At 63.7% G+C, this 112,078-nt stretch carries 122 protein-coding genes and 1 tRNA gene (2 of these 123 only partly in view); 53 read left to right on the forward strand and 70 right to left on the reverse strand.

The genetic code is table 11. The features are described from left to right. From coaA to mscL, 4 genes are all read left to right on the forward strand, one after another. Positions 1-709, forward strand: partial view of a type I pantothenate kinase gene (gene coaA, locus AB0280_RS08810; protein ID WP_366366911.1) — the 3' portion only. The gene continues 257 nt to the left of window position 1, outside the view; 709 of the gene's 966 nt are visible here — the last part of the coding sequence; the start codon falls outside the window, past its left edge; it ends in the stop codon at positions 707-709. A 5-nt stretch (positions 710-714) separates the two neighbouring features. After that, entirely contained in the window at positions 715-1,569 is an 855-nt protein-coding gene (locus AB0280_RS08815) for a M15 family metallopeptidase (RefSeq protein WP_366366913.1), read from the forward strand. Positions 1,570-1,743: 174 nt separating this feature from the next. After that, complete coding sequence (locus AB0280_RS08820) at positions 1,744-3,072, forward strand: glycosyltransferase family 87 protein (protein ID WP_366366914.1); 1,329 nt, start codon at positions 1,744-1,746, stop codon at positions 3,070-3,072. Between the two features lie 87 nt (positions 3,073-3,159). Beyond that, on the forward strand, positions 3,160-3,564 hold the full coding sequence (gene mscL, locus AB0280_RS08825) for a large conductance mechanosensitive channel protein MscL (RefSeq protein WP_366366916.1): 405 nt from the start codon (positions 3,160-3,162) through the stop codon (positions 3,562-3,564). A gap of 62 nt (positions 3,565-3,626) precedes the next feature. On the opposite strand, the gene glmM is transcribed toward mscL, so the two are convergent. After that, positions 3,627-4,988, reverse strand: a complete 1,362-nt coding sequence (glmM, locus tag AB0280_RS08830; RefSeq protein ID WP_366366918.1) for a phosphoglucosamine mutase — start codon at positions 4,986-4,988, stop codon at positions 3,627-3,629. Positions 4,989-5,172: 184 nt separating this feature from the next. Here glmM and AB0280_RS08835 point away from each other — a divergent pair, with 184 nt between their 5' ends. After that, positions 5,173-6,441 carry a bifunctional glycosyltransferase family 2/GtrA family protein gene (locus AB0280_RS08835; protein ID WP_366366920.1) on the forward strand — a complete coding sequence of 423 codons (1,269 nt, stop codon included), beginning with the start codon at positions 5,173-5,175 and terminating at the stop codon, positions 6,439-6,441. 3 nt (positions 6,442-6,444) lie between these two features. Here the strand turns inward: AB0280_RS08835 and AB0280_RS08840 are convergent, their stop codons facing one another. After that, positions 6,445-7,827 carry a hypothetical protein gene (locus AB0280_RS08840; protein WP_366366922.1) on the reverse strand — a complete coding sequence of 461 codons (1,383 nt, stop codon included), beginning with the start codon at positions 7,825-7,827 and terminating at the stop codon, positions 6,445-6,447. Positions 7,828-8,050: 223 nt separating this feature from the next. On the opposite strand from AB0280_RS08840, the gene AB0280_RS08845 reads away from it, so the two are divergent. Next, a complete protein-coding gene (locus AB0280_RS08845) occupies positions 8,051-8,866 on the forward strand; it encodes a glycosyltransferase family 87 protein (protein ID WP_366366924.1) in 816 nt (271 codons plus the stop codon). Positions 8,867-8,898: 32 nt separating this feature from the next. After that, complete coding sequence (locus AB0280_RS08850) at positions 8,899-10,761, forward strand: glycosyltransferase family 39 protein (protein ID WP_366366926.1); 1,863 nt, start codon at positions 8,899-8,901, stop codon at positions 10,759-10,761. Positions 10,762-10,871: 110 nt separating this feature from the next. Here AB0280_RS08850 and rpsI read toward each other — a convergent pair whose 3' ends face one another. After that, positions 10,872-11,375 (reverse strand): 30S ribosomal protein S9, encoded by a 504-nt coding sequence (rpsI, locus tag AB0280_RS08855; protein WP_175316342.1) that lies wholly within the window; start codon positions 11,373-11,375, stop codon positions 10,872-10,874. A 38-nt stretch (positions 11,376-11,413) separates the two neighbouring features. After that, a complete protein-coding gene (gene rplM, locus AB0280_RS08860) occupies positions 11,414-11,857 on the reverse strand; it encodes a 50S ribosomal protein L13 (RefSeq protein ID WP_043454696.1) in 444 nt (147 codons plus the stop codon). Between the two features lie 295 nt (positions 11,858-12,152). Between rplM and AB0280_RS08865 the strand changes: the two genes are divergently transcribed. From AB0280_RS08865 to AB0280_RS08955, 19 genes are all read left to right on the forward strand, one after another. Further along, positions 12,153-12,818: a prepilin peptidase gene (locus tag AB0280_RS08865; RefSeq protein WP_366366928.1), complete on the forward strand. Its 666-nt coding sequence runs from the start codon at positions 12,153-12,155 to the stop codon at positions 12,816-12,818. A 278-nt stretch (positions 12,819-13,096) separates the two neighbouring features. Continuing rightward, on the forward strand, positions 13,097-13,291 hold the full coding sequence (locus AB0280_RS08870; protein WP_366366930.1) for a Flp family type IVb pilin: 195 nt from the start codon (positions 13,097-13,099) through the stop codon (positions 13,289-13,291). Between the two features lie 4 nt (positions 13,292-13,295). Further along, a complete protein-coding gene (locus AB0280_RS08875; RefSeq protein ID WP_366366932.1) occupies positions 13,296-13,487 on the forward strand; it encodes a Flp family type IVb pilin in 192 nt (63 codons plus the stop codon). A 141-nt stretch (positions 13,488-13,628) separates the two neighbouring features. Continuing rightward, positions 13,629-14,072, forward strand: coding sequence for a TadE/TadG family type IV pilus assembly protein (locus tag AB0280_RS08880; RefSeq protein ID WP_366366934.1), 444 nt, complete (start codon positions 13,629-13,631; stop codon positions 14,070-14,072). Next, the gene (locus AB0280_RS08885) at positions 14,060-15,127 is read left to right on the forward strand and encodes a pilus assembly protein TadG-related protein (RefSeq protein ID WP_366366936.1); all 1,068 of its coding nucleotides are present in this window, start codon (positions 14,060-14,062) and stop codon (positions 15,125-15,127) included. The genes AB0280_RS08880 and AB0280_RS08885 overlap by 13 nt, the downstream gene beginning before the upstream one ends. Before the next feature lie 29 nt (positions 15,128-15,156). Continuing rightward, entirely contained in the window at positions 15,157-15,900 is a 744-nt protein-coding gene (cpaB, locus tag AB0280_RS08890; protein WP_366366938.1) for a Flp pilus assembly protein CpaB, read from the forward strand. Then, positions 15,897-17,093: an AAA family ATPase gene (locus AB0280_RS08895; RefSeq protein WP_366366939.1), complete on the forward strand. Its 1,197-nt coding sequence runs from the start codon at positions 15,897-15,899 to the stop codon at positions 17,091-17,093. Before cpaB (AB0280_RS08890) ends, AB0280_RS08895 begins: the two co-directional genes overlap by 4 nt. Next, on the forward strand, positions 17,090-18,526 hold the full coding sequence (locus tag AB0280_RS08900; RefSeq protein ID WP_366367098.1) for a CpaF family protein: 1,437 nt from the start codon (positions 17,090-17,092) through the stop codon (positions 18,524-18,526). Before AB0280_RS08895 ends, AB0280_RS08900 begins: the two co-directional genes overlap by 4 nt. Next, on the forward strand, positions 18,523-19,470 hold the full coding sequence (locus AB0280_RS08905; RefSeq protein WP_366366941.1) for a type II secretion system F family protein: 948 nt from the start codon (positions 18,523-18,525) through the stop codon (positions 19,468-19,470). The genes AB0280_RS08900 and AB0280_RS08905 overlap by 4 nt, the downstream gene beginning before the upstream one ends. Positions 19,471-19,478: 8 nt before the next feature. Continuing rightward, a complete protein-coding gene (locus tag AB0280_RS08910) occupies positions 19,479-20,387 on the forward strand; it encodes a type II secretion system F family protein (RefSeq protein ID WP_366366943.1) in 909 nt (302 codons plus the stop codon). Positions 20,388-20,652: 265 nt separating this feature from the next. Further along, positions 20,653-20,862, forward strand: a complete 210-nt coding sequence (locus AB0280_RS08915) for a Flp family type IVb pilin (RefSeq protein WP_366366945.1) — start codon at positions 20,653-20,655, stop codon at positions 20,860-20,862. Positions 20,863-20,991: 129 nt separating this feature from the next. Further along, positions 20,992-21,381 (forward strand): TadE/TadG family type IV pilus assembly protein, encoded by a 390-nt coding sequence (locus AB0280_RS08920; protein ID WP_366366947.1) that lies wholly within the window; start codon positions 20,992-20,994, stop codon positions 21,379-21,381. Positions 21,382-21,419: 38 nt separating this feature from the next. After that, positions 21,420-22,337 (forward strand): pilus assembly protein TadG-related protein, encoded by a 918-nt coding sequence (locus tag AB0280_RS08925; RefSeq protein ID WP_366366949.1) that lies wholly within the window; start codon positions 21,420-21,422, stop codon positions 22,335-22,337. Positions 22,338-22,356: 19 nt separating this feature from the next. Further along, positions 22,357-23,100: a Flp pilus assembly protein CpaB gene (gene cpaB, locus AB0280_RS08930; protein WP_366366951.1), complete on the forward strand. Its 744-nt coding sequence runs from the start codon at positions 22,357-22,359 to the stop codon at positions 23,098-23,100. Then, positions 23,097-24,290: an AAA family ATPase gene (locus AB0280_RS08935; protein WP_366366953.1), complete on the forward strand. Its 1,194-nt coding sequence runs from the start codon at positions 23,097-23,099 to the stop codon at positions 24,288-24,290. The genes cpaB (AB0280_RS08930) and AB0280_RS08935 overlap by 4 nt, the downstream gene beginning before the upstream one ends. Further along, positions 24,290-25,774, forward strand: coding sequence for a CpaF family protein (locus AB0280_RS08940; RefSeq protein ID WP_366366955.1), 1,485 nt, complete (start codon positions 24,290-24,292; stop codon positions 25,772-25,774). The genes AB0280_RS08935 and AB0280_RS08940 overlap by 1 nt, the downstream gene beginning before the upstream one ends. 10 nt (positions 25,775-25,784) lie before the next feature. After that, positions 25,785-26,717, forward strand: a complete 933-nt coding sequence (locus tag AB0280_RS08945; protein ID WP_366366957.1) for a type II secretion system F family protein — start codon at positions 25,785-25,787, stop codon at positions 26,715-26,717. A gap of 7 nt (positions 26,718-26,724) precedes the next feature. After that, a complete protein-coding gene (locus AB0280_RS08950; RefSeq protein WP_366366958.1) occupies positions 26,725-27,609 on the forward strand; it encodes a type II secretion system F family protein in 885 nt (294 codons plus the stop codon). Between the two features lie 94 nt (positions 27,610-27,703). Then, entirely contained in the window at positions 27,704-28,186 is a 483-nt protein-coding gene (locus AB0280_RS08955; RefSeq protein WP_366366960.1) for an Hpt domain-containing protein, read from the forward strand. A 3-nt stretch (positions 28,187-28,189) separates the two neighbouring features. Here the strand turns inward: AB0280_RS08955 and AB0280_RS08960 are convergent, their stop codons facing one another. Next, positions 28,190-28,972, reverse strand: coding sequence for a response regulator transcription factor (locus AB0280_RS08960; protein WP_366366962.1), 783 nt, complete (start codon positions 28,970-28,972; stop codon positions 28,190-28,192). A 251-nt stretch (positions 28,973-29,223) separates the two neighbouring features. On the opposite strand from AB0280_RS08960, the gene AB0280_RS08965 reads away from it, so the two are divergent. After that, positions 29,224-30,885, forward strand: coding sequence for a sensor histidine kinase (locus AB0280_RS08965; RefSeq protein WP_366366964.1), 1,662 nt, complete (start codon positions 29,224-29,226; stop codon positions 30,883-30,885). Positions 30,886-30,897: 12 nt separating this feature from the next. Here AB0280_RS08965 and truA read toward each other — a convergent pair whose 3' ends face one another. The 8 genes from truA to AB0280_RS09005 all read right to left on the reverse strand — a co-directional run bounded on the left by truA (position 30,898) and on the right by AB0280_RS09005 (position 36,134). After that, a complete protein-coding gene (gene truA, locus AB0280_RS08970; protein WP_366366966.1) occupies positions 30,898-31,791 on the reverse strand; it encodes a tRNA pseudouridine(38-40) synthase TruA in 894 nt (297 codons plus the stop codon). A gap of 32 nt (positions 31,792-31,823) precedes the next feature. Continuing rightward, positions 31,824-32,396, reverse strand: coding sequence for a 50S ribosomal protein L17 (rplQ, locus tag AB0280_RS08975; RefSeq protein WP_275179642.1), 573 nt, complete (start codon positions 32,394-32,396; stop codon positions 31,824-31,826). Between the two features lie 68 nt (positions 32,397-32,464). Further along, positions 32,465-33,475, reverse strand: a complete 1,011-nt coding sequence (locus AB0280_RS08980) for a DNA-directed RNA polymerase subunit alpha (protein WP_013601812.1) — start codon at positions 33,473-33,475, stop codon at positions 32,465-32,467. A gap of 130 nt (positions 33,476-33,605) precedes the next feature. Further along, on the reverse strand, positions 33,606-34,007 hold the full coding sequence (gene rpsK, locus AB0280_RS08985; RefSeq protein ID WP_009358720.1) for a 30S ribosomal protein S11: 402 nt from the start codon (positions 34,005-34,007) through the stop codon (positions 33,606-33,608). 54 nt (positions 34,008-34,061) lie between these two features. Next, complete coding sequence (rpsM, locus tag AB0280_RS08990) at positions 34,062-34,436, reverse strand: 30S ribosomal protein S13 (RefSeq protein ID WP_003803743.1); 375 nt, start codon at positions 34,434-34,436, stop codon at positions 34,062-34,064. A gap of 184 nt (positions 34,437-34,620) precedes the next feature. Beyond that, positions 34,621-34,734 carry a 50S ribosomal protein L36 gene (rpmJ, locus tag AB0280_RS08995; protein WP_009358722.1) on the reverse strand — a complete coding sequence of 38 codons (114 nt, stop codon included), beginning with the start codon at positions 34,732-34,734 and terminating at the stop codon, positions 34,621-34,623. A gap of 71 nt (positions 34,735-34,805) precedes the next feature. Then, positions 34,806-35,027 carry a translation initiation factor IF-1 gene (gene infA / locus AB0280_RS09000; RefSeq protein WP_009358723.1) on the reverse strand — a complete coding sequence of 74 codons (222 nt, stop codon included), beginning with the start codon at positions 35,025-35,027 and terminating at the stop codon, positions 34,806-34,808. Positions 35,028-35,198: 171 nt separating this feature from the next. Next, positions 35,199-36,134 (reverse strand): P1 family peptidase, encoded by a 936-nt coding sequence (locus AB0280_RS09005; RefSeq protein ID WP_366366968.1) that lies wholly within the window; start codon positions 36,132-36,134, stop codon positions 35,199-35,201. Between the two features lie 215 nt (positions 36,135-36,349). On the opposite strand from AB0280_RS09005, the gene AB0280_RS09010 reads away from it, so the two are divergent. The 3 genes from AB0280_RS09010 (at position 36,350) to AB0280_RS09020 (ending at position 39,650) form a co-directional block, all read left to right on the forward strand. Further along, complete coding sequence (locus tag AB0280_RS09010; RefSeq protein ID WP_201302398.1) at positions 36,350-37,309, forward strand: carbohydrate ABC transporter permease; 960 nt, start codon at positions 36,350-36,352, stop codon at positions 37,307-37,309. Beyond that, positions 37,306-38,226, forward strand: coding sequence for a carbohydrate ABC transporter permease (locus tag AB0280_RS09015; RefSeq protein WP_159631371.1), 921 nt, complete (start codon positions 37,306-37,308; stop codon positions 38,224-38,226). The genes AB0280_RS09010 and AB0280_RS09015 overlap by 4 nt, the downstream gene beginning before the upstream one ends. Positions 38,227-38,300: 74 nt before the next feature. Next, on the forward strand, positions 38,301-39,650 hold the full coding sequence (locus AB0280_RS09020; protein WP_224026661.1) for an ABC transporter substrate-binding protein: 1,350 nt from the start codon (positions 38,301-38,303) through the stop codon (positions 39,648-39,650). A gap of 107 nt (positions 39,651-39,757) precedes the next feature. Here the strand turns inward: AB0280_RS09020 and map are convergent, their stop codons facing one another. The 23 genes from map to rpsJ all read right to left on the reverse strand — a co-directional run bounded on the left by map (position 39,758) and on the right by rpsJ (position 52,984). Continuing rightward, positions 39,758-40,585, reverse strand: coding sequence for a type I methionyl aminopeptidase (gene map / locus AB0280_RS09025; protein WP_224026662.1), 828 nt, complete (start codon positions 40,583-40,585; stop codon positions 39,758-39,760). A 73-nt stretch (positions 40,586-40,658) separates the two neighbouring features. Then, complete coding sequence (locus AB0280_RS09030; protein WP_201302397.1) at positions 40,659-41,228, reverse strand: adenylate kinase; 570 nt, start codon at positions 41,226-41,228, stop codon at positions 40,659-40,661. A 5-nt stretch (positions 41,229-41,233) separates the two neighbouring features. Further along, positions 41,234-42,544: a preprotein translocase subunit SecY gene (gene secY / locus AB0280_RS09035; protein ID WP_159631367.1), complete on the reverse strand. Its 1,311-nt coding sequence runs from the start codon at positions 42,542-42,544 to the stop codon at positions 41,234-41,236. Between the two features lie 211 nt (positions 42,545-42,755). Continuing rightward, entirely contained in the window at positions 42,756-43,241 is a 486-nt protein-coding gene (gene rplO / locus AB0280_RS09040) for a 50S ribosomal protein L15 (protein WP_013601817.1), read from the reverse strand. Continuing rightward, positions 43,242-43,448 (reverse strand): 50S ribosomal protein L30, encoded by a 207-nt coding sequence (rpmD, locus tag AB0280_RS09045; protein WP_009358731.1) that lies wholly within the window; start codon positions 43,446-43,448, stop codon positions 43,242-43,244. It lies immediately after the preceding gene. 2 nt (positions 43,449-43,450) lie between these two features. Next, positions 43,451-44,167, reverse strand: a complete 717-nt coding sequence (rpsE, locus tag AB0280_RS09050) for a 30S ribosomal protein S5 (protein ID WP_141159772.1) — start codon at positions 44,165-44,167, stop codon at positions 43,451-43,453. Next, entirely contained in the window at positions 44,164-44,547 is a 384-nt protein-coding gene (gene rplR / locus AB0280_RS09055) for a 50S ribosomal protein L18 (RefSeq protein WP_159631366.1), read from the reverse strand. Before rplR ends, rpsE begins: the two co-directional genes overlap by 4 nt. Before the next feature lie 2 nt (positions 44,548-44,549). Further along, positions 44,550-45,086, reverse strand: a complete 537-nt coding sequence (gene rplF / locus AB0280_RS09060) for a 50S ribosomal protein L6 (protein WP_159631365.1) — start codon at positions 45,084-45,086, stop codon at positions 44,550-44,552. Between the two features lie 18 nt (positions 45,087-45,104). After that, positions 45,105-45,503, reverse strand: a complete 399-nt coding sequence (rpsH, locus tag AB0280_RS09065) for a 30S ribosomal protein S8 (RefSeq protein WP_015937843.1) — start codon at positions 45,501-45,503, stop codon at positions 45,105-45,107. 82 nt (positions 45,504-45,585) lie between these two features. Further along, entirely contained in the window at positions 45,586-46,167 is a 582-nt protein-coding gene (gene rplE / locus AB0280_RS09070) for a 50S ribosomal protein L5 (RefSeq protein WP_018769138.1), read from the reverse strand. Then, positions 46,167-46,529, reverse strand: a complete 363-nt coding sequence (gene rplX, locus AB0280_RS09075) for a 50S ribosomal protein L24 (RefSeq protein WP_015937845.1) — start codon at positions 46,527-46,529, stop codon at positions 46,167-46,169. Before rplX ends, rplE begins: the two co-directional genes overlap by 1 nt. Before the next feature lie 3 nt (positions 46,530-46,532). Further along, positions 46,533-46,901: a 50S ribosomal protein L14 gene (rplN, locus tag AB0280_RS09080; protein WP_003803789.1), complete on the reverse strand. Its 369-nt coding sequence runs from the start codon at positions 46,899-46,901 to the stop codon at positions 46,533-46,535. Positions 46,902-47,631: 730 nt separating this feature from the next. After that, complete coding sequence (gene rpsQ / locus AB0280_RS09085) at positions 47,632-47,937, reverse strand: 30S ribosomal protein S17 (RefSeq protein ID WP_043454607.1); 306 nt, start codon at positions 47,935-47,937, stop codon at positions 47,632-47,634. Next, complete coding sequence (rpmC, locus tag AB0280_RS09090) at positions 47,934-48,263, reverse strand: 50S ribosomal protein L29 (protein ID WP_159631364.1); 330 nt, start codon at positions 48,261-48,263, stop codon at positions 47,934-47,936. Before rpmC ends, rpsQ begins: the two co-directional genes overlap by 4 nt. Before the next feature lie 2 nt (positions 48,264-48,265). Continuing rightward, complete coding sequence (gene rplP / locus AB0280_RS09095; RefSeq protein WP_043454603.1) at positions 48,266-48,682, reverse strand: 50S ribosomal protein L16; 417 nt, start codon at positions 48,680-48,682, stop codon at positions 48,266-48,268. Beyond that, positions 48,683-49,513 (reverse strand): 30S ribosomal protein S3, encoded by an 831-nt coding sequence (rpsC, locus tag AB0280_RS09100; RefSeq protein WP_141942674.1) that lies wholly within the window; start codon positions 49,511-49,513, stop codon positions 48,683-48,685. Next, positions 49,514-49,879, reverse strand: a complete 366-nt coding sequence (gene rplV, locus AB0280_RS09105; RefSeq protein WP_009358304.1) for a 50S ribosomal protein L22 — start codon at positions 49,877-49,879, stop codon at positions 49,514-49,516. Between the two features lie 38 nt (positions 49,880-49,917). Then, positions 49,918-50,199 (reverse strand): 30S ribosomal protein S19, encoded by a 282-nt coding sequence (gene rpsS, locus AB0280_RS09110; RefSeq protein ID WP_003803803.1) that lies wholly within the window; start codon positions 50,197-50,199, stop codon positions 49,918-49,920. A 12-nt stretch (positions 50,200-50,211) separates the two neighbouring features. Continuing rightward, complete coding sequence (gene rplB / locus AB0280_RS09115; RefSeq protein WP_159631363.1) at positions 50,212-51,051, reverse strand: 50S ribosomal protein L2; 840 nt, start codon at positions 51,049-51,051, stop codon at positions 50,212-50,214. 29 nt (positions 51,052-51,080) lie between these two features. Further along, positions 51,081-51,386 carry a 50S ribosomal protein L23 gene (rplW, locus tag AB0280_RS09120; protein ID WP_011692807.1) on the reverse strand — a complete coding sequence of 102 codons (306 nt, stop codon included), beginning with the start codon at positions 51,384-51,386 and terminating at the stop codon, positions 51,081-51,083. Then, positions 51,383-52,003, reverse strand: a complete 621-nt coding sequence (gene rplD / locus AB0280_RS09125; RefSeq protein WP_141159766.1) for a 50S ribosomal protein L4 — start codon at positions 52,001-52,003, stop codon at positions 51,383-51,385. Before rplD ends, rplW begins: the two co-directional genes overlap by 4 nt. Before the next feature lie 4 nt (positions 52,004-52,007). Continuing rightward, positions 52,008-52,658, reverse strand: coding sequence for a 50S ribosomal protein L3 (gene rplC, locus AB0280_RS09130; protein ID WP_307425018.1), 651 nt, complete (start codon positions 52,656-52,658; stop codon positions 52,008-52,010). Between the two features lie 17 nt (positions 52,659-52,675). Beyond that, complete coding sequence (gene rpsJ / locus AB0280_RS09135) at positions 52,676-52,984, reverse strand: 30S ribosomal protein S10 (protein ID WP_003803825.1); 309 nt, start codon at positions 52,982-52,984, stop codon at positions 52,676-52,678. 397 nt (positions 52,985-53,381) lie between these two features. On the opposite strand from rpsJ, the gene AB0280_RS09140 reads away from it, so the two are divergent. Continuing rightward, a complete protein-coding gene (locus AB0280_RS09140; RefSeq protein WP_366366973.1) occupies positions 53,382-54,818 on the forward strand; it encodes a GH1 family beta-glucosidase in 1,437 nt (478 codons plus the stop codon). Between the two features lie 36 nt (positions 54,819-54,854). On the opposite strand, the gene AB0280_RS09145 is transcribed toward AB0280_RS09140, so the two are convergent. The 9 genes from AB0280_RS09145 to AB0280_RS09185 all read right to left on the reverse strand — a co-directional run bounded on the left by AB0280_RS09145 (position 54,855) and on the right by AB0280_RS09185 (position 69,732). Further along, on the reverse strand, positions 54,855-56,105 hold the full coding sequence (locus AB0280_RS09145) for an Nramp family divalent metal transporter (RefSeq protein ID WP_366366975.1): 1,251 nt from the start codon (positions 56,103-56,105) through the stop codon (positions 54,855-54,857). Positions 56,106-56,212: 107 nt separating this feature from the next. Next, positions 56,213-56,338, reverse strand: a complete 126-nt coding sequence (locus tag AB0280_RS09150) for a hypothetical protein (RefSeq protein ID WP_256371453.1) — start codon at positions 56,336-56,338, stop codon at positions 56,213-56,215. A gap of 165 nt (positions 56,339-56,503) precedes the next feature. After that, positions 56,504-57,694 (reverse strand): elongation factor Tu, encoded by a 1,191-nt coding sequence (gene tuf / locus AB0280_RS09155; protein ID WP_141159762.1) that lies wholly within the window; start codon positions 57,692-57,694, stop codon positions 56,504-56,506. A 255-nt stretch (positions 57,695-57,949) separates the two neighbouring features. Then, a complete protein-coding gene (gene fusA / locus AB0280_RS09160) occupies positions 57,950-60,064 on the reverse strand; it encodes an elongation factor G (RefSeq protein ID WP_159631359.1) in 2,115 nt (704 codons plus the stop codon). 69 nt (positions 60,065-60,133) lie between these two features. Continuing rightward, positions 60,134-60,604, reverse strand: coding sequence for a 30S ribosomal protein S7 (rpsG, locus tag AB0280_RS09165; protein WP_003803829.1), 471 nt, complete (start codon positions 60,602-60,604; stop codon positions 60,134-60,136). Between the two features lies 1 nt (position 60,605). Beyond that, entirely contained in the window at positions 60,606-60,980 is a 375-nt protein-coding gene (gene rpsL, locus AB0280_RS09170) for a 30S ribosomal protein S12 (protein ID WP_009358312.1), read from the reverse strand. A 436-nt stretch (positions 60,981-61,416) separates the two neighbouring features. Continuing rightward, on the reverse strand, positions 61,417-65,316 hold the full coding sequence (locus AB0280_RS09175) for a DNA-directed RNA polymerase subunit beta' (RefSeq protein ID WP_159631358.1): 3,900 nt from the start codon (positions 65,314-65,316) through the stop codon (positions 61,417-61,419). 104 nt (positions 65,317-65,420) lie between these two features. Next, entirely contained in the window at positions 65,421-68,930 is a 3,510-nt protein-coding gene (gene rpoB / locus AB0280_RS09180; RefSeq protein WP_159631357.1) for a DNA-directed RNA polymerase subunit beta, read from the reverse strand. 310 nt (positions 68,931-69,240) lie between these two features. After that, on the reverse strand, positions 69,241-69,732 hold the full coding sequence (locus AB0280_RS09185; RefSeq protein WP_366366978.1) for a hypothetical protein: 492 nt from the start codon (positions 69,730-69,732) through the stop codon (positions 69,241-69,243). A gap of 272 nt (positions 69,733-70,004) precedes the next feature. Between AB0280_RS09185 and AB0280_RS09190 the strand changes: the two genes are divergently transcribed. Together AB0280_RS09190 and AB0280_RS09195 are read left to right on the forward strand one after the other, a co-directional pair. Continuing rightward, positions 70,005-71,204, forward strand: a complete 1,200-nt coding sequence (locus AB0280_RS09190; RefSeq protein WP_275179647.1) for an acetyl-CoA C-acetyltransferase — start codon at positions 70,005-70,007, stop codon at positions 71,202-71,204. Then, the gene (locus AB0280_RS09195; RefSeq protein WP_224026668.1) at positions 71,204-71,701 is read left to right on the forward strand and encodes an aminoacyl-tRNA deacylase; all 498 of its coding nucleotides are present in this window, start codon (positions 71,204-71,206) and stop codon (positions 71,699-71,701) included. The genes AB0280_RS09190 and AB0280_RS09195 overlap by 1 nt, the downstream gene beginning before the upstream one ends. 73 nt (positions 71,702-71,774) lie before the next feature. On the opposite strand, the gene rplL is transcribed toward AB0280_RS09195, so the two are convergent. The 9 genes from rplL to AB0280_RS09240 form a co-directional block, all read right to left on the reverse strand. Next, positions 71,775-72,152, reverse strand: a complete 378-nt coding sequence (gene rplL, locus AB0280_RS09200; protein WP_018760467.1) for a 50S ribosomal protein L7/L12 — start codon at positions 72,150-72,152, stop codon at positions 71,775-71,777. Positions 72,153-72,229: 77 nt separating this feature from the next. Next, complete coding sequence (gene rplJ / locus AB0280_RS09205) at positions 72,230-72,811, reverse strand: 50S ribosomal protein L10 (RefSeq protein WP_141942696.1); 582 nt, start codon at positions 72,809-72,811, stop codon at positions 72,230-72,232. 296 nt (positions 72,812-73,107) lie between these two features. Then, complete coding sequence (locus tag AB0280_RS09210; protein ID WP_275179648.1) at positions 73,108-74,226, reverse strand: GNAT family N-acetyltransferase; 1,119 nt, start codon at positions 74,224-74,226, stop codon at positions 73,108-73,110. Between the two features lie 7 nt (positions 74,227-74,233). Continuing rightward, on the reverse strand, positions 74,234-75,373 hold the full coding sequence (locus AB0280_RS09215; protein ID WP_366366981.1) for a GNAT family N-acetyltransferase: 1,140 nt from the start codon (positions 75,371-75,373) through the stop codon (positions 74,234-74,236). Between the two features lie 124 nt (positions 75,374-75,497). Next, complete coding sequence (rplA, locus tag AB0280_RS09220; RefSeq protein ID WP_159631352.1) at positions 75,498-76,205, reverse strand: 50S ribosomal protein L1; 708 nt, start codon at positions 76,203-76,205, stop codon at positions 75,498-75,500. A gap of 179 nt (positions 76,206-76,384) precedes the next feature. Next, positions 76,385-76,816: a 50S ribosomal protein L11 gene (gene rplK / locus AB0280_RS09225; protein WP_018760472.1), complete on the reverse strand. Its 432-nt coding sequence runs from the start codon at positions 76,814-76,816 to the stop codon at positions 76,385-76,387. 128 nt (positions 76,817-76,944) lie between these two features. Next, positions 76,945-77,769, reverse strand: coding sequence for a transcription termination/antitermination protein NusG (gene nusG, locus AB0280_RS09230; RefSeq protein WP_224026670.1), 825 nt, complete (start codon positions 77,767-77,769; stop codon positions 76,945-76,947). A gap of 114 nt (positions 77,770-77,883) precedes the next feature. Continuing rightward, positions 77,884-78,168: a preprotein translocase subunit SecE gene (secE, locus tag AB0280_RS09235; RefSeq protein WP_159631350.1), complete on the reverse strand. Its 285-nt coding sequence runs from the start codon at positions 78,166-78,168 to the stop codon at positions 77,884-77,886. Positions 78,169-78,250: 82 nt separating this feature from the next. Further along, positions 78,251-78,323 (reverse strand) — tRNA-Trp (locus tag AB0280_RS09240). A gap of 278 nt (positions 78,324-78,601) precedes the next feature. Between AB0280_RS09240 and AB0280_RS09245 the strand changes: the two genes are divergently transcribed. Further along, positions 78,602-79,819, forward strand: a complete 1,218-nt coding sequence (locus AB0280_RS09245; RefSeq protein WP_224026671.1) for a pyridoxal phosphate-dependent aminotransferase — start codon at positions 78,602-78,604, stop codon at positions 79,817-79,819. A gap of 122 nt (positions 79,820-79,941) precedes the next feature. On the opposite strand, the gene AB0280_RS09250 is transcribed toward AB0280_RS09245, so the two are convergent. Further along, positions 79,942-80,631, reverse strand: a complete 690-nt coding sequence (locus tag AB0280_RS09250; protein ID WP_366366984.1) for a response regulator transcription factor — start codon at positions 80,629-80,631, stop codon at positions 79,942-79,944. Further along, positions 80,628-81,965, reverse strand: a complete 1,338-nt coding sequence (locus tag AB0280_RS09255) for an ATP-binding protein (RefSeq protein ID WP_224026673.1) — start codon at positions 81,963-81,965, stop codon at positions 80,628-80,630. Before AB0280_RS09255 ends, AB0280_RS09250 begins: the two co-directional genes overlap by 4 nt. 125 nt (positions 81,966-82,090) lie before the next feature. On the opposite strand from AB0280_RS09255, the gene AB0280_RS09260 reads away from it, so the two are divergent. The 5 genes from AB0280_RS09260 (at position 82,091) to AB0280_RS09280 (ending at position 86,165) form a co-directional block, all read left to right on the forward strand. Then, positions 82,091-83,683, forward strand: coding sequence for a PspC domain-containing protein (locus tag AB0280_RS09260; RefSeq protein ID WP_366366986.1), 1,593 nt, complete (start codon positions 82,091-82,093; stop codon positions 83,681-83,683). A 1-nt stretch (position 83,684) separates the two neighbouring features. After that, complete coding sequence (locus AB0280_RS09265; RefSeq protein ID WP_224026675.1) at positions 83,685-83,942, forward strand: hypothetical protein; 258 nt, start codon at positions 83,685-83,687, stop codon at positions 83,940-83,942. Between the two features lie 3 nt (positions 83,943-83,945). Beyond that, a complete protein-coding gene (locus AB0280_RS09270) occupies positions 83,946-84,203 on the forward strand; it encodes a PspC domain-containing protein (RefSeq protein ID WP_159631346.1) in 258 nt (85 codons plus the stop codon). A 192-nt stretch (positions 84,204-84,395) separates the two neighbouring features. Next, positions 84,396-85,421, forward strand: coding sequence for an ATP-dependent 6-phosphofructokinase (locus AB0280_RS09275; protein ID WP_159631345.1), 1,026 nt, complete (start codon positions 84,396-84,398; stop codon positions 85,419-85,421). Between the two features lie 27 nt (positions 85,422-85,448). Next, complete coding sequence (locus tag AB0280_RS09280) at positions 85,449-86,165, forward strand: GNAT family N-acetyltransferase (RefSeq protein ID WP_159631344.1); 717 nt, start codon at positions 85,449-85,451, stop codon at positions 86,163-86,165. Here the strand turns inward: AB0280_RS09280 and AB0280_RS09285 are convergent. The 6 genes from AB0280_RS09285 to AB0280_RS09310 all read right to left on the reverse strand — a co-directional run bounded on the left by AB0280_RS09285 (position 86,127) and on the right by AB0280_RS09310 (position 91,580). After that, the gene (locus tag AB0280_RS09285; protein ID WP_224026676.1) at positions 86,127-87,650 is read right to left on the reverse strand and encodes a DHA2 family efflux MFS transporter permease subunit; all 1,524 of its coding nucleotides are present in this window, start codon (positions 87,648-87,650) and stop codon (positions 86,127-86,129) included. The genes AB0280_RS09280 and AB0280_RS09285 overlap by 39 nt on opposite strands. Positions 87,651-87,701: 51 nt before the next feature. Beyond that, positions 87,702-88,127: an ankyrin repeat domain-containing protein gene (locus tag AB0280_RS09290; protein WP_366366989.1), complete on the reverse strand. Its 426-nt coding sequence runs from the start codon at positions 88,125-88,127 to the stop codon at positions 87,702-87,704. Continuing rightward, positions 88,127-89,209 carry a YgfZ/GcvT domain-containing protein gene (locus tag AB0280_RS09295; protein ID WP_366366991.1) on the reverse strand — a complete coding sequence of 361 codons (1,083 nt, stop codon included), beginning with the start codon at positions 89,207-89,209 and terminating at the stop codon, positions 88,127-88,129. Before AB0280_RS09295 ends, AB0280_RS09290 begins: the two co-directional genes overlap by 1 nt. A gap of 22 nt (positions 89,210-89,231) precedes the next feature. Continuing rightward, positions 89,232-89,969 (reverse strand): flavodoxin family protein, encoded by a 738-nt coding sequence (locus tag AB0280_RS09300; RefSeq protein ID WP_275179655.1) that lies wholly within the window; start codon positions 89,967-89,969, stop codon positions 89,232-89,234. Positions 89,970-90,030: 61 nt separating this feature from the next. After that, entirely contained in the window at positions 90,031-90,639 is a 609-nt protein-coding gene (locus AB0280_RS09305) for an FABP family protein (protein ID WP_159631340.1), read from the reverse strand. A gap of 173 nt (positions 90,640-90,812) precedes the next feature. Next, the gene (locus AB0280_RS09310; RefSeq protein WP_224027194.1) at positions 90,813-91,580 is read right to left on the reverse strand and encodes a permease; all 768 of its coding nucleotides are present in this window, start codon (positions 91,578-91,580) and stop codon (positions 90,813-90,815) included. Between the two features lie 340 nt (positions 91,581-91,920). Between AB0280_RS09310 and AB0280_RS09315 the strand changes: the two genes are divergently transcribed. The 12 genes from AB0280_RS09315 (at position 91,921) to asd (ending at position 103,925) form a co-directional block, all read left to right on the forward strand. Beyond that, positions 91,921-92,619 (forward strand): winged helix-turn-helix transcriptional regulator, encoded by a 699-nt coding sequence (locus tag AB0280_RS09315; protein WP_159631339.1) that lies wholly within the window; start codon positions 91,921-91,923, stop codon positions 92,617-92,619. Positions 92,620-92,652: 33 nt separating this feature from the next. After that, positions 92,653-93,621, forward strand: a complete 969-nt coding sequence (gene mshD, locus AB0280_RS09320) for a mycothiol synthase (RefSeq protein ID WP_366366993.1) — start codon at positions 92,653-92,655, stop codon at positions 93,619-93,621. 129 nt (positions 93,622-93,750) lie between these two features. Further along, the gene (locus AB0280_RS09325; protein WP_159631337.1) at positions 93,751-96,000 is read left to right on the forward strand and encodes an RNA degradosome polyphosphate kinase; all 2,250 of its coding nucleotides are present in this window, start codon (positions 93,751-93,753) and stop codon (positions 95,998-96,000) included. A gap of 11 nt (positions 96,001-96,011) precedes the next feature. After that, positions 96,012-96,980, forward strand: coding sequence for an NUDIX hydrolase (locus AB0280_RS09330; protein WP_159631336.1), 969 nt, complete (start codon positions 96,012-96,014; stop codon positions 96,978-96,980). Positions 96,981-97,071: 91 nt separating this feature from the next. Beyond that, a complete protein-coding gene (locus AB0280_RS09335) occupies positions 97,072-98,703 on the forward strand; it encodes a hypothetical protein (RefSeq protein ID WP_366366995.1) in 1,632 nt (543 codons plus the stop codon). Continuing rightward, positions 98,681-99,484 (forward strand): thymidylate synthase, encoded by an 804-nt coding sequence (locus AB0280_RS09340; protein WP_366366997.1) that lies wholly within the window; start codon positions 98,681-98,683, stop codon positions 99,482-99,484. Before AB0280_RS09335 ends, AB0280_RS09340 begins: the two co-directional genes overlap by 23 nt. Further along, positions 99,481-100,065, forward strand: a complete 585-nt coding sequence (locus tag AB0280_RS09345) for a dihydrofolate reductase (protein WP_366366999.1) — start codon at positions 99,481-99,483, stop codon at positions 100,063-100,065. Before AB0280_RS09340 ends, AB0280_RS09345 begins: the two co-directional genes overlap by 4 nt. A 4-nt stretch (positions 100,066-100,069) precedes the next feature. Beyond that, positions 100,070-100,288, forward strand: coding sequence for an NF038396 family protein (locus AB0280_RS09350; RefSeq protein WP_018760496.1), 219 nt, complete (start codon positions 100,070-100,072; stop codon positions 100,286-100,288). A gap of 140 nt (positions 100,289-100,428) precedes the next feature. Continuing rightward, positions 100,429-101,427: a hypothetical protein gene (locus AB0280_RS09355; RefSeq protein WP_366367000.1), complete on the forward strand. Its 999-nt coding sequence runs from the start codon at positions 100,429-100,431 to the stop codon at positions 101,425-101,427. A 20-nt stretch (positions 101,428-101,447) separates the two neighbouring features. Further along, the gene (locus AB0280_RS09360) at positions 101,448-102,089 is read left to right on the forward strand and encodes a hypothetical protein (RefSeq protein WP_366367002.1); all 642 of its coding nucleotides are present in this window, start codon (positions 101,448-101,450) and stop codon (positions 102,087-102,089) included. Then, positions 102,086-102,496: a hypothetical protein gene (locus AB0280_RS09365; protein ID WP_159631328.1), complete on the forward strand. Its 411-nt coding sequence runs from the start codon at positions 102,086-102,088 to the stop codon at positions 102,494-102,496. The genes AB0280_RS09360 and AB0280_RS09365 overlap by 4 nt, the downstream gene beginning before the upstream one ends. A 298-nt stretch (positions 102,497-102,794) precedes the next feature. Beyond that, the gene (gene asd / locus AB0280_RS09370) at positions 102,795-103,925 is read left to right on the forward strand and encodes an aspartate-semialdehyde dehydrogenase (protein WP_364397219.1); all 1,131 of its coding nucleotides are present in this window, start codon (positions 102,795-102,797) and stop codon (positions 103,923-103,925) included. A 57-nt stretch (positions 103,926-103,982) separates the two neighbouring features. Here the strand turns inward: asd and AB0280_RS09375 are convergent, their stop codons facing one another. The 6 genes from AB0280_RS09375 to AB0280_RS09400 form a co-directional block, all read right to left on the reverse strand. Beyond that, positions 103,983-104,960, reverse strand: a complete 978-nt coding sequence (locus AB0280_RS09375; protein ID WP_275179657.1) for a type IV toxin-antitoxin system AbiEi family antitoxin domain-containing protein — start codon at positions 104,958-104,960, stop codon at positions 103,983-103,985. 171 nt (positions 104,961-105,131) lie between these two features. After that, positions 105,132-106,235, reverse strand: a complete 1,104-nt coding sequence (locus tag AB0280_RS09380) for a winged helix DNA-binding domain-containing protein (RefSeq protein WP_366367004.1) — start codon at positions 106,233-106,235, stop codon at positions 105,132-105,134. Between the two features lie 38 nt (positions 106,236-106,273). Then, positions 106,274-107,341: a UDP-N-acetylmuramate dehydrogenase gene (locus tag AB0280_RS09385; RefSeq protein ID WP_275179659.1), complete on the reverse strand. Its 1,068-nt coding sequence runs from the start codon at positions 107,339-107,341 to the stop codon at positions 106,274-106,276. Positions 107,342-107,392: 51 nt separating this feature from the next. After that, on the reverse strand, positions 107,393-108,670 hold the full coding sequence (locus AB0280_RS09390; RefSeq protein ID WP_307493002.1) for an MFS transporter: 1,278 nt from the start codon (positions 108,668-108,670) through the stop codon (positions 107,393-107,395). A 10-nt stretch (positions 108,671-108,680) separates the two neighbouring features. Then, positions 108,681-109,118 carry a MaoC family dehydratase gene (locus AB0280_RS09395; protein WP_224026690.1) on the reverse strand — a complete coding sequence of 146 codons (438 nt, stop codon included), beginning with the start codon at positions 109,116-109,118 and terminating at the stop codon, positions 108,681-108,683. Positions 109,119-109,120: 2 nt separating this feature from the next. Next, entirely contained in the window at positions 109,121-109,582 is a 462-nt protein-coding gene (locus AB0280_RS09400; RefSeq protein ID WP_224026691.1) for an FAS1-like dehydratase domain-containing protein, read from the reverse strand. Between the two features lie 130 nt (positions 109,583-109,712). On the opposite strand from AB0280_RS09400, the gene AB0280_RS09405 reads away from it, so the two are divergent. Further along, entirely contained in the window at positions 109,713-110,093 is a 381-nt protein-coding gene (locus AB0280_RS09405; protein WP_275179661.1) for an ArsR/SmtB family transcription factor, read from the forward strand. Continuing rightward, positions 110,090-111,775, forward strand: coding sequence for a SulP family inorganic anion transporter (locus AB0280_RS09410; protein WP_366367007.1), 1,686 nt, complete (start codon positions 110,090-110,092; stop codon positions 111,773-111,775). The genes AB0280_RS09405 and AB0280_RS09410 overlap by 4 nt, the downstream gene beginning before the upstream one ends. Here the strand turns inward: AB0280_RS09410 and AB0280_RS09415 are convergent. After that, positions 111,765-111,989 carry a DUF3188 domain-containing protein gene (locus tag AB0280_RS09415; RefSeq protein WP_307492998.1) on the reverse strand — a complete coding sequence of 75 codons (225 nt, stop codon included), beginning with the start codon at positions 111,987-111,989 and terminating at the stop codon, positions 111,765-111,767. The two genes, AB0280_RS09410 and AB0280_RS09415, sit on opposite strands and share 11 nt — an antisense overlap. A gap of 54 nt (positions 111,990-112,043) precedes the next feature. After that, positions 112,044-112,078, reverse strand: partial view of a DUF2797 domain-containing protein gene (locus tag AB0280_RS09420; protein ID WP_224026694.1) — the end only. 907 nt of this gene lie beyond the right edge of the window; only the last 35 of its 942 coding nucleotides appear in the window; its start codon lies off the right edge, out of view — the gene reads right to left on this strand; its stop codon occupies positions 112,044-112,046.

Here is a 112,078-nt window from a genome sequence, read left to right on the forward strand (position 1 = left end):
GCAGACCCAGCGCACCCCGTTCGTAATCGGCGTGGCCGGCTCGGTGGCGGTGGGCAAGTCCACCATCGCGCGTGTGCTGCGGGAGATGCTGCGCCGCTGGCCGGGCACCCCCAACGTTGAGTTGATCACCACGGACGGCTTCCTCTATCCCCTGGCTGAGCTCAAGCGCCGGCAGCTGCTGGACCGGAAGGGTTTTCCCGAGTCCTATGACCGGCGGGCGCTGCTGCGCTTCGTGAGCGAGATCAAGGGCGGCGCCGAGGAAGTCCGGGCGCCCTGGTACTCCCACGTCACGTACGACATCGTGCCCGGCAAGGAAGTGGTGGTCCGCCGCCCGGACGTGCTGATCGTGGAGGGCCTGAACGTGCTGGCCCCGGCCCGGCCCCGGCATGACGGCCGGCAGGGCCTGGCGCTGAGCGACTTCTTTGACTTCTCCATTTACGTGGATGCCAAGACCTCCTACATCGAGGAGTGGTACGTGGACCGGTTCCGGAAGCTGCGGAGCACCGCGTTCGCGCAGCCGGAGTCCTACTTCCACCGCTACGCCACGCTCTCCGACGACGAGGCGGAGGAGACCGCCCGGGACATCTGGAAGCGGATCAACGAGCCCAACCTGGAGGAGAACGTGCTGCCTACCCGCGGCCGGGCGCAGCTGGTACTGACCAAAGAGGCGGACCATTCCATCCGCCGCATGCTGCTCCGGAAGGTTTAGCACAGGTGTGCTACGAATGCGGGTCCCCCACCCGGCGCAGCTTCAGCCGCTTCCTCGCTGCGGGGGCCGGGCTGGCTGTCCTGTCCGCCTGCACGCCGGAAGCACCCAAGGCAGCGCCGTCGTCGTCCGCGGCTTCCTCCCCGTCCCCCTCCCCCGCCGCCACAGCAACAGCGGGCACGACGCCGGACGCCGCCACGGTGGGCCAGCCGCCGGAGGTGCCGTCCCCCACGCCGTCTCCCCCGGCTACGTTGGCTCGCCGGTTTTCCCTTGATGATCCGGCGAGCCCGTGGGTCATCGTGAACAAGCACCGTCCCCTGAAGCCCGCGGACTATGTGCCGGCTGACCTGGTGCGTCCCGCCGTCGCGATCTCCGCGGCGGGTGAGGCTGCGCTGCTGAACAGCACCGCGGCTGCAGCGGCGGGGGCGATGTTCGCGGCGGCCGCAGGCGACGGCGTGGCGTTGGTCCTGGCCAGCGGCTACCGCTCCTACAGCACGCAGGTGACCACCTACAACGGGTACGTCGCGGCGCGGGGACAGGCCGACGCCGACACCGCCAGCGCGCGGCCCGGCCACTCGGAGCACCAGACAGGGTGGGCGTTCGACATCGGGGACGGCGGGGGTGCCTGCAGCTTCGAGCCGTGCTTCGCGGAGCAGCCCGCCGCCACGTGGGCGAAGGCGAACGGGCACCGGTTCGGGTTCGTGGTGCGGTACCCGTGGATGCTGCACCCCATCACGGGGTACTACTACGAGCCGTGGCACCTGCGGTATATCGGCGCGGAGGCGGCCACTGACATGCTGAACCGAGGCATCGGGACGCTGGAGGAGTACTTCGGGCTGGAAGCGGCGCCGGGCTACCTGTGACGCTTTTGCACCGACAGGAGCTTTGCAAAACATGCGCAAAATTTGATTCGGAGATGGTAAAACCCAGGACCATGTGAGGTAGCGTCTCATTTCATGTCGCCCAGGCCACGAGGAATTGCCTCAGTATTCAAAACTGCGGCCCTCCGCAGGCTTTTTGTCGTTGCTATCGACCGTATGGACCTCCTAATAACGCCTCAACGGTTGCGCCTTTACCCCGTGTTTTTTGTGGTGGCATCAGTTTTGGCCTTGACGTTGTCCTCTGTGGCCAGAATCGTCGCCCCTACCGTTCAGGGTGCCTGGCTCCCTGACTATTTGGCCCACTGGACCGGAGCCAGGCTATTGCTCACCGGAGACACCTGGGTCTTGTATGATCCGGCGGCTCAATTGGCCCTACAGGATGCCACGCTAGGGGGATCGTCCGCGCTGGCATGGTTCGTTTCCCTGCCAATAGTGGCAGCCTTCTACGCACCTCTTGCCATGCTTCCGTACACCTGGAGCGGACTAGTTTGGTTCCTTATCAGCACAACGCTCCTCATCTGGTCCATTTTGAGCCTGAAACACATTACGCCGGCACTTATGTCCCGCCGTCGAGTTGCGGTACTGCTGGCAGTCCTAGCCTCCCCCGTGGCGTTCGAGCTCCTTGGCGGGGGCCAGGATTCGGCGTTCATTCTGGCTGTCTGGCTGATCGGCATGCGTTTCGCCAAGAACGGGCACGACTTCTGGGCGGGGGCGGCCTTCGGGCTGGGGTTCGCCAAGCCGCAACTCGTTGTACTAGTGCCACTCACTTTGCTGGCCACCCGCAACTATCGGGCTTTGGCATCGTTTGCGGCTGTCTGCACTCTCTTCGCGGGAATCTCTGCGGGGGTGGTTGGAATCGATGGCCTGCAGCATTGGCTGTCGGCGCTATCGAGCCCTTTGTACATGGAACAGGTTCAAAATGGACAGGCTTGGAAGATGGTGGGACTGCCTTCACTGCTGCAGGCATTTCTGCCGCCGGCCCTGCACCCCTGGGGGACCCCGCTTCTGACGTGGCTGCCACTCCCGCTCGGCGCGCTAATTCTGCTTACTTGGATCCGTAGGTATCGGAAAACTCAAGGAAACCCGCGGGAAATTTGGATCGCCACGTTGGCAACGACCGTGGTTTTCTCGCCGCATTTGGCTACCTATGACGCCATTCTCTTTGTCCCAGTTATTGTGTTTCTCCTTGAGCGGCGATCCACCCCGCTGTTGCGCGTCTCCACTGTCGCGGCGTTTGCCCTCTTATACCTAGGCCCCGTCTTCCATCTGGCAGCAAGTAACATTTCCTGGCCATTCAGCATCGTTGAGGCGCCGTGGTCTGCGCTTCCGCTAGCTCTAATTTGGCTTGAGTTACGACGTTTCTTCGAGACTCAGAGGGTGCTGTCGAGCGCTTCCATACCACCCGGACGAGAGCAGGAAGGCTTCGCCCCCAGCAAGGAGCAGTCCTCCCCCAACCGGCAGAAGCGCCTAGACCAGCTAAATTGAGGCAAGACACTTGTCCGCGATACAAAGTGCCACTGCGGCAGGAGTGCCTCCACAGGAGGCGCGACAAGCCGTATTACGCTGGACTCCATGCTGACTGGATTCAAGAACTTCATCATGAAGGGCAATGTGGTTGACCTTGCCGTCGCTGTTGTCATGGGTACTGCGTTCGGTGCCGTGGTGACGGCCCTGGTGAACAAGGTACTGATGCCCTTTATCTCAGGTCTGGTGGGTGCGCCCAATTTCGACAGCTTCGCTAGGGTGGAGCTCAACGGCAACGCAATCGAGTTCGGGGTGCTGCTCACCGCCGTAGTGAACTTCGTGCTGATCGCAGCGGCCATCTACTTTGTGGTGGTGATGCCGATGAACATGATGATCGAGCGCCGCAACCGGCGGTTGGGGATCAATAAGGACGTGAAGAAGGACGCCGCTGAGGACCCGCAGGTTGCACTGCTGACGGAGATTCGTGACGCGCTGAAGGACCGCGCAATCTAGGTTTCCTTAACGCAGAATGGCCCGTCTCCCTTTCGAGGAGGCGGGCCATTTTTCGTTTGCGGCTAGTTTGAGGCGAGCTCCAGGGCGAGCTCCGTCCGTACCACCTGCGCCAGGTGTTCGGCGATGGACTGCGCGGTTTCTTCGTCAGCCGCCTCCACCATCACGCGGACCACGGGCTCGGTGCCGGAGGGACGGAGTAGGACGCGGCCGCTGTCACCTAGGGCTGCTTCAGCTGCCGCCACGGCCTGGGCCAGGACGTCGTTGCTGCTTACCCGGCTGCGGTCGACGCCCTTGACGTTGATAAGGACCTGCGGGAGCTTCGTCATGACCGTGGCGAGCTCTTGGAGCGGCTTCCCGGTCAGGGCCACCTGCGCGGCGAGCTGCAGGCCCGTAAGGAGGCCGTCGCCTGTGGTCGCATAGTCCGAGAAGATCACGTGGCCGGACTGCTCGCCGCCCAGGTTGTAGCCGCCATCGCGCATTCCTTCCAGGACGTAGCGGTCCCCCACGGCTGTTTCCAGAATGGTGATGCCGGCGTCACGGAGGGCGATCTTGAGGCCCAGGTTGCTCATGACGGTGGCCACCAGGACATCATCCTTGAGCTTGCCGGCCTTCTTGAGCGCGACGGCGAGGATGGCCATGATCTGGTCGCCGTCCACCTCGTTGCCTTCATGGTCCACGGCCAGGCAGCGGTCAGCGTCGCCGTCGTGGGCGATCCCCAAATTGGCACCGTACTTGATCACGGCGTCCTTGAGCGGTCCGAGGTGGGTGGAACCCACGCCGTCGTTGATGTTGAGGCCATCAGGATCCGCGCCGATGACGATGACCTCGGCGCCGGCATCCTTGAAGAGCTGGGGCGAGCAGCCGCTGGCGGCACCGTTGGCGCAGTCCAGTACCACGGTGAGGCCGTCCAGGCGGTGCGGCAGGGTACGGAGCAGGTGGACGATGTAGCGGTCTTCGGCATCCGAGAAGCGCTGGATGCGGCCGACGTCGGCGCCGGTGGGGCGGACGGCTTCCTTGCTCATCTGGGCTTCGATGGCGTCCTCTACCTCGTCGGGCAGCTTCTGGCCGCCGCGGGCGAAGAACTTGATGCCGTTGTCCGGCGCCGGGTTGTGGGAGGCGGAGATCATGACGCCGAAGTCGGCGTCCAGGTCCGCGACCAGGTAGGCGGCTGCAGGGGTGGGCAGGACGCCGGCGTCATAGACGTCGATGCCCGAGCTGGAAAGGCCGGCTTCCACGGCGGCGGCAATGAATTCGCCGCTGGCGCGCGGGTCACGGGCCAGCACGGCGCGGGGCCGGGAGCCGTTGGAGTTGCGGTCGTGGCCAAGCACGATGGCGGCCGCCTGGGCCAGCTGCAGGGCCAGTTCTGCTGTCAGCAGGCCGTTGGCCAGCCCTCGGACACCGTCTGTTCCAAATAATCTAGACACCGGTCAAGTGTAGAGGATGGGTGGGAGGCGCATCTGCGTAGGGGGCTTGCCTTGGTGTCTCCTACTTGGTAGGTACCTGCCCGTCATCAGGGCCAATAACTGGGACTACTTGGTTCTTTTCGTTGCTACCTGTCTTTACCCAAACCCCTCGCCACGCCTATTTGGAGGCCCCTACGATCCATTCATGACACCTAGCTATGGGGGCTTGGCGCTCGAAATTGTGGTACCGGTCTACAACGAAGAAGCGGTACTGGAAAGCAGCATCACGAGGCTCGCCGAATACCTGACGAATGAAATGCCATCGACGTGGAAAGTCACCATCGCCGATAATGCAAGCACCGACCGGACACCGGTGATTGCCGCCCGGCTGGCCGGGTACATGCCAAACGTTGAATACCGGCGCCTTGAGGTGAAGGGGCGGGGCTATGCGCTTCGGGATGCATGGAGCAACTCCGAGGCGAAAGTCCTGGCCTACTTGGACGTAGATTTGTCGACGGACCTCGCAGCCCTTCCCCCGCTCGTTGCTCCCCTGCTTTCGGGGCATTCAGATGTCTCCATAGGAACCAGGCTTGGGCAGAGCTCACGAGTCATTCGCGGACCGAAGCGTGAATTCATTTCGCGTTCCTACAACTTTCTCCTTCGCCGGACAATGCACGTCCGCTTTTCGGATGCGCAATGCGGTTTTAAGGCGATCCGGGCTGAGGTTGCGAAACGCCTGTTGCCGCATGTTGAGGACAACTGCTGGTTTTTCGATACGGAGTTACTCATAATTGCTGAACGGTCGGGCCTTCGAATTCACGAAATTCCGGTTGACTGGGTTGACGACCCGGACAGCCGGGTTGATATCAAGAAGACTGCGCTCGACGATCTTCGGGGAATGGTGCGGCTTGGCACGTCCTTGGTCAGGGGACTGATCCCGTTACAAGCTATTTATGCGGAACTAGGCCGGGGGCCAATAGCCCCAGTGGGACGACCAAGCTTCTTCGGACAAGTACTCCGCTTTGGGTTGGTGGGTGCAGCCTCGACCCTGGCTTTTGCACTCCTGTACCTAATCCTGAAGGGCCCGCTGAGCTCGCAGGAGGCGAACTTCGTAGCCCTAATGCTGACGGCAATAGCCAATACAGCAGCTAACCGGCGATTCACTTTCGGAATCAAGGGGCCAAGCGGACTGTTTAAGCAGCAAATTCAGGGTCTGGGCATCTTTCTAATGGCTTGGGTGGTTACTTCATCATCGCTTCTTGTGCTCCATCTCGTGAATGCCAGTGCATCGCCGAACCTGGAGGTCCTTACTCTAACCGGTGCAAACATCATTGCCACATTCATGCGGTTCCTTCTCCTCCGGATCTGGGTTTTCCGGGCTTCCCACTCCTCAGCCACAGACTTCGCATATGTCCAGAGCGCCGTGCAACCAGCAGTGCGGACGACGGCTCAAAGTAGCACCGGTACATGTTGAGACCTACTCATGCGTTCGAACAAAAACGGCGGCGGCTGGTTCGGAAAAAGTCTCCGTCCAGTACGGGCTGGCCCGCAGTGCATCAGCGAGTCCGGAACCTGGTGGGACCAAGGCGCATCCCGCACCTCGAAGTTCCCCTTCCACATCACCGTTGCCAGCTACCGTCGAAAGGGATTTATCCACCCGTTCTGCCCCATAAAGGTCATTTCTTGAATCTATGGAAACCTTCACGTCGGGGCGCTGCAATATCACAAGCCCACCCAACTGATAATCATTGTAGGTATTACAATTCGGGGGAATATGCGCCAGGGCTTGTTGAGGAAAGTGGCTTGGATCGGGGCGCCCAAGGTTCCCAATGTTAACAATGGAAATCACGCTGGCGATGGCGATGGCAGCGGCGGCACCTTGGGAAAGCATTTTTCGCCGGCTTTCAAAATAGCAGAGAAGCTTCTTCGGCGCAGCAGAAGCTATGACTGGAAGTGACAGAATGAGAAGAATGGGCAATATTCTGTATGCTGCAAGAGACGCAAGAAGAATGATTGCTAGTACCGACAGTGTGAGGAGATCCCTGCGCCTGAAGGCAGCCATCACGCCAATGAGTCCTATCGCCAGCACGAGCAATTGCAGGGGGTCTCCGGCATCAAATGGTTGCCACTCCCTGATGTTAGAGGATTGGTTCTTCACCTGCAGTGTTTGCGCGATAATTCCCGTCCCATACGGGGTAACGAGGCAACAAATCCCTACGATGACGGTGGCCGCAGCGAACCTGACCGCCTGTAGCGTGCGCCTGTCCCGCAGAAGGACGCCCACGGTGGCAGCGGCGCAAGTAAGCGCGCCGAGTAACGCGGCAGCGTGAAGGTTGGCCCATAGAACGGTGAGAACACCCAGTCCAACAATTGACCACCACGGCCGGTCGCTCGTACGCAAGCGGTCAAGCAAGATAAGCATTACCAGCATGGCAGCATAGTCAACAATCTGCGGACGGGCCGTGATCCACGTTGTGGTCAGCGCCCCTCCGATGACAAGCACAAATCCCGAGACCACTGGATTTGCACCCCATTTTCGGGCCTGAAACAGAATCAACGCACCAATAGCCGCAATGAACATGGAGGCGACAATGGCACTTCCTGCCAGTCCCATAGCAAGATACGCCGCAGCCAGTATGGTGTTGAAGCCCCATGAGTTCAGCGTCCAAGGCTGCCCGGCGACCGTCCAGGAAAAAGTGTCATACGCCGGGATACGAGCGGAATCGATGATCAAGATTCCCGTTCGTATTGCCCAGAAGGTGTCGGACTCAGCCAGATTTTCAGCGCGTATTAGTACCAAAGGTAAGAATGCGGCCCATGCCATGAACCAAGGCGTTCCGCCGGCAAACCGTGAGGTCATACCTCCTGCGAATCGGCTTGGCGCAACGTTATGATTGCTCATGGTAATCTCCGACGGAAGTCTAGTAAGCGTTGCTTCGGCACGACAATGCACCAATGTCAGCCTGAGATGCGTTCGCCAGCCGGCCTTGCAAGCAAGTCTCCCATGACTTGCAGTCTGATTGGCTATTGACATGCAGGCGGCGTCCCGATCAGGTCATTTTTCTAAAAGGTACCCGATATTCATGAAGACGGCCCTAGTTCTGTCGTGGGCATACGGCGTATTCACTGTTCTGCATAAGATATGGATTTCAGCGAGTACTGGCTGGATCGGATGGGATGCGCACGCGTACTGGTTGGCCGCTCGCGGCGATATGGCCTACAGCCGTTCCGGTGGCGAAGTTGACGCCTACCTATACTCGCCCGCATTTGCCACGGTTATCCATCCGATAGCCACCCTGGACTGGTCACTGTTCTATTCATTTTGGGTCGTGCTGCAGTCATCGGCGCTGATCTGGCTTCTCAAGCCGCTGAAGCTCAGGTGGGCCGTACCCTTCTTCTTGGCCAGCGTTCCGGAACTCATTAATGGGAATATCTTCATTCTCCTCGCCATGTGTGCGGTTCTAGGTCTAACAAGGCCTGCTTGGTATTCCGTCGCTCTTCTCACTAAAGTCACCCCCGGAGTTGGCCTTCTTTGGTTTGCAGGGAAGCGGGATTGGCGTTCACTGTCCGCAGTCGCGATGGCAACTCTATTGGTCACGGCATGTTCATATGTGCTAACCCCAACGGAGTGGAATGCATGGCTGCACTTCTTACTCAGTCACCACGACGGCAGTCCTGACGGACTAGCCGGATTGGCCGTGCGCTTCCTTCTGGCGGCCGCACTCGTGCTCTACGGAGCCAAGAAAGACATGGCATGGCTGATCGCGCCGGCCATGGTCATAGCTTCGCCAATATTTGATTTTCCGGTTTTGACCCTGTTGACGGCGATTCCACGATTGGCATCAGGTTCAGGAAGCAAAATAATTCGAAATGATCAAGTGGGGACGGCAGCTACGTGAACAGTAATCCGTCTCAATCACGCGGAAGCACCGTGACTACGGTAGTGCCAGAAAATACCTTCACTGTAGGCCGAGAGAGAGGTCTCCTCGGCGCCCTCTTGGTTGTCACCACGCTGATTTATGCGTGGGGTTTGGACCAGAACGGATGGGCTAATTCGTACTATTCGGCAGCTGCTATGTCTGGCTCGGAAGATTGGACTGCTTTTCTGTTCGGATCATCCGATCCTGCTAATGCAATAAGTGTGGACAAGCCACCAGCAAGTCTATGGGTCATGGCATTGTCAATACGGTTGTTCGGACTGAGCCCTTGGAGCATTTTACTGCCGCAGGCGTTGATGGGTGTCTTTAGTACATATGTACTGTTTCGCCTCACGCGCACCTTTTTTGGTCCTATCCCCTCACTTGCTGCCTCTCTTCTTTTTGCCATAACGCCTGTGGCTACCGTGATGTTCAGATACAACAACCCCGACGCATTGCTGTGCCTTGAGATGATATGCATTGCTTATATGACGCTAAAGTCGATTGAGCGCAACGACGTTCGATGGCTCATAGCGGCAGGCGCTTTGATTGGGCTCGGGTTTCTGACAAAACAACTGCAGATTGGAATGATTGTCCCAGCCATAGCAATCACTTACCTTGCCTTTGCGCCTGGCAAAATTGCTTCTCGGCTATTGCGACTCGGAGGAGCGGGGCTTGCCACCGCGGTTACGGGGGGATGGTGGTTGATCCTAGTCCAGCTAACTGACCAGGCTTCCAGGCCATTCATCGGCGGATCCTTCACCAATAGTGCCGCTGAGCTCACCCTCGGCTACAACGGGCTGGACCGGCTCACCGGTCAGAACGCCGCAAGCAGCGCTACAAAGGGCGAATGGGGTTCCGTGGAATCGCTCGATCCGGGCCTGCAACGATTCCTCCAGCCCAATTTTTCTGGACAGTTCGGCTGGTTCCTTCCGCTTGCGGTAGCGGGATTAGTCATTTCGATCGTGCACATCCATCGCCGTCAAGGCGCACGCACCTACCGCATATTTCTCGTCTTCCATATCGCTTGGTTGGCAGTATCCCTTATCCTAGTGGCGTTCATGTCGGGAATTGTGCATCCCTATTATGCGCTCACAGCTGTGCCACCGATCTCCGTCCTGGCTACCGTCGCCCTGAGGACTTTCCTGCGAGAAAGACTGCCTTGGCCACGGCGCGGGCTGGTAGTGGCCACCCTGGTTGCAAGCGCCTTATTCGCATACGTCACTGCGGTACGTTCAGCGGACGACTTCCCGGGACTACCCATGGCCATATTACTTCTATGGGCGGTGACCATCGCCCTATGTGCACTCGACGTTCAGCACGTGTCGTATAACCGAATCTCCGCCTCATTGCTAGCAATCGCTCTCCTTTTGGGCCCGGTCCTTTGGAGCGTGAATACCATTCTCACCGGCCATATTGGAGCCGCAGTTTCGGCAGGCCCGGCCACACTCGGGTCCAAGGCAGATGACGCCAGCAGGCGGCGACTCAACCCGGAGGAGCCAAAGGCTGCCGTCGCGCTCGCGCTCGGCGATATCCCGGCACCGGGAGTGGTGGCTAAGTTGAAGAGTGCCAACACTGCAGCAACATGGCCGGCTGCAATGGTCGGTTCTGAGTCTGCCGCAAATTACCAGTTGGAAACCGGGCGTCCGATCATGGCCCTCGGCGGTTTCACTGGCTCGGACCCGTTCCCCACATTGAGTGAGTTCAAGAAACTTGTCGGCGAAGGCAAAATCGGAGCCCTCGTTATCCAGAACCTCCCTCCGGTAACTGCCGAAGGCAGAGGAGATGCCGCTCGTATTGTGGCTTGGGTGCGGCAGCATTACCGTGGCCAGGTGATTGGCGACGCGGAATTCTACGATCTCGCACCTGGCGCTTGATCATGACCGGCATGGAGCAGTTGAGGCTGCAATCAACGATTTCAAACCTCCCCGACAACAACAAAAGCCCGTCCCGCTGGACAGCGGGACGGGCTTCCGTGTAAGCAGATTTAGCGCTTGGAGTACTGCTGGGCCTTGCGGGCCTTCTTGAGACCTGCCTTCTTACGCTCGATGACACGGGCGTCGCGGGACAGGTAACCGGCCTTCTTCAGCGTCGGGCGGTTGTTCTCGACATCGATCTCGTTCAGCGAACGGGCGATGCCGAGGCGCAGGGCGCCGGCCTGGCCGGAGATGCCGCCGCCGTGGATGCGGGCGATAACGTCGTAGGCGCCTTCGAGATCAAGGATCTTGAAGGGCTCGTTGACGTCCTGCTGGTGCAGCTTGTTCGGGAAGTAGTTTGCCAGCTCGCGGCCATTGATGGTCCATTTGCCGGAGCCGGGCACGACGCGGACGCGTGCAACGGCCTCCTTGCGGCGGCCAACAGCTGCGCCGGCAACGGTCAGGGCCGGACGCTCCTTCTTGGGAGCAGCTTCAGCAGCCGAGCTCTCAGAGGTGTAGCTGGTCAGGTTTTCCTCGGCTTCGACAGCCTCGGTGGTCTCTTCGTTCTGAGCCACGGTTCTCCTTGTATAGATAAGTTGTTTGGTGGCCAGGACTACTGGGCGACCTGGGTGATTTCGAAAGTCTTGGGCTGCTGGGCAGCGTGCGGGTGCTCAGCACCGCGGTACACCTTCAGCTTGCCCAGCTGCTGGGCAGCGAGGGAGTTCTTGGGGAGCATGCCCTTGATGGCCTTCTCAACGGCGCGGACCGGGTTGGTTTCCAGCAGTTCCGCGTAGTTGACGGAGGTCAGGCCGCCCGGGTAGCCGGAGTGCCGGTATGCGCGCTTCTGCTCCAGCTTGGCGCCGGTCAGGGCTACCTTCTCGGCGTTGATGATGATGACAAAGTCGCCCATGTCCATGTGGGATGCGAATGTGGCCTTGTGCTTGCCGCGCAGCAGGATTGCGGTCTGGCTTGCAAGACGACCAAGGACAACGTCGGTGGCGTCAATGACGTGCCACTGGCGGTTGATATCGCCGGGCTTCGGGGTGTACGTACGCACGGTGTTTGCCTCGTTCTTGTTCTGGCGTTCTTGTTTAGGTGTCGCTAGCTCGCGCACCTACTGTCTGCGCGCTACCGGAACAGAGGTGAGGGCTCTATGTAACCAGTCATCCTGAAGTTCCGAATGTGCACGTTGAGTAGTTATCCTGCAACCGGATCCTCAAGCGGGCACGCACCATCGGAATAGGACACGCACAACGACTACCAAGATTAGCGCGTCAGGTGGTTCGGGGTCAAAATGAGGTAGCCGGAGGCCGCTGGGGCCGCGTCGGCCCAATCCAATGCAGGGGGATGCAGTGTTCTCAGCGGTGACCTCGGACCCTAACAGTGCGCTCCTGGTCATTGGCGCCGCTCTTTTGGGAGCCGCCCTCTCCCCCATCGCCGAGCGACTCATCGCAAAACTGCTTCCCAGACTTGGCGAGGTGCCGCGCCTGCAGGCAAGAATTACCACGGCGGCAGTAACCGCCGTCGCGTGCGGGGCCTTCGCGGCGCATTTCGGCAGCGCACTGAGCGTCCCAGCATTCCTCCTACTTGCCGTGCTGGGCGTCCAGTTGGCAAGGATCGACGTAGCACTCCACCTCCTGCCGAATCCTCTCGTTCTAATGCTACTGGCCGGCGGCCTTCTACTCCTTTTACTGCCTGGACTAATTGATAAGCAATATGATGATCTAGTTCGGGCGGCGCTTGGCGCCTTCATTTTGTTTGTTGGTTACCTTATTTTGGGACTTATTTCTCCCGGCGGCATCGGAATGGGCGACGTGAAGCTCGCGGCCCCCGTTGGCCTTTACCTGGGGTACCTAGGCTGGAGCCACCTCCTGTACGGCGGGCTGCTCGGCTTCATCCTGAATGGCGTCGTCACGGTGGTTGTCATGGGCAGGAAAGGCCGGAATAGAGCCACCGAAGTGGCCCATGGCCCCTCGATGTTGGGGGCCCTCATGGCTGTCGCCCTTTTCGTCGGGTAGCCAACCTCGTCGATTTTTTCTGGGCCCACCACATTTCCCTGTGCGAGCTTGCTAAGTAGTCGGGTTGGTACCCGCACAGCTTTCTGAGTACTGGCGACCCCTTTCGAGTACGTACTTTTCGAGTCCACCTAAAAAGTCGAGTACCACTACGCATTGTTGCCCCATACCCCCCAGTGACAATCTCTTCTTAGCGAAGTCCAGCCGCTAAGGATTTATGGGGGCAGCTGGAAATTCGTTGAAATTCAATAACCCATTTCACCGAATTAAAGGAAACTATAATGACTTCTCTCATGGTCTCGATGATGGCTTTCGTCGCCGGCGTCAAGGATCGCTTCACCAGCGAACAAAAGGGTGCAACGGCCGTTGAATACGGCCTGCTGGTTGCGCTGATCGCGGCAGTCATCGTCGTTGTTGTTGCCACCCTCGGCACTCAGATCAATACGGCGTTCGGCAAGATTTCCGGCGAGCTCTAGTCAAATGTCTGGTCTCACGCTGCGGTTTCTTCTGCTCCTCAAGACCTGGGAAGCTGACGTTCAATCAGAAAAGGGCGCAACTGCCGTTGAGTACGGGCTCCTGGTCGCATTGATCGCCGCGGTGATCATTGTGGTCGTTGCGACGCTTGGCACGCAGATAAACACAGCCTTCAGCGCCGTTTCCTCCCAACTCTGACGTGACGACACATCCTCGGGCGGGTGAACAGGGAGGCAGACAAATTGCTGACTGTTCACTCGCCCTTGGTGGTTCTCAAGAAATGGTCCCCCGGCCATCGCAAGCCGATGGCCGGGCTTCACAGAATCTGGTCACATCATCATGAAGACTCGTTCCAATCAAAATACTCAGCGGCGCAGCCGGCGTGAAGCTGGTGCTGTTGCGGTCGAGTTCGCGTTAGTTCTTCCGATCTTCCTGGCCCTCGTCCTGGGCATCGCTGAAATGGGACGGGCATTCAATATCCAGGTGTCACTGAGCGAAGCGGCTCGTGAAGCCGCACGCTACTCCGCTATTCACTGTGCAGAAACCGGATATACGGCGCTGGCGGCCCAAAACGCCGGTATAGCTGCTGCCCCATCGGTTGGATTATCCACCGGGAACATCGACGTGAGTTTTTCCGGCACCGGGACATGCTCCGCCACCAACAATGCGGTGGCCGCGGTGAACTACACGACTCCATGGATGACCGGTTTTCCGAACTTGATCCCCGGGATGCCAGCCAGCCTTTCGATTCAAGGCAAGGGAGTAATGCGATGCGGTGGTTAGGAACCAAGAAATCGGAGCAAGGCGTTGTTGCTCCGATGACAGCCCTAATAATGGTCTTCCTGCTCGGCATGGCCGCATTGGCAGTTGATGTGGCCACCATGTACTCCGAGCACGCGCAGCTTCAAAATGGCGCTGACTCTTCCGCTTTGGCAATAGCGCAAGCCTGCGCCGCAACGCCTCCAGGACCGGCATGCGCAGCACCGGTTGCGACGGCTGGCAACTTGGCCAACGACAACGCGCTCGATGGCAGCAGCAATGTGATCACTGCCACGGTGGGCGCCGGCGTGGTAGATGTGACAACCCAATCACGAGATGCATCCGGAAATAATCACTTTTCTCTCATATTTGCAAGAGCACTGGGTATCCAAACTGCCGATATACGCGCTTCGGCGCAGGCCACCTTTGGAGGAATTTCCGCTGCCAACGTCGTTCCGCTGGCATTCTCAAAGTGCGAATCAGACCCCGGATTCACAAAATCTCTGCAGTTCTTTCCTACCCACGGAAGCACCCTTGCTGATGATCCGAATTATGGCTGTAAGCAACCCGCCTCAGGGTGGGAACTACCGGGAGGATTCGGCTGGCTGGACGATTCCGGGACACCTGATTGCTCCCTTTACGTTGCTGTGGCACAACCCTGGATAAAATCCAATAACGGAAATGACTTCGATGACGCTTGTGCTACGACGTTCTCGAAGTGGCAAGCAGATCTTACTGCCGGCAAGACTGTCGAAGTTCTGTTGCCAATCTTTGATATGGCATGTCCCGATAAGGGTGGTAAGGGTATCGACCCGTGCACAGCCTCACCCTTCGGAAAGAATGGAAAAGCATTCCATATAGAGGCCTTTGCGCAAGTTTCCCTTCGTGGCTGGCATCTACTTGGCGGCGGCCCAACCTACTACACGACAGAAGCCTCAAATTTGAGCGCGACGCTCAAACTCAAGAATTCGGATACCGGATTATTCGGAAAGTTCATCAAGAAGGTCTCGCTAGCAGAAGCCGCCGCCATGGGTGGTCCTACGACTTATGGCGCCACCGGAGCGGCACTTTCGAAGTGATTAGACATCCAAGCTAAGGAGATACAGAAATGAAGACTCGCCTTCTGGGAGGCATTGTTGCGCTCGTGCTCGCAGTAGTAGGCACGTTGCTTCTCATCTCGTACGTCCAAGGTTCTGAAGCCAGAGCCCAAGCCGATCTTCAACCCATCGACGTTCTGGTGGTCGAAAAGCAGATTCCGCAGGGATCAAACCTGGACCAGATCAAATCTGCAGTGAAGCTCGCCTCGCTTCCGTCCGCATCGGTACCAAACGGAGCCCTGAAAAGCCTTGATGGACTCGATGGGAAAGTAACATCAGCCGATTTGGTCCCCGGGGAGCCCCTTCTCGGCGTCCGGCTCGTTGACCCTACAAGCTTGGCAGCCCCCGGATCCGTTCCTGTACCGGCCGGCATGCAAGAGATATCGGTCCAGCTCGACGCACAGCGGGTGGTCGGCGGACGAATCGCGGCCGGTGACACCGTCGGCGTCGTTGCCCTCTTCGCTGGCGATAACACGGACGGCGGAACGGCGCAGCAGATCTTCCACAAGGTCTTGGTCACCAGCGTTCAGCGCGCCGCTGCCCAGGGTTCCCCGGCCAATCAAGGTGCCTCCACCGAGCAGGCGAACACCCAACTCCCGACGGGCCAGCTGCTGGTGACCTTCGCGAGAACCGATACGGATGCCCAGAAGATCGCATTCGCCGCAGAGTTTGGAAAGCTCTGGCTCACCAAGGAACCCGCTTCTGCAACAGAAAGCGGGCCGACGGTCATCAAGAAAGTGGAGCTGATCAAATGAGCAGGTTCGTTTTGATCACACCAGATAACAACTTCTCGCAACGAGCCAAGCAAGCCACGAACAGCCTTCACGGTGCCCTGCAGACTCTCCAGGCTGACTACCTGCCTCCGAGTCCAGACGACATACTGCGCACGATTAACGGCGACCCTGCGGAAGTAATCCTTTTGGGGCCAGGGCTTCCCACCGACGATGCAATCCGGCTCGCTAGTCTGTTCGATCTCCAATTTCCCGAGATCAGCGTTGTCCTTGTCGCCAATGGCGGATCCGATGTCGCCCTTCCGGCCATGCGCGCCGGCATTCGTGACCTGCTCAGCCCTGATGCGGCTGTGGACGACATCCGAGCAATGCTCGAAAGGGCTAGCCTGGCGTCCGCAGGACGTCGACGGGGACTTGGCGCGTCTGTGTCTGAGGCTCCCACAGGCACGCGCATCATCGCAGTGATGTCACCCAAAGGCGGAGTAGGCAAGACCACGGTGACGACCAACTTGGCCGTAGGCCTGGGCAAGATTGCCCGAAGCGGGGTGGTGGTAGTGGATCTGGACCTTCAATTCGGTGATGTTGCCTCTGGTCTCATGCTGGAACCGGAACGCACCATGGCGGATGCGGTCACCGGAGCCGCTGTCCAGGACAGCATGGTCTTGAAGTCCTACCTAACGCTGCACCCGTCAGGCGTGTACGCGCTCTGCGCCCCCCTGAACCCGGCTCAGGCCGAGCAAATTAGCGGAGAGCAGGTTGGGCACCTTATCGCGCAACTTGCAAGTGAATTCCAGTACGTAGTAGTCGACACCGCTCCGGGCTTGGGTGAGCATGTCTTGGCCACTTTGGACCGTGCCACAGACGCAGTCTGGGTGTGCGGCATGGATATTCCCAGTATTAGGGGGCTGCGGACCGGTTTCCGGATTCTGGACGAACTGAACCTCATGCCTGAGAACCGCCACGTTGTACTCAACTTCGCAGACCGCAGAAGTGGTCTGACTGTCCAAGACGTGGAAGCCACAATCGGTTGTCCTGTTGACGTGGTCCTCCCCCGCTCCCGGGCCGTTCCCTTTTCGACCAATAAGGGAGTTCCGCTTCTTCAGGACGGCAGTCGTGACGGTGCGGCCCGCGGCTTGGCCCAACTGGTGGACCGCCTCAGGCCCGATTGGAAGGAAAAACAGCACAAGAAGCTTCACAGAAGGGCGGTAGTGCAATGAGCCTGGCACGACGGTTAGAAGCAGCCCGAGGAAACGATGAGGCGACTAACGCCGGCATTGGCTCGGCAACAGCAGCCCCCTGGCAACCCACCGCGGCGCCAGCGACCGATCCCCTCGCCTCGCCCGGTTACACCAGCGAACCCAACGAAGCGCTAAGCGCCGTCAAGGATCGGGCCGGCATTGCTTTATATGAGCGCATGGGCAGCCGAATCACGGACTCCTCCATTGACGACGCCGAGCTGCAGCAGTACGTCAAAGATGAGCTGAAGAAGATCATTGAAGAGGAAGACATTCCGCTAACCCTTACAGAGCGTAACCGTTTGGTCCAAGAGATCATCGACGACGTCCTGGGGCTTGGACCGCTCGAAAAGTTCCTCAAGGACGGCAGCATCACGGAAATCATGGTGAACGGCCCCGACAAAATATATGTCGAACGTGAGGGGAAGCTGGGGATCACCGGTTCCCGGTTCAACGATGAGGACCACTTGCGCAAGGTTATCGAACGCATCGTGACCAAGGTTGGCCGTCGCATTGACGAATCCTCACCGCTTGTGGATGCCCGACTGAGCGATGGCTCCCGCGTCAACGCCATCATCCCGCCCTTGGCGGTGAGCGGATCATCCCTGACCATCCGTAAGTTTGGCCAGGTGCCGCTGACCGTCAACAACCTCATCTCGCTGGGATCGATGTCTCCGGAGATCGCGGAACTTCTCCACGCCTGTGTGCGTGCAAGGCTGAACATCATCGTCTCGGGCGGAACGGGAACGGGCAAGACAACCATGCTCAATGTCCTGTCGTCCTTCCTGCCGTCCGACGAGCGGATTGTCACCATCGAAGATGCCGTGGAACTTCAGCTGCAGCAGGACCACGTCGTCCGGCTGGAAAGCCGGCCGCAAAACATCGAGGGCAAAGGCGAGATCACCATTAGGGACCTGGTCCGCAACTCCCTCCGGATGCGGCCTGATCGGATTGTGATCGGAGAGGTTCGTGGCGGGGAATCCCTGGACATGCTGCAGGCCATGAACACCGGCCACGATGGGTCGATCTCCACCGTCCACGCAAACTCTCCACGGGACGCAATCTCCAGGCTCGAGACACTGGTCCTCATGGCAGGAATGGATCTTCCCCTACGCGCTATCCGTGAGCAGATCGCTTCGGCGGTGAATCTGATCGTGCACATTTCGAGACTTAGGGATGGCTCCCGGAGAATCACACATGTGACCGAAGTGCAGGGGATGGAAGGCGATATTGTCACTCTTCAGGACGCCTTCGTCTTTGATTACAGCGCGGGAGTGGACGCCAACGGGAAATTCCTAGGCCGGCCGATACCGACCGGGGTACGACCCCGCTTTGTCGACCATTTCGCTGAGCTGGGCATCCCGCTGTCTCCCGCTGTTTTCGGAACATCGCCGGTAGGCGGTGGATTCCGGTGACCATCACCAACCCAATCTTCTTGGCCCTTGGAATTGCACTCTGTCTGTCGGCGGCAGCGGTACTGTTCCTCGTTACCTTCAAGAGCGCGCAGGGAGAAATCGCCATATCCCGAAGGAGACCAGGTGTGGTCAGTGGGCCGACGCTGCTGACCCGGGTGACCGACTCGGCCACCTCCTTTCTGGAGAAGAACGTCAGCAAAAACGCGAGGTTCGGCAGCCGCGCGTCACTGGAGCAGGCGGGCCTGAAAATGCGCCAGGCCGACTTCTTGTTGCTTGTGGGTTGCAGCTCCGTCACTGCCGGCTTCGTTGGCTTCGTACTTGGTGGACTGCTTCCAGCGCTACTCTTCATTTCCGCAACACCCGTAATGGCCGTATTGGTCTTGAGTGTTTTGTCTTCACGGCGCCGCACCAAATTCGAGTCACAGCTAGGCGACACTCTACAAATGCTTTCCGGCGGCCTCCGCGCTGGACACAGTCTTCTCCGATCGGTTGACGCAGTGGCCAAGGAGGCGGAGGCTCCCACCTCCGAAGAATTTGCGAGACTGGTCAATGAAAACAGGCTCGGCCGAGATCTCAGGGACTCGATGATTGACGCGGCCCACCGGCTCCGCAGCGAGGACTTTGAATGGGTGGGACAGGCAATAGAAATCCACCGCGAGGTCGGTGGCGACTTGGCAGAGGTACTCGACCAAGTCGGGGAAACCATCCGTGAGCGCAGCCAAATCAAGGGCCAGGTCAAGGCCCTTAGCGCCGAAGGCAGGCTTTCCGCCTACATCCTCGTCGCGCTGCCTATCGGCATGTTTCTCTACATGTCGGTTGTCAACGCCTCCTACATCGCCACCTTGTACACGAACCTTATCGGCTGGATTTTGCTCGGTGTAGGTGTAGTACTTCTGGCTCTCGGGTCGTTCTGGCTCAGCCGCGTCATAAAGATCAAGTTCTAGGAGGAAAGATGACAACCATGGCGTGGGTCATTGTTGGCCTGATTGTGTTGCCCGTTTCCTTCCTCGCATGGTCGTTCCTTTCGGTAGACAGGAGTGGGTTCGCAGCTGTTCGCAGCAATCTGGGCCGGGGCATCCGGCTTATTGACAGTGGCGTGCCGGGTGCATCAGTTGCGGGACTCCCTGATTCCAAGCCCGCAATACCTCTTGGAATGAGAGTCACGCCAAAGGGCTACGTTGCCTGGCTGGACAAGCTGCTAGCACGCGCAGGGCGGCCGGCCCAGCTGCCCCTACCGCGGTTGCTCATCGTCAAACCTGCCCTGGCGCTGCTCATTGCAATCTTGGGAATCCTCTTCATAAGCAAGAGCGTGACACCCTCAGCCCTACTCTTCGTGGTGTTGGCAGCGGCACTTGCATACTTCGTTCCTGACATTTTGGTTCATGGCCGGGGAGCAGAACGCCAGAAGGCGATCGAATTGGAACTGCCCAACACCCTGGACCAAATGCTCATTTCGGTTGAAGCCGGTTTGGGTTTTGAAAGTGCGATGGCCCGTGCCGCCCAAAACGGAAAAGGTCCGCTTGCGTTCGAGCTCCTCCGGACGCTCCAGGACATGCAGGTAGGCCGTAGTCGTCGCGAAGCCTACGAGGCACTCGGGACAAGGACCGACGTACCTGATCTCAGGGCCTTCATCCGTTCCGTGGTACAGGCAGACATTTACGGTATCGCTATAGCGAATGTCCTAAAAACCCAGGCCAAACAGATGAGGATCAAACGGCGGCAGAGGGCGGAAGAGAAAGCCATGAAGCTGCCCGTGAAGGTGCTTTTCCCATTGATGTTCTCCATTCTCCCCGTGCTGTTCATCGTGATCATCGGCCCGGCGGCAATCAACGTTATGAAGAACTTCGCGGGGGCCTTCTAAACAAGCTTCACCGACTGCGCCGAGACGGCGCCATATTGACTGGACCCCCTCGGCCCCCAGAACCGAGGGGGTCCTTGTGTGCGCCTGCGGATTGGGTAAGCACAGCTTCTACGCAGCAGAAACCAAGCAAAAACGCAGTAAAAGTGCACGTCGTGAAGGCTTTGCGCAGGATGTTGCAAGATCGGATCAATGCCGGATCAAGCGTTGCTAACTTCATGTCAGTGCTGGTGTAGGGCCAGCCATTCGTCTCGCACAGGAGTCTCAGATGCTTTCTCTTATCGCCACCCTTCAGACCCTCGGCTTTAACCTCAAGAATCGCCTCGCTAGCGAAAAGGGTGCCACCGCTGTCGAATACGGCATCATGGTCGCCCTTATCGCAGTAGTCATCATCATCGCCGTCACCGCGCTCGGCACTAACCTCACCAACATCTTCACCGGCATCTCAACCTCGATTACGCCGAAACCTGCGTCCTGATACGCCCGTAACAGCAGTCGGCAGCGGCCACACAGGTAGCCAGACGACGAGGTATGCAAGAGTGGCGGCGGCATGCAGCCGCCGCCACCTAGTTCCCCCTATGACTCAAATGAGCGAAAGGTACCTCCAATGTCCACGGCATCCGAACGCGGCGCGGCCGCCGTCGAGTTTGCCATCGTGATGCCGGTCCTCATGATGCTCTTGCTGGGAATCATGGAGTTTAGTCGGGCTTATAGCGTCCAAGCTTCACTGTCGGCGGCTGCGCGTGAAGGCGTTCGGGTCATGGCCATTACAGGCAAGACCGCGGATGCTACCACCGCCGCTCAGACCGCAACCGCGTCGCTGAAGCCCGGGCTGCAAGGGACCAATATGCATTTCGGCACGCCATGTCCGGCTACAATCGCCTCCGGGGCAAGCCCTCAGACGACTGTCACCATCACATACACCTTGACCACTCTGACCGGGATCGCCGGCCCTTTCCAATTGACAGGAACGGGGGCAATGTTGTGCGGAGGCTGACGGGCAAGGTTCGGACGCAAGATGGCCAGCGGGGCGCCGTGAGCCTTATCGTCGCCCTCCTGCTTGTTGTTCTTTTGGGCTTTGCGGCAATGGCCGTGGATGTCTCCATGATGTTCGCCGAGCAAGCGCAGCTCAGGAATGGGGCCGACGCTGCTGCCCTCGCAATTGCCCAGACCTGCGCAAAATACCCAACCAATAGCAGCTGCTCTAACACTGGGCCGTTGGCGGCAAATTTAGCTAACAGTAATGCCAACGACAAGCTCAGCAACGTCAAATCCATCGATTTAACTACCCCAAACAGCGTAACTGTAGCTGTCGGCGCCCAGCAAGCGGGCCACACGCCCAACCAGGTATCTCTCTTCTTTGCGCGCGCGCTCGGCATCAGCACGGCCGAGGTGACTGCCAAATCCACCGCTGTATGGGGAAGACCGGGGAAAGGCCTCAAGATACTCCCGCTGGCCCTTGCGCTTTGCAAATTGGACATTTCGCCGCTCACCGGGCAAGGAGCAGATCAGGTCCTTTCCCTCGATAAGGGATGCGGCAGGGTACCAGGCGGATTCGGATGGATTGACAATCCAGGGGGCACGAATTGCACCGTAAACGTTACTGCGGGCCAAGCCAGCGACACGGGGATATGGTTCTCCGTCAATACAGGAGCAAGCGCTCCTCAGCTTTGCTCGGCAAACGACTTCAAACAGATGAACAATCAGACTGTCCTGTTTCCGTTGTATGACCTAGCTGCGGGGACAGGCACCTCCGCCAAATATTACGTCACGGGCTTTGCGGCCTTCTTTGTCACCGGTTATCACTTTTCGAATATTCAATGGCCCGAAGCAGGAGGCGTAGCCAACAAATCCATCACCGGCCATTTTATGAAATTCGTTTCTTTGTCACAGGCGTTTCAAATGGGCCCTGCTGCTGATTACCAAGCCTCAATAGTGCGCCTCACCCTATAGCGAAATCCAGGAGCAGTCAGTGAAGTCACGTATGTTGGCCGGTGTAGCAGCAGTGGGGCTGGCCATCATTGGAGCGGTTCTCATGGTCACCTACGCCCAGGGTGCTGATCAGAGGGCCATGAAGGACATGGAACCCACGGGGGTTCTGGTAGTGACGAAGGCGGTGCCCGCTGGTTCATCTGTGGACGTGGTGAAGGCGTCGGTGACGACACAGCAGGTCCCAGCAACCGCTGTATCGAAAACCGCACTAAAGAACCTTGATGATTCAGTTGGCAAAGTTGCAGCCGCGGACCTAGTGCCCGGCGAGCAGCTCCTGGCCGAACGGTTGGTCACGCCTGAGGCAAAGGACGACAGCACGGTCAAGGTGCCAACTGGGTTCCAGCAGGTGTCCTTCCAGCTGGACCCTCAACGAGTGGTCGGAGGCAGGATTGCTGTCGGTGACCACGTAGGGATTGCCCTCAGCTTCAAGGACGGCGCCGACAAGGGGAAGCCGGCAGTGGAAACAACCCAAATGACCCTCCGGAAAGTCCTGGTCACTAACGTGCAGGGAACGTCCCAGGGAACGCCAAATAGCTCTGACACTAAGACGCCGAACTCCAGCACCCCCACAGGTGCAATTATCGTCACCGTGGCCGTCAGCGACGTCGACGCCAACAAGATCATCTTCACATCTATCAACGGTGAGCTTTGGCTTACCAAGGAGCCCCTGGACGCAACCGACAGCGGCCCTGCAACAGCCAGGAAGGACAACGTGTACAAGTGAGCCGCTTCGTCCTTCTCTCCCCCAACGGCGACTTCGACCAGAAGCTGCGCGCCGCCGTCGCCAATGGTTTGCGCGGCACCGTCCAGACCATTGCCAGCGACATCCTGCCCGCAGGCCCGGCGGAGCTGTTTGCCCTCCTCAACCAGGAGCAGCCCGAGGTCCTGATCATCGGCCCGGACGTCCCGTATGAGGAGGCATTGAGGTTCGCCAAGGTCTTCGACGTCCAGCTCCCCGGCCTCAGCCTGGTCCTGGTCAGCGACGTGGACGCCGACTACCTCCTGTATGCCATGCGCGCCGGCATCCGCGACATCCTCAGTCCGCAGGCCGACCCCGCCGAGATCCGGGTGCTGCTGGAACGCGCCTGCCAGTCCTTCGCCACCCGCCACCGCGGCCCGGAAGCACAGCAGGCGGAGAGCGGCAGCGGCCTGGTCATCGGCGTGTTCTCCCCCAAGGGCGGGGTGGGCAAGACCACTTTGGCCACCAACATCGCCATCGGCCTGGGCCAGATAGCGCCCATGAGCGTGGTGATCGTGGACCTGGACCTGCAGTTCGGGGACGTCGCCTCCGGCCTCTACCTCAACCCGCAGCACACGGTCACGGACGCCGTCACCCCCGCCGCCGCCCAGGACTCCCTGGTCCTCAAGGCCTTCCTCACGGTCCACCCGGCCGGCATCTACGCCCTCTGCGCCCCGCCCAACCCGGTGGACGCGGACCACATCACCCCGGAACAGATCGGCCATCTGCTCGAACAGCTGGCCCAGGAATTCCAGTACGTGGTCATCGACACCGCCCCCGGCATGCCGGAAATCGGCCTCGCCGCCATGGAACAGTGCACGGACGTGGTGTGGGTCAGCGCCATGGACATCCCCAGCCTGCGCGGCCTCCGCTCCGGCCTGGAGGTCCTGCGCCAGCTGGACATCATGCCCGAATCCCGCCACGTGGTCCTCAACATGGCCGACGCCAAATCCGGCCTGAATGTCCGGGACGTCGAATCGACCGTCGGCGCGCCCGTGGACGTCAGCATCCCCCGCTCCCGCGCCGTGGCCCTGTCCACCAACCGCGGCATCCCCGTCCTCCAGGACTCCGGGAAGGACCCCGCCGTGAAGAGCCTCCGCCGGCTGGTGGAACGCTTCAACCCGGCATGGCGCACGCAGGCCCAGCGGAAACTTCACCGAAGGGTGGTCATCTGATGAAACTCTCCGAACGCATCAACGCGGTCCAGTCGCGCAACCAGGCGGCCGGGACTGCGCTGCTGGAGCCGCCCCGCCCGGTCTCCGCCCCCTCGCCAGCCCCCGCGGAAAGCCCGGAGCGGCACCAGCCGGCGCACGCCGCCGTCGTGCATTCAACGCACGACGCCGGCACTCCCTCGGTGCCCGCGGCACCCAGGGTGGATGTCTTCGCAGCCATGAAGGACAGGGCGGCCACCGCCCTGTTTGAACGGATGGGGACGCGCTTCAACGACGCTGCCGTCAGTGAACGGGAGCTGCGGAGCACCGCCAAGGAGGAGCTCACCCGCATCGTCGACGCCGAGCAGGTGCCGCTGACCCCGGAGGAACGCACCCGCCTGGTCCAGGACGTTGCGGACGATGTCCTGGGTTACGGCCCCCTCCAGCGCCTCCTGGACGATCCCGCCGTCACCGAAATCATGGTCAACCGCATGGACCAGATCTATGTGGAGCGCCAAGGCAAGCTGACGCTTACCGAGTCGCGCTTCAGCTCTGAGGAGCACCTGCGCAAGGTCATCGAACGGATCGTCTCCAAGGTGGGCCGCCGCATCGACGAGTCCTCCCCGCTGGTGGACGCCCGTCTGGAGGACGGGTCCCGTGTCAACGCGGTCATTCCGCCGCTGGCCGTCGGCGGTTCCTCGCTGACCATCCGAAAGTTCAGCAAGACCCCGCTGACGGTCCGCAACCTCATCGATTTCGGCACCCTGACGCCGGAGATGGCCGAGCTCCTGAACGCGTGCGTCAAGGCGAAGCTGAACATCATCGTCTCCGGCGGTACCGGTACGGGCAAGACCACGCTGCTGAACGTCCTGTCATCCTTCCTTCCGCACGACGAGCGGATCGTCACCATCGAGGACGCCGTGGAACTGCAGATCCAGCAGGAACACGTGGTCCGGCTGGAAAGCCGCCCGCCCAACACTGAGGGCAAGGGCGAAGTCACCATCCGCGAGCTCCTCCGCAACTCCCTTCGTATGCGCCCGGACCGGATCGTGGTGGGCGAGGTCCGTGGCGGTGAATCGCTGGACATGCTCCAGGCCATGAACACCGGCCATGACGGGTCCCTCTCGACCGTGCACTCCAACTCGCCCCGCGATGCCGTGGCGCGCCTGGAAACCCTGGCGCTCATGGCCGGGATGGACCTGCCGCTGCGGGCCATCCGGGAACAGATCGCCTCCGCCGTGAACCTCATCGTCCAGATTTCCCGGCTCCGCGACGGCTCCCGCCGCATCACCCACGTCACGGAGGTCCAGGGCATGGAAGGCGACATCGTCACGCTCCAGGACGCGTTCGTCTTCGACTACTCGGCAGGCGTGGACGCGCAGGGCCGGTTCATGGGCCGCCCGGTGGCCACCGGCATCCGGCCCCGCTTCATCGACCGGTTCGAGGACCTGGGCATCCACGTGTCCCCCGCGGTGTTTGCCACACCCCTGGGCCCGGGCGGGAAGTAGGGACCCGGCCATGATCATCGCCATCGGAAGCGTCATCCTCCTCGCCGCCATCTGCCTGCTGGGCGTGGCCGTGCTCCTGCCGGGAGCCCCCTCGGTGCCGCTGGAACGCCGTCGCCCGTTTGAACCCGAGCCGCCGTCCTCGCTGACCCGCCTGGCGCTCTCCGGTGTCAGGTCCTTCGAACGCCTCCTCGCCGGCCGGAACGTGAAACTGTTCGCCCGCGCGGAACTGGAGAACGCAGGCCTGCGGCTCAGCCAGGCCGAGTTCTTCCTCCTGGTGGGGATCGGCGCGTGCGTCGGCATGCTGGTGGGCCTGGTCACGGTCGGTCCCGCCATGGGACTGCTGCTCGCCCTGCTGGCACCCTTCGTGGGCAAACTGGTCCTCGGATTCCTGGCCGGCAAGCGCCGCGCCGCCTTCGACAGCCAACTTGGCGACACGCTGCAGCTTCTCTCCGGCGGCCTGCGCGCAGGGCACAGTATCCTCCGCGCCATCGACGCCGCGGCAACCGAATCGCAGAAGCCCACCTCCGAGGAGATGCGGCGGGTCATCACCGAGACCAGCCTTGGCCGCGACCTGCTCGCCGCCCTCAACGACACCGCCGACCGGATGAAGAACGAGGACTTCGTGTGGATCTCGCAGGCCATCCAAATCAACCGCGAGGTGGGCGGCAACCTGGCCGAGGTCCTGGACCAGGTCAACGAAACCATCCGCGAGCGCGCGGAAATCAAGGGCCACATCAAGGCTTTGGCCGCGGAAGGCAAGTTCTCCGCCTACATCCTGATCGCCATGCCATTCGGGATCGTGGCCATGCTGCTGGCCGTGAGCCCCAGCTACATGAACTCGATGTTCACCCATCCGCTGGGCTGGGTGATGATCGGCGCATCCTTTGTCCTGATGACCATCGGCGCGCTGTGGATGCGCAAGATCATCGACCTGAAGTTCTGAGAACCCCATGAACCTCACCGTCCTGCTTTCCGTCCTGCTGGTCTGCATCCCCCTGGGGGCGGGGGCCTGGTCCGTCCTCACCGTGGACAAACAGGGCCGCGCCGCTGTTGACGACCTCCTTTCCCGCGGCGCCCCTCCTGCCGCAGTTGCACCCGCCTCCAAGCGGGGTCTGCTCGAAGCCCTGGGCCGGCGGCTCACTCCCCCGGCCTATGTGGCCTTCCTGGACCGGTTGCTGTCCCTGGCCGGCCGGCCGGCTTCCATGCCGCTGGGAAAGGTGCTGGGTTCCAAGCTGGGGCTGGGCGTGGCAGGCGCGGCGGTTGGCCTCTACCTGACCTCCATCGGCAGCTCGCCGATCATGAAGCTCGCCGGCATCTTCGTCCTGGTCCTTGGCTACTTCATCCCGGACCTGCTCCTGTACAGCAAGGGACAGGAGCGGCAAAAGGCCATGCAGCTTGAACTGGCCAACACGCTGGACCAGATGCTGATCTCCGTAGAGGCAGGGCTCGGCTTCGAAGGCGCCATGGCCCGCGCCGGCGAGAACGGCAAGGGACCGCTGGCCGAGGAACTGGTTCGCACCCTGCAGGACATGCAGGTGGGCCGCAGCCGCCGCGAGTCCTACATCGCCCTGGCGGAACGGACCAGTATCCCCGAACTGCGCAGCTTCGTGCAGGCGGTGGTCCAGGCTGACACGTACGGAATCGCCATCAGCCGGGTATTGCGTGTCCAGGCGAAGGTCATGCGCGTCAAGCGGCGCCAGCGGGCCGAGGAAAAGGCCATGAAACTGCCGGTGATGATCCTTTTTCCCCTGTTGTTCTTCATCTTCCCGGTCCTCTTCATTGCCATTCTGGGGCCGGCAGTGATCAACACGGTGATGACGTTTAGCGGACAATAACCGATACGCAGGGCGACGGCAAGGTTGCCTCAAGGTTTACACAGAATGATAAGAAATTGGACGCCGATGGATTTCCAGGAAGTAGCCTTGAACAATGCAGAGTCAGGATCCCGGTTCCAGCGGAAAGAGCCCCGCTGTGGACTCCCCGCTGGCCGGGGTCCCGCTGCCTGCCGCTCCCGGTCCGGCCGCACGCACGGCCCTCTCACTCGAAGCGGCTGCGCTCTTGCCGTTGATTGATGCCGCCGTGCTGGCGGAACTCGAGGACGAACTGGCCGGATCAGGGCTGGCCCAACGCTTTGCCCGTGACTACGCGGCCATGTGGGACCTTCGCCTGGCCCGGCTGGGAACGGCGGTGGACACCCAGGACGAGGCCTCTGCCCTGGACGCCGTCATCAGCCTGAAGATCAGCTCCGCCATGGTGGGCGGTGTCCGGCTGGCCAGGCTCGCCGAAGTCCTCGAAGGCCTGATCCGGAAGGGCGACTTCGTCCAGGGCCAGGCCATGATGGCCGGGGTGGCGCAGGACGGAGCCCGGACAGTCTCCGAGCTCCAGTCGACCTACATCCTGGAGAAGGGCTGACGCTTAGGCGTCATCGGGCCTGCGCGGTGCGAGCCGGTAGCCCACGCCGCGGACCGTCTGCAGCCAGCGCGGCGACAGCTGGTCCTCCTTGAGCTTGCGCCGCAGGTTTCCCACATGCACCTCCACGGCCCGCTCATCCGCCTCGCTGATGTACGTGTCGTGGTCATAGAAGTCGCCCCGGACGGCGCGCACCAGGTCGGCCCTGGTGCACACGGCGCCGCCGCCCTTGAGCAGGACGTGCAGCAGGTCGAATTCGCTGCGGGTCAGGCCCAGCGGCTCACCCTTGACCTCCACCGTGCGTGTCCGGTGGTTCAGGAGGAGTCCGTTGTGCCGCAGCACCCCCGGGTCGGTGTTCACGGCAGGGGCCGCGGCCTGTCCCCAGTGCGACGTGGACGGCTGCTCCCCCGCAACCTCATGCCGGGGCCTGCGCATCATCGCCGCCACCCTGGCCCGGAGTTCCCGCGGCCTGAAAGGTTTGGCAATGTAGTCGTCCGCGCCGGCATTCAGCGCCGACAGGAGGTCCGGTTCTTCCGTCCGTCCCGTCAGCATCACCACATACGCATTACTGAAATTCCGGATTCGCCGTAAAACCTCGAACCCGTCAATATCCGGCAAGCCAATATCCAGCGTGACAACGTTGGCCTGCTTGCTGCGGACCACCTCAACCCCGGCCCGCCCATCAACAGCTGTATGCACTTCGAAGCCCGCTTGTGTCAGTACGCCTTCCAGGAGGTTCCGTACATCCGCGTCATCTTCGATTACTACAGCTACACCAAGATCGTCCATTGCTATCCCTGCGCCAGGCGGAGATGGCCCCCCATTGGCCCAGCGCCAATGCCATTCCCGCTCCAACCATTTATACGCTACTAGTAAGCCTTCCTGATCACATCTGTATTCGCCCCGAAAATTGAAAAGTCAATTATTATGACAAGACGTGTGCAGTATGGGCAGGAAAGGGTAAGAAGCGGGGTACGGAAAGCAATTCAAAGACCCCTCGGGGCCTGCGATCCAGTTGGGAAGGGGTACGAGTCAGACACATGGCTGAGGCATTGTTCCACCGCGGGCCCGGCCGCATCTTCCGCCGGCTGGGACCACGCGCCCAAGTGGTACTGTGCCAGCTCCCCCTGACCGTCGTGGTGGCCGTCATCGCACTGATTACGCCCTCCGCGTGGCCATCACTCCTGGGCAGCCCGTGGTACGGGGCCGGCGTCGCCCTGCACGGACTCCTGTTCCTGGCCTGCTTCATGGTTCCCTGGGAACGCCTGCCGCACAGGCCCTACCTGCTGATCCCGGTCCTGGACTTTGTGGCCATCGGCCTCATGCGCAACGGTGCGGCACCACTCCTGCCGGGGCTGGCGGTCCTGGTGGTCTTCCCGGTCATCTGGCTTTCCGCATCCGGAATGCTGGCCCGCAGCAGCCTGGTGCTCAGCTTCCTCGGGCCGTTCTTCATCATGGCGCCCACAGCGGTAGGCCACCTGCCCGCGGGAACCGCGTCGGACCTCACCACCGTGGTCCTCTTCCCTGTCATGATGCTCGCCGTTTCCCTTGCCATCCGGTTCGCGAGCGTGAACCTGCGCCTGCAGCAGCGCGAACTGGCGGAGAAGGACCGCGAGCTCCGGAACCTGCTGGCAGCAAGCCGGGAACGGGAGAAGCTGCTCGAAACCGTCATGGACGCCACCGACGTCGGAATCGCCGCCGTCGACCGATCCGGCCACTTCCTGGTGTCCAACAGCCGCCAGCGCAACTTCCGCCGCGCCACAGGCGCTGATGAAGCCATTCCCGGCCAGGGGCACCAGCTCATCTTCGGCCAGGACCGGCGCACGCTGCTTCCCCCTGACCGCCGGCCCATCAGCCGCGCCATGGCGGGGGAATCGTTCGCCGACTACCTGGTGTGGGCCGGTGAAGGCCCCGAGCAGCGGGCCGTGTCGACGGCGGCACGTCCCTTGGTCAGCGAGGACGGCAGGCTCACCGGGGCCGTTGTGGTCTACACCGATGTCACGGGCTGGGTGGAATCCCTCGCCGCCAACCAGGACCTGATCTCCAACGTCTCGCACGAGTTCAAGAACCCGCTGAACTCCATCATTGGCAACGTGGACCTGGTGCTGGAGGAGGCGGAAAGCCTGCCACCCCACCTGGCCCAGCGGCTGCTGGTGGTCCAGCGGAACGCGGAGCGGCTCCTGGAACTGGTGGCCGACCTCACCGCTTCCACCGCCCTGAACGTCCACCCGAAGCGGACCGACCTCGCCAGCCTGGTGGAGACCAGCCTCAGTTCAGCCCTCGCCTCGGCCCAGCGGTCCCACGTGGAGATCGCCGCCGACGTCCCGTCGCCCCTGTGGGCCTACGCGGACCCGCTAAGGATCGGGCAGGTGCTGGACAACCTGGTCTCGAACGCCATCAAGTACTCACCGGACGGCGGAAGGATCAGCATCAGCGCGACGGCGGACAGGCAGTGGGTGCGGCTGAGCGTCACCGATACCGGGATGGGCATGTCCCACGACGATGCCGCCAAGGTCTTCAACCGATTCTTCCGGACCGAGTCGGCGCAAAAAGCGGCCATCCCGGGAGCAGGCTTGGGCCTCTCCATCACCCGGATGATCGTGGAGCGCCACGGCGGCACCATCATGTGCGAGAGCGGTGAAGGCCAGGGCAGCACGTTCACGGTGACGCTCCCCGCAGAGGGTCCGCCGCCGTCGTTTTAGCAGCGACGGGAATCAGGATTCGCGGACGGCCCTGGTCTGTTCGGCGCGGGCCAGAAGCTCGCTGTCCGAGGGGTAGGCCACTTCCTCCAGCACCAGCGGATGCGGAGCCGCAAGCACGGACTTCGCATCCCGCTTCTGCAGCAGCAGCCGCTCGTGCAGCCAGCCCGGCGGCACAGCACCCTCCCCCACATACAGGGCGGAACCGATCAGCGCCCGCACCATGTTGTGGCAGAACGCGTCCGCCTGGACGGTGGCCACAATGACTCCGTCCTCGCCCCGCCGGAACTCAAAGCGCTGCAGTTCCCTGATGGTGGTGGCTCCTTCGCGGGGCTTGCAGAAGGACAGGAAGTTTTGCAGGCCCAGCAGCTGTGAGGCGCCTTCATTGAGCAGGTCCACGTCCAGCGGGTTCTTGTGCCACAGCGTGAAGTACCGCTCCAGCGGATCCCAGAGGGCAGGCCCGTCCGCGATCCGGTAGCTGTACCGCCGCCACAGCGCCGAGAAGCGTGCGTCAAAGCCGGCGGGTGCCGGCGAGATGTCGTGGACCTCCACCGCGCCGTGCAGGTCGCCGAGGGCGCGGTTCAGGGCACCGCGGAGGCGCCGCAGCATGGCGACGGCGGGATCGAGTTCGTGCCCGCGCGGCAGTCCCAGCCACTCGGCTTCGGTGAGGTCCAGATGGACCACCTGGCCGCGGGCGTGCACGCCGGCGTCGGTGCGCCCGGCGACGGTGACCCGTACCTGGCGCCGGACCAGGAGCTCGATCGCTTCCTCCAGGACACCCTGGACGGTCCGCCGCCCCGGCTGGAGCGCCCACCCGCTGAACGGGCCGCCGTCGTACGAAAGGTCAAGCCGGATACGCAAAAACCCGCCGCCCCCTGGAACGGGGGCCGCGGGTTTTTGGTGGTTCACAGACCTAAGTCTATGCGAAGAGAATCAGCGAATTACTTCGCGTCCTTCTCCTCGGCTGCGGGAGCCTCGGCGGCTTCCTCAGCGGCCGGAGCCTCTTCGGTTGCAGCTTCTTCAGCAGCAGGTGCCTCTTCGGTTGCAGCAGCTTCCTCAGCGGCCGGAGCCTCTTCAGCGGGAGCTTCCTCGGCAGCCGGAGCAGCCTTGGCAGCAGCCTGGGTAGCCTCGGCTACGACGGCCTGCTTGGCGGAAACCGGCTCGAGGACCAGTTCGATGACAGCCATGGGAGCGTTGTCGCCCTTGCGGTTGCCGATCTTGGTGATGCGGGTGTAGCCGCCGTCGCGGTTCTCCACAGCCTGCGCAATGTCGGTGAACAGCTCGTGGACGACGCCCTTGTTGCTGATCAGGCCGAGGACGCGGCGGCGGGAAGCCAGGTCGCCACGCTTGGCGAAGGTCACCAGGCGCTCTGCGTACGGCTTCAGGCGCTTGGCCTTGGTCACCGTGGTGGTGATCCGCTTGTGCTCGAACAGGGATGAGGCCAGGTTCGCGAGCATCAGACGCTCGTGAGCCGGGCCGCCGCCGAGGCGCGGACCCTTAGTGGGGGTAGGCATAATTGTTTCTCCTCATGTGGAAGCCGTGGGCGGCACACCATGGTGCTGCCCGCCGGCCAAGGTCTGGTTTAGAGTTCGTCGTCGCCGAACGCGGCGTCGTCCTCTTCGATTGCTGCGGCGCGTGCTGCGAGGTCAAAACCGGGAGGCGAGTCCTTGAGGGACAGGCCCAGTTCAACCAGCTTTGCCTTGACCTCGTCAATGGACTTTGCACCGAAGTTGCGGATGTCCATCAGGTCAGCCTCGGAGCGGGCAACGAGTTCACCCACGGTGTGGATGCCCTCACGCTTGAGGCAGTTGTAGGAACGGACGGTGAGGTCCAGATCCTCGATCGGCAGTGCCATGTCGGCTGCCAGGGCAGCGTCGGTGGGCGACGGGCCGATCTCGATACCTTCAGCTGCGGTGTTCAGCTCACGGGCCAGACCGAACAGTTCCACCAGGGTGGTGCCTGCGGAAGCAACGGCATCGCGCGGGGCGATGGCCTGCTTGGTCTCGACGTCGACAATCAGCTTGTCGAAGTCGGTGCGCTGCTCAACACGGGTTGCTTCCACGCGGAAAGTAACCTTCAGCACCGGCGAGTAGATGGAGTCAACCGGGATACGGCCGATCTCTGCGTCGCCGGACTTGTTCTGAGCTGCCGAAACGTAGCCGCGGCCGCGCTCGATGGTCAGTTCGAGTTCGAACTTGCCCTTCGAGTTCAGCGTGGCAATGTGCAGATCCGGGTTGTGGAATTCGACGCCGGCCGGCGGAGCGATGTCCGCGGCGGTGACGACTCCGGGGCCCTGCTTGCGCAGGTAAGCCACGACGGGCTCGTCGTGCTCGGAGGAAACCGACAGGCTCTTGATGTTAAGGATGATCTCGGTGACATCTTCCTTGACACCCGGAACCGTGGTGAACTCGTGCAGCACACCATCGATCCGGATGCTGGTTACGGCAGCACCGGGGATGGAGGAGAGCAGGGTACGGCGGAGGGAGTTTCCGAGGGTGTAGCCGAAGCCCGGTTCCAGCGGTTCAATGATGAAACGCGAACGGTTTTCGGAGACTACCTCTTCGGAGAGGGTGGGGCGCTGTGCAATGAGCACTTAGGTTTCCTTTCGGCGAGCATCCGCTATATGACGCAACACAGGTGGTGGAAATTCGGTCTGAAGACTTAACGCGCTGGGCTTGCCCGGACCATCACTGGTCCGGGCAAGCTCCTGCTGCGGAAAAGAATTAGACGCGGCGGCGCTTCGGCGGGCGGCAGCCGTTGTGCGCTGCGGGGGTGACGTCCTGGATGGAGCCAACCTCGAGGCCTGCGGCCTGCAGCGAACGGATGGCGGTTTCGCGTCCGGAACCCGGTCCCTTGACGAAAACGTCTACCTTGCGCATGCCGTGCTCCTGCGCACGCTTGGCAGCGGCTTCGGCGGCCATCTGCGCAGCGAACGGGGTGGACTTGCGCGAGCCCTTGAAGCCAACCTCACCGGAGGAAGCCCAGGAAATAACAGCGCCGGTCGGATCCGTGATGGAAACGATGGTGTTGTTAAAGGTGCTCTTGATGTGCGCCTGGCCAAGCGCGATATTCTTCTTGTCCTTCTTACGCGGCTTGCGAACCGCGCCACGAGTCTTCGGGGGCATTTTTTCTCCTACAGAAAGTTATTGGGGAAAGTCCGTAAATCCCGAGCGGGGATTTTAACGGGCCTTCTTCTTGCCGGCGACGGTACGCTTCGGGCCCTTGCGGGTACGTGCGTTGGTCTTCGTACGCTGACCGCGTACGGGCAGGCCCTTGCGGTGGCGCAGGCCTTCGTAGCTGCCGATTTCAACCTTGCGGCGGATATCTGCTGCTACTTCGCGGCGAAGGTCACCCTCAACCTTGTAGTTGCCTTCAATGTAGTCACGCAGCTCAACCAGCTGGGCGTCAGTCAGGTCCTTGACGCGGACGTCAGCGCTGATGCCAGTGGCGGCCAGGGTTTCGTGTGCACGGGTCTTGCCCACGCCGTAGATGTAAGTAAGCGCAATTTCCAGCCGCTTTTCGCGGGGAATGTCTACGCCAGCGAGACGAGCCATAGTGGCAGTACTCCTTGATAAACCGGAGGTCGTAGGCAGTACACCCGCACGTTCCGTGCGGCCCCAGCCTCCGACCGGGGGTTAGCTGTCCGGACTCTTTCGAGCTCAATGTTCCAGATCAGCTTGTGCTGCCTTTATTTACTTGCGTGGGTTAGCAACCCAGGATTTCCTTCAGGGAAGGAAATTAGCCCTGGCGCTGCTTGTGGCGCGGGTTCTCGCAGATCACCATGACCCGGCCATTACGGCGGATCACTTTGCACTTTTCGCAGATCTGCTTGACGCTCGGCTTGACCTTCATGGCGTTCCTTTGCGTGTAGCAGTTTGGTCAACTGGAGCAGCAGTCAGTTTGCACTGCCGCCGCCCAGCAATTTACTTGTAGCGGTAGACGATACGACCACGGGTGAGGTCGTACGGGCTCAGCTCCACCACTACGCGGTCCTCAGGGAGGATTCGGATGTAGTGCTGACGCATCTTTCCAGAGATGTGTGCCAGAACGATGTGCTTGTTGGTGAGCTCAACGCGAAACATCGCGTTAGGCAGCGCCTCGGTCACAACGCCTTCGATCTCAATGACCCCGTCCTTCTTGGCCATACCCTCCGCTAACTGTTGTTGCCGCAGCCCCGCCGGATAGCACCGGGCATGACCACGAACGTTTTTGTTGGATCGATTGCCGCCTCCAGGCCCAAAAGGGCGTGGCAGTCCAGACAACCAACAAACAACACTACCCTGTTGGCCGGTAAAAGTTAAATCGGCCATAGTAGCCTACGCGGTGCGGTACGCACCATATTCGCCGGCCGGAGTGCTCACGGCACCAGCCGCCGCCACACCGTCCAGGATGGCCAAACGGACGACGTCGGCTGCCGCGCTTTGGAGCGTGATGAGACTGACCTGGCGGGCAGCGTCGTCGGAGCGGTCGAGTGCCACAGCACCGGTTGCCAGGCAGAAGACTGTGTCCCCGTCGGCGAGGGTATGGCTCGGGTTGAGCGCCCGGGCAATCCCGGCATGGGAAGCAGAGGCAGTCCTTTTACATTCGGCCACATCAAGAACGGCATTGGTGGCCACAACGACAAGAGTGGTGTTAAGGGGCGGCGGATCAGTGGTCTCCACGGAGAACTGCACCGCTGGTTCAAACGGGAGTCCGAGTGCGTTGACTATGGCCAGGGCTCCGACCACAACCCCGTTCCCGAGCGTGGCCGACGCTGTGCCAACTCCCCCTTTATATTGCCCCCGGCCGATCAGTGCCCCGGTGCCGGCACCCACGTTGCCCCGTCCGGTGTTGTGGCCCTCCTTTTGTGCTGCCGCGGCGGCCGTTGCCGCGTAGCCCATGTCCGGCGTCGGCCGTGCGGCGAAGTTCCCGCCCCTGCCGAGGTCGAAGATGGCCGCGGCGGGGACGATGGGCACCACTCCCCCGGGAACGGCAAAGCCGCGGCCGTTTTCCTCGCACCAGCGCTGCGCGCCCGCAGCGGACGCCAGCCCGTAGGCGCTGCCGCCCGTGAGGACCAGGGCGTCCACGGTGCCGACCAGGGTGGTGGGGTCAAGGGCGTCCGTTTCGTGCGTAGCCGGGCCGCCGCCCTGGACATCCACCGAGCCCACCGTGCCCGGCGGCGGCAGGACAACGGTAACGCCCGTCAGCCAGCCGTCGGTGTCCTTCTGGACGTGGCCCACGCGGATGCCCGGGACATCGGTAATGGTTCCCATGCCCCTATTGTCCCCTCCGCTGGCGCGCCCCTGCCGCAACGGCGAACTTTATGCGAGACTGCAATCAACACAGCGTTAACGGGCGACGAAGCCTTGGATAACAGTTCCCTGACAAGGGCATATGCGGGTTTCAGCCCCCTGACGGTCTGGTGTAGTAGTCCCTAGATCAAGCCAGGGCCGGCCACGAGCAGGCTCCCAACCCGGGAGAGACACGCATGACCCGTCAACTCGCCCAGCACCCCGCCACCAAACCCAAGAGGCCCCCGGGGCGTTCGGCAAAAGTTCCACGACGGCGGTGGACCGCAAGGACCCGCCGCGACTTCTTTGTTTTCCTTGCCATGGCGCTGCCCAACCTGGTGCTGATCGCCGTCTTCACCTACCGGCCGCTGTTCAGCAACATGTACTACTCCACGTTGGACTGGACCCTCGGTTCCCCCACCGCCAGCGTGGTGGGCTTCGCCAACTACGTCACCTTCTTCACCAGCAACGATGCCCCGAAAGTCCTGGGCACCACCGCAGTGTTCACGCTGGTGACGGTGGGCGGCTCGATGATCCTGGGCCTGCTGGTTGCGCTGGCCTTGAACGCGAAGGTCCGCGGCACCACGTTCGCGCGCTCCGCCGTCTTTGCCCCCTACGTCCTCTCCGGCGTCGGCGTGGGCCTGGTGTGGCTGTTCATTTTTGATCCGGGCTACGGCGTCCTGGCCTGGCTGCTCCGGGGCATCGGGCAGCAGAGCCCGCAGTGGATCAACGATCCCCAGCTGTCGCTGGTCATGGTGATCCTGGTTTACGTGTGGAAGAACCTGGGCTACTGCGCGGTGGTGTACCTCGCCGGGCTCCAGTCGCTTCCGCAGGAGGTCATGGAGGCGGCGTCCCTCGACGGTGCCAACGGGTTCCGCCGCTTCGTCAGCATCTCGCTGCCGCTGCTGTCCCCCACCACGTTCTTCCTCCTGATCACCACCATGCTCAGCTCGCTGCAGGCCTTCGACCTCATCCGGATCATGACACCCCTGGGCACCGGCACCAGCACCCTGATTTACGAGGCATACCTCCAGGCCTTCGGGGCCTACAACAGGGCCGGCTACTCAGCGGCCATCTCGGTGGTCCTGTTTGCCATCCTCCTGGTGATCACCGTGCTCCAGCTGCGGTTCGTGGAACGAAAGGTTCATTACTCGTGACATCCCTATCACCGGTGAGCCCGGACCCCGCCGCTCCGGCCATCGCCGCACCGGACCCCGGCCTTCGCCGCGACCGGCCGTTCTCCCGCCGGAACCTTGTCCAGACCGTGGTGGGCGGCTACCTGCCGCTGCTGATCGCCACGCTGGTGGTGTTCCTTCCCCTGCTGTGGATGGTGCTCAGCTCCTTCAAGCAATCGGGCGAAATCGTCACCACCGACCTGAAGATCCTTCCGGAAAGCCTGAACCTGGAGAACTACCGGACCGCCATGACTACGGTCCCCTTCGGGCAGTTCTTCCTGAACAGCACCATCGTCACCCTGTCAGGGGCAACCATCAAGGTGCTCCTGGCCATCCTGACGGCGTACGCCCTGGTCTTTGTCCGCTTCCCGTTCCGGAACTTCATCTTCCTGCTGATCCTGGTGGCCCTCATGGTGCCGCCGCAGGTATCCATCCTGCCCAACTTCATCCTGATCGCGGGGATCGGCGGGAAGAACACCCTGTGGGGCATCATCCTGCCCGGCCTTGGCACCGCGTTCGGCACGTTCCTGCTGCGGCAGCACTTCCGTACCCTGCCCGCCTCCATTCTCGAATCTGCAGAGATGGACGGTGCCGGGCACTGGCGCCGGCTGTGGCAGATCGTGGTCCCCGTCTCCGTGCCTTCCATTGCCACGGTAGCCCTGGTGACCATCGTGACCGAATGGAACGACTACATCTGGCCGCTGATCATCACGGACCGGCCGGAAACCATGACGTTGCCGGTCGGCCTCACCCTCCTGCAGAACAACGAGAGCAACGCCGCCGGCTGGGGTGTCCTCATGGCCGGGGCAGTCCTGGTCATCGTTCCCATCCTGATCATCTTCGCGGCCCTGCAGCGCTACATCGTGGCGGGCCTCACCCAAGGCAGCGTGACCGGCTAAGCCGCCGGCCGCCGTCGTACTACCCAACCTCCAAGTACTCCCCCTTCCGCAGGCAACAACCGAAAGGAACTGTCATGACACTTCACCTGGACCGGAGGCACTTCCTGGGCCTGGCAGGGCTCACCGCCTCTGCCGCAGCCCTGGCCGCATGCGGCGGACCTTCTACAAGCGGCGGTGGACAGGCCACGTCCCAGGCGGCCGATATCGACTTCAGCGGCGTGAAGCCCGCTGCCAAAATCGACTTCTGGTCCAGCCACCCCGGACAGTCCCAGGATGTGGAAAAGAGCCTGATCGAGAAGTTCCAGGCCAAGAACCCGGGCATCGCCGTCAACCTGGTCACCGCTGGCGCCAACTACGAGGAAATCGCCCAGAAGTTCCAGACCGCACAGGCAGCCAAGTCCGGCCTCCCGGGTGTCGTTGTCCTCTCCGACGTTTGGTGGTTCCGGTACTACACCAACGGCAGCATCATTCCGGTGGACAGCCTGACCAAGCAGCTGAACATGAAAATGGACGACTTCCAGCAGTCACTGGTCAATGACTACAAATACGACGGCAAGCAGTGGGCGCTGCCCTACGGCCGGTCAACGCCGCTGTTCTACTACAACAAGGACCACTTCGCGGCAGCCGGAATCCCGGACCGTGCTCCCAAGACCTGGCAGGAATTCGGCGAGTGGGCACCCAAGCTGAAGGCAAGCTCCGGCGCCCAGTACGCCTACATCTATCCGGCTCTGGCCGGCTACGCGGGCTGGACCCTGCAGAATATGCTCTGGGGCTGGGGCGGGGGCTGGTCCAAGGAATGGGACATCACCTGCGACTCCGCCGAATCCGTCGCCGCGCTGCAGTGGGCCCAGGACTCGATCTACAAGGACAAGTGGGCGGGTGTCTCGTCCAAGGAAGCGGCCGACGATTTCTCCGCAGGCCTGACTTCGGCCACCATCGCCTCCACGGGCTCGCTGCTGGGCATCCTGAAGTCGGCCAAGTTCAACGTGGGTGTCGGCTTCCTGCCCGGCGGCCCCAAGGCGACCTCCAACGTCTGCCCCACGGGTGGTGCAGGCCTGGGCATCCCCAGCGGCATTTCCAAGGAGGAACAGCTGGCCGCCGGGATGTTCCTGGACTTCGTCACCCAGCCGGAGAGCACCGCGGAGTTCTCCGCGGCCACCGGCTACATGCCCACCCGCAAGTCGGCCGACATGAAGGCGGTCCTGGCCAAGACGCCGCAGATCCAGACCGCAGTGGACCAGCTCGCGGTGACCAAGGTCCAGGACAACGCCCGCGTGTTCCTGCCCGGTGCTGACCAGGAGATGGCAAAGGCCGCTGCGAAGATCCTCACCCAGCAAGGCGACGTCAAGTCCACCATGACGGACCTGAAGACCACCCTGCAGGGTATCTACGACCGGGACGTGAAGCCGAAGCTGAAGTCCTAGCCGCTGTCGAAACGCGAAAGCCCTGGCGGGACCCGGATCCGGGTCCTGCCAGGGCTTTTGTGCGTCACGCAGAAAAATGCGCGTAGAAGAGGGGGAAGCGTGTCCCCTTAGGGGATCGGCACCGGGGTGACGCCCAGGGGCACCAGGTGCTCCGCACCGCCGTCGGGCGCCGACAGCACCCAGATGCCCTTCTCGTGCACTGCCACGGAGTGCTCCCACTGGCAGGAGCGCTTGCCGTCGGTGGTTACCACGGTCCAGTCATCCTCCAGGACTGCGGTCTCGATGCCGCCCCGGACCAGCATGGGTTCAATGGCAAGGCACAGGCCAGGCTTGATCTTGGGGCCCCGGTGGTTGGTGCGGTAGTTCAGGACGTCCGGGGCCATGTGCATCTCGGAGCCGATGCCGTGGCCCACGTAGTCCTCCAGGATGCCCAGCGGCTTGCCGGGGACGGAGGAGACGTAGTCGTCAATGGCGGCGCCGATGTCCCCCACGTGCGAGCCGCCGGCCAGGGCAGCGATCCCCCGCCACATGGCGGCCTGGGTGACGTCCGAGAGGCGCTGGTCTTCCGGGTCCGCTGTTCCCACGATCACCGTGCGCGCGGAATCCGAGTGCCAGCCGTTGACGATCGCGCCGCCATCGATGGAGATGATGTCGCCGTCCTGCAGGACGCGGCTGCCCGGAATGCCGTGCACCACTTCCTCATTGACGGACGTGCAGATGGTGGCCGGGAAGCCGTGGTAGCCGAGGAAGTTGGACTTGGCGCCTGCCTCGTTGAGGACGGCGGCGAAGACATCGTCCAGGTGCTTGGTGGTGACCCCCGGCACCGCGGCGGCAACGGCGGCATCCAGTGCACGGCTGAGAACCAGGCCGGCCTCGTGCATGGTGCGCATCTGGGCGTTGTTCTTGTATTCGATGCGGGGCTGGCCGAAGGCCATGATGTTTCCTTTCAAATGGCTGAGGCTCCTCCCGGATGCCGGGAGGAGCCTCGATAAAACCGGGCGCCTTGGGTCAGGCGGCCTGTGCGGCCTTGATGGCCTGCATCACGCGGTTGGTTACTTCGTCGATCGGACCGATTCCGTCAACCTTGGTGAGGATGCCGCGGTCGGCGTACTTCGCCACCACAGCTTCGGTCTGCTCGTGGTAGAGGTCCAGGCGGTGGCGGATGACGGCTTCGTTGTCGTCGCTCCGGCCCGTTTCCTTGGCCCGGCCCAGGAGGCGGTGTACCAGCTCCTCGTCGTCGGCAGTCAGCTGCAGGACCACGTCGAGCTTCTCGTCGCCGTCGGCGAGGATCTCGTCAAGGTAGTCCACCTGCGCGGTGGTGCGCGGGTAGCCGTCCAGCAGGAAGCCGTTCTCGACATCGGACTCGTTCAGGCGGTCACGGACCATCTTGTTGGTCACGCTGTCCGGGACGAAGTCACCGTTGTCCATGTACTTCTTGGCCTCGACGCCGAGCGGGGTTTCGCCCTTCACGTTGGCACGGAAGATGTCGCCGGTGGAGATGGCCACAACACCGAGGCGTTCTGAAATCCGCTCCGCCTGCGTTCCTTTTCCGGAACCGGGAGGTCCAATAATCAGCATTCTCGTCATCGCAAAAGCCCTTCGTAGTGACGTTGTTGTAGCTGCGCATCAATCTGCTTTACGGTCTCCAACCCAACGCCCACCATGATCAGGATCGAGGTGCCACCGAACGGGAAGTTCTGGTTTGCGTTGATCAGCACGAGTGCCACCAGCGGGATCAGTGCCACGAAGCCCAGGTAGAGGGCGCCGGGCAGGGTGATCCGTGAAAGCACGTACTGCAGGTAATCAGCGGTCGGCCTGCCGGCGCGGATACCTGGGATGAAGCCGCCGTACTTCTTCATGTTGTCTGAGACTTCTTCAGGGTTGAAGGTAATCGCGACGTAGAAGTAGGTGAAGAACACGATCAGGACGAAATAAACCGCCATGTAGATCGGGTGGTCACCGCGGGTGAGGTTGTTGTTGATCCACTCAACCCACGGTTGCATTGGCTCGCCGTTCCGGGGCTGGTTGAACTGAGCGATCAGCCCGGGAATGTAGAGCATGGAGGAAGCGAAGATCACCGGAATGACGCCGGCCATGTTCACCTTGATGGGAATGTAGGTACTGGTGCCGCCCACAGTGCGGCGGCCGATCATCCGCTTGGCGTACTGCACCGGGATGCGGCGCTGTGACTGCTCAACGAAGACCACCAGGGCCACGGTGAGGAGACCCACAACCAGGACGAGGAAGAAGGTTCCCGGTCCCTGCGAGGTCCAGATGGCACCCAGGGAGGTGGGGAACTGGGCGGCGATGGAGGTGAAGATGAGCAGCGACATGCCGTTGCCCACACCCTTCTCCGTGACGAGCTCGCCCATCCACATGATCAGGCCGGTGCCTGCCGTGAGCGTGATGATGATCAGGATGGTGGTGATGATGCTGCTGTCAGGGATCACCGGCAACTGGCAGCCGGGAAGCAGCTGCCCTGAGCGGGCCAGGGACACCAGTGTGGTGGCGTTGAGCAGACCCAGGGCGATGGTGAGGTAACGGGTGTACTGGGTCAGCTTGGACTGTCCCGACGCGCCCTCTTCGTACAGCTGCTGGAACCGGGGAATGACCACCCGGAGCAGCTGCACGATAATGCTGGCCGTGATGTAGGGCATGATGCCCAGGGCGAAGATGGACACCTGGAGCAACGCGCCGCCGCTGAAGAGGTTAACGAGCTGGTACAGCCCGCCGGCAGTCTGACCGTTCTGCAAGCATTGCTGGACATTCTGGTAGTTCACACCGGGCGAGGGAATGAAAGCACCCAAGCGGAAGATGGTGATGATTCCCAGCGTGAACAACAACTTGCGTCGCAGATCAGGCGTGCGAAAGGCCCGGCCAAATGCGCTAAGCAAGCGTCCTCCTGTGGTGTCAATAAGGGTGGGGGTGGCGGAATTTGATAAATCCCGACATCCGAGTCTAACGGGTCTATGTGCCGAGCGAACAATCCGGGCCGGCCGGCGTGCGCCGGATGGCAGGAATTGTTCGCCAGGCGGATACGAAAAACTCCCGGTATCCGGGGCCGAAGCCCGCGGATACCGGGAGTTTTACAGCTGGCGCCGTCCCTTACAGGGCGGTGGTGCTTCCGCCTGCTGCAGCAATCTTTTCGGCGGCGCTGGCCGAGAATGCGTGGGCGGTGACGTCAACCTTGACGGTGATGTCGCCGGTGCCCAGCACCTTGACGGGCTGGTTCTTGCGAACGGCACCCTTTTCGACCAGGTTCTCCACGGTGACTGCGCCACCTTCCGGGAACAGCTCGTTGAGCTTGTCCAGGTTTACCACCTGGAACTCGACCCGGAACGGGTTCTTGAAGCCACGCAGCTTGGGCAGGCGCATGTGCAGCGGCAGCTGGCCGCCGGCAAAGCCAGCCTTCACCTGGTAGCGGGCAGCCGTACCCTTGGTACCACGGCCGGCGGTCTTACCCTTGGATGCCTCACCACGACCAACACGGGTCTTGGCGGTCTTGGCACCCGGTGCGGGACGCAGGTGGTGAACCTTCAGGGCGTTCTGCTTCTCAGCAGCCTGCGCCTTATCAGCAGTGTTCTCTGCCATTTACTTCGCCTCCTCTACCTTTACCAGGTGCGGAACCGTGTTGAGCATTCCAACGGTTACGGCGTCGGCGGTGCGGACAACAGTGTGTCCGATCCGCTTCAGGCCGAGGGACCGCAGGGTGTCGCGCTGGTTCTGCTTGCCGCCAATGGCGGACTTGATCTGAGTGATTTCCAACTGAGCGTCCGAGGGGACCAGGTTCTTAGCCAAGACTAAACACCTGCCTTCGGAGCCAGGAGGGCCTTCACCAACGCTGCCGGAGCGATCTCGTCCAGCGGCAGGCCGCGGCGTGCTGCCACTGCTGCCGGCTCTTCGAGGCGCTTCAGGGCATCAACGGTCGCGTGAACGATGTTGATGGCGTTGGAGGAACCGAGCGACTTGGAGAGGATGTCGTGGATGCCCACGCACTCCAGTACTGCACGGACCGGACCACCGGCGATAACACCGGTACCGGCGGAAGCCGGACGCAGCATTACGACGCCGGCAGCGGCTTCACCCTGAACGCGGTGCGGGATGGTGTTGCCAACGCGGGGAACGCGGAAGAAGGACTTCTTGGCCTCTTCAACGCCCTTGGCGATAGCAGCGGGAACTTCCTTGGCCTTGCCGTAGCCCACGCCGACCATGCCGTTACCGTCACCAACGACGACCAGTGCGGTGAAGCTGAAGCGACGACCACCCTTGACGACCTTGGAGACGCGGTTGATGGTGACAACGCGCTCTACGAACTGGTTCTTTTCGGCTTCACGGCCACCGTCGCGGCCGCCACGGCCACCGCGGTCGCCGCGGCCCTGGCCACGGTCGCCACGCTCGCCGCGACGGGCGCCACCACGGCGGTCCTCGGCAGCGGGGGCAGTGGTCTCAGCAGCTGCGGCTTCGGGCGCCTTCTGATCTGCAGACACAGTGTCCTTTTCCTTGTTTGCTTCGGTCACAGTGACAGCCCACCTTCGCGTGCACCGTCAGCGACGGCGGCGATCCGGCCGTGGTACTTGTTACCACCACGGTCGAACACAACAGCCTCGACGCCGGCAGCCTTGGCACGTTCGGCAACGAGCTCGCCAACGCGCTTGGCCTTGGCAGTCTTGTCACCGTCGAATGCACGAAGATCAGCTTCCAGGGTGGACGCACTTGCTACGGTCTGGCCAATGGTGTCATCGACAACCTGGACAAATACGTGGCGTGCGGAGCGGTTGACCACCAGGCGGGGGCGGACAGCCGTACCGGAAATGCGCTTGCGGATACGAAGCTGGCGGCGGCTGCGACCAGCAGCCTTGCTCTTGTTCGTACGCTTCTTGTTAATGGAGATGGCCATGGTTACTTACCAGCCTTTCCGACCTTGCGGCGGATGACTTCGCCGGCGTAACGGATGCCCTTGCCCTTGTACGGGTCAGGCTTCCGCAGCTTGCGAATGTTGGCAGCGACCTCGCCGACCTGCTGCTTGTTGATACCTGAGACAGAGAGCTTGGTCGGTCCCTCTACTGCAAAGGTGATGCCGGCCGGAGCCGAAACGTTGACCGGGTGGCTGTAGCCCAGAGCGAACTCAAGGTCAGATCCCTTGGCCTGAACGCGGTAACCGGTACCGACGATTTCAAGCTTCTTCTCGTAGCCTGCGGTGACGCCCTGGATCATGTTGGCGATCAGGGTGCGGGTCAGGCCGTGGAGCGAACGGGAGGCGCGCTCGTCGTTCGGGCGGCTGACGGTCAGGGTGTTCTCGTCCAGGGCAACCTCAATGGGGCTGGCCACAGTGTGGGTCAGCTCCCCCTTGGAACCCTTGACGCTGACGACAGAGCCGTCAACCTTGACCTCAACGCCGGCAGGAACGGTGATGGGGAGACGTCCAATACGTGACATTATTCTCTTCCTTTCCCGTTACCAGACGTACGCGAGGACTTCGCCGCCCACGCCCTTCTTGCCGGCCTGCTTGTCAGTCAGGAGGCCGGAAGAGGTGGACAGGATAGCGATACCCAAGCCACCGAGCACGTGAGGCAGGTTGGTGGACTTCGCGTAAACGCGGAGACCCGGCTTGGAGATGCGGCGTACACCGGCGATGGAACGCTCGCGGTTCGGACCGAACTTGAGGTCCAGGGTCAGCTTCTTGCCAACCTCGGCGTCCTCTTCCTTCCAGCCGGCGATGAAACCTTCGGCCTTGAGGATGTCGGCAACGCGTGCCTTGAGCTTGCTGTAAGGCATAGACACGGAGTCGTGGTATGCCGAGTTTGCGTTACGCAGGCGCGTAAGCATATCTGCGACAGGATCTGTCATTGTCATGTGGGCTCATGCCCTTCCTCATAACGGTTTCCGCCGTTCCATTCCCGGGGGAGCGGAGCGGCCGGACCTTTTACGTAGTTAATTAAGCTTCGGTTTTGAACGGGAAACCAAGCGCCTTGAGCAGCGCGCGGCCTTCGTCATCGGTCTTGGCAGTGGTGACAACCGTGATGTCCATGCCGCGGACGCGGTCGATCTTGTCCTGGTCGATTTCGTGGAACATAACCTGCTCGGTCAGACCGAAGGTGTAGTTGCCGTTGCCATCGAACTGCTTGCCGCTGAGGCCGCGGAAGTCGCGGATACGGGGCAGAGCCAGGGTGACCAGGCGGTCCACGAATTCCCACATGCGGTCGCCACGCAGGGTAGCGTGTGCACCGATGGGCATGCCTTCGCGCAGCTTGAACTGTGCGATCGACTTGCGGGCCTTGGTAACCTGCGGCTTCTGGCCGGTGATCTGGGTGAGGTCGCGGACAGCGCCGTCGATCAGCTTGGAGTCCTTGGCGGCATCTCCAACACCCATGTTCACAACAACCTTCACCAGACGGGGTACCTGGTTCACGTTCTCGTACTTGAATTCATCCTGGAGCGTTGCCTTGATGGATTCGGCGTACTTGGTCTTCAGACGAGGAACGATCTTCGTTGCCGGAGTCTCGAGAGTCTCAGTCATTAGATGTCCTTCCCGGAGCTCTTGGACACGCGGATACGGACGGTCTTCTTGACACCGTTCTTCTCCACAGTGTCGAGGCGGAAGCCCACACGGGTCGGCTTCTTGGTCGACGGGTCAACCAGGGCCACGTTCGAAATGTGGATCGGGGCCTCTACGACCTCTATGCCGCCGGTCTTGGTGCCGCGCTGCGACTGTCCAACACGGGTGTGCTTGGTGACGCGGTTGATACCCTCAACCAGCACGCGGTTGGTGTCGGTGAAGACGCGCAGAACCTTGCCCTGCTTGCCACGGTCGCCGCCGCGCTCAGCCTTGGCGCCAGTGATGACCTGAACCAGGTCACCCTTCTTGATCTTTGCAGCCATGGACTAGAGCACCTCCGGAGCCAGAGAAACGATCTTCATGAACTTCTTGTCACGCAGTTCACGACCAACCGGTCCGAAGATACGGGTACCGCGGGGGTCACCGTCATTCTTCAGGATCACAGCTGCGTTCTCGTCAAACTTGATGTAGGAACCATCCGCACGGCGGCGTTCCTTCTTGGTACGGACGATGACGGCCTTGACCACGTCGCCCTTCTTTACGTTGCCGCCCGGGATTGCATCCTTGACGGTGGCGACAATGACGTCGCCGATGCCTGCGTAGCGACGGCCAGATCCACCGAGAACGCGAATGGTAAGGATTTCCTTAGCACCCGTGTTGTCGGCGACCTTGAGTCGCGACTCCTGCTGAATCACTATTTACTCCTTGCGTCGCGCCGGTTCTCAGGCCGTGATGTTGCTACGGAATGAGCCTTGCGGAACGGTTGATCGGGGTGTCTCTTGACCTGCCTGGATTTTGCCAGACCAGGCCTAAACGCCCGTGCCAGAAGCAGTTGCTCCCACCCGGTCCGGGACGGATCCCGGGCGCACAGGGGCACTATGCTGTGGCACGCTTGTTTACGAGGTTGATGATGGCGCGCGAAAGGCGCCATACAAACTCAATATCCTAGCATGTTTTCCGTCAGTCCCCATATCACCACCGTCCCCTGCCCGGCAAGACGGACGACGGCGCGATGCAGGCCAGCCTTTCCGCCCGCCCGGGGTGCCGCTCCCCCGCCAGCACAACGCCCCATCACTTCCTGCAGCAAAACAACCAACGCCCGATCACCTCCAGCAGCAAAACAACCAACGCCCGATCACCTCCAGGCCTACCGGCAACGGGAAGTGATGGGGCGTCGCCGAAAAAGCAGTGATAGGTGATGGGGCGTCGCCGAAAAAGCGGTAGTAAGTGATGGGGCGTTTAGGCGGGACGGACGACGGCGTCACGCAGGGCAGCCTTTCGGCCCGCTAACGGTGCCGCTCCCCCGCCAGGCGTGGCGCCGCCGTCGTCCGCTTCACTCAAAAGCTGCCTGGCGTGACGCCCGCGTTAAGCGAGGAAGCCCCCGCTCCCGGAAGGGAGCAGGGGCTTCCAGCGAAGCAGCAGGTGCTACTTGGCCTTTTCGAGGATTTCCACGAGCCGCCAGTTCTTGGTGGCGGACAGCGGACGGGTCTCGGCGATGACAACGAGGTCGCCGATGCCGGCGGTGTTCTCTTCGTCGTGTGCCTTGACCTTGGAGGTGCGGCGGATGACCTTGCCGTACAGTGCGTGCTTCACGCGGTCTTCAACCTCGACAACGATGGTCTTTTCCATCTTGTCGGAGACCACGTAACCGCGACGGGTCTTGCGGTAACCGCGCTGCCCAGCCTTGGCTTCGGTAGCAGTTTCGGTCACGTTCTGGTCCTTTTCACTCACTTGGCGTCCTCCTCGGTCTCAGCCTTTTCAGCCTTTTCGGCCTTCTTGGTTGAAGCCTTCTTGGACTTCTTCTCTTCCTTGGCTTCCACAACCGGTGCGGCAACCTCGGCACGAATGCCCAGCTCGCGTTCGCGGAGAACGGTGTAGATGCGTGCGATGTCCTTCTTTACCGCGCGCAGGCGACCGTGGTTCTCCAGCTGTCCGGTGGCGGACTGGAAACGCAGGTTGAACAGCTCTTCCTTGGCCTTGCGGAGTTCTTCAACGAGACGCTCGTTGTCGAAACCGTCCAGCTGTGCGGGAGCCAGATCCTTGGATCCTACTGCCATTTCTATTCACCACCCTCGCGACGCACAATGCGTGCCTTCAACGGCAGCTTGTGGATTGCCAGGCGCAGGGCCTCGCGAGCTACCTCTTCATTGACACCGGAGAGTTCGAACAGAACCCGGCCCGGCTTGACGTTGGCGACCCACCATTCCGGTGAACCCTTACCGGAACCCATGCGGGTTTCGGCAGGCTTCTTGGTCAGCGGACGGTCCGGGTAGATGTTGATCCAGACCTTACCGCCACGCTTGATGTGGCGGGTCATTGCGATACGAGCGGACTCGATCTGACGGTTGGTGACGTATGCCGGGCTCAGGGCCTGGATGCCGTACTCACCGAAGGAGACCTGGGTGCCGCCCGTAGCAGCGCCGGAACGACCCGGGTGGTGCTGCTTACGGTGCTTTACTCGACGTGGGATAAGCATTTAAGCCTGTCCTCCTTCTGCAGCAGCAGGTGCTGCTTCAACTGCCGGTGCTTCGGCAGCAGGAGCTGCTTCAGCGGCCGGACGGTCGTTGCGACGGCGGCGGTCACCGCGGTCAGCGCCACCCGGGCGGCCGGGACGCTCGCCACGGCCACCGCGGGACGGTGCGGCAGCAGCCTGTGCAGCCAGTTCCTTGGCGGTGACGTCACCCTTGTAGATCCAGACCTTCACACCGATGCGGCCGAAGGTGGTCTTGGCTTCGTAGAAGCCGTAGTCGATGTTCGCGCGGAGGGTGTGCAGGGGCACACGGCCTTCGCGGTAGAACTCCGAGCGGGACATTTCAGCGCCACCCAGGCGGCCCGAGCAGGCGATACGGATGCCCTTGGCACCTGCACGCTGTGCGGACTGCATGGCCTTCTTCATCGCACGGCGGAACGCCACGCGGGAAGTCAGCTGCTCTGCAACGCCCTGGGCCACAAGCTGGGCTTCCATCTCGGGGTTCTTGACCTCGAGGATGTTCAGCTGGACCTGCTTGCCGGTGAGCTTTTCGAGCTCGCCGCGGATGCGGTCTGCTTCTGCTCCACGGCGGCCGATGACGATGCCGGGACGGGCCGTGTGGATGTCCACGCGGACGCGGTCACGGGTGCGCTCGATCTCGACCTTGGCGATGCCGGCGCGCTCCATGCCCGTGGACATGAGCTGGCGGATGCGGATGTCTTCGCGAACGAAGTCCTTGTACCGCTGGCCGGCCTTGGTGCTGTCAGCGAACCAGTGCGATACGTGATCGGTGGTGATGCCGAGTCGGAACCCGTGCGGGTTTACTTTCTGTCCCACTTAGCGAGCCTCCTCTTTCTCCGGGGTAGCGACTACCACGGTGATGTGGCTGGTGCGCTTCTTGATCTGAAATGCACGACCCTGGGCACGCGGCTGGAACCGCTTCATGGTCGGGCCTTCATCAACAAACGCTTCGCTGATGATGAGGTCGCCTTCGTCAAACGCCACGCCGTCGCGGTCCGCGAGGACCCGGGCGTTGGAGATTGCTGACTGAACTACCTTGAATACCGGCTCCGAAGCTGCCTGCGGGGCAAACTTCAGAATTGCCAGAGCCTCATTCGCTTGCAATCCACGAACAAGGTTGACGACGCGCCGGGCCTTCATAGGCGTTACGCGGATGTGGCGCGCAATTGCCTTGGCTTCCATTGCTTTCCTTCTCTCGTCTTTGACGTAAACGCAGGCGCCTAGCGGCGCTTGCCCTTACGGTCGTCCTTGACATGGCCGCGGAATGTCCGCGTGGGAGCGAATTCGCCGAGCTTGTGCCCGACCATCGACTCAGTGACAAACACCGGGATGTGCTTGCGTCCGTCGTGTACGGCGATCGTGTGTCCGAGCATGTCGGGGATGATCATCGAACGGCGGGACCAGGTCTTGATGACGTTCTTGGTGCCCTTTTCGTTTTCCCTGGCTACCTTCACAAAGAGGTGCTGGTCAACGAAAGGACCTTTTTTCAGGCTGCGTGGCATGTGTCCAGGCTCCTATCGCTTGTTCTTGCCAGTACGACGGCGACGCACAATAAGCTTGTCGCTCTCTTTGTTGGGGCGGCGGGTGCGGCCTTCCCGCTTACCGTTCGGGTTGACGGGGTTACGTCCACCGGACGTCTTACCCTCGCCACCACCGTGCGGGTGGTCAACCGGGTTCATGGCGACACCACGGACGGTCGGGCGAACGCCCTTCCACCGCATACGGCCGGCCTTGCCCCAGTTGATGTTCGACTGCTCGGCGTTGCCGACCTCGCCGACGGTTGCGCGGCAGCGCACGTCAACGTTGCGGATTTCGCCGGAAGGCAGACGCAGCTGGGCGAAGCGGCCTTCCTTGGCAACAAGCTGGATCGATGCGCCGGCGGAGCGGCCCATCTTGGCGCCGCCACCCGGACGCAGTTCAACTGCGTGGATGACAGTACCCACCGGGATGTTGAGCAGGGGCAGGTTGTTACCGGGCTTGATGTCAGCACCGGCACCTGCCTCGACAACGTCACCCTGGGAAAGCTTGTTGGGAGCGATGATGTAACGCTTGGTGCCATCAACGTAGTGCAGGAGGGCGATGCGAGCCGTGCGGTTCGGATCGTACTCGATTTCGGCAACGCGGGCGTTGACGCCGTCCTTGTCGTGGCGACGGAAGTCGATCAGACGGTACTGGCGCTTGTGTCCGCCACCCTTGTGACGGGTGGTGATCTTACCGGAGTTGTTACGGCCGCCCTTTTTGGGCAGCGGACGTACCAACGACTTTTCCGGCGTCGACCGCGTAATTTCGGTGAAGTCCGCTACGCTCGAGCCACGACGGCCCGGGGTAGTCGGCTTGTACTTACGGATTCCCATAATTTATTTCCTCGTTAAAGTGGTCTCCGCTACGCGAGCGGACCGCCGAAGATGTCGATGGTGCCTTCTTTGAGGGTGACAATCGCACGCTTGGTGTTCTTGCGGGTACCCCATCCGAATTTGGTGCGCTTGCGCTTACCGGCACGGTTGATGGTGTTGATCGATTCGACCTTGACGGAGAAGATCTTCTCCACGGCCAGCTTGATCTCGGTCTTGTTCGAACGGGGGTCCACCAGGAAGGTGTACTTGCCCTCGTCGATCAGGCCGTAGCTCTTTTCCGACACGACGGGTGCAAGCACGACGTCGCGGGGATCCTTGATGGTGGCTGCACTCACTTGGCATCCTCCTCGTTCTTAGCTGCCTTAGCGGCAACGAATGCGTCGTAGGCAGCCTTGGTGAAGACAACGTCATCAGAGACGAGAACGTCGTAGGTGTTCAGCTGGTCTGCGTACAGAACGTGAACGCCGGCGAGGTTGCGCACGGACAGTGCAGCAACGTCGTTATCGCGCTCGATGACGACCAGCAGGTTCTTGCGGTCGGAAACACCGCGGAGCGTTGCCAGTGCGGTCTTGGCGGAGGGCTTGGTGCCTTCAACCAGTTCTGCGACAACGTGGATGCGACCGTTGCGGGCCCGGTCAGACAGTGCGCCGCGCAGTGCAGCAGCAATCATCTTCTTGGGGGTGCGCTGGCTGTAGTCACGCGGGGTCGGACCGTGGACAATGCCACCGCCGGTCATGTGAGGAGCACGGATGGAACCCTGACGGGCGCGGCCGGTACCCTTCTGCTTGAACGGCTTGCGTCCTGCACCGGAAACTTCAGCGCGGGTCTTGGTCTTGTGGGTACCCTGGCGTGCAGCAGCGAGCTGGGCAACGACGACCTGGTGCAGCAGCGGCACGTTGGTCTGAACGTCGAAGATCTCTGCAGGCAGGTCAACCTGGACAGTGTTAGCCATTGAACTAGGCTCCCTTCACGGCGGTGCGTACGAAGACGACCTGGCCGCGGGCGCCGGGGACGGCACCCTTGATCAGGAGCAGCGACTTCTCGACGTCAACCGCGTGGACCGTGAGGTTCAGCGTGGTGTGACGAACGGCGCCCATGCGGCCGGCCATTTTCATGCCCTTGAAGACGCGGCTCGGGGTGGATGCGCCACCGATTGAACCGGGCTTACGGTGGTTCTTGTGGGCACCGTGGGAAGCGCCAACGCCGTGGAAGCCGTGACGCTTCATTACACCGGCGAAGCCCTTACCCTTGGTGGTCCCGACGACGTCGATCTTCTGGCCGGCTTCGAAGAGCTCTACAGAGAGCTCCTGGCCCAGCTCGTACTCGGCAGCATCTGCGGTACGAAGTTCGACGACGTGGCGGCGAGGCGTGACGCCTGCCTTTTCAAAGTGACCAGCCAGCGGCTTGGTGACCTTGCGGGGGTCGATCTGGCCGTAGCCGATCTGAACGGCGACGTAGCCATCAACTTCTGCGTTGCGCAGCTGGGTGATGACGTTCGAGTCTGCCTGGACCACAGTGACGGGGATGAGCTTGTTGTTCTCGTCCCAGACCTGGGTCATGCCGAGCTTCGTGCCCAGCAGGCCCTTTACGTTACGGGTTGCGGTCATAGTCTCTCAGCACCTCCCTACAGCTTGATTTCGATGTTCACGTCAGCCGGCAGGTCGAGACGCATGAGCGAGTCAACAGCCTTCGGCGTGGGATCGATGATGTCGATAAGACGCTTGTGCGTGCGCATTTCAAAGTGCTCGCGGCTGTCCTTGTACTTGTGCGGAGAGCGGATAACGCAGTACACGTTCTTCTCCGTCGGCAGCGGCACGGGGCCAACTACCGTTGCGCCTGCGCGCGTGACCGTCTCAACGATCTTCCGTGCTGAAACGTCAATGACCTCGTGGTCGTATGACTTCAGCCGGATGCGGATTTTTTGTCCCGCCATGTCGCCTGACTCTCTTTCAGTCTGTGCTTCCCCGGTTTAGGGCTGCCCTGTTCACTTACTCGTTGTATGGCTGCCGAAGCATTTGAGGTCGTAACCACCATCCGCCGCACAAACTGAATCCGGATAAATCCGGGTTCCTCACCTTGCCGGCGCAACCGACCCCCGCGGTCGGGCGTGTCGCGCTGAACACGCATACAAATCCGCAATTCCATTGGGGTGGGTTATGTTTGGTCTTCAACTTGGACCCTGCACCCGGCATTATCCGGATCGGGACGCGAAGAAGCGCTTGAACAACTCATCTAGTATGCCGGAAAAGCCTGGCAGATGCGAATTGGCGCCTGCGCCGTCGCCTGAACCCCCCATTGCAGTGGAAAGAAACCGGCTGGATGATAGGGGCATGACCCTGCAAGGCACTGAATCGGTGACGGAACTGGCCGGGCGCGTGCCGGCGTCGTTCACCCTGGGCGTCGCCGCCGCGGCGTTCCAGATCGAAGGCGCGCTGAAGGACGGGGGCCGAGGCCCGTCGGGGTGGGATGCCTTCGCGGAAAAGCCCGGCGCCATCATGGACGGGCACTCCCCCGCCGTGGCCTGCGACCACTACAACCGGCTGCCGGAGGATGTGGCGCTGCTCAAGGAGCTGGGCGTTGATTCCTACCGGTTCTCGCTTTCCTGGCCACGGATCCAGCCCGACGGCCGGGGCAGTTTCAATGCCGAAGGCCTGGATTTCTACGACCGCCTGATCGACCAGCTCCTGGATGCCGGCATTTCCCCGATGGCCACCCTGTATCACTGGGACACCCCCCTGCCGCTGGAACACCGTGGCGGGTGGCTGAACCGCGACACCGCCGAAAGGTTCGGCGACTACGCCCGGGCGGCCGGTGAGCGGTTCGGCGACCGTGTGGACCAGTGGGTCACCCTCAACGAACCGGTCTCGGTCACCCTCAATGGCTACGCCCTGGGGGTGCACGCGCCGGGGCGCCGGTTGATGTTCGATGCCCTTCCCGCCATCCACCACCAGCTGCTGGCGCACGGGCTCGGCGTGCAGGCGCTGCGGGCGGCCGGAGTGGCGGGCGGCGTTGGCCTGACCAATTTGCACTCCCCCGTCAGGCCCGCCACCCGGAAGATCGGCGACCGGCTCGTCGCGCACCTGTACGACCTTCTGATGAACAGGATCTACGCCGATCCCGTCCTGCTGGGCCGCTACCCCTCGTTGCCCCTGTACGCCAAGCCCTGGCTGCGCTCCATCGGCAGGATCTCCGATGCCGACCTCAGGACCATCCATCAGCCCCTGGACTTCTACGGGCTCAATTACTACTTCCCGGTGAAGGTGGCCCTGGGGCCCGGCATCACCCCCATGCCGGCGGACATGCACAAGGAAATCGCGAAGCTGCCCTTCCACGAAGTGGGTTATCCGGAGTACGGCAGCACCGGCTTCGGTTGGCCTGTGGCACCGGAGCACCTGGGGGTCCTGCTGCGGGAAATGCGGGACCGGTACGGCGAGGCGCTTCCGCCGATATACATCACCGAGGGCGGCGCCAGCTTTCCTGAACCCGACAGGGTTTCAGAGACGCTGGAGGACACGGACCGCGTCGAGTATCTGGCTGCGCACCTGGGGACAGCTCTTGAAGCTACTGCTCCCGGCGGCGTGGCCGAGGGCGTTGACCTGCGCGGCTATTACGTGTGGACACTTATGGACAACTTCGAGTGGGCCGCCGGCTACTCGCAGCGTTTTGGCCTGGTGCACGTGGACTTCGATTCACTGGAGCGGACCCCCAAACGGTCCTTCTACTGGTACCAGGCGCTGTCGCGCGCCCGGAGCCACCGCCGGGACTAGCCGGCGGGCCACCAGTGGCATGTCACTGCCGACATGTCACTGGAGGCCCAGCACCGTAAGGAAGATCAGCACGCAGTTCAGTCCCACGATGAGCGTGGCGCTCGTCCAGCCCGCAATCCGAAGCGGTTTCGAGTCCGCGTGGATGCCCATCACCTTGCGGCTGCCGGTGAGGCGGATCAACGGAATGAGCGCGAACGGGATGCCGAAACTCAGGAGGACCTGGCTCAGGACCAGGGCCAGCGTTGGTTCAATGCCGGCGCCCAGGACCAGCAGAGCCGGGAGCAGGGTGAGCGTGCGGCGCATCAGCAGCGGAATCCTGACCTTCAACAACCCGCCCATGATGGTGGCCCCCGCGTAGCACCCCACCGACGTGGACGCCAGGCCCGAGGCCAGGAGGCCAATGGCGAATACGACGCCGATAACGGGCCCGAGTGCCGACGTCACGGCTGCGTGCGCTCCGGCGATGGTGTCCGTCCCCTCCACTCCGCGAAGGCTGGTGGCGGCCAGCAGCAGCATGGCGATATTGACGATTCCGGCAAGCAGCAGGGCACCGGCGACATCCACGCGGGTGGCCCGGATCAACCGCGTCCTGACTGCCGGATCTTCGGAGAAGCCGTGACGGTCGCGGGCCAGGGCCGAGTGCAGGTAGATCGCGTGCGGCATCACGGTGGCACCGAGCATGCTGGCTGCGAGCAGGACGGTGTCGGTTCCCTCGAACCGGGGCACAAGGCCGGCGATGGCACCCCCGGCATCCGGCGGCGCGACGAAAAGGCCCGAGACAAACCCGACGGCAATCACGCCGAGCAGGGTCAAAATGGCGAGCTCGAAGGATTTCTGGCTTCGGTTCGACTGCAGTGCCAGCAGCAACATGGACGCCAGGCCGATGATGAACCCGCCCGTGAGCAGGGGCAGGCCGAACAGCAGGTTGAGCGCAACGGCGCCGCCAATGACTTCCGCCATATCGGTGGCCCCGGCAACAATCTCGGCCTGAACCCAGTAGGCTCGGCGCCGCCCGGTTCCCAGGCGTTTGCCGAGGATTTCCGGCAGGCTCATTCCGGTGGCCAGGCCCAGCTTGGCCGACTGGTACTGGATCAGCACCGCCATGGCATTAGCTGCCACCAGAACCCAGACGAGCAGGTACCCGAAATTTGCGCCGGCAGTCAGGTTTGCCGCCACGTTCCCCGGGTCCACATATGCGATGGCGGCCACGAACGCGGGCCCGAGCAGCAGGAGGCGGGACCACACTTTGGTGGTGGCGGATTCCGCCGCCAATGTTGAAACAGCCATCACGTGTCCTCGTCGTTGCGGGCGTCAATAAGACGAGGATACCGCGAATTTAGGTATACCGAAAAGTAGGAATAAGGCATACCAGCAACGGGCGCAGCAACTCCGCGCTACTGGTTCTTGTTTGCCCTGTTGATCCGCTTGGCCCGGTCGATCTCGTGCCGGAAATTCCTTTTGACCCAGAACACCCCGGCCACGACGGCCACCGCGATGATCAGGAAAATAAGCCACCCCATGATGATCTCCTTTCAGTGCTGCAACAGTATCAGTGGCCCCTCCCGGCAGCACCCGCGGGGTCCCCGCCAAAAAGGGTAAAAGAAAGCCCCGCTGCTTGGAGCAGCGGGGCTTTCTTTGTGGATTCAGCGCGGGCCGGGGCCCGGTGGATCCTCGATCAGCAAGTACTACTTGATGATCTTGGTAACGCGTCCCGAACCAACGGTGCGGCCGCCTTCGCGGATAGCAAAGCCGAGGCCCTCTTCCATAGCGATGGGCTGGATGAGCGCAACGGTCATCTCAGTGTTGTCGCCAGGCATAACCATTTCCGTGCCCTCGGGCAGGGTGATAACGCCGGTTACGTCCGTGGTACGGAAGTAGAACTGCGGGCGGTAGTTGGAGTAGAACGGGTTGTGACGTCCGCCTTCGTCCTTGGAGAGGATGTAGACGTTGGCCTCGAAGTCGGTGTGCGGGGTGATGGAACCCGGCTTGACGACAACCTGGCCACGCTCGACATCGTCGCGCTTCAGACCGCGGAGCAGCAGGCCACAGTTCTCGCCGGCCCATGCTTCGTCGAGCTGCTTGTGGAACATCTCGATACCGGTAACCGTGGTCTTCTGGACCGGGCGGATGCCGACGATCTCGACCTCGGAGTTGATGGCGAGGGTTCCACGCTCGGCGCGGCCCGTAACAACGGTGCCACGGCCGGTGATGGTGAAGACGTCTTCGATCGGCATCAGGAACGGCTTGTCGCGGTCACGTACGGGGTCCGGAACGGACTCGTCGACAGCAGCCATCAGGTCCTCAACGGACTTGACCCACTCGGGGTCGCCTTCCAGGGCCTTCAGGCCTGAAACGCGGACAACCGGAGCGTTGTCGCCATCGAAGCCCTGCGAGCTGAGGAGCTCACGAACTTCCATTTCGACGAGGTCGAGGAGTTCCTCGTCATCGACCATGTCAGCCTTGTTCAGTGCGACCAGCAGGTAGGGAACGCCAACCTGGCGGGCCAGCAGAACGTGCTCGCGGGTCTGAGCCATCGGGCCGTCGGTAGCGGCAACCACGAGGATTGCGCCGTCCATCTGGGCAGCACCGGTGATCATGTTCTTGATGTAGTCAGCGTGGCCGGGGGCGTCTACGTGTGCGTAGTGACGCTTCTCGGTCTGGTACTCCACGTGGGAGATGTTGATGGTAATACCGCGCTGACGCTCTTCGGGTGCAGAGTCGATCGACGCGAAGTCACGCTTCTCGTTGAGATCCGGGTACTTGTCGTACAGCACCTTGGAAATGGCGGCCGTCAGCGTCGTCTTACCGTGGTCAACGTGACCAATGGTGCCGATGTTGACGTGCGGCTTAGTCCGCTCGAACTTTGCCTTTGCCACAGGTTCCTCCTAGAACGTTTTCAAATAGCTTGCCCTCCAGCCGCGCTTATCGCGGTAGAACTCAGGCAAGTCTACTTGGGGGGCTTTGGATTGGTGAAATTGCAGATTCAGGAACTAATACTAATCCCCTGAGCCTGTTCGTGCAGGGGCCGGAATCCGGCCGAATTACTCCGGCCGGCCCGGCCACCTGCACCGGCCACGCTGTCCGCTGGCGGACAGCGCCACCGAGGTGTTCGCTTCGAAAGTCCGGAAGGACTACTCGCCGCGGGACTTCTGGATGATCTCGTCGGCAACTGCCTTCGGGACCTCGGCGTAGCTGTTGAACGTCATGGAGTACACAGCACGGCCCTGGGTCTTCGAGCGCAGGTCACCGATGTAGCCGAACATGCCGGACAGCGGAACGTGCGCACGGATGACCTTGACGCCCTGTGCATCTTCCATGGACTGCATTTGGCCACGGCGGGAGTTGAGGTCACCGATAACTTCACCCATGTATTCCTCAGGGGTGCGGACCTCGACATCCATCAGCGGTTCGAGCAGAACCGGGTTCGCCTTGCGTGCAGCTTCCTTGAAAGCCATACGGCCGGCGATCTTGAACGCCATTTCCGAGGAGTCAACATCGTGGTACGCGCCGTCGATCAGCGTGGCCTTGATGCCGACAACCGGGTAGCCGGCCAGGACGCCGTCGTTCAGTGCATCCTGGATGCCCGCGTCAACAGACGGAATGTACTCGCGCGGAACGCGGCCACCAGTGACCTTGTTCTCGAACTCGTACAGCTCGCCCTCGGCGGTGTCCAGCGGCTCGATGGCAATCTGGATCTTTGCGAACTGACCCGAACCACCGGTCTGCTTCTTGTGCGTGTAGTCGTGGCGTTCGACGGCGCGCTTGATGGTTTCGCGGTAAGCAACCTGGGGCTTGCCCACGTTGGCCTCAACCTTGAACTCGCGGCGCATGCGGTCCACCAGGATGTCCAGGTGGAGCTCGCCCATGCCGGCGATGATGGTCTGGCCGGTGTCTTCGTTGAGGGACACCTGGAAGGTGGGGTCCTCAGCGGAGAGCTTCTGGATGGCCGTGGAGAGCTTCTCCTGGTCACCCTTGGTGTTCGGCTCGATGGCAACCGAGATCACGGGCTCCGGGAAGCTCATGGACTCGAGCACAATCTGGTTGCTGGCATCGCACAGGGTGTCACCGGTGGTGGTGTCCTTCAGGCCGATGGCTGCGTAGATGTGGCCGGCGGTAGCGCCTTCAACGGGCATTTCCTTGTTGGCGTGCATCTGGAACAGCTTGCCGATGCGCTCCTTCTTGCCCTTGGTGGAGTTGACCACCTGGGCGCCTGCTTCCACGTGACCGGAGTACACGCGGATGAAGGTGAGCTGGCCGAAGAAGGGGTGGGCCGCAATCTTGAACGCCAGGGCCGAGAACGGCTCGTCAGCGGAAGGCTTGCGGGTCAGTTCCTTCTCTTCGTCGCGAGGGTCGTGGCCGACCATCGGGGGGACGTCGAGCGGGTTCGGGAGGTAGTCCACAACCGCGTCGAGCATGGGCTGAACGCCGCGGTTCTTGAACGCGGAGCCGCAGAAGATCGGGTAGAGCTCGGAGTTGATCGTCATCTTGCGGATGCCGGCCTTGAGCTCGTCGATCGAGATCTCTTCACCCTCGAGGTACTTCTCCATGAGTTCCTCGGAGGACTCGGCGACGGTCTCAACGAGGTTCGCGCGGTACTCCTCAGCCTTTTCCTGGAGGTCAGCGGGGATCTCGCGGATCTCGTACTTGGCACCCATGGTTACGTCGCCTTTGGCGTCGCCGGGCCACACCAGTGCACGCATGTAGAGCAGGTCCACGACGCCGATGAAGTCGTTCTCGGCACCGATGGGCAGCTGCATGACCAGCGGCTTGGCACCGAGGCGGCTGATGATGGTGTCTACGGTGAAGTAGAAGTCAGCACCGAGCTTGTCCATCTTGTTGACGAAGCAGATACGCGGAACGTTGTACTTGTCCGCCTGGCGCCAAACAGTCTCGGACTGCGGCTCGACGCCTTCCTTGCCATCGAAGACGGCAACTGCACCGTCGAGGACGCGCAGGGAGCGCTCCACCTCAACCGTGAAGTCCACGTGGCCGGGGGTGTCGATGATGTTGATCTGGTTGTTTTCCCAGAAGCAGGTCACGGCGGCAGACGTGATGGTGATGCCGCGTTCCTTTTCCTGTTCCATCCAGTCGGTGGTCGAAGCGCCGTCGTGCGTTTCGCCGATCTTGTGGTTCACACCCGTGTAGAACAGGATGCGCTCGGTGGTGGTGGTCTTGCCGGCATCGATGTGGGCCATGATGCCGATGTTGCGGACCTTACTAAGGTCGGTAAGCACGTCCTGTGCCACGGGGTCTCCTTTTGGGATGGACTACACGTTCGCCGCCGGCTCGGTTGAGGCGGCGGCGCCCGGGGAGTATTACCAGCGGTAGTGTGCGAAGGCCTTGTTGGACTCGGCCATCTTGTGGGTGTCTTCGCGACGCTTCACAGCGGCACCGAGACCGTTCGACGCGTCCAGGATTTCGTTCTGGAGGCGCTCGGTCATCGTCTTCTCGCGGCGGGCCTTGGAGTAGCCAACCAGCCACCGCAGGGCGAGTGCGGTGGAGCGGCCCGGCTTGACCTCAACCGGAACCTGGTAGGTGGCGCCACCGACACGGCGGGAGCGGACCTCAAGGGAAGGCTTGACGTTGTCCATGGCCTTCTTCAGGGCTGCAACGGGGTCGCCGCCGGACTTGGCGCGTGCGCCTTCGAGTGCACCGTAGACGATGCGCTCTGCCGTGGACTTCTTGCCGTCAACGAGTACCTTGTTGATGAGCTGGGTTACCAGCGGGGAACCGTATACCGGATCCGAAACGAGCGGCCGCTTGGGGGCCGGACCCTTGCGAGGCATATTACTTCTTCTCCATCTTTGCGCCGTAGCGGCTGCGGGCCTGCTTACGGTTCTTCACACCCTGGGTATCGAGGGCGCCACGGACGATCTTGTAGCGGACACCCGGGAGGTCCTTAACACGACCACCGCGAACGAGCACAATGGAGTGCTCCTGCAGGTTGTGGCCAACACCGGGGATGTAGGCGGTAACTTCCACGCCGCCGTTGAGGCGCACACGTGCCACCTTACGCAGAGCCGAGTTCGGCTTCTTCGGGGTGGTGGTGTAGACGCGGGTGCAGACACCGCGGCGCATGGGGCTGCCCTTAAGCGCGGGAGCCTTGGTCTTTGAGACCTTAGGCGTGCGGCCCTTACGGACCAGCTGGTTAATCGTAGGCACTCTCGTGTTCTCCGTTTTATCCGGAGTGGCTGTTTCCGGCCACTCTCCTGTTGCGTTGCCCCGCCGCCCGGGCCCTGAAGGGAATCTCCATGGCGGCGAAGGCGAAGCCTTAATAGTCGGATCGCACACCGGCACGAAACGTACATTCCTGTAGTTCCCTAGGCATGCAAAAATGTGGCATACGTTGCACAAGAACCCTGCAAACCGGAAACGTCGCTCTGGTCCAGCTTCTCAGCTGGTACCGGCGCACTCATCCACTGCCACAATAACAATTGGTAACAAGTCTAGCATGGACGGGCTCCATGCCTTAATCGACGGGTTAAACGGGGATGGTCCCCCACCTTGCGGTGCGGGACCATCCCTCTTGCTTCCTAAGGGCGGGGCGGAGGGTCCCTACGTGGCGCGGAACGCGACACGAAAGGGACCGCCCTGCCCGTCAGCGGAAGTCGTTGCCCAGGTCGTAGTCATCCAGCGGGATGGCGTGGAACTCGGGAGCTCCGTCACCGCCCAAGGTGTCGTACGAGAAGTCACTGAATGCGCTGGGGCCGGTGAACAGGTTGGCCTTTGCTTCCTCAGTGGGCTCCACGGTGACCTCGGTGTAGCGCGGGAGGCCCGTGCCGGCCGGGATCAGCTTACCGATGATGACGTTTTCCTTCAGGCCGAGCAGCGGATCGCTCTTGCCTTCCATGGCCGCCTGCGTCAGGACGCGGGTGGTCTCCTGGAAGGAAGCTGCGGACAGCCAGGACTCGGTGGCCAGCGACGCCTTGGTGATGCCCATGAGCTCAGGACGTCCGGAAGCCGGAGTCTTGCCCTCGGACACAACGCGGCGGTTGGCGTCCTCGAAGCGGCTGCGCTCGGCGAGCTCGCCGGGCAGCAGGTCCGATTCGCCGGACTCGATGACCGTGACGCGGCGCAGCATCTGGCGGACGATAACCTCGACGTGCTTGTCGTGGATACCGATGCCCTGGCTGCGGTAAACGCCCTGCACTTCGTCCACGAGGAACTTCTGTGCCGCACGCGGGCCCATGATGCGCAGGACCTGCTTGGGGTCGACCGGGCCGTTGATCAGCTTCTGGCCCACGGAGACGTGGTCGCCGTCTTCGATCAGCAGGCGTGAACGGCGGAGGACCGGGTAGGCGATCTCTTCCGTTCCGTCATCCGGGGTGATGACCAGGCGCATCTGGCGCTCGGACTCTTCGATGGTGATGCGGCCGGCTGCTTCAGCAATCGGGGCGACACCCTTCGGAGTCCGGGCTTCGAAGAGCTCCTGGATACGGGGCAGACCCTGGGTGATGTCGTCGCCACCACCGGCGGAAACAGCACCACCGGTGTGGAACGTACGCATGGTCAGCTGGGTACCGGGCTCACCGATGGACTGTGCGGCGATGATGCCCACGGCCTCGCCGATGTCCACGGTCTTGCCGGTGGCCAGCGAGCGGCCGTAGCACAGGGCGCAGGTGCCGACGCTGGACTCACAGGTGAGTACGGAGCGGACCTTGACCTCGGTGATGCCTGCCTTGAAGAGCTCATCGATCACGACGTCGCCGCAGTCGGTGCCGGCGGCTGCGAGGACGTTGCCCTCGGAGTCCACGACGTCGACGGCCAGCGTACGTGCGTAGGCGCTGTTCTCGACGTTCTCGTCCAGGACCAGCTCACCGTTGGAATCGGCGACGGCGATGGGCGTGACCAGGCCACGCTCGGTGCCGCAGTCCTCTTCACGGACGATGACGTCCTGCGAGACGTCCACCAGACGACGGGTCAGGTAACCCGAGTTGGCGGTACGCAGTGCGGTATCGGCCAAGCCCTTACGGGCACCGTGCGTGGCGATGAAGTATTCCAGCACCGACAGGCCCTCGCGGTAGGAGGACTTGATGGGGCGCGGGATGATCTCACCCTTCGGGTTGGCCACCAGGCCACGGATACCCGCGATCTGGCGGACCTGCATCCAGTTACCACGTGCACCGGAGGACACCATGCGGTTGATGGTGTTCATCGGGGACAGGCTCTCACGCATCACGGAGGCGATGTCGTTGGTTGCCTTGTTCCAGATCTCGATCAGTTCCTGGCGGCGCTCGTCGTCGTCAATCAGGCCCTTGTCGTACTGGCCCTGGATCTTGGCGGCGCGTTCCTCGTACCCGGCAAGGATTTCCGGCTTGGCAGCAGGAACCTCGATGTCGGAGATGGCGACGGTGACGCCTGAACGGGTGGCCCAGTAGAAACCGGCATCCTTCAGGTTGTCCAGCGTTGCCGCGGTGACGACCTTGGGGTAGCGCTCGGCGAGGTCGTTGACGATCCGGGACAGTTCGCCCTTGTCGGCAACGGCTTCAACCCACGGGTAGTCCTCGGGCAGGGTCTGGTTGAAGACAACCTGGCCCAGGGACGTCTGGACGAGTGCCGGCTGACCGGGCTCCCAGCCTTCCGGGGCTTCCCAGCCGGCGTAGGGGACGAATCCTTCGAGCCGGATCTTGACCTGCGAGTTCAGGTGCAGCTCGCGTGCATCGAAGGCCATGATGGCTTCCGATACGGAGGAGAAGATCCTGCCTTCGCCGGCGGAACCCTTGCGCTTGGTGGTCAGGTGGTACAGGCCGATGATCATATCCTGCGAAGGCAGGGTGACCGGGCGTCCGTCAGAGGGCTTCAGGATGTTGTTCGAGGACAGCATCAGGATGCGGGCCTCAGCCTGCGCCTCGGGGCTCAGCGGCAGGTGGACTGCCATCTGGTCGCCGTCGAAGTCGGCGTTGAACGCGCCACAAACCAGCGGGTGCAGCTGGATTGCCTTGCCTTCAACAAGCTGCGGCTCGAACGCCTGGATGCCCAGGCGGTGCAGGGTAGGTGCACGGTTGAGCAGCACCGGGTGTTCGGTGATGATCTCTTCGAGCACGTCCCAGACCTGCGGGCGGTAGCGCTCCACCATCCTCTTTGCCGACTTGATGTTCTGGGCGTGGTTGAGGTCAACCAGGCGCTTCATCACGAACGGCTTGAAGAGCTCCAGGGCCATCTGCTTGGGCAGGCCGCACTGGTGCAGCTTCAGCTGCGGGCCGACGACGATGACCGAACGGCCCGAGTAGTCAACGCGCTTGCCGAGGAGGTTCTGGCGGAAACGGCCCTGCTTGCCCTTGAGCATGTCGCTCAGGGACTTCAGCGGACGGTTGCCGGGTCCGGTGACCGGGCGGCCGCGGCGGCCGTTGTCGAAGAGGCTGTCAACAGCTTCCTGAAGCATGCGCTTCTCGTTGTTGACGATGATCTCCGGAGCACCCAGGTCAAGCAGGCGCTTGAGGCGGTTGTTGCGGTTGATCACACGGCGGTACAGGTCATTGAGGTCGGAGGTCGCGAAGCGGCCACCGTCCAGCTGGACCATAGGGCGCAGTTCCGGCGGGATCACCGGGACGGCGTCGAGGACCATGCCGAGCGGGCTGTTGTTGGTGGTCAGGAATGCGTTGACCACCTTGAGCCGCTTGAGGGCGCGGGTCTTGCGCTGGCCCTTGCCGTTGGCGATGACGTCGCGCAGCAGGTCGGACTCGGCCTGCATGTCGAAGTTCTCGAGGCGCTTCTTGATGGCCTCGGCACCCATGGAACCTTCGAAGTACATGCCGTAGCGGTCGCGCAGTTCGCGGTACAGGCCTTCGTCACCTTCGAGGTCGGCGACCTTCAGGTTCTTGAAGCGGTCCCAGACCTGCTCGAGGCGCTCGATGTCGGCGTCGGCACGCTTGCGCACGTTGGCCATCTGGCGGTCGGCGGAGTCGCGGGCCTTCTTCTTGTCGGCAGCCTTGGCGCCTTCGCCCTCGAGGCGTGCGATTTCGCCTTCAAGGTCGCGGGCAATCGCGGCGATGTCGGCGTCGCGGTTGTCGATCAGCTGCTTCTTCTCGATGTCGTGCTCAACCTGCAGGTTGGGCAGTTCCTCGTGGCGGGCAGCTTCGTCGACGCTGGTGATCATGTAGGCAGCGAAGTAGATGACCTTTTCGAGGTCCTTCGGGGCCAGGTCAAGGAGGTAGCCCAGGCGGGACGGAACACCCTTGAAGTACCAGATGTGCGTAACGGGGGCGGCCAGTTCAATGTGGCCCATGCGCTCACGGCGGACCTTGGCGCGGGTGACTTCAACGCCACAGCGCTCACAGATGATGCCCTTGAAGCGCACGCGCTTGTACTTGCCGCAGTAGCATTCCCAGTCCCGGGACGGGCCGAAGATCTTCTCGCAGAAGAGGCCGTCCTTCTCGGGCTTGAGCGTGCGGTAGTTGATGGTTTCCGGCTTCTTAACCTCGCCGTACGACCAGCCGCGGATGTCTTCCGCGGTGGCGAGGCCGATCTGCATGAGGCCGAAGGAGGATTCGCTGGACATATGGTCCCTGTTCTCTCTTGTTCTCTAAATTCTGAAGTCTTGGTGCGGGATGAGGGAGGTGGGGTTCGACGGCGGGTGCGCACCCGCCGTCGAACGCCCGCCTGCTAAACCTCTTCTACGGAGCTGGGCTCTGCGCGAGACAGATCGATGCCCAGTTCTTCCGCAGCCGTGAAGACTGCGTCATCAGAGTCACGCATTTCAATTGTGGTTCCGTCCGTGGAAAGAACTTCCACGTTCAGGCACAGCGACTGCATTTCCTTGATCAAGACCTTGAAGGATTCGGGAACGCCCGGCTCGGGGATGTTCTCGCCCTTGACGATCGCTTCGTAGACCTTCACACGACCGTGGATGTCATCGGACTTGATCGTGAGGAGTTCCTGGAGGGTGTAGGCGGCGCCGTAAGCTTCGAGCGCCCACACTTCCATTTCACCGAAGCGCTGGCCACCGAACTGTGCCTTACCACCCAGCGGCTGCTGCGTGATCATGGAGTACGGGCCGGTGGAGCGTGCGTGGATCTTGTCGTCCACCAGGTGGTGGAGCTTCAGGATGTACATGTAGCCGACCGAGATCGGATCCGGGAACGGCTCGCCGGAGCGGCCGTCAAACAGGCGGGTCTTGCCCGAGGAGTTGATCAGGCGGTCACCGTCGCGGGTCACGTTGGTGGAGTCCAGCAGGCCCGTGATTTCCTCTTCGCGGGCACCGTCGAATACCGGCGTGGCAACAGTGGTGGGACCACTCTCGCGCGGCAGGTTCGGCAGCTGCTTGACCCACTCGGGCTCGCCTTCGATCTTCCAACCGGTCTTGGCAACCCAGCCGAGGTGCGTTTCGAGCACCTGGCCCACGTTCATACGGCCCGGAACACCCAGCGGGTTCAGGACGATGTCAACGGGGGTGCCGTCGGCAAGGAAGGGCATGTCCTCGATCGGAAGGATCTTGGAGATAACACCCTTGTTGCCGTGGCGGCCGGCGAGCTTGTCGCCGTCGGTGATCTTGCGCTTGGCGGCAACGTAGACGCGGACCAGCTGGTTCACGCCCGGGGGGAGCTCGTCGTCGTTGTCGCGGTCGAAGACGCGCACGCCGATGACGGTTCCGGACTCGCCGTGGGGCACCTTCAAGGAGGTGTCGCGGACTTCGCGGGACTTCTCACCGAAGATGGCGCGCAGCAGGCGCTCTTCCGGGGTCAGTTCGGTTTCACCCTTCGGGGTGACCTTTCCGACCAGGATGTCCCCTGCTTCAACCTCGGCACCGATGTGGATGATGCCGCGCTCGTCCAGACCGGCCAGGACTTCCTCGGACACGTTGGGGATGTCACGGGTGATTTCCTCGGCACCAAGCTTGGTGTCGCGGGCATCGATCTCGTGCTCCTCGATGTGGATGGAGGAAAGGACGTCCTCGGCAACGATGCGCTGCGAGAGGATGATGGCGTCCTCGAAGTTGTGGCCTTCCCATGACATGAATGCCACGAGCAGGTTCTTGCCCAGTGCGAGCTCACCCTGGTCCGTAGCCGGGCCGTCGGCGATGATGCCGCCAACTTCCAGGCGCTGGCCTTCGTTCACCAGGACGCGGTGGTTGTAGCAGTTGCCCTGGTTGGAACGGGCGAACTTGTTGATGCGGTAGTTGGTCTCGGTGCCGTCGTCGTTGAGCATGATGACGAGCTCGGCGGAAACCTCGGTGACCACACCGGCCTTCTTGGCGATGACAACGTCACCGGCGTCGACGGCGGCGGCGCGCTCCATGCCGGTGCCCACCACGGGAGCCTCGGAACGGACCAGCGGCACAGCCTGGCGCTGCATGTTGGCACCCATGAGTGCACGGTTGGCGTCGTCGTGCTCCAGGAACGGGATCAGGGCCGTAGCCACGGACACCATCTGGCGCGGGGAAACGTCCATGAACTCGACGTCGGCGGCGGGAACCAGCACGGGCTCGCCTCCACCACCGCGGGCACGAACCAGGACGGTCTCTTCAGCGAACTTCTTGTTCTCGTCCAGCGGCGCGTTGGCCTGGGCGATCAGGACCTCAGCCTCGTCGTCGGCCGTCAGGTACTGGACGTCGTCGGAGACGACGCCGTCCTTGACGAGGCGATACGGGGTCTCGATGAAACCGAACGGGTTGATGCGGCCGTAGGAAGCCAGCGAACCGATCAGACCAATGTTCGGGCCTTCAGGGGTTTCGATGGGGCACATACGTCCGTAGTGGGACGGGTGCACGTCACGGACTTCCATGCCGGCGCGGTCACGGGACAGACCACCGGGGCCAAGGGCCGACAGGCGGCGCTTGTGGGTCAGGCCCGAGAGCGGGTTGTTCTGGTCCATGAACTGCGACAGCTGGGAGGTTCCGAAGAACTCCTTGATGGCCGCAACCACGGGGCGGATGTTGATCAGGGTCTGCGGCGTGATGGCCTCGACGTCCTGGGTGGTCATACGCTCGCGGACAACGCGCTCCATGCGGGACAGGCCGGTGCGGACCTGGTTCTCGATGAGCTCGCCGACGGCGCGGATGCGGCGGTTGCCGAAGTGGTCGATGTCGTCGATCTCGACGCGCAGGTCCACTTCCTGGCCATCGCGGGTGCCCTTGATGGTCTTCTCACCGGCGTGCAGCGCGACGAGGAACTTGATCATGGCGACGATGTCTTCAACGTGCAGGACAGAGGCTTCCTTGTCGCCAAGGGAGCGGTCGATGCCAAGCTTGCGGTTGATCTTGTAGCGGCCAACCTTGGCCAGATCGTAGCGCTTGGAGTTGAAGTACAGGTTGTCCAGCAGGGACTGGGCAGCCTCGACGGTGGGCGGCTCGCCCGGGCGCAGCTTGCGGTAGATGTCCAGCAGGGCGTCTTCGCGGGTTTCGGTGGCGTCCTTCTCCAGGGTTGCCCGCATGGAGTCGTACTGGCCGAACTCTTCGAGGATCTGGCCTTCGGTCCAGCCCAGGGCCTTCAGCAGGACCGTGACGGACTGCTTGCGCTTGCGGTCGAGGCGGACACCGACCTGGTCGCGCTTGTCGATCTCGAGCTCGAACCATGCACCGCGGGACGGGATGATCTTGGCGGTGAAGATGTCCTTGTCGCTGGTCTTGTCGGCGGCGCGCTCGAAGTAGGCGCCCGGCGAACGTACCAGCTGGGAGACGACGACACGCTCGGTGCCGTTGACGACGAAGGTGCCCTTCTCGGTCATCAGGGGGAAGTCACCCATGAACACGGTCTGCTGCTTGATTTCGCCCGTGTTGTTGTTCATGAACTCGGCCTTGACGTACAGCGGAGCCGAGTACGTTGCGTCCCGGTCCTTGCACTCAGCCATGGTGTACTTGGGGTCAGCGAACTCCGGATCGGAGAAGCTCAGGGACATGGTGCCCTGGAAGTCCTCGATCGGGGAGATCTCTTCGAAGATGTCCGACAGGCCGGACGTGGTGGCGACGCTGAGATCGTTTTCTTCGACAGCCTTTGCCACGCGTGCCTGCCAGCGCTCATTGCCGACCAGCCAGTCAAAGCTGTCCGTCTGCAGGGCAAGCAGATTCGGAACGTCAAGGGGTTCGTGAATCTTTGCGAATGAGAGCCGGCGAGTGGCACCATCAGTGCTGTCGGCAGTGTTAGCGGTTTCGTTATTAGAGGTGCTCGAGGCGACCAAGAGGGATCCTTCCACAGACCTTCAGGCGTTTTCAGATCTCCCCCGCTGTGCACCCTGCGAAGTGACTCCGCAGCGCTACCATCCGGTTCCGCTATATGACCCGGGGCCTGAACTGACTATGCTGTGACCGTTGTTACGGCACGTTGATTGCCAGCTGCCAGGCAAAGCCCACCGCTATATGAAGGCTGAAGGTAAACAGGGAAGACGCAAATATCTACGATACGGCAAAACAACCTACGTGTCTACCCCACATCCCGCCGGATTGCAAGCACCCAGTTTCCGGCGGCCTGCACCAGGAGTGCCGGACCGCCTAGAGGCGCAGCGTGACGCCCTCGGCCGTGCAGGTGCCGGCGTTCGCGAAAACGGCATCCCTTACGACGTCCTTGGATTCCTGGGACGGCTTGCCCCCGGTTTCCGCCACCGACGAGTGGTCGATGGCCAGCAGGCTCAGCGAGGTGAACAGGCCCCTCAAGTCCCCGGAAACAGTGTCCTTGGCGTCCTGGGCCCGGGAGTACACGTCCTCGTAGCCCTGTGAATCGGTGGGGGAAACGGCGCCATAGTCCGCCACCAGTTTGTTGAAGAGTTCGCAGGCCGCCTTGGTTCCCCCTGACCGGGCCGCACCGGTACTTCCAGGCCCGGTGGAGACAACAGGGCTGGTGCTTGCCGCGCCGTTGTCCGAGGGTGCCGGCGTGGCCTGGGTTGTTTCTGCCGGCGCCGGCGTGGACATCGAGCAACCCGCCAGCGCACTGCCCGTCAGTACGGCCATGGCGGCGATGGCAGCCGCAGTAAATGTCTTGTTCACGATGTCGCTCCGTCCGTCCCGGCTCCGGACCTGGTGTCCCCCCTGCAAAGCGCGTCCCCCTGCAAAGCCTCGCCGTCCACCCTACGCAAGCGGCCGCCGTCTTGCACAACACAATGGATGGGTACCTCTCCCCTGCCGTCCCGTGCTGCAAAGCCCGGCGGCACGATGCCGCGCAGGAATGCACATGGCGCTCCCGGCGTTTGAATAGTTGGGTGACCAGGCTCACGATAGCCTTGGTGGCTTAGACCGAAACCGGACTGAAAGTGGTAACCATGGACAACACTCCCCACAGCAATGACGTTGTCATCCTCGGGGCCGCACGGACCCCGCAGGGCCGGATCAACGGCCAACTGTCCAGCCTCACGGCAGTGGATCTCGGTGCGCACGCCATCAAGGCCGCACTGGCCTCCAGTGGCGTAGATGCCGCGGATGTGGAGGCTGTCATCATGGGCCAGGTCCTGCAGGCAGGCGCCGGGCAGAACCCTGCGCGGCAAAGCGCCATCGGCGCCGGCATCGGGTGGAATGTGCCTGCCGTGACCGTCAACAAGGTGTGCCTTTCCGGGCTGACCGCGGTGATTGACGCCGCCCGGATGATCCGCGCGGGCGAGGCTGCCGTCGTGGTGGCCGGCGGCCAGGAGTCGATGAGCCGGGCACCGCACCTGCTTCCGGGATCGCGGCAGGGGTGGACCTACGGCTCCATCCAGGCGCTGGACGCTGCCGCCCACGACGGGCTGACCGATGCCTTTGACGGGGAGTCGATGGGCCTGTCCACCGAGACGCGGAACCTCTCGCTGGGTATCGACCGCACCTCCCAGGACAACGTCGCCGCCCAATCGCACCAGCGCGCGGCGCTTGCGGCGAAAAACGGAACGTTCGACGGCGAGATCGCACCTATCAGCGTCAAGCAGCGCAAGGGCGAGCCCCTGGTGGTGGACACCGATGAAGGGGTCCGCCCCAATACCTCGATCGAATCACTGGCCGGCCTGCGCGCTGCATTCGTCACTGACGGCACCATCACCGCAGGCAACTCCTCTCCCCTGTCCGACGGCGCCGCCGCCCTGGTGCTCGCGTCGCGCGGCTACGCGGAGGAGCACGGGCTCGAATACCTGGCGGTGGTCGGGAAGCCGGGACAGGTGGCCGGGCCTGACAACTCCCTGCATTCCCAGCCGTCCAACGCCATCATGAACGCCCTTGGGAAAGCGGGGTGGAGCACCGCCGACCTTGACTTCATCGAGATCAACGAAGCCTTCGGCTCGGTGGCCGTGCAGTCCCTCAAGGACCTGGACTACCCGCTGGAGAAGTGCAACCTCCACGGCGGCGCCATTGCCCTGGGTCATCCGATCGGCGCCTCGGGTGCCCGGCTGGCCGCCCACGCCGCCCATGAGCTGAAGCGGCGCGGGACCGGCAAGGCTGCAGTGTCCCTCTGCGGCGGAGGCGGGCAGGGCGAGGCCCTCCTGCTCTACCGCGACTGATGGCGGGCTCATCCGGAAACGGAGCGGACGGCGTCGGGCGGGAACGGTTCCTGGCCGACGCCGCTGCCCGCGGCCTGGCAGTTGACGTGGTGGAACGGCCCGCAGCGAAGAGCCTCGAAGAGGCTGCGGACATCATGGGAATCACACCGGCGGACATCGTCAAATCCCTGGTGGTCAAGCACAAGGACGGGACGTTCCTCTTCGCGCTCATCCCGGGCGACCGGCAGATTTCGTGGCCCAAGCTCCGTGCCTTGGTGGGCGTGAACAAGCTGTCGCTGCCGCCCGCAGGAACTGCACTGGAGGCAACCGGCTACGAGCGGGGCACCATCACCCCGCTGGGCAGCACCACCGCCTGGCCCGTCTATGCCGACGCCACGATCACCGGGCGGCGCATCTCCATGGGGGCCGGGGCACACGGCTACAGCGCGTTCGTGGACGCCGATGAGTTGACCGCAGCCCTGGGCGCCGTGGTGGCGGACATCAGCGAACCGTCCTGAAGCGGAAGGCCTTTGTTAAAGCAGGAAACCCCGCCCACCGAAGTGGACGGGGTTTCCGAAGGAAAAGGCGTTGTTACTTGAGGGTAACGGTGGCGCCTGCAGCCTCGAGCTGCTCCTTGGCCTTCTCGGCAGCTTCCTTGTTGGCGCCTTCGAGAACAGCCTTGGGGGCGCTGTCAACCAGGTCCTTGGCTTCCTTGAGGCCGAGGGAGGTGATGGCGCGAACTTCCTTGATGACTGCGATCTTCTTGTCACCGGCAGATTCGAGGATGACGTCGAAGTCGGTCTTCTCTTCAACCTCTTCAGCAGCTCCGCCACCGGCGGGGCCGGCAACTGCAACAGCAGCGGCGGTAACTTCGAAGGTCTCTTCGAAGAGCTTGACGAACTCGGAGAGCTCGATGATGGTCAGTTCCTTGAAAGCTTCAATGAGCTCTTCGTTGCTGAGCTTCGCCATGGTAGGCGTCCTTCCTGTTGTGGTGTCCCGCCGGCGTTAGGCCGGGATGACACCGGAGTCTGGTGGGGTAAAGAGAATTAGTTCTCTTCGGCAGCAGGAGCTTCAGCGGGAGCTTCAGCTTCAGCGGCAGGGGCTTCTTCAGCGGCAGGCGCTTCGGCAGCTGCCGGTGCACCGTTCTCTTCTTCAAGCTTGAGGCGCAGTGCGTCGATGATGCGTGCAGCTGCGGCGGCAGGTGCCTTGAGGACGCCTGCAACCTTGGCGAGCTGCAGCTCGCGGGACTCGAGGGCAGCCAGTGCGGCGACCTCGGTGGCGTCCAGCGCCTTGCCCTCGAAGTAACCGGTCTTGATGACCAGCTGCTTGTTGGCCTTGGCAAAATCCGTCAGGCTCTTGGCAGCGGCAACTGCGTCACCCTTGATGAACGCGATTGCAGTGGGGCCGGCAAGCTGGCCGTCGAATGCTTCGACGCCGGCTTCCTTGGCTGCAATGGCGGTCAGGGTGTTCTTGACGACCGCGAACTTGGTGTCCTGGCCGAGAGAAACACGCAGCTGCTTGAGCTGTGCAACGGTGAGCCCGCGGTATTCGGTCAGGACAGCGGCGTTCGATTCCTTGAAATCGTTAGTGATCTCAGCTACTGCTGAAACCTTGGTAGGCGTTGCCATAACCCTCCTTCCGGGGATAGTGCCGGTATTCGACGGTCCCCGCTCAAGAGAGCTAAAACTAAAAACGCCCCGCGCAGATGCACGGGGCTTGGCTCAACACGTTTATCCCGTGGAGCTTTGCTTCGTTCACCTGCGCCGGCCGCCCTGCGTTGAGGGTCCTTCGTCCGGAAAGCCACTGTGGTCCCCAGCGCACAACTGCAGAGTTGAGCCATGTTCAGGAGAGTGGATTTCCAACAACCGACGGTCTTTGGTACTCCCAGCTTACGCGAGGCATTGCCGGTCCGCCAAATCGGCGCTCAGCTGGTGCTGGTGCGCAGCGTGGGGAGCTCCTTCTGCCAGATACCCGTCACGCCGGCCGTCTGGAATCCCAGCTGCTTGTTGACCGTCAGCAGGTACCGGTTCTCCGGCGCATTCCAGGTGTAAATGATGCGTGCGTCCGGGAACTGCTCGCTGAGCCGCTCCATGTTGGCCACCTTGATCAGCAGCCCGAGCTTGTTGCCCCGGTGTTCCTGCAGGACCAGGGTGTCGTCCTGGAACACCACGTCAGCCCGGTGCGCCAGGACCGTGATGGTGGTCAGGCCCACCAGCGCCCCGGTGGCGATGTGCTCGACGGCGGTGACCACCGTTCTCCTGCCCTGCGCGATGGCGACGTCCTCCGCCTCACGCAGGATGCCGCCGTCGAACACCATGTCCTGTTCAATCGGCGCATCCAAGGACGGGTCGACGTCGGCGCCGGCCTGGTTTTCGAGCGCGGCCACGGCCTCCAGCCAGCGGTCCGGGCAGCGGTCCGTCCAGTGGTGCAGCCGGTACCTGCCGTTGTTGGCTTCCTCGGCTTCAGCCTGGAGGTCGGCCACGAGCTTGGTGTCCAGGGGCAGGAGACAGGAGCTGAACTGCTCGATGTGCTGCAGCGTGTACCCGGTCTTCTGCGCGAACTCCACTTCGCGGCTCTCCAGGGGCACAAACCCCTGTCCGGAGCCGGGCACCAGCTGGGCCCGTTCAAACTCGTGCAGTGACGCGCCCGGATGGTTGGTATCAACCAGGATCATGGTGCGGCCTTCACCCCTGGCCAGCTGTTCGGCAGCCTCAAGCAGGCGGCGCCCCACCCCCTGCCGCTGGAACTCGGGCAGGATGTCCAGGGTGAGCTCGGCCAGGTCCAGGTGGTCGGTCAGGGGCAGCGCGATATCGACCGTGCCTACAATGGCGCCGTCCACCTTGGCAACGAGGATCAGCTGGCGCTCGTACGGGTCCGCGAACTCAAGCAACTTTTCCTGCGGACCGTACGCAAGATCGTCGCTGCCCCACGTCTGCATCCGGACCTTGCGGCCCACCTCCACGGCGGCGAGGAAGTCGGCCGCGTCCGGGGTGTCCAATGAGTCGGGTATGTACAGCTGCTCGATCTTCACGTTTATTGCCATGCGGGCATCATCCCAGCCGTTTCTGCCACTCACCTTCATAGCCGGCGGGCCTGAATCCAAGGGCGGTATTTATCGCCAGCATATGCTGGTTTTCGCTGGCATTCCATGTCAGGACCGAGCGCGCCGGGGGCCATTTTTCCTGTGTGCGCCGCAGGTTGGCCGCCTTGATCAGCATCCCCAGGCGGTGGCCGCGGTGCCCCGCCGCGACAAGGGTGTCCTGCTGGAGCAACGACTCCGGGACCTGCGGGCGCCAGGCCAGGACGGAGTAGGCAACCAGTTCACCGGTGGGGCGGTACACCGCCGCGGCCACAGAGGTCTGCACACCGCTGCGGACCAGGGCCTGTTCATCGTCCCGCACGCGGCGTACGTCCCAGTCCTCCCGCTCCCAGTCCATTCCGGCTGTGGGGGCGTCCGTGCTCATCCGCGCCCGCAATCCGGCATAGCCGGCAACGAGCGTGTCCGGGCAGTGTCCGTCCCAGGCCGTCAGGATGTAATCGCCGCTGCGGGCCAGGGCGTCAGCCTCCAGGCGTGCCAGCCGGGTATTCGGTACGGGCAACATGAGCCGGCTGGAACGCTCCACCTGCTCAAGCGCATACCCGGCGGACAGGGCAAAGGCGGTTGCAGGGTCATCCCCCGGCAGTTGGCCGGCCCCGGATCTCGCGGCGACCATGGGCGAATCACGCCGTACAGCGTCCAGCGGCACCTCATGGAAGGAGTCCAAGGATGACCTGCCGCGTGCCCGTGCCACGGTTTCGGCGTGCTCCAGCAGGGCGCGTCCCAGTCCCCTGCGGCGCCGGGCAGGTATGACCAGGACGTCGATGCCTGCAGTGGCCAGGTTCTCGCGAAGGGGCAGCGTCACCGAGCACATTCCCACCGGTTCCCCGCCGGCCCGGGCCAGGAACAGGTGCCGTTCCTCGTACTCGTTGCCGCGCCAGAACTCCAGCGCTTCGGCTGGAGTGAGGCAGCGTTCCAGGCTCCCCCAGACAGCCAGCGCCTCTGCCTCCTTCATGGCCTGGCAGGCCAGGAGGTCCGCGGACGGCGCAGTGCCGGGGCGGTCCTGGCCGCGCGGAGGAATGACGACGGCGGCAATCGCCAGGGCATTGGACGGCGGCGACGACGCGGGCTGGGTTCGCTTGTGCTGGTCCATGACGCCAGCTTAGGCACTGCCCGCGGGTATGGACGCAAAAAAGAAGACCGCCCCGGCACGTGAGCGCCGGAACGGTCTTCGGTTGCTCCGGGATCACTCCGGGAGCAGGAACTTCAGTGAGGGACTATGCCTCGGTGAGCACCTTGGTGACGTTGGGGTCCACGGAGATGCCGGGGCCGAACGTGGTGGCAACGGTGGCCTTCTGGATGTAGCGGCCCTTCGCAGCGGACGGCTTGAGGCGAAGAACCTCTTCCAGTGCTGCTGCGTAGTTCTCGGCCAGCTTGATGGCGTCGAAGGAAACCTTGCCGATGATGAAGTGCAGGTTGGAGTGCTTGTCGACGCGGAAGTCGATCTTTCCACCCTTGATGTCGTTGACGGCCTTGGTGACGTCGGGGGTCACGGTGCCCGTCTTCGGGTTCGGCATCAGGTTACGCGGGCCCAGGACCTTACCGAGGCGGCCAACCTTGCCCATGAGGTCAGGGGTGGCAACGGCGGCGTCGAAGTCGGTCCAGCCGCCGGCGATCTTTTCGATCAGGTCGTCGGAACCAACGAAGTCGGCGCCGGCTGCGATTGCGGCCTCAGCCTTGTCACCCGTTGCGAAAACCAGGACGCGGGCGGTCTTACCGGTGCCGTGGGGCAGGTTGACGGTGCCGCGGACCATCTGGTCAGCCTTGCGGGGGTCGACGCCGAGGCGGAAAGCGACCTCAACGGTGGCGTCGAACTTGGACGGGTTGGTGTCCTTGGCCAGCGTTACTGCCTCGAACGGTGCGTAGTGCTTCTCCGCGTCGATCTTGGCGGCTGCTGCCTCATATGCTTTGCTGCGCTTTGCCATGCTGCTTATTTCTCCTTGTGCAGTTGTGGTCTGCGGACCGCGCTGGGCCCTGCCACAGTCGGCGATCCGGTTCGTTATCCGGCCCGGATGGCCAACATTTCAATTTTTTTGGTGCCGGTGTCCCGGCGGTGCCGCCCGTCGTCGTCAATTACCACGACGCTGGACAGCGGTCAGGGCTGTTAGCCCTCGACGGTGATGCCCATGGAGCGGGCGGTGCCGGCGATGATCTTCGCTGCGCCTTCGAGGCTGGTGGCGTTGAGGTCTTCCATCTTGGTGGAGGCGATCTCGTTGACCTGGGCCTGGGTCAGCTTGGCAACCTTGACGGTGTGCGGGGTGGATGAACCCTTGGCGACGCCTGCAGCCTTCTTGATGAGCTCTGCAGCCGGCGGGGTCTTGGTGATGAACGTGAAGGAACGGTCCTCGTAGACTGTGATTTCCACGGGGATGACGTTTCCGCGCTGGGCTTCCGTCGCAGCGTTGTACGCCTTGCAGAATTCCATGATGTTGACACCGTGCTGGCCAAGCGCAGGACCGATCGGCGGGGCCGGGTTGGCGGCACCTGCCTGGATCTGCAGCTTGATGAGGCCGGTGACCTTCTTCTTGGGAGCCAATGTAGGGTCCTTCTCTCAATAACGTCCTGGGGCACAGGAGCGTGCCTCAGGTTTTTGGCCGCCATGGCAAGGCGGCCGGCCGTTCCGGCGCCACTAAGCGGGCGGCACCGGGACGAATTCTAGGATTCTCAGATCTTGGTGACCTGGTTGAACGCCAGGGTAACCGGCGTTTCGCGCTCGAAGATGGAGACCAGCACCACGAGGGTCTGGGACTCGGGCTTGATCTCCGAGATCGTGGCGGGGAGGGTCTCGAACGGACCTTCCTTGACGATGACGGACTCGCCGACCTCGAAGTCGACGGCCACGGGAACCTGGTTCTGCTTGTTGACCGGCTTGCCCTTCTCGGCCTGCTCTTCCTCGAACACGGGAGCGAGCATGGAGAAGACCTCGTCCAGGCGCAGCGGGACCGGGTTGTGGGCGTTGCCCACGAAGCCGGTGACGCCGGGGGTGTGGCGGACGGCGCCCCAGGAGGCATCCGTCAGGTCCATGCGGACCAGGACGTAGCCGGGGATGCGGACGCGGTTGATCACCTTGCGCTGGGCGTTCTTGATCTCCACGACTTCTTCCATGGGCACCTGGATTTCGAAGATGTAATCTTCCATGTCCAGGGTCTGGATGCGGGTTTCAAGGTTCGCCTTCACGCGGTTCTCGTAACCGGCGTAGGAGTGGATGACGTACCAGTCACCCTCCTGGCGGCGCAGCTTGGCCTTGAACTCCTCGGCCGGGTCAGCGGCTGCGGTGGCTGCAGCGGCGGCAAGGGCGTCTGCGGGCTCGTCTTCACCCTCGGCGTCGGAAGCGTCGGCTTCGTCGGCGTCAACAACTGCTGCGTCGGAGGCTGCGTCGTCGGATTCGGGCGTGGAGGACTCAACCTCGGACTCTTCACCGGCTTCTGCCGTGACGTCCGGGGATTCTTCCAGCCCAGTCTCGGTTACCTCGAGCTCCTGCTCAGACACTTGGTCTCCTGCTTCCTCATTGCCTAACATGCCTATTTAAATGGCTCAATTCCGCACGCCGGCGCTTCCTTCCGGTTACCCGGGCGAATCACGCGGCCTGCGGACCGTGCAGCCTTAGCTGTCCTTGGAGCCGGTGCCGCCGAAGATCCAGCTGACAGCGGTTCCAAAACCAATGTCCAGCAGGCTGACGATGACCATCATGATGGTCACGAACACCAGCACCACGAGCGTGTAGTTGATCAGTTCCTTGCGGGTGGGGGCAACAACCTTCTTCAGTTCGCCGATGATCTGGCGGACAAAGAGTGCAATGCGGGCGAAGAAGTTTGCCTTGGCTTCCTTCTTAGCTGGGCGGCCCTTGGAGCTGCTGGCAGCTGTTTCGGTCACCTGGTCCTCGCTCATCTTTGCAATGGTGGATTACCCGGCCCTGATCAGAACCATGGTTGCTGCGCCTGCTCCGGGCTTTCGCCCGGAGCAGCTTGCGCAGGGCAGACAGGACTCGAACCTGCAACCTGCGGTTTTGGAGACCGCTGCGCTACCAATTGCGCCACTACCCTATGGAGTGAATTCCACTTCTTTGATGGCCCAACACCAGTTTGGACTGGGGCGCACGCCATCATCTGTGTTTCAACACCGGTGAACCAGTCTACGCAAGAACTTCGCGTAGGTAAAACCAGCCCGTTCCGGCCCATCCGCAGTCCGGCCTGAAACGTGCTGCGCGGGGCAGTCATAAATCAAAACCGTCACCCCGGAGGGTCCGGTGAACAGCATAGAGTAGAACTCGTCGAATCCCACATTCCAGCCTCCGGGCTGCAAGCGAAGAACGGACCTGCCAATGTCTTCCGCCCGCGTTTCCCAACGCATTTCCGCTATTGCCGAATCCGCAACCCTGGCCGTTGACGCCAAGGCCAAGGCGCTGAAGGCAGCTGGCCGGCCGGTTATTGGTTTCGGTGCGGGCGAACCCGATTTCCCCACCCCGGACTACATCGTCCAGGCGGCCATCGAGGCTGCCGGCCAGCCCAGGTTCCACCGCTACTCCCCTGCCGGCGGCCTTCCCGAGCTGAAGAAGGCAATTGCGGAGAAGACGCTGCGCGACTCCGGCTACACCGTGGATCCCTCACAGGTGCTGGTCACCAACGGCGGCAAGCAGGCCGTCTACAACACCTTCGCCACCCTGGTGGATCCGGGCGACGAGGTCATTGTGCCTGCCCCGTTCTGGACCACCTACCCGGAGGCCATCCGGCTGGCAGGCGGCGTGCCCGTGGAGGTCTTCGCCGGGCCAGAACAGGACTACCTGGTGACTGTTGAACAGCTCGAAGCGGCCGTGACGGACCGGACCAAGATCCTGCTGTTCGTATCGCCGTCGAACCCCACGGGTGCTGTGTACTCCCCCGAGCAGGTGGCGGAGATCGGCAAGTGGGCCGCGGCCAAGGGCCTGTGGGTGGTCACGGACGAAATTTATGAGCACCTGACCTACGACGGCGTCCCGTTTACGTCCATCGCCACCGCTGCCCCGGAACTGGGCGACAAGGTGGTCATCCTCAACGGCGTTGCCAAGACGTACGCCATGACCGGCTGGCGGGTGGGCTGGATGATCGGCCCGGCAGACGTCATCAAGGCGGCCACCAACCTCCAGTCGCATGCCACGTCCAACGTGTCCAACATCATGCAGATCGCCGCCCTCGCCGCCGTGTCCGGCCCGCTGACCGCCGTCGATGAGATGAAGGTGGCGTTCGACCGCCGCCGCAAGGCCATCGTCGCGGGGCTGAATGCGATTGACGGCGTGGAATGCCCGACGCCGAAGGGCGCCTTTTACGTATACGCCGACGTCCGTGCGCTGCTGGGTAAGGAATTCCCCACCGCGTCCGGCACCGCCACGCCGCAGACCTCCGCGGAGCTGGCCTCGCTGATCCTCGACGAGGTTGAGGTGGCAGTGGTTCCGGGCGAGGCGTTCGGCCCCTCCGGCTTCCTGCGCCTCTCCTACGCCCTGGGCGACGACGACCTCGCCACGGGCGTCCAGCGGCTGCAGGACTTCCTGGGCAAGGCCCAGTAACGCCCCATCACCTTTCGCAGGAAAAACCAGAACGCCCCATCACTTGGTGATGGGGCGTTCTGGTTTAAGGCCCGAAAGGTGATGGGGCGTTGGAGATATAGGGGCGGGAGGTGATGGGGCGTTTAGAGGAGGCGGCGCTCCGCGGCCCACTTGGTGAGTTCGTGGCGGCTGGAGAGCTGGAGCTTCCGCAGCACCGCCGAGACATGGGTCTCCACGGTCTTGATGCTGATGAAGAGTTCCTTGGCCACTTCCTTGTAGCTGTAGCCCCGGGCGATGAGCCGCATGACCTCAAGCTCACGGGCTGAGAGCTTGTCGAGTTCGTCGTCGGCAATGTCCGCGGGGGCAGTGCCGAAGGCGTCCAGGACAAAACCGGCAAGCCGGGGCGAGAAGACCGCATCGCCGCCGGCAACCCGGAACACGGCGTCGGTGATCTCGGCGCCGGAGATGGTCTTGGTGACATAGCCGCGGGCGCCGGCACGGATTACTGCGACCACATCCTCCGCGGCGTCGGACACACTCAGGGCCAGGAACCGGGTGCTGGACAGGAGCGCGGCGGAGCCGGCGATGACTTCCCGGCCGCCGCCGCCCAGTCCGCCGGGGAGGTGGACATCCAGGAGGACGACGTCGGGCCGCTGCTGGGCAATCACGGCGATGGCCTGCTCCACGGTGGCAGCCTCCCCCACCACCTTGATGCTGGGGTCGAGGTCCGCTTTCAGGCCGGACCGGAAAATGGCGTGGTCGTCCACGATGACCACCCGGGCCGAGTTGGCCGGCCGGGCACTTCCGGCACCTGTTCCCTGGGTTGTGTTCATGATTTTCCTTCCGCGTGTTCTGCTGCGGCAGGCAGCCGGAGGCGGACCTCGGTGCCGTCGCCGGTGCTGAGGATGGCAGCCGAGCCGCCGTGCCGTTTCATCCGGCCGATGATTGATTCCCGGATACCGAGCCGGTCCGCGGGCACGTCCCCCAGCTCAAAGCCCGGTCCCCTGTCCTTGATGAAGATCTCGGCCTGCCCGTCAGACGCTTCAAGGTAGACCGAGACCGTCCCGCCACCGTGCCGTGAGGCGTTGAGCATGGCCTCCCGGCTGGCCTGGACCAGGGCCTCGTGCGCCTCGGTCATGACGGCGTCACCAACGGTGACCACTTCCACGGCATTGCCGAGCAGGTCCTCGACCTCGCCGGCAACAGCCTTGATCCGGTCCGAGAGCTGGCCGCTTTCGCGGCCTGGATCCTGGAACAGCCAGCCCCGCAACTCGCGTTCCTGGGCGCGGGCCAGGCGGACGACGTCGTGCTCGTTGCCCGCCCGCCGCTGGATCAAGGCGAGGGTCTGCAGCACCGAATCATGGAGGTGGGCGGCAATCTCGGCACGTTCCGTTTCCCGGATCCGGCCCGCGCGCTCCGCTTCCAGGTCACGCCAGAACTTCAGGGCCCAGGGCAGCAGGACCAGCACCACGCCGCCCAGGACGGCCACCGAAGCGAGCAAGGCGAGCCAGGTCTGTTCCCAGGAACCCGAGCCGGACACCATCACCAGAACCCCGGCCACCACCAGCGCCAGACCGGCGGCGAGCCGGCCCCAGCCGCCGGCCTGGTCCGCCTTGGTCTTGTCCACCAGGCCTGCACGCCGGGTCTCGTCCAGCTGCATCCACGCGATCGAGGCACCGCCCAGGACCGCGGCAGCCGGGATCAGCGTTCCCAGGGACACGTCCACACCCAGCAGCTGGGCGATCATGATGCCGGCGACGAGCAGCAGTCCGCAGCCCAGCAGGATTTCCTTGCCGTACCGCATTCCGCGCGCCCGGAACCACGGGGGAACCGGAGCCCCGCCCTGGTCCTCCGGGACGGGACCTGGGGCACCCGCCGGGGATCCGGCGTCGGCAGCGGCCCCCTGGGCGGGCTGGCTCACCGCCGGGGCAATGGGCGACGCCGGGCGGCGGGCGTTGCGGCGGGCGGCCTCGTCCGCAGTGGGCACCATGATCCAGAGCCAGGCATAGAAGACCAGCCCCGCCCCTCCAGCGAAGGACGCCAGGACCATGCCCAGGCGGACGTTCTTCACCGGCCAGCCCAGGTGCGCGGCAAGGCCGGAGCACACCCCCGCGATCACACGGTCGCTGCTCCGTGCCAAGGGCGGCCGCGCCGGAAGGGTTGTCATGGGTCAATCCAAACACGGATCAGGGTTGCCCGGACCGCATTCGGCCGCTTCCCGGGGACAGCTCAGGGACGGTTCAGGGTTTCCCCCAGTAGAGCGCCAACCGGCCTGGACGGGAGGATCGAGGTATGAACCCGCACACTCCCTCCCCCGACGACGAACACCCTGCCGAACCCCTCCGCGACGGGCAGCCCGGCACGAACAGCGAGCGGCCCACCGAGCCCCTGCCGTCCTCCGCCTCCACGCCTCCGGAGCCCGCCCCGGTCCCGCCTGCGGACGACTCCCAGCGCTACGCGTTCCAGGGCAGCTCCGCCCCGGCGCCGTCCACCGACTTCTTCGGCTGGATCCGCAGCAACGGCATCTACCGGGGCAACGACCGCTGGGTCGGCGGCGTCTGCAGCGGTATCGCCCACCGGCTCGGCGTTGATCCGATCATCATCCGCGGCGTCTTTATCGTCCTGACCCTCCTGGCAGGCATTGGCGTACTGCTGTACGGCCTGGCCTGGGCCTTCCTTCCGGAACCGGACGGCAGGATCCACGTCCAGGAAGCAGGGGCCGGCCGCTGGTCCAGCGGCATGACAGGTTCCCTGATCGCTACGGTCCTGGGCCTCACCGGCCTGGGGGGAGGCTTCTGGGGCTGGAGCCATAACGGCCTGAGCGGCCTGCTCTGGACCCTCTTCTGGGTGGGTGGCGCCATCTACCTGATCTACTACCTCTCCCAACGCAACAAGGCCCACCCCACCATGGCCGGGCACGGCACGGCGGCCCCCGGCGGGACCTACCCGATGGGCAGCACGGCGCACACATCAACGTTCACCGCAGGAACGGCTCCGGGGCCTGCCCCGGCCGCAGCACCCACCTACGGCAGCGGCACCACCGGTTCAGCGCCCACCGGCTCCTACGGCCACGGCAGCTACAGTCCCGCCGGGAGCGTCCCGGCCGCTGGCGGCATTGGCGGCGCCGGAGTTGGCGGCGCCGGAGTTGGGGCCGGCGGCGTTGGCGGCGCCGGCACCTCCCCGGGCGGCCCCGGCAGCGGCATACCCGGTGAAGCCGGATACCCCACCCCGTGGGTCCCGCCGCGGCCGCCAAAGCCCCGCCCATCCGGTCCCGGCGCCCCCGCAGTCGCCATCGCCACGGGATCTGCCCTGCTGGTGGGCGGCGGACTCAAGGCCCTGGACGCCGCGAACATCATCAACCTGGGCGGCTCCGGCAACGCCGTCGTGTGGGCCAGCGCGGCGGCCGTCCTCGGCCTGGGCATCCTGGTGGCTGGCTTCCGCGGCCGGACGTCCGGCATCCTGAGCCTCTTCGCGGTGATCGCGCTGGTTACCGGCGGCATCTACAACACCCTGGACGACGGCCGGATGCGGTTCCAGCAAGTTGACTGGAACCCGGCCAGCATCGAGGAAGCGCGCAGCGGCATCGACATCACCGCCGGCCGGGGAACCGTGGACCTCACGAGACTCTCCCCAACCTCCCCCCTGACGTCCGACGTCGTGGTTCCCCTGGACATCACCGCCAGCAACGTGACTGTGGTGATCCCGCAGAACCTGCCCGTTGACATCAAGGCGGACATGACCATGGGCAACCTGAACGAAGGAAGCGGCCAGCGCGGCGGCACCACCACCCGCGAAAGCAGCTACAACACGGACCGGCCAGGCAACCACCTGGTGGTGCAGATCGACGGCACCTTCAGCAACGTCACGATCCAGGAAGGCAACTGACATGGACAACAGCAACATTCCGACGACGGCGGGCCAGGAGACTGCCGGACCGGCACCGGCCAGGGTGGGAACGGTGGTGTGGGGGCTGATCGTCCTGGCACTGGCCGCGCTGATCATCGTGGCCCAGCTTGGCATCGTGACGCTCAACGGCACCTACGTCCTGATCGGCCTCATGATCGGCGCGGGCGTGGCCCTGGTGGTGGGTGGCCTGCTCTCAGCCCGGAAACGTGACAACGAACCAACTACAGGGAAGTCTTGAACCATGGATAAGTTCTTCAGCATTGTCAGGGGCTTCGGCCTGAAGCGCGGCCCCGAGCGGTGGCTTGGCGGGGTTTGTGGCGGCATCGCTGCCAAACTCAACGTGGACGTGGCGTACGTCCGCATCGCGTTCCTGCTCTTCGCCCTGCTTCCGGGCCCGGCATTCGTCTTCTACGTCCTGGCGTGGATCACCCTTCCGGACCAGCGCAACGAGATTCCGCTCCAGGCGTTCCTGGACCGCCGGTCGCTGAACCGGCCCTGACCGCCCAGGACCACGGCCCCGGCCCCGTGAATGATCACGGGGCCGGGGCCTTTTCCGTGTCCCCCGCGTGCGGGGCCGAGCCGGCCCCCATGTAACCGGTTTGTGTCGTACCCCACACACCCCACTACACTTCTAGGTGAGCTCAGCGTGGCGCTCTGCCTGTAAACCTTCTCCCCAGGATTTGAGCCGAACATGAAAATTGGAATCCTCACCAGCGGTGGCGACTGCCCCGGATTGAACGCAGTGATCCGAGGTGCAGTGCTCAAAGGCATTGCGGTCCACGGCCAGGAGTTCGTCGGATTCCGTGATGGCTGGCGGGGCGTGGTGGAAGGGGACATCATCGATATCCCCCGCACCATGGTCCGCGGCATCGCCAAACAGGGTGGCACCATTTTGGGCACCTCCCGCACCAACCCGTTCGAAAACGGCGGCGGCCCGGAGGCCATCAAGGCCCACATGGACCGGCTGGGCATCGACGCCATCATCGCCATCGGCGGTGAGGGAACCCTGGCCGCGGCCAAGCGGCTGACCGACGCCGGGCTCAAGATCGTAGGCGTCCCCAAGACCGTGGACAACGACCTCGACGCCACCGACTACACCTTCGGTTTCGATACCGCCGTCCAGATCGCCACCGAGGCCATCGACCGGCTCCGCACCACGGGTGAGTCCCACCACCGCTGCATGATCGCGGAAGTAATGGGCCGGCACGTGGGCTGGATCGCCCTGCACGCCGGCATGGCCGCCGGCGCCCACGCCATCCTGATCCCGGAGCAGAAGGTCAGCATCGAGCAGATCACCGAATGGGTCAATGAAGCCCACGCCCGCGGCCGCGCCCCGCTTGTGGTGGTGGCTGAAGGGTTCGTTCCGGAGCACATGGAGAGCCCGCACTCCGAGCGCGGCCTGGACACCTTCGGCCGTCCCCGCCTGGGCGGCATCGCAGACCAGCTCGCCCCCGAACTCGAAGCCCGGACCGGCATCGAAACCCGCGCCACCATCCTGGGGCACATCCAGCGCGGCGGCGTCCCCTCGGCCTTCGACCGGGTCCTGGCCACCCGGCTGGGCATGGCCGCCATCGACTCCGTGGTCGAAGGCTACTGGGGCACCATGGTGGCACTGAAGGGCACCGACATCCAGCATGTCGCCTTCGAGGAAGCCCTGGGCCAGCTCAAGACCGTCCCGCAAAACCGCTACGACGAAGCCGCGGTCCTGTTCGGCTAAGCCTGCAGGCCCCCCTAGGCTGGGACCATGACACTCGATCCCGGCTCAGCGGCCATCATCCAGTTGGCATGGGCACGCCGGCTGGGCCTTGACGACGACGCGTTCGGTGACGCCCTGGCATCGGGGGAACGGATTGTCCGGGCCGACGAATCGGCCCGGACTGTCGACTTTGTGCGGCTGTTCGGAAGTTCCGCCCTGGTGGGACCACGGAGCGTCATCGACGCCGCGGCGGACATTCCCGATGAGGAAATGGCCCAGCACGTCACCCTCCTGAAACTGACCAGGGAGCAGGGCGGCCACGGACTCGGTGCCGCAGCCCTGTTCTTCGCCGACGACCTGCCCCTCCAGCAGCCCTCCGAGGAACTGACCGTCTCGCACGGTAATCCGGAAGCGATCGAGCTGGAGGGAAGGTGCCCGCCGGACGACGTCAACGAGGTGGGTCTTTCCGACCTCGAGAACCGGTACACCATCGTCCATGAAATCGATGGCAGGCGCGTGCCCCTTGCCTGCGGCGCTTATGGCGAGTGGGAAGGCCTGCTGGCCAACATGGGGGTCCTGGTGGATCCTGAGTGGCGGCGGCATGGTCTTGGGGCCCTGGCCGGATCCATCGCCGCCCACGAGGCCCTTGCCGCAGGGCTGACGCTGCAGTGGCGTGCAGACGTCAGCAACACCGGCTGCCTTGCCCTCGCCCGGAAACTGGGCCTCTCAGCCGGCGGAATCCAGACCAGCGTCCACCTTCGCTGACGCAGGGCTCCCCGCGGCGCCCCAGTCCTGGGCCGGCTTCGGCTTGGCAAAGAACAGGGCAACGGCTGCGGCAACCAGCACCACTGCGGCGGGGAGGAGGATCGACTGGGCCATTGCCGTCGAAAACCCTGCGTGCAGGAACCCGGGAAGCGTACCGCCGCCCATGCCCATGCCCTCACCGGATGGGGCGCCGGGGCCGCGGGACGGGAGTTCGGCCGCCAGCCGGGACTGGATGAGGACGGCGATCGCAGCGCTGCCCAGCACGGCCCCGAACTGCCGGGTGGTGTTGTACACCCCGGAGCCTGCGCCGGCCTGGCGCGGCGGCAGGTTCCGGGTTGCGGTTGTGCTCAACGGTGCCCAGATGCCGGCGTTGGCAAAGCCCAGGACTGCGCTGGGAAGCAGGAACAGCAGGATGGGCGTGTCCGGCTGCATGAGCAGGCCATTCCAGACCAGGGCGACAGCCATCAGCGTCAGGCCGCCGGCGGCCAGATATTTCGGGTTGACCCGGTCCACGATCTTGCCCACCACCGGCGCCATACCGCCTGAGATCAGCGCCATGGGCACCATCAGGAGTGCCGACTGGGTGGGCGTCAGACCGCGGACCAGCTGGTAGTAGAAGATCAGCGGCAGGCTGAAGGACGTGACGGTGAACCCCACCATCGTGATTCCAAGGTTGGCGAGGGAGAAGTTCCGGTCCCGGAACAGACCCAGCGGCAGGAGCGGCTCGCCTTTATTGAACCGCTGCCACGCCACGAACGCGGCCAGGACAACAAGGCCGGCAATAATGAGTCCCCAGACGCTGATGGGTCCGGTGATGGTGCCCCAGTTGTACGTCTCGCCTTCCTGGATGCCGAAGACCAGCAGGAAGAGCCCGACGGCGCTCAGCAGGACGCCGGGGATGTCGAACCGGTGCGGGTGCGTGCTCAGCGCCGGGACGTTGCGCATTGCCAGGATGAAGCCCACGACGCCGATGGGCACGTTGATGAAGAAGATCCACTCCCAGCCCAGGCCGTCCACCAGGACACCGCCCAGGATGGGCCCCACCAGGGTGGCCATGCCGGCCGTGGCACCCCAGATGGCCATGGCGGAACCGCGGCGGTCCGGCGGAAAGATGCGGGTGATGACCGCCATGGTCTGAGGCGTCATGACCGCTGCGCCTAGCCCCTGCACCACGCGGGCGGCGATAAGGGTTTCCACGTTTTGGGCCAGGCCGCACCAGAGGGAGGCCAGGGTGAACACCACCAGGCCGAGCAGGTACAGCTTCCGGGGGCCGAACCTGTCACCCAGCCGGCCCGTGATGAGCAGGGGAACGGCGTAGGCCAGCAGGTAGGCACTGGTCACCCAGATCACCGAGTTAATGTCGGCGTTCAGGCCCTCCATGATCCGGGGATTGGCCACCGAGACGATGGTGCTGTCGATCAGGATCATGAAGAACCCGATCACCAGGGACCACAGCGCCGGCCACGGCTTTTCTACGTTTTCCACTCTGTCATCCTTCTGGAGTTTTGTTTGGTGCCGGGCGGAAACCCGGAAAAGTCAGCCCAGCATGTCCAGGATCTCCGAGCGGGCAAACATCTGCGCCGCTGCCCGTGCCGACGGCGCACCGGCGTCCGGATCCGCTCCGGCGCCCAGCAGAACCCGGGCCACGTCCGTGTAGCCCTTGAACGCCGCTCCTGCGAGCGGGGTTTGGCCCCTGTCGTTGGCGGTGTTGGCTTCCGCACCGTGCTGCAGGAGCAGCTCAACGGTGCCGGCGTGCCCGTGGTAGGCCGCGAGCATCAGAAGGGAATCGCCGGCGGAGTTCGTCATGGTGGCGGGCACCCCGGCGTCCAGGTAGGCACCCAGCAGCTCGTCGCTGCCGTCACGGGCAGCTTGGAAGAGCGTGTGCGCCAAAGCCAGCGCGTCGTCGTCGTGCCCCTCCGTTGCCTCCGCCCCGGCGTGGACGGGCGCGGTGTTCTCGGTCATCAGCGTGGCCCCCTCAGGAATCCGGTCTGGCGCCCCACGACCTGGCCGGCGTCGGGGGCGACGATGAGTTCCTGGACGGCCGGATACGGCTCGTCGCCGTCCAGGACCGTCAGTATTTCATCCGAGGCCACGGAACGCTTGATGACTGCCAGGGCGACGGGACCCATTTCGTAGTGCTGCGCCACCGAGGTCACGGTACCCACTTTCCGCTCCCCGGCCATGACGGGACTCCCGGCAGCGGGCAGGGTGTGCTGCGAACCGTCCAGCTGAAGGAACACCAGCCGGCGTGGCGGGTGGCCGAGGTTGTGGACGCGGGCGATCGTTTCCTGCCCCTTGTAGCAGCCCTTGGCCAGGTGCACGGCGGTGCGCAGCAGGTCCAATTCGTGCGGGATGGTCTTGTCGTCCGTCTCGGCCCCGATCCTGGGGCGCCACGCTGCGACCCGGAGGGCCTCGGCGGCGAGCACGCCGGCCAACGCCCGCCCGGCGACGGCGTCCTCAAGCCCGGCGGCGGGGATGAGGTACTCGAACCAAGGACGCTCAAGCCCGGGATGGTTCTCCTCTGAGACGGTGGCGTAGGAGTATCCGCCGGCGGAGACGTGCGGCCACGGATCCTGCCAGGCGAGGTGGCCGGACCATTCGGGCACGGCACGTGTGCTGCCCACAACGGCCCAGTCCGCCGAAACGTCGGCGATCTCCACCCGCAGCATGAACTTCATGCGGTTGAAATACTCGGCAAGCGGGGCGGCTTCGGCTGCCTCCACGATCAGCCAGGTGCTCTCCCCGTCGTCGACCACCCTGGCGTCGAAGTCGATGCGGCCCTGGACGCTGAGGAGCAGCAGTTCGCTGGACTCGCCGGGTTTCAGGGCTGCCACCTGCTGTGAGGACAGGGTGTTAAGCCAGCTGAGCCGGTCCGGCCCGGTGACGGTGACCACGCCGCGGTGGGAAAGGTCGACGACGGCGGTTCCGGCAGCAAGGGCGCGCTGCTCGCGCAGCGGCTCGCCGTAGTGGGCGGCGACCCCGGCGTCAGGGCCGGCGGCCTCGACGGCCCCGGGGCGCGACAACAAAGGGCTGGGCGTAGTCATATGAAGTAGAAGTCCTTGGAGGTCAGCGGTATTCCGGGTTTTCGAAATCGAATCTTGTACCGGCAGCCCATTCGCCCGGCAGGTTTCCGTACGCGGGATAGCCCTCGGCGTCCTTCAGGATCCTGGCCAGGTGCAGGAGGTTCCACGTCATGAATGTGGTGTTCCGGTTGGTGAAGTCCGTCTCCGGGCCCCCCGAGCCTTCATCCAGGTAGCTGGGCCCGGGGCCCACTGGGCCGATCCAACCGGCATCGGCCTGCGGGGGGATGCTGAAGCCGATGTGCTGAAGGCTGTACAGGACGTTCATGGCGCAGTGCTTGATGCCGTCTTCGTTTCCGGTGATCAGGCAGCCGCCGACTTTCGGGTAGAACACCCATTGGCCCTTGCTGTTGAGCTCCCCGGAGTGGGCGTAGAGGCGTTCGATCAGCTTCTTGGTCTGGGAGGAGTTGTCCCCCAGCCAGATGGGTCCGGCAACCACAACAATGTCGGCTTCCTGGACCGCGGGGTAAAGCTCGGGCCATTCGTCGGTGGCCCAGCCGTACTGGGTCATGTCCGGGTAGACGCCGGTGGCGATGTCGTGGTCCACCGTGCGGATCACCGTGGTGCTGACGCCCTGCTTTTCCATGATGCGGCGGCTGATGCGGATCAGCCCATCGGTGTTGGAGGTCTGGGGCGACTTCTTGAGCGTGCCGTTGAAGAAGACAGCCTTGAGGTCGCCGTAACCGGCCGGCGCTCCTGCTGCTTTCCTGGTGCCTTCTTCCACGGTGCCGCTCCCTTTTTCGCGGGTCAGGAGACCCTCTTTTTGGTCAGGAAACCCTCGTTGGTCAGGAAACCTTGTGCAGGAACGCGGAAGCGTGTGCCTCCAGGCCCTTCCCTGCCTCGCCGCCCGCGGCAACGTCCCACCGCCACAACAGGTTGCCGTCCACCAGCCCGAAAATGCGGGTGGCCGCGCTGTAGTCCTTCGAGTGGCTGCCGCGCATCACCATGTCGGTGGTCAGCTGGATCTGGGGACCCTTGATCTGGCCGTAGTACAGCTCCGAGATACCGCCGGGATGCGAGATGGACACGGAGATGTCGAAGCCGCCGTCCTTGTTGCGCAGTGCCTCAACCTCGTCGGCACTCTTCAGCACCGGCACGATGTCGGCGGGCACCAGGCCGGGACCGCCGTCGGCATCAAGCTGCTTGCGCTCCAGCGCCCAGAAACCCGTCTCGACGGTGAGCGGCCGCAGGCGCGTGCCTTCGTCGTCGGTCAACCAGCTTTCGGCACGGTACTGCAGGTACGGCAGGCCGTTGTGGGTGAAGGAAACGTGCTGCAGGAAGTGTTCGGAATCCTCGTCGCCGCTGCCCAGCCGGCCCCGGCCCTCCCACTCACCGATGAGCCAGGAAAGGGGGACGAGTTCGGGGGTCAGGTCTGTAGGAATCTCAATGGGCATTGGTCTTACCTCCAGATACGGCCGGTCCTTGAAAAGGGGTGGCTACTTCTGGCCCTTGAAGAGGCGGTAGACCACGAAGCCGGCGAACCAGGCCATGGACAGGCTCGCAATGCCGAGCAGGACAAGGAAGAAGATTTCAAAAGCAAGTACGGACATGGTGCCATCCTAACCCGTTAGTAGATGAGTAGTTTGTCTATGAAGTACGCGAGGGATCCGACGGCCGAAACCGGGGCAAGGCCCATGCCCAGCGCGGCCGGGATGTTCAGCGGGGCGCCGCGGAGCGTTGCCAGCCGCCGGAAGCTGGCCAGGACCGCACCGACCACCACGCCGAAGACGGCGGCCGGCAGGACGGCGATGTCCGACAGGACCAGCCCGGCAAGCGGTCCGGCCAGTCCGGCAAGCACCACTCCCAGCGGGGCGACGATGCTGTCCGGCCAGCGGATAAGCCCTGCCAGCAGGGCCACTGCGGCGCTGATCGCCGCCACCAGCAGCATTTCCCGGACACCGTTGAACCGGGAGCCGGCAATCCAGCCTGCGCCGAGGCAGGACAAGAGGACACCTGCGCAGCATCCAAGGGTGGACTCCAGCCGCTGCGCCTGCCCGGTGCCGCGGATCAACTGCACCACGAAAACGGCCATCATTCCCAGGGCAACGAAGGCGGGTGTCCAGTCCAGGTACCCGGGGGCGGGCGCCAGGCCCGCCGCTACTGCGGCGCCTGCGCCCGGCAGGGCGATGACGGCGGCGAGGGTCTTTTTGGCGGGAATGCGCAGGAAGTGCGGCCAGCCGATGCCCACGGCCGCGGCGATCAGGATACCCACCACCACGAGCGCTTCCGGCGAGGCGTAGACCCCGGCGATGATCGCAATAAGGCCGGCTATCCCAACGACGCCAACGGTCCAGGAGCCAAGCGAACGGACGGGCGCCTGCAGTTCCGCCGTCATGCGGGGCCCGGCCTGTGCTTCGTCGGTGCACTCACTGCGCTGTTTTCCCATCCTGGCGATCGGCCGGAAGGCTGGTCAGCCCCCTCACGGCAGGGCGGGTCCGCCCTGGTCCAATCCTGCCTTATGTGAACTGGATATGTCGCAAAACGTGCTGGTCCACGTCGCGGATCTGTGGTCTGGAAGGGGCTGACGGGTATACTCAAGGTTCAGCTACGCTCCCTGCTGAGGTGGCTGGCCGGCGGCATGCTGACGGACCAAAACCTCCTGCAGGAAGCCAGTACCGGCCGGTGAGAATCCGGTTCAGTCGCCCAACGATGCGCGGACGGCCCTTGGAGGAACAATGTCGCACATCCTGTTACTGACCAACAGCACCGGTTCTTCGGTGGACATCCTGCCTGCCCTCGAGCTGCTGAACCACAGGGTCCATATCCTCCCCGCCGAGCCGACGGCCCTCCTCGAAACAGACCCCTGCGACATTGTCCTGCTGGACGCCCGCAAGGACCTGGTGGGCGCCCGCTCCCTCACCCAGCTCCTGAAAGCCACTGGCCTAAGCGCCCCGCTCGTGCTGATCCTCACTGAGGGCGGCATGGCTGCGGTGTCCTCCGCGTGGGCCGTTGACGACATCGTCCTCGATTCCGCCGGCCCCGCCGAGGTGGAGGCCCGCATCCGGCTGTCCGTTGCCCGGGCCGTACCCGAGCAGGAAGACACCCCGAGCGAAATCCGTGCCGCGGGCGTCGTCATCGATGAGGCAAGCTACACGGCCCGGGTCAACGGGGCGCCCCTGAACCTGACCTTCAAGGAGTTCGAACTCCTGAAGTACCTGGCGCAGCACCCCGGCCGCGTCTTCACCCGGCAACAACTACTTACCGAGGTCTGGGGTTACGACTACTACGGCGGCACGCGCACCGTGGATGTCCACGTCCGGCGGCTGCGGGCCAAGCTCGGCGCGGACCACGAGAACCTGATCAGCACCGTCAGGAACGTGGGCTACCGCCTCACCCTGGTCCGGCAGCAGGAAGATGAACTCACCGAGGCCTGAGCCTGGACCGCCGCCGGCGTATAGCCTTGGCTCATGACTCCAGCGCATCCGCAGAAGTGGCCCGTCCATGTCGTCCGGGGCGGAGCTGACCAGCAACTGCTGAAAGACTGCCGCGACCTTTTGGCCGCGGCTGAGGAATCGGACGGCAACCCCTCCATTTCCGAGCAAACCCTGGTGACCATGCGCGCCGGGGATTCGGCGGAGCACACGCTGCTGACGCTGGCCCTCTACGCCCCGGACGAGGATTCCGACCCGGTGACCGGCCAGGATCTGGCGGGCTTCGCCGTCGTGGTTGAAGAGCAGGACGGAACCGGCATCCTGGAAATCGCCGTCCATCCCTCGTACCGGAACCAGGGTGTGGCGGACCGACTGGTGGGCGCGCTGAAGGAGGTCCGGGGCTTTGAGGGGCTGAAGGCGTGGTCCCACGGCAACCACGAGGCCGCGGCCGACCTTGCCGCCCGCTACGGGTACGCGCCGGTGCGCGAGTTGTGGAAGATGCGGATGACGACGGCGGGCGCGGACCTGCCCGACGCCGGCCTTCCGGACGGGGTGGCCATCCGTCCCTTCGTCCCCGGCAAGGATGAGGAGGCGTGGCTGGCCGCCAACCGGGCGGCGTTCGCCCACCACCCCGAGCAGGGTGGCCTCACCAGGGCCGACCTCGACGCGCGCATGGCCGAGGACTGGTTCGACCCGTCCGGCTTCCTCCTGGCGGAAGACCGGGACGGGCGCCTGCTGGGGTACCACTGGACCAAGGTCCACCCCCGCCACGGTGAGCACCCTGCGATCGGCGAGGTTTACGTGGTGGGCGTGACGCCGGAGGCGCAGGGCATGGGCCTGGGCAAGGCTTTGACCATTGCCGGCATCAAACACCTCCGCGACGCAGGACTAAACGGCGTGATGCTTTACGTGGATGCTGACAACGCCCCGGCCGTTGCCCTGTACCGCCGGCTCGGCTTCACCCGCTGGGACATGGACGTCATGTACGGCCCGGCCGGCGGGTAGGCAGGCCGCGAACCAATCCCCGGCGCCGCGTAAAACAAAGGCCGTGGGACCGGTGATTGCTTGTAAGGTTGAAATGGAGCCGCGCGGGGCGGAAGCGCCGGCACTGGAGCGCCAGCTAAAGGAGAAGCCATGAACCCGGAACCGTCCGGAACAGCCACGTCCCAGGATGTTGCGGTGCCTGTCCGGGCCCGCTTCGGCTCCTCCGAGGTACCGGCATCACGGGCCACCCAGGACCGGATCGACATCCCTGAGTTCGCACCGAACCTGCAGCCGGAAGGCGACATCCGCCCTGACCGGTTCCTGGACCGCGAGCTGAGCTGGCTTGCCTTCAATTCCCGCGTGCTGGAACTGGCGGAAGACCCCACCCTCCACCTGCTGGAACGGGTGAGCTTCCTGTCCATCTTCGCCTCCAACCTGGACGAGTTCTTCATGGTCCGCGTGGCAGGCCTCAAGCGCCGCATCGCCACCGGACTCGCCGTCCCCTCCCCTGCCGGCCTGAGCCCGGTTGAGGTGCTGGAGCGGATCAGCGAGGAAGCCCACCGGCTCCAGCAGCGGCATTCGCAGGTCTTCGCGGAGCAGATCCGCCCCGCCCTGGCCTACGAGCACATCCACGTCATGCAGTGGGGGGAACTGGACGACGCCGCCCAGCAGCAGCTCAGCGTCATGTTCGCGGAAAAGGTCTTCCCCATCCTCACGCCCCTTGCCGTGGATCCGGCGCACCCGTTCCCCTATATCTCGGGCCTTTCACTGAACCTTGCCGTGGTGGTCCGGAACCCGGTCAGCGACAAGGAGCTCTTCGCCCGCGTCAAGGTCCCCGACCAGCTGCCGCGGCTGATCTCCATCGACGGCCCGCGCGCCGGTGCCGTGCCGGGCCGAGTGGCACGGTTCATCGCGCTTGAAGAAGTCATCGCCGTGCACCTGGACAAGCTGTTCCCCGGCATGGAGGTCCTGGAGCACCACACCTTCCGCGTGACGCGCAACGAGGACGTGGAGGTGGAGGAGGACGATGCCGAAAACCTCCTGCAGGCACTGGAGAAGGAACTCCTCCGCCGCCGGTTCGGCCCGCCCGTCCGGCTGGAAGTCACCAACGACATCAACCCCAATATCCGGGCACTGCTGATCCGTGAACTGGGGGTCGAAGAGTCCGAGGTGTACTCGGTGCCCGCACCGCTGGACATGCGGGGCCTGTCCGTCATTGCCGGGATCGACCGTGCGGACCTGCACTACCCCAAGCATGTCCCGCACACGTCGCGGTACCTGAACGAGTCCGAGACATCCAAGGCTGCCAACGTGTTCGCCGCCATGCGGCGCCGGGACATCCTGCTGCACCACCCGTACGATTCGTTCTCCACGTCAGTCCAGGCGTTCCTGGAACAGGCCGCGGCGGACCCGAAGGTCCAGGCCATCAAGCAGACCCTGTACCGCACCTCAGGCGACTCCCCCATCGTGGACGCCCTGATCGACGCTGCCGAGGCCGGCAAGCAGGTCCTGGCCCTGGTGGAGATCAAGGCCAGGTTCGATGAGCAGGCCAACATCTCCTGGGCCCGCAAACTGGAACAGGCCGGCGTGCACGTGGTGTACGGCATCGTGGGCCTGAAAACCCACTGCAAGCTTTCGCTGGTGGTCCGGCAGGAGGTGGACGGCCTTCGCCGCTACTGCCACATCGGCACCGGCAACTACCATCCGCGCACTGCACGGTACTACGAGGACCTGGGCCTGCTGACTGCCAACGACCAGGTGGGCGAGGACCTTTCCAAGCTGTTCAACCAGCTTTCCGGCTACGCGCCCAAGTCAACCTTCAAGCGCCTGCTGGTGGCACCCCGCTCCGTGCGCTCCGGGCTCATCGACCGGATTGAGACGGAGATCCGCAATGCCCGGGCAGGTGTGCCGGGCCATGTGCAGATCAAGGTGAACTCCATGGTGGACGAGGCCATCATCGACTCCCTGTACCGTGCATCCCAGGCGGGTGTGAAGGTGGACGTGGTGGTCCGCGGCATCTGCTCCCTGCGCCCCGGCGTTCCCGGCCTGAGCGACAACATCACGGTGCGTTCCATCCTGGGCCGGTTCCTTGAACACTCGCGGGTGTTCGCCTTTGCCAACGGCGGGGACCCCGTGGTGTACATCGGCTCCGCGGACATGATGCACCGGAACCTGGACCGACGGGTGGAGGCGCTGGTGCAGCTCAGCAGCCCGGACGACATCACCTACGTCCTTGACCTCCTACGCCGCTACATGGACCCGGAAACCTCCAGCTGGCACCTCGACAACGAGGGCCGCTGGATCCGGCACCACCTCTCCGAGGACGGGAAGCCGCTTGAAGACGTCCAGTCCTGGCTGCTGGCGTCCCGGCCGCGGCAACGCAGCCTGAGCCGGCGATAAGGGCCGCCGCGTTGTCGAGCGATGCACTCGTAGCTGACCAGACTGACCACCCGGGGGAACCCATAGCTGTAACTGCTGCCGGCGCCATTCCGTGGCGCGCCGGCAGGGACGGCCTGGAGGTCCTGCTGATCCACCGGCCCCGCTATGACGACTGGTCATGGCCCAAGGGAAAGATCGACGCCGGCGAGACAATCCCCGAATGCGCCGTCCGTGAGGTGTGGGAGGAGATCGGCCTCAAGGCGCCCCTGGGGATACCGCTGCCGCCCATCCACTACCACGTGGCGTCGGGCCTCAAGGTGGTCCACTACTGGGCGGTCAGGGTCAACGGTGACAGCCTGGTTCCGGACGGAAAGGAAGTGGACAGCGTCATGTGGTGCGCCCCCGAAAAGGCCGCCCGCCTGCTGTCCAACCCGTCCGACGTCGGCCCGCTTGAATACCTGCGCGACGCGCACGAACGCGGTGAGCTGGACACCTGGCCCTTACTGGTGCTCCGCCATGCCAAGGCAAAGCCGCGCTCGTCCTGGAGCAAGGCCGAGGGCGAACGCCCGCTGGCGGCCACCGGATCCCGGCAGGCCCAGGCCGTGGGCCGGCTCCTGGAGGTATGGAAGCCCATGCGGGTGGTGACCAGCCCCTGGCTGCGCTGCGTCGCAACCGTGGCCCCGTATGCCCGGGCCACGGGCGCGAAAGTGAAGCTCGCGGAGGGCTTGACCGAGCACAAGCACCAGCGCAGTCCGAAGAAAACCGCCGCCGTCATCGAGTCCCTGGTCGATAAGCAACGGGCCGTGGTGGTCTGTACCCACCGGCCTGCCCTGCCCACAGTGCTCAAGCAGCTTGCCACCCACATGCCATCACACCTGGCGAAGCTGCTGCCCGCCCATGAGCCGTTCCTGTCACCGGGCGAGGTGGTGGTCTGCCATGTGGCCAACAGCGGTAAGAAACGGGTCGTAGCGGTGGAGCAGTTCAAGCCCTTTGACGACTAAGGAAAACCGCGCCGCTTGACCCGGGGCTGGGTATCCCCCTTGACTTGGGTGAACGATGCACAGTTCTGGGGGGGATAACGTGCCGGCTGCCATGACCACTGTTCTTTCTGATGCTCCACCCGTTGCCGTCCTCTGGCCGTTCCTGCTCGCCGGCGGAGCGTACCTCCTGCTCCGATCCCTGATCCGTGGTGCCCGGGGCCCGGACTTCACCGCAGCAGCATCCCGGCACGCGTTCTGCATCGGAGTGATCGGCTGGCTGGGAAGTTCGCTGCTGCCGGCTGCCAACGCCGGCATCCTGCCTTTACCTGGATCATCGTCGGTTCCCGTGGACATTGCCCCGGCCCTCGCGTGGCCGGTTCTCAGCTGCCTGGCCGCACACGTGCTGGGGCAACTCAGCTACCCCAAGGCCCGCGTCCAGCCGGGGAAGCTGACCGAAAAGGTGTCCCGCGTCCGCGATCTCCTTCCCCGTCCCCTCGCCTGGACGGTCACGGTGATCTTCGGCCTCTCCGCTGCCCAGGTCGTGTGGACGTCCACTCTGCCCGGTTTCGCCCCACACCCTTACTGGTCACGTCCGGATGGTGGGGGCGGCTACGCCACCTTTGGCGGAGAAGGCCGGATCCCTGGCGTGCAGCTGGCGATGTACCTGGGCGGCGCGTTGTTCGTCCTGGTTCTGGGAACCCTCGCCGTACTGCTGCTGATCAGCCGCCGCAGGCCGGTGGACGGACTTGCCTTCGGACTCGACGCCCTGCTGCGGACCATCACCATGAACCGTCTCCTTCGTACGGTTGCGACCGTTGCGTCCGGGTTGGCGGCCATCGCGGGAAACCACGCAGCCCGGACGGATCCGGCCACCGGACCCGCGAACTGGTTCAACCCGGCCGGGGCACTGAATCTGGGCGTCTCGCTGCTGATGTTGTTCTGGTCTCCACCCAGGCTGACGGGCGCACAGCCAAGGCGCGGGCGCGCCGCCAACCGGGAAGAACCGGTCATGCGGTTGTCGGTGTCGATCGGCGCCGTGATGGGACTTGCGGCGTTTGTTCCTGTACCCGCGGCAATCTTGGTCCCGGGCGCGGTTACCGGGCATCCCGCGCTATTGGTGGCCGTATCCGCCGCTGCTGCCCTGGCCGTTGTTTCACTCGGCGAACTGCTGGTGCACCGGAATTACGGGACCACGGACGAGCCTCGGCACTGGCCCCGCCAACCGGTTTCACCCGTCCTGGCCTGCACGCTGGTTGCGGCTGCAACTGTTCTCATGGCTGCCGTCTTCCTTGTTGCGTGGCGGCAGGTTGAGCTGGGAGTGGAGCAGTCATGGCCGGTGACTGCTTGGACCAGTGCCGGGGTTTTGCCCGTCTCGGGCTTTCCCCTGCTGCTTGCCCGCCGGCGCAGCAGCGTTCCAGGCACTGTCCCGGGACTCGACGCCGCCCTCCGCGCCATCACCGTGCACCGGGTGGTCCGGACCCTGGCCGCGTGCTTAGCGGTTCAAGCCGGTGTTTTGCTGATAGGCGCCGGCCCGAAGCTGCACAGCGCATCGCCGCTGGGCCCGGAGCCCTGGGACTTCGCCTGGCAGGCCGCGCCCGGCGTCGGGGCTGTCCTGGCAGCGGCGGGCGTGGTGGTCGCCGTGATCCCTGTCGGCGGAACAGACCAGCGCGGTACCTCCGGACCTCCGCCGGCCCAAGATCTTCAGCCAGTAGACTTGAGGCGTGAGCATCCCAACGCCTTATGAAGACCTCCTGCGCGATGTCCTGGCCACCGGCACCCATAAATCGGACCGCACGGGCACCGGAACCACCAGCGTTTTCGGGCGGCAGATCCGCTTTGACCTCTCCAAAAGCTTTCCGCTGATCACCACCAAGCGGGTCCACTTCAAGTCAGTGGCAGTTGAACTCCTGTGGTTCCTGCGCGGCGAGACCAACATCAAGTGGATGACGGACCAGGGCGTCACTATCTGGAACGAGTGGGCAGATGCCGACGGCGACCTGGGGCCGGTCTACGGCGTACAGTGGCGCAGCTGGCCCACCCCGGACGGCGGCCACATCGACCAGATCGCCGAACTCATCGAGAACCTGAAGTCGAACCCGGACTCGCGTCGGCACATCGTGTCCGCGTGGAACGTCTCCGAACTCAACGACATGGCGCTCCCGCCGTGCCACGCGTTCTTCCAGTTCTACGTGGCCAACGGCAAGCTCTCCTGCCAGCTCTACCAGCGCTCCGCTGACATGTTCCTGGGCGTTCCCTTCAACATCGCCTCGTACGCGCTGCTCACCTGCATGGTCGCGCAGCAGGTTGGCCTGGAGCCCGGCGAATTCGTGTGGACCGGCGGGGATGTGCACATCTACGAGAACCACATGGACCAGGTCCTCAAGCAGCTGGAACGCGAGCCGTACGAGTACCCGCAGCTGAAGATCACCCGCAAGCCGGCCTCGATCTTCGACTACACGCTCGAGGACTTTGAAGTGCTCGGCTACCAGCACCACCCGACCATCAAGGCGCCGATTGCCGTATGAGCACCGAAAACTTCACTGATCCCCAGTCCTTCACGGAGGAACTGGCCGCATCGATCACGGGCGTCGGGCTGGTCTGGGCCCAGACATCCGATGGCGTCATCGGCAAGGACGGGGACATGCCCTGGAACCTGCCCGAGGACCTCAAGCACTTCACCCGGCTCACCACCGGCCACCCGGTCATCATGGGCCGCAAGACCTGGCTGTCTTTCCCGGACAAGTACCGTCCACTGCCCGGACGCACCAACATCGTCATCACCCGGCAGAAAAGCTGGGCCAACACGCCCGAGGCGGAGGGCGCCGTCGTGGTTCCCTCCCTGGATGACGCGCTCCTTGAGTCGCAGTTTGTCGACGGGGGCGAGACCGTCTGGATCCTGGGCGGCGGGGACGTCTTCCGCCAGTCTACGGACCTCGCCAACGTTGCGGTGGTCACCACCATCGATGTGAAGGCCGACGGCGACACTTTCGCCCCGGAGCTCGGCACCAGTTGGGAGGCCACCGCCTCCGTCCCGCCGGACGGGTGGCTGACGGCCGCCAACGGCACGCGCTACCGCTTCACCAAATGGTCACGGACGGAGGGCTAGGAACATGCTGAAGAAACCGGAAACCCTGTTCGTCCTGGGCTACATGCTGCTGCCCCTGCTGGCACTGCTCTCCGCGATCGTGGGGCTCACCATGATCCTGGGCGGGAACAAGATCGCCGGGGCCATCGTGCTGGTGGTAGTCACCCAGGTGTTCACCTTCGGAGCGTTCTTCGCGCTCCGCGCGCGGAAGGCAGCCGTGCTGGAGCAGTCAGACCAGAGCTGACGCTCACTGCAGCGGCATGGGGAGGCCACCCCATCGCGGGTGGTTCTGTCCTGGCCTAGGCTGGGGCACGCAGCACTCTGGGGGCTGTTGAATGAATATTGGGGGGAATCCTGGTGGCAGGAACTTTATGGGGTGCCGACGTGGAGCAACTGCGGGCCCTCGCGCAGCAGTTCAACAAGACGGCGGATCTGCTGCAGCAGCAGTCGACGCAGCTGAGCAGTCAGATCAACAACAACCCGGCCTGGAAGGGCGCGGATGCCCAGCGGTTCCGCTCGGACTGGAACACCAGCCACCGGACCCTTCTCCAGCAGACCGTCTCGCGGCTGCAGCAGGAATCGAAAGTACTGCTCAAGAACGCTGATGAGCAGGAGAAGGCGAGCGGCGGGGCACCCGGCTCCGCGGGCGGCCCGGGCTTCGGCGGATCTGGCGGGCCAGGTTCCGGATCTCCCGCGGATCCTTGGGGGCCCGATTGGCTGGCCAAGGGTTCGCCATTCCGGGACGGGTGGGGTCTTCGCGGCCAGATCAAGGCGGGCTTGGATCTGCCGAAAAGCGTTTTTGGTTTGGGCACGATGGCCGCCAAAGGCCTGGACAGCTTTACTGATGCTGAACTCTGGGCCAAGCTTCCGGGCAGGAGCATCACTTACAATTTGCTGGATTCCGCGACAGATATCCTCGGACTCAAGAATCTTCAGAAATATATCCCGGCACTCAACCAATTCGGCGGTGTCTTTAAAGAGAGTCCATGGTTGTTCAAGGGTCAGGGTGCAATTCTCGAAGGCCTTGGAAAAGGCGGGCTCGGCCGGGGCCTGGGGTGGGCCGGCGTGGGCCTGAACGCTTTCGACACGGCGGGGTATATCGCGGCAGGCAAACCGGAGGAGGCCTTGTGGTCGGGCGCCAAGACGGCACTCGGCGTGGCCTGCTTCCTTCCGCCGCCTGCTGGAACCATCTGCACGGTGGTCAGTGCCGGAATCGCGATTTACGAGATCCCTGCCGTCAAGGAGTTCGTGAACAACGCGGCCAGCAACGTCGCGGATACTATGGCCAGCGCCGTGAAGGATCCTGGCCGGTTCGTCGAAGACACCGGCAAGAATCTGGCCGACCTCGGCAAGAGCGCCGCCAGCTTCCTCGGCTTCGGATAACTCAACTAAAGGACAAATTCGTGACAGCCAGCACTGAATCCATCAACCCGCCAGACACGGCGGTTGGCTTCGGCTTTGCCGAAATCGCATACCTGATCAGGAGGTTCGATACCGACGCCGCGAGGAAGTCCGCCCAGGTACTCCGGCTGGAAGAGGAAGCCCAGTCGGACCCCATCTGCGTCGCGGGAGGATCTTCGCTTCTGGCCCGTGGCTTTGCCAGCGTCGATGACGACCTTGAATTGGAAGGGCCCGCGGTACCCACCGCGTACGCCTTGTCCAGGGCGGGCCGCTGGACGGAAATCAGTCTGGTCGACGGCGAGAAAACGGACACTGTGGTACACGTGGAGTCCGACAAAGTATCTGTGCTGATGCAGCCCAGGACCCTGGGCACCTGGTTCGTCTTTGCCCAGGACCCCTCTATCGACGGCGCAGACGCCCAACTCTCCCTCATCAAGGAACATCGGCGGACTCATCCCGAAGGGACCGCCTTTGTCCGGGTCAAGTCGATCTCTGGGGAAGACCACCTGCTCATTCGACCGGAAGGCCTCGGCTGGGCGGTTGGCAAGGTTATCGATCCCACCCGGGATGTCGAGGAAATCACGGGCCTGGACACATACGGCCTGCTTACCCGTATTCGGGAAACCCGCGGAGAAACCACATGAGCAGCGAAGACCCACGACCGGTTCCTCCGGTCAAGCGCAAAGGCTACTACAAGCGCCAAATCCAACTGGAGGCCGAGAGGCAGGGACTCACGCCCGAGGAATACGGGGTCTATAAAGGCTCAACGGGCAGCGTGATCAAACCCGTCAATTCAGCAGGCGGACTGCTCTTCCTTGCCATCTTGATCTCCCTGTTCTCTGGCATTGTGGTGGGTGCGGCAATCATCGTCCTTACCGGTGACGGGGTCACCAACTGGGTGCAATTCGTCATCGCCTGTGTGATTGTGCTTTTCCTGGTGCCCACCTCATGGGCTTACTACTTCAAGGAACGCAAAGCGGCACGGCTGCGGAAGGCGGCTGGAAAAACACTTGAACCTCCCACCCGACGCTCAAGCAGGCCGGACTGGTAGCAGAATTGGGTCTCCGACGGTGCCGGTGAAGAACCGCCTGGCCGGGAACGGTGAGATCGTCAGCTACACGGACGAAGAGTACGGGGTCAGGAAGGATGACGGCCCTGTTCGGCCTGATTGTTTACGGCACGGTCCGGATACTTCCGGGAGCGCAAGGCGGAGAGGCTCCGCAAAGCCAGGAACCTCCCGCGGCCCGTTGGATAGCGCCTTACCCAGCCGGCCGACGTCGTAGGCTCATGGCGGCACGCAGTGACGTAACCGACTGCGCCCTTCCGAATGCGAAGTCTAAACTGGACCAATGACTACAGCAGCTACCCCTTCCGTCGGCCTGGTCGGATGGCGCGGCATGGTCGGTTCCGTCCTCATGCAGCGCATGCAGGACGAGGGCGACTTCGCCAACATCAACCCGGTGTTCTTCTCCACCTCCAACGCGGGAGGTGCCGCGCCGTCGTTCGCTGACGGCGCCGGCAAGCTCGAGAACGCGTTCGACCTCGACACCCTGGCCAAGCTGCCCATTATCGTCACCGCCCAGGGCGGCGACTACACCAAGCAGGTCCACGGCGAGCTCCGCAGCCGCGGCTGGGACGGCCTCTGGATCGACGCCGCCTCCACCCTGCGCATGAACGACGATTCGATCATCGTGCTGGACCCCATCAACCGCGATGTCATCGACAAGGGCCTGGTCAACGGCACCAAGGACTTCATTGGCGGCAACTGCACCGTCTCCTGCATGCTCATGGGCCTCGGCGGCCTGTTCAAGAACGGCCTGGTGGAGTGGGGAACCTCCATGACCTACCAGGCGGCGTCCGGCGGCGGTGCCCGGCACATGCGTGAGCTGCTCAGCCAGTTCGGCACGCTCAACGCCGAGGTCAGCACGGAACTGGACGACCCGGCGTCGGCCATCCTGGACATTGACCGCAAGGTCCTGGCCCACCAGCGCACCGACATCGACGCGACCCAGTTCGGTGTCCCCTTGGCCGGCTCCCTGATCCCCTGGATCGACGCGGACCTGGGCAACGGCCAGTCCAAGGAAGAGTGGAAGGCCGGGGTGGAAACCAACAAGATCCTGGGCACCTCCGAGGAAAACCACGTGATCATGGACGGGCTCTGCGTCCGCATCGGCGCCATGCGCTCCCACTCCCAGGCCCTGACCTTGAAGCTCCGCGAGGACCTGTCCGTGGCCGAGATCGAAAAGCTCCTGGACGAGGACAACCAGTGGGCCAAGGTGGTTCCCAACACCAAGGAGGCCTCCATGGCCGAGCTGACCCCCGTGGCCGCCTCCGGCACCCTGGACATCCCGGTGGGCCGCATCCGCAAGATGGAAATGGGCCCGCAGTACATCAGCGCCTTCACCGTGGGCGACCAGCTCCTCTGGGGCGCCGCCGAGCCGCTGCGCCGCATGCTCAACATCGCCACCGGCAACCTGTAGCTTCCAGCTGCCTCACTAGCGGCCCTCGCCCGCATAACCGTTGCTGCCCGGCACCGGTTATGCGGGCAAGGGCCGCTTTTGCGTTCCGGAATGGCGCGCCAGGAATGCGTACAGCCGTTGCCGCAGCTCTCCTGGCCGGTTCAGCTGCTGCCAATTGATCCGGAAGACTGCCCAACCCAGCTCCTGCAATGCGTTCTCCCGGCGCCGCTCCGCGAGCAGCACATCCGCCGCCGGCTTGTAGTCCGTGTACTTGGCGACGCCGTCGAACTCGATAATCACCCGGGCGTCGGGGTCCGCGAAATCCGCCCGGAAAATGCCCTCGCGGGTGGTGATCCCAACCTGCGGTTCGAACATGCGCAGGCCAAGAGAATGCAGCATCAGCCTGGTCCGGGTCTCCCCCGGGGACTCGGACCGGGCATCCAGAACAGCCAGCAGGTCCCAGGCGAGCCTGCCGCCGCGGACCACTGGACTGTCGTTCAGCAGCTGCCGCATGGCCTCGATGGACGCACCCTTGCGCAGCGCGTGGTCACCGATCACAGCGGCCTTTTCCAAGGGCAGGATACGTGCGCAGTCCAGCACGGTCCGCTCGGCACTGGTGGTAAGGACTTCCCGCCCGTCGGGCGTCCACAGTGAAGCCTTCTCAGCTTCCGCGAGCGGCAGCCTGTGAGTCCGGACGTCCCTTCCTGCGCTGGCCTTCGAGTTGGCGTACTGGGTTGTCACGTGCACGGCGGGCCCGCCTTCCCAGACAAAAAGCCCCCGCAACAATGCCGCGCTCACGTGGCTGTACCGGGACCGGCCGTGGGTGGACTCGAAGTGGGCCATCAGCCGGGCCTGGTCCCGGTCCCATTCTTTGAGCCCATGCCAGTTTCTGCTCCGGACGTAGGCTCCCCGCCGCAACCGGAGCACGGTACCGCTCTTCACGGCCGCAGTCAGCACACGGTCGTCCAGCCCGGCAGCCGCCAATTGGCGGGTTGACGCCACCACCTGCTTGGGCCAGCGATGGTCGACGAGGGCCTGCAAATCACCGGAATTCATTGTCCAAGGGTCGACGGCGGACACCGGCATCGGAAGCACGGGACGTCGCCATGTGGATGGCCCGCGGTACGAGCGGCCCTTACCCGCACAACCGTTGCTGCCCGGGGCCGGTTATGCGGGGCGGGACCGGTTAAGCGGCAAAGGACCGGTTATGTGAGGGCTGGAAGCACGTCAGGTGGCCAGGAACGTCGTGTAGCGCCGGCCGGCCTTGGCCAGGGCTGCCTGCGCCGCCGGGCCAAGCGGCCGGGCTTCGTCGAAGAGTTCAGGTACGACGGCGGCACCCGGCCCGGTGCCCTTCAGCGCCCAGGTGCCAACAACCTTCCCCGCGGCAACCACCGTCTTCTTGAAGACACCGTTCCCGCCGGGCACGATCAGGTCGGAGTGCTCCGGCGCCAGGACGAGGCTGCGGTCCGTGTAGCCCAGGACAAACTCATCAAAACCCGGCAGCAGGTGGACGGACCGGACGCCGGGCACTCCGGAGTCCAGCAGCGCCGCCACCTCCGGGGACAGCCAATAGCTGGTCCCCGCGAACTCCAGCTCCACCAACTCGCGCCGGACGTGTTCAAACGCCGTGCGTACCTCGGTCAGCGGCAGCTGCGTCCACCAGGCGAAGTCGCGGAGGGTGGCCGGCCCATGGCTGCGGAAGTAACGGAGCAGGAACTCAGACAGGGCCGCCTCCCGTTCCAGGCTCCGGGACGAGGGTATCCAGTCATCAAACGCCGCGATCAGCTGCTGGTTTCCGGCCAGGGGCCCCAAAACCAGCCAGCCGTGCCGGCAGAGCGAACCCAGGAGATGAATCCCGCGTTGGCCCAGCGTCGGCTGGCCTCCGTCGTCGAACACCTTGAACAGAGCGGCGCGGCTGACGGGGCCCTCCGCCGAGATGTGTTCCAGCGCGAGGTCGCGGGCCTTCTCCACGTCTGCCCACGTAATCTCCAGCTGCCGGTGACGGCCCGCGATGCTCCTGGTGAGCCTCTCGGCCGTGAGGTCCAGCATCCAGCGCAGGTCCTCCGGAGCCACGAGGTGCAACGTCCCGCGCATCGGCCAGGACCGCACCACTGTGCCGGCATGGATGGCCGCCCGGACATCGGTGATTCCCGCCCCGGGCACGCGGACACCCACCGCCCAGAGTGCCGCGGGCAGGTCCTGGGCCTGCATGGCGGTCATCCAACGGACCAGCCCCGGCACAGAGGTGGCCTCAATCCCGGCGAGCCGCTGGGACACCAGCCGGAGCCTGCCGACCATCCTGCCGTCGCGCAGGGCACCAAATGCAGCCATGCGCCCATCCTAGGCCGGGCGCGGCCCTGCGGGGACGGCTAGAGTTCGAGGCCGATGAGCAGCGGCTCCGGGTGCAGCGAAATGCCGAAGTGGCGTTCGACGCCGGCCCGCACTTCCCGCGCGACAGCCACCATGTCGGCGGCGCTGGCGGAGCCACGGTTGGTGATGGCCAGGGTGTGCTTGGTGGACAGCGACGCCCGGCCGCCGGCCACGCCGTCGTCTTCCAGGCCGAAGCCCTTCCCGAAGCCTGCTTGGTCAATCAGCCATGCGGCGGAGAGCTTCACCATCCCGTCTTGCCCGGCCGGGTAGCGCGGAGCGCTTTCCGGCAGCTTGTCCGCGACGTCGGCCGCCACGATCGGGTTGGTGAAGAAGGACCCGGTGGAGTAGGTGTCCCGGTCAGCTGCGTCCCACACCATCCCCTTGGAGGCGCGCAGGCGGAGGACTTCGCGGCGGACGTCGTTCGCGTAGGCGCGCTGTCCCACCTCCACCCCCAGGGCCCGGGCCAGCTCGGCGTACCGGATGGGCGCGCTCATCCGGCCCAGCGGCAGCTGGAACTCGACGGTGAGGACCACGTACCGGGGCGAACCGTTGACGGTGGTCTGTTTGAGGATGGAGTCCCGGTAGCCGAACTTCAGCTCCGAGTTGGTGAAGGTCTGCACGGCGTTCCGCTTCCGGTCCCAGGTGCGGACGGCGGCGATGGTCTGGGAAACGTCAGCACCATAGGCACCCACGTTCTGGACAGGCGTGGCCCCCGTTGAACCGGGGATGCCGGACAACGCCTCGATACCGGACCAGGCGTGCAGCACCGCGTGCGCTACCAATTTGTCCCAGTTGTGGCCGGCCTGCACCACCACTGCCACTCCCCCGCAGGAATCCTCGGCGTTGACCGTGAACCCCTCGGAGGCGATCCTGATGACCGTCCCGGGAAACCCGTCGTCGGAGACCAGGAGGTTGGATCCGCCGCTGACGATCAGCACCTGTTCCGCGGCGGCATCCGCCGAGCGGACCGCGTCGATGATGTCCGCCTCGGTGCGGGCCTCGATGTACTTGCCGGCAGGGCCTCCGACGGCGGAGGTGGTCAGGGAGGAAAGGAGCGTGGAAGTCACCTGTCCACGTTACTTGAAGATACTGTGCGGGCGCAGTACAACGCAGTACCTTCAGGCCAGCTTCCGGGCCGCCGGGGAGAGGACGAAGCTCACGGCGAGCATCACCATCACGGCCAGCAGCGAATGCAGGATGCCCACATGCTCGGCCAGCAGCCCCAGCAGCGGCGGACCGCACAGAAACGCGGCATAGCCGATGGTGGACACCACGGACACCCGGGCGGCAGCCATCGCGGGGTCGTCGGCTGCGGCGGACATGCCCACCGGGAAGCCCAGGGATGCTCCCAGGCCCCACAGTGCGAGCCCCACGTAGGCAAGCCACGGCACCGGCGCAAAGACGAAGACGCCCAGTCCCAGCACAGCCATGGCAGCACACCAGCGCATCACGGGAACCCTGCCGAATCTGTCCAGCAGCACCGTTCCGGCAAAACGTCCGATGGTCATGAACGTGACAAACAGCCCGTAGCCGGCGGCACCGGCAGCATCGCTCTGCCCGTGGCCGTCGGCCAGCGCGAGGGCCACCCAGTCCCCTGCCGCGCCTTCGGCCAGGGCGAGGCCCAGCACCAGGACACCCAGGAGCAGGGTCCGCCGGTCCCGCCATGCCCGGGCGATCTTTCGCTTGTTGTCAAGCGGGGCATCGCCGGACGTGGTTCCGGCAGCGATCACGGGAATCGGCCCGGTACTGGGATCCTCGAACGTATCCGGGGAGTAACTGCGCTCCCCCGCCACCGGGGTGACATCGGCGCGGAACCAGGAGGCAGCCGTTGCTACCGACACCGCCACCACCGCCCCTGCCCCCGCAAGGTGCCAGAACACCGGCATGGACACCGCGGCGGCAACGGCCCCCAGGCCCGCGCCTGCCACCGTTCCCAGGCTGAAGGCACCGTGAAGCCGCGGCATGATGTGCCGGCCCACCGCGCGTTCCACCGCGGCGCCTTCAACGTTGGATGCCGTGTTCCAGCTTCCGGTGCCCAGGCCAATGATGGCCAGGCCGATGGCGGTTGCCACCGGGCTTGCCAGCACGGTTGTGCCAAAACCCGCCGTCAGCAGGCCGGCGCCCACCATGATGCTGCCTGTCCGGATGGTCCGCTTGGAGCCCAGCCGCAGCACGATCAGCCCGGACGCAGACACGGAGGCGAAGGACCCCAGCGTCATGCACAGCAGGATGACGCCGATGTTGCCCGGGGTGAGGTCCAGGGTGTCCCGGATAGCGGGCAGCCGGGACACCCAGGAGGCAAAGGCAAGGCCGCTGGCGCCGTAGGCCACCACGACGGCGTTCCGCCAGGCAGTGACCTGCCCGGCCGTCGCGGTGGTTCCTGCAGGAGTGGTCAAAAGGTGCAGCTCAAGACAGCTTGACGAGGGCCTGGGCCTTCATCAGGACTTTTTGCCCGGCGGAGACAACGGTGAGGTCGACGCGCGCGGTGCCCGCATCGGCGTCGAGCTTTCCGATGGTGCCGCTGACCTCGATGGTGGCCCCGGGCTGGTCGGTTCCGGTGGTGTCGGTCACCAGGACCGGCTTGGTGAAGCGGGTCTGGAAGTCAACGACGGCGGCCGGGTCGCCCGCCCAGTCCGTCACCAGCTGGACGGCGGAGCCCATGGTGAACATGCCGTGGGCGATGACGCCGGGCAGTTCCACGCCGTTGGCGAAGGCCTCGTTCCAGTGGATGGGGTTGAAGTCGCCGGACGCCCCGGCGTACCTGACCAGGTCGGTGCGTGTGACCTCGATGGTGCGGCTGCCGATTTCCTGGCCGGCGCTGAGTTCGTTGAAGGTGGGGCTCATGGTTACTGTCCCTCTCCGCGGACCAGGATGGATGACGTGGTGGTGGTGACGGGTTCCCGCGAATCACCGGAACCGAGGGCGAAGATCTCCGAGCGGGTGGTGATCATGGCGCCGCCGCCCATGGCACGGACGCCGTCAACATGCAGTTCGGCAACGAGCCGGTCACCGGCGACGATGGGCCGGTGGTGGGTGAAGCGCTGGTCTGCATGGACCACGCGGGAGAAGTCGATGCCTGCTTCCGGGTCCTCGATGAGCTGTGCGTCGGCACGCTGGGCGATGATGATGGCGAAGGTGGGCGGTGCCACCAGATCGGCGTGGCCCAGGGCCCTGGCTGCGTCCACGTCAAAGTGCGCGGGATGGGTCGCCTTCACGGCGCGGGCGAACTCACGGATTTTCTCGCGGCCGACGTCATACACCTCTGCGGCAGGGTAGCTACGGCCCTGCAGGTCCGGATTGATAGTCATGGATTCCAGCCTATCGTTGCCACGCCCTTCAAAAGACGCCCGCTGCACTGGTATGATGATTTCATCATTCCATCAATCCGCTGTCCGGGATATGACCGGCCGGCCATCGCGCACAGGAGCGCCACCTTTGATGCTGTCTTCCGCCCAAGCCCCGCTCTACGAGATCAAAGCGAACCTTTTCAAGGGCCTGGCCCACCCGGCCAGGATACGGATCCTTGAGCTGCTGGCCGCGGCGCCGCAGGAGTCTGCCCCGGTGAGCTACCTCCTGGCAGAGACCGGGCTGGAGGCCTCGCACCTCTCCCAGCACCTGGCCACCTTGCGGAAGCACAAGGTGGTGACCTCCGTACGCAGTGCCAATGCGGTGACGTATCAGCTCGCCCACCCAGGGGTCTCACAGCTGCTTGCCATTGCCCGGACCTTCCTCGTAGACAGCCTGGCCGGCTCCAATGAGCAGCTGCGGCTGGCACAGCAACTGCCGGCAGAACACCTGGCCGGCGGGTCAGCCAAGTGACCGCCGACCCGGTCACGGCCCGGGGCACGGCCGCGGGGAGCATCACCCGGTTCCTGCCCTCCCGGAAGGATTACGCCGGGCTTGCCGGCACCTGGCGTACCGACCTGCTGGCAGGAATCACCGTGGGCATTGTGGCGTTGCCGCTGGCCCTGGCGTTCGGCGTCAGCTCCGGGGTGGGTGCCGAAGCGGGCCTCATCACGGCGATCGTGGCCGGGCTGGTGGCAGCCGTCATGGGCGGCTCCCCGGTACAGGTGTCCGGTCCCACGGGAGCCATGGTGGTGGTGCTGGCCCCCGTGGTGGCGGTCCACGGCATCGGCAGCGTCGCCCTTTTGTCCCTGATGGCGGGGCTGCTGGTCTGCGCGCTCGGCTTCAGTGGCCTGGGCCGGGCCGTGGCCTTCATCCCCTGGCCCGTCGTGGAAGGCTTCACGCTGGGCATTGCCGCCATCATCTTCCTCCAGCAGGTCCCGCTGGCCACCGGCACGTCCGGCACCCCGGGGCACAACACCCTCCTGGCCGCGGTGGAGGCGGCAGCGGGCGCCTCCACCCCGACGGTCCTGTTGACCCTCGCGCTCGTGGCGGGAGTCGCCGTCGTGATGGTCCTGGTGCAGAAGCTGTTCCGCGCACTTCCAGCCAGCCTGCTGGCGGTCCTCCTGGCGACCGCCGCCGCCGAAATCCTGCAGCTGGACGTCCCGCGGATTGGTGCACTCCCGCATTCCCTTCCGGCACCGTCCATCCCGTCCCTGGACCCTGCTTCCCTTGGCAACCTGGCAATGCCCGCCGTGGCTGTCGCCTTCCTGGCTGCCATCGAGTCACTGCTCTCGGCGCGCGTGGCCGCCGGGATGGCCGGGCCGGACGGCAGGCCCACCTGCCCCTACAGCCCCGACCGTGAGCTGATGGGACAGGGCCTGGCTTCCATCGCGGCCGGCCTGTTCGGCGGGATGCCGGCCACCGGAGCCATCGCACGGACCGCGGTGAACGTGCGGTCCGGCGCCAGGACCCGCCTGGCCGCAGCGGTGCACGCCATCGTGCTGCTGGGCATCACCTACCTGGCCTCCGGAATGGTCAGCCGCATCCCGCTGGCAGCACTGGGCGGGGTCCTGATGGTCACGGCGGTACGGATGGTCTCGCGGCGCACCATCACCGCCATCCTGTGTTCCACCCGGGCAGACGCCGCGGTCTTCGTGCTCACGGCCGTCATCACGGTGGCATTCGACCTCATCGTTGCCATCCAGATAGGGCTGGCCGCGGCCGCCCTCTTCGCACTGCGGAAATTCGCTTCACTGAGCGGGGTCCAACGCGAGGAGATTCCCGGTCCGCGGTTGGAAGGAGACGAACACATCGCAGTTTTCCGGCTGGATGGAGCGATGTTCTTTGGTGCCGCCGAGCGCATCCTCCAGGAGATCAGCCAGGTCAAGGACGTGCAGGTGGCCATCATCAGGTTGTCGCAGCTGCGGATGCTGGACGCGACCGGCGCCCACGCCCTGGTGGAGGTCATTTCCGCCCTGGAGCTGCGCGGCATCACCGTTTTGCTCAAGGGTGTGCGGCCTGACCACCTTGACCTGGTGACCAACGTGGGCGTGATCCGTTCCCTGCGGCACCACAAGCACCTGTTCGACCGGCTCCCGGATGCCGTGGAACATGCCCGCAGCCACGTGCTGCGGAACGCGGCGGCTAGCGCCTGAGGTTTTTGCGGATCGCCTGGCCGCGCACCACGATGCCCACGACGTGGAGGACCAGCCCGAGCCCGATGAAGGGCAGGGAAGCCATGGCCAGTGCCTGGTTGCCGCTGGTGTTGCCCACCAGATTCAGGATGATGCCGACGGCGATCAGTCCCATCGCGCTGAAGACCAGGACTTTGTAGCGGGTGGGCGCGGTGGCCCAGAATTCGTTCAGCACCGTCCAAGTCTACCGAGTGCCCGGCCACCCCGGCGGGCGGGCCGGGCCCCGGTATCAGAACAATGCTTCCTGCACTGCCGGCACCTCTG

It is taken from the genome of Pseudarthrobacter sp. 902506025 (assembly GCF_040702325.1).
Lineage (GTDB): Bacteria > Actinomycetota > Actinomycetes > Actinomycetales > Micrococcaceae > Arthrobacter.

Excerpts from the sequence above, each read along its gene's own strand:
- AB0280_RS09310 (WP_224027194.1), bottom strand. The coding sequence starts at position 91,580 with ATGACGGCGGAACTGCAGGCGCCCGTCCGTTCGCTTGGCTCCTGGACC.
- rplO (WP_013601817.1), bottom strand. The coding sequence starts at position 43,241 with ATGGCAGAGAACACTGCTGATAAGGCGCAGGCTGCTGAGAAGCAGAAC.
- mshD (WP_366366993.1), top strand. The coding sequence starts at position 92,653 with ATGACTCCAGCGCATCCGCAGAAGTGGCCCGTCCATGTCGTCCGGGGC.
- AB0280_RS09365 (WP_159631328.1), top strand. The coding sequence starts at position 102,086 with ATGAGCAGCGAAGACCCACGACCGGTTCCTCCGGTCAAGCGCAAAGGC.
- AB0280_RS09270 (WP_159631346.1), top strand. The coding sequence starts at position 83,946 with ATGGATAAGTTCTTCAGCATTGTCAGGGGCTTCGGCCTGAAGCGCGGC.
- cpaB (WP_366366938.1), top strand. The coding sequence starts at position 15,157 with ATGAAGACTCGCCTTCTGGGAGGCATTGTTGCGCTCGTGCTCGCAGTA.
- AB0280_RS09245 (WP_224026671.1), top strand. The coding sequence starts at position 78,602 with ATGTCTTCCGCCCGCGTTTCCCAACGCATTTCCGCTATTGCCGAATCC.
- AB0280_RS09350 (WP_018760496.1), top strand. The coding sequence starts at position 100,070 with ATGCTGAAGAAACCGGAAACCCTGTTCGTCCTGGGCTACATGCTGCTG.
- AB0280_RS08880 (WP_366366934.1), top strand. The coding sequence starts at position 13,629 with ATGAAGACTCGTTCCAATCAAAATACTCAGCGGCGCAGCCGGCGTGAA.
- AB0280_RS08940 (WP_366366955.1), top strand. The coding sequence starts at position 24,290 with ATGAAACTCTCCGAACGCATCAACGCGGTCCAGTCGCGCAACCAGGCG.
- AB0280_RS09005 (WP_366366968.1), bottom strand. The coding sequence starts at position 36,134 with ATGGGAACCATTACCGATGTCCCGGGCATCCGCGTGGGCCACGTCCAG.
- AB0280_RS09140 (WP_366366973.1), top strand. The coding sequence starts at position 53,382 with ATGACCCTGCAAGGCACTGAATCGGTGACGGAACTGGCCGGGCGCGTG.
- AB0280_RS09305 (WP_159631340.1), bottom strand. The coding sequence starts at position 90,639 with ATGCCCATTGAGATTCCTACAGACCTGACCCCCGAACTCGTCCCCCTT.
- rplF (WP_159631365.1), bottom strand. The coding sequence starts at position 45,086 with ATGTCACGTATTGGACGTCTCCCCATCACCGTTCCTGCCGGCGTTGAG.
- secE (WP_159631350.1), bottom strand. The coding sequence starts at position 78,168 with ATGAGCGAGGACCAGGTGACCGAAACAGCTGCCAGCAGCTCCAAGGGC.
- AB0280_RS09295 (WP_366366991.1), bottom strand. The coding sequence starts at position 89,209 with ATGACTACGCCCAGCCCTTTGTTGTCGCGCCCCGGGGCCGTCGAGGCC.
- rplC (WP_307425018.1), bottom strand. The coding sequence starts at position 52,658 with ATGACCGCAACCCGTAACGTAAAGGGCCTGCTGGGCACGAAGCTCGGC.
- AB0280_RS09215 (WP_366366981.1), bottom strand. The coding sequence starts at position 75,373 with ATGGACCAGCACAAGCGAACCCAGCCCGCGTCGTCGCCGCCGTCCAAT.
- AB0280_RS09030 (WP_201302397.1), bottom strand. The coding sequence starts at position 41,228 with ATGCTGATTATTGGACCTCCCGGTTCCGGAAAAGGAACGCAGGCGGAG.
- rplX (WP_015937845.1), bottom strand. The coding sequence starts at position 46,529 with ATGGCTGCAAAGATCAAGAAGGGTGACCTGGTTCAGGTCATCACTGGC.
- rplR (WP_159631366.1), bottom strand. The coding sequence starts at position 44,547 with ATGGCCATCTCCATTAACAAGAAGCGTACGAACAAGAGCAAGGCTGCT.
- AB0280_RS09395 (WP_224026690.1), bottom strand. The coding sequence starts at position 109,118 with ATGAGCCCCACCTTCAACGAACTCAGCGCCGGCCAGGAAATCGGCAGC.
- AB0280_RS09290 (WP_366366989.1), bottom strand. The coding sequence starts at position 88,127 with ATGACCGAGAACACCGCGCCCGTCCACGCCGGGGCGGAGGCAACGGAG.
- AB0280_RS09255 (WP_224026673.1), bottom strand. The coding sequence starts at position 81,965 with ATGACAACCCTTCCGGCGCGGCCGCCCTTGGCACGGAGCAGCGACCGT.
- rpsK (WP_009358720.1), bottom strand. The coding sequence starts at position 34,007 with ATGCCCCCGAAGACTCGTGGCGCGGTTCGCAAGCCGCGTAAGAAGGAC.
- AB0280_RS09400 (WP_224026691.1), bottom strand. The coding sequence starts at position 109,582 with ATGACTATCAATCCGGACCTGCAGGGCCGTAGCTACCCTGCCGCAGAG.
- rplL (WP_018760467.1), bottom strand. The coding sequence starts at position 72,152 with ATGGCGAAGCTCAGCAACGAAGAGCTCATTGAAGCTTTCAAGGAACTG.
- map (WP_224026662.1), bottom strand. The coding sequence starts at position 40,585 with ATGGCCTTCGGCCAGCCCCGCATCGAATACAAGAACAACGCCCAGATG.
- AB0280_RS08835 (WP_366366920.1), top strand. The coding sequence starts at position 5,173 with ATGACACCTAGCTATGGGGGCTTGGCGCTCGAAATTGTGGTACCGGTC.
- AB0280_RS09250 (WP_366366984.1), bottom strand. The coding sequence starts at position 80,631 with ATGAACACAACCCAGGGAACAGGTGCCGGAAGTGCCCGGCCGGCCAAC.
- AB0280_RS08820 (WP_366366914.1), top strand. The coding sequence starts at position 1,744 with ATGGACCTCCTAATAACGCCTCAACGGTTGCGCCTTTACCCCGTGTTT.
- AB0280_RS08900 (WP_366367098.1), top strand. The coding sequence starts at position 17,090 with ATGAGCCTGGCACGACGGTTAGAAGCAGCCCGAGGAAACGATGAGGCG.
- asd (WP_364397219.1), top strand. The coding sequence starts at position 102,795 with ATGACTACAGCAGCTACCCCTTCCGTCGGCCTGGTCGGATGGCGCGGC.
- AB0280_RS08875 (WP_366366932.1), top strand. The coding sequence starts at position 13,296 with ATGTCTGGTCTCACGCTGCGGTTTCTTCTGCTCCTCAAGACCTGGGAA.
- AB0280_RS09405 (WP_275179661.1), top strand. The coding sequence starts at position 109,713 with ATGCTGTCTTCCGCCCAAGCCCCGCTCTACGAGATCAAAGCGAACCTT.
- AB0280_RS09150 (WP_256371453.1), bottom strand. The coding sequence starts at position 56,338 with ATGGGGTGGCTTATTTTCCTGATCATCGCGGTGGCCGTCGTGGCCGGG.
- rplA (WP_159631352.1), bottom strand. The coding sequence starts at position 76,205 with ATGGCAAAGCGCAGCAAAGCATATGAGGCAGCAGCCGCCAAGATCGAC.
- AB0280_RS09175 (WP_159631358.1), bottom strand. The coding sequence starts at position 65,316 with ATGTCCAGCGAATCCTCCTTCGGCCTCATGCAGATCGGCCTCGCCACC.
- AB0280_RS09265 (WP_224026675.1), top strand. The coding sequence starts at position 83,685 with ATGGACAACAGCAACATTCCGACGACGGCGGGCCAGGAGACTGCCGGA.
- AB0280_RS08845 (WP_366366924.1), top strand. The coding sequence starts at position 8,051 with ATGAAGACGGCCCTAGTTCTGTCGTGGGCATACGGCGTATTCACTGTT.
- rpsJ (WP_003803825.1), bottom strand. The coding sequence starts at position 52,984 with ATGGCGGGACAAAAAATCCGCATCCGGCTGAAGTCATACGACCACGAG.
- rplP (WP_043454603.1), bottom strand. The coding sequence starts at position 48,682 with ATGCTTATCCCACGTCGAGTAAAGCACCGTAAGCAGCACCACCCGGGT.
- AB0280_RS09380 (WP_366367004.1), bottom strand. The coding sequence starts at position 106,235 with ATGGCTGCATTTGGTGCCCTGCGCGACGGCAGGATGGTCGGCAGGCTC.
- AB0280_RS09275 (WP_159631345.1), top strand. The coding sequence starts at position 84,396 with ATGAAAATTGGAATCCTCACCAGCGGTGGCGACTGCCCCGGATTGAAC.
- rpmC (WP_159631364.1), bottom strand. The coding sequence starts at position 48,263 with ATGGCAGTAGGATCCAAGGATCTGGCTCCCGCACAGCTGGACGGTTTC.
- rpsS (WP_003803803.1), bottom strand. The coding sequence starts at position 50,199 with ATGCCACGCAGCCTGAAAAAAGGTCCTTTCGTTGACCAGCACCTCTTT.
- rplQ (WP_275179642.1), bottom strand. The coding sequence starts at position 32,396 with ATGCCTACCCCCACTAAGGGTCCGCGCCTCGGCGGCGGCCCGGCTCAC.
- AB0280_RS08965 (WP_366366964.1), top strand. The coding sequence starts at position 29,224 with ATGGCTGAGGCATTGTTCCACCGCGGGCCCGGCCGCATCTTCCGCCGG.
- rpmJ (WP_009358722.1), bottom strand. The coding sequence starts at position 34,734 with ATGAAGGTCAAGCCGAGCGTCAAGCAGATCTGCGAAAAGTGCAAAGTG.
- AB0280_RS09260 (WP_366366986.1), top strand. The coding sequence starts at position 82,091 with ATGAACCCGCACACTCCCTCCCCCGACGACGAACACCCTGCCGAACCC.
- AB0280_RS08915 (WP_366366945.1), top strand. The coding sequence starts at position 20,653 with ATGCTTTCTCTTATCGCCACCCTTCAGACCCTCGGCTTTAACCTCAAG.
- AB0280_RS08920 (WP_366366947.1), top strand. The coding sequence starts at position 20,992 with ATGTCCACGGCATCCGAACGCGGCGCGGCCGCCGTCGAGTTTGCCATC.
- AB0280_RS09195 (WP_224026668.1), top strand. The coding sequence starts at position 71,204 with ATGGCGGGCTCATCCGGAAACGGAGCGGACGGCGTCGGGCGGGAACGG.
- AB0280_RS09010 (WP_201302398.1), top strand. The coding sequence starts at position 36,350 with ATGACCCGTCAACTCGCCCAGCACCCCGCCACCAAACCCAAGAGGCCC.
- rplD (WP_141159766.1), bottom strand. The coding sequence starts at position 52,003 with ATGGCTAACACTGTCCAGGTTGACCTGCCTGCAGAGATCTTCGACGTT.
- rplE (WP_018769138.1), bottom strand. The coding sequence starts at position 46,167 with ATGACTGAGACTCTCGAGACTCCGGCAACGAAGATCGTTCCTCGTCTG.
- AB0280_RS09020 (WP_224026661.1), top strand. The coding sequence starts at position 38,301 with ATGACACTTCACCTGGACCGGAGGCACTTCCTGGGCCTGGCAGGGCTC.
- infA (WP_009358723.1), bottom strand. The coding sequence starts at position 35,027 with ATGGCCAAGAAGGACGGGGTCATTGAGATCGAAGGCGTTGTGACCGAG.
- rpsH (WP_015937843.1), bottom strand. The coding sequence starts at position 45,503 with ATGACAATGACAGATCCTGTCGCAGATATGCTTACGCGCCTGCGTAAC.
- AB0280_RS09375 (WP_275179657.1), bottom strand. The coding sequence starts at position 104,960 with ATGAATTCCGGTGATTTGCAGGCCCTCGTCGACCATCGCTGGCCCAAG.
- AB0280_RS08960 (WP_366366962.1), bottom strand. The coding sequence starts at position 28,972 with ATGGACGATCTTGGTGTAGCTGTAGTAATCGAAGATGACGCGGATGTA.
- AB0280_RS09345 (WP_366366999.1), top strand. The coding sequence starts at position 99,481 with ATGAGCACCGAAAACTTCACTGATCCCCAGTCCTTCACGGAGGAACTG.
- AB0280_RS08895 (WP_366366939.1), top strand. The coding sequence starts at position 15,897 with ATGAGCAGGTTCGTTTTGATCACACCAGATAACAACTTCTCGCAACGA.
- rpsG (WP_003803829.1), bottom strand. The coding sequence starts at position 60,604 with ATGCCTCGCAAGGGTCCGGCCCCCAAGCGGCCGCTCGTTTCGGATCCG.
- rplB (WP_159631363.1), bottom strand. The coding sequence starts at position 51,051 with ATGGGAATCCGTAAGTACAAGCCGACTACCCCGGGCCGTCGTGGCTCG.
- AB0280_RS08885 (WP_366366936.1), top strand. The coding sequence starts at position 14,060 with ATGCGGTGGTTAGGAACCAAGAAATCGGAGCAAGGCGTTGTTGCTCCG.
- AB0280_RS09145 (WP_366366975.1), bottom strand. The coding sequence starts at position 56,105 with ATGGCTGTTTCAACATTGGCGGCGGAATCCGCCACCACCAAAGTGTGG.
- AB0280_RS09315 (WP_159631339.1), top strand. The coding sequence starts at position 91,921 with ATGTCGCACATCCTGTTACTGACCAACAGCACCGGTTCTTCGGTGGAC.
- AB0280_RS09335 (WP_366366995.1), top strand. The coding sequence starts at position 97,072 with ATGACCACTGTTCTTTCTGATGCTCCACCCGTTGCCGTCCTCTGGCCG.
- AB0280_RS09190 (WP_275179647.1), top strand. The coding sequence starts at position 70,005 with ATGGACAACACTCCCCACAGCAATGACGTTGTCATCCTCGGGGCCGCA.
- AB0280_RS09210 (WP_275179648.1), bottom strand. The coding sequence starts at position 74,226 with ATGGCAATAAACGTGAAGATCGAGCAGCTGTACATACCCGACTCATTG.
- rplV (WP_009358304.1), bottom strand. The coding sequence starts at position 49,879 with ATGGAAGCCAAGGCAATTGCGCGCCACATCCGCGTAACGCCTATGAAG.
- AB0280_RS08945 (WP_366366957.1), top strand. The coding sequence starts at position 25,785 with ATGATCATCGCCATCGGAAGCGTCATCCTCCTCGCCGCCATCTGCCTG.
- AB0280_RS08955 (WP_366366960.1), top strand. The coding sequence starts at position 27,704 with ATGCAGAGTCAGGATCCCGGTTCCAGCGGAAAGAGCCCCGCTGTGGAC.
- AB0280_RS08870 (WP_366366930.1), top strand. The coding sequence starts at position 13,097 with ATGACTTCTCTCATGGTCTCGATGATGGCTTTCGTCGCCGGCGTCAAG.
- rplJ (WP_141942696.1), bottom strand. The coding sequence starts at position 72,811 with ATGGCAACGCCTACCAAGGTTTCAGCAGTAGCTGAGATCACTAACGAT.
- AB0280_RS09325 (WP_159631337.1), top strand. The coding sequence starts at position 93,751 with ATGAACCCGGAACCGTCCGGAACAGCCACGTCCCAGGATGTTGCGGTG.
- mscL (WP_366366916.1), top strand. The coding sequence starts at position 3,160 with ATGCTGACTGGATTCAAGAACTTCATCATGAAGGGCAATGTGGTTGAC.
- AB0280_RS08910 (WP_366366943.1), top strand. The coding sequence starts at position 19,479 with ATGACAACCATGGCGTGGGTCATTGTTGGCCTGATTGTGTTGCCCGTT.
- AB0280_RS08950 (WP_366366958.1), top strand. The coding sequence starts at position 26,725 with ATGAACCTCACCGTCCTGCTTTCCGTCCTGCTGGTCTGCATCCCCCTG.
- rpsM (WP_003803743.1), bottom strand. The coding sequence starts at position 34,436 with ATGGCTCGTCTCGCTGGCGTAGACATTCCCCGCGAAAAGCGGCTGGAA.
- AB0280_RS08840 (WP_366366922.1), bottom strand. The coding sequence starts at position 7,827 with ATGACCTCACGGTTTGCCGGCGGAACGCCTTGGTTCATGGCATGGGCC.
- AB0280_RS09280 (WP_159631344.1), top strand. The coding sequence starts at position 85,449 with ATGACACTCGATCCCGGCTCAGCGGCCATCATCCAGTTGGCATGGGCA.